Origin of the sequence: uncultured Flavobacterium sp., from assembly GCF_963975515.1 — a bacterium.
In the GTDB taxonomy this organism is placed as follows: domain Bacteria; phylum Bacteroidota; class Bacteroidia; order Flavobacteriales; family Flavobacteriaceae; genus Flavobacterium.
Window position 1 is genome coordinate 1 of record NZ_CAXBGY010000013.1, and the last position, 86,267, is coordinate 86,267.

General features: G+C 30.2%; 65 protein-coding genes and 1 tRNA gene. 44 read left to right on the forward strand and 22 right to left on the reverse strand.

Annotation, left to right across the window (positions count from 1 at the left end; all coding sequences use genetic code 11):
- Positions 1-32: 32 nt before the first annotated feature.
- Positions 33-488: a 50S ribosomal protein L13 gene (gene rplM / locus AAC008_RS12675; RefSeq protein WP_339889667.1), complete on the reverse strand. Its 456-nt coding sequence runs from the start codon at positions 486-488 to the stop codon at positions 33-35.
- Between the two features lie 242 nt (positions 489-730).
- On the opposite strand from rplM, the gene AAC008_RS12680 reads away from it, so the two are divergent.
- Positions 731-1,759, forward strand: coding sequence for a LacI family DNA-binding transcriptional regulator (locus AAC008_RS12680; protein ID WP_339889669.1), 1,029 nt, complete (start codon positions 731-733; stop codon positions 1,757-1,759).
- 1 nt (position 1,760) lies between these two features.
- Here AAC008_RS12680 and AAC008_RS12685 read toward each other — a convergent pair whose 3' ends face one another.
- Genes AAC008_RS12685 through AAC008_RS12700 form a run of 4 tightly spaced genes read right to left on the reverse strand, consistent with a single transcriptional unit; the run spans position 1,761 to position 6,354 of the window.
- The gene (locus tag AAC008_RS12685; RefSeq protein ID WP_339889670.1) at positions 1,761-3,068 is read right to left on the reverse strand and encodes a serine hydrolase domain-containing protein; all 1,308 of its coding nucleotides are present in this window, start codon (positions 3,066-3,068) and stop codon (positions 1,761-1,763) included.
- The gene (locus AAC008_RS12690) at positions 3,065-3,733 is read right to left on the reverse strand and encodes a methyltransferase (RefSeq protein WP_339889671.1); all 669 of its coding nucleotides are present in this window, start codon (positions 3,731-3,733) and stop codon (positions 3,065-3,067) included. The genes AAC008_RS12685 and AAC008_RS12690 overlap by 4 nt, the downstream gene beginning before the upstream one ends.
- A 9-nt stretch (positions 3,734-3,742) precedes the next feature.
- Entirely contained in the window at positions 3,743-5,266 is a 1,524-nt protein-coding gene (locus AAC008_RS12695) for a radical SAM protein (protein ID WP_339889673.1), read from the reverse strand.
- Positions 5,267-5,271: 5 nt separating this feature from the next.
- The gene (locus AAC008_RS12700) at positions 5,272-6,354 is read right to left on the reverse strand and encodes a radical SAM protein (protein WP_339889675.1); all 1,083 of its coding nucleotides are present in this window, start codon (positions 6,352-6,354) and stop codon (positions 5,272-5,274) included.
- 165 nt (positions 6,355-6,519) lie between these two features.
- Between AAC008_RS12700 and AAC008_RS12705 the strand changes: the two genes are divergently transcribed.
- On the forward strand, positions 6,520-7,614 hold the full coding sequence (locus tag AAC008_RS12705) for a glycosyltransferase (RefSeq protein WP_339889677.1): 1,095 nt from the start codon (positions 6,520-6,522) through the stop codon (positions 7,612-7,614).
- Here AAC008_RS12705 and AAC008_RS12710 read toward each other — a convergent pair.
- The 8 genes from AAC008_RS12710 to polA form a co-directional block, all read right to left on the reverse strand.
- Entirely contained in the window at positions 7,611-8,642 is a 1,032-nt protein-coding gene (locus AAC008_RS12710; protein ID WP_339889678.1) for a glycosyltransferase, read from the reverse strand. The two genes, AAC008_RS12705 and AAC008_RS12710, sit on opposite strands and share 4 nt — an antisense overlap.
- Positions 8,643-10,343, reverse strand: coding sequence for an ABC transporter ATP-binding protein (locus AAC008_RS12715; RefSeq protein WP_339889679.1), 1,701 nt, complete (start codon positions 10,341-10,343; stop codon positions 8,643-8,645).
- A 115-nt stretch (positions 10,344-10,458) separates the two neighbouring features.
- A complete protein-coding gene (locus tag AAC008_RS12720) occupies positions 10,459-11,835 on the reverse strand; it encodes a radical SAM protein (protein WP_339889680.1) in 1,377 nt (458 codons plus the stop codon).
- Positions 11,832-12,611, reverse strand: a complete 780-nt coding sequence (locus tag AAC008_RS12725) for a class I SAM-dependent methyltransferase (RefSeq protein ID WP_339889682.1) — start codon at positions 12,609-12,611, stop codon at positions 11,832-11,834. Before AAC008_RS12725 ends, AAC008_RS12720 begins: the two co-directional genes overlap by 4 nt.
- Positions 12,601-14,046, reverse strand: coding sequence for a radical SAM protein (locus AAC008_RS12730; protein WP_339889684.1), 1,446 nt, complete (start codon positions 14,044-14,046; stop codon positions 12,601-12,603). The genes AAC008_RS12725 and AAC008_RS12730 overlap by 11 nt, the downstream gene beginning before the upstream one ends.
- Positions 14,039-14,941, reverse strand: coding sequence for a nucleotidyltransferase domain-containing protein (locus AAC008_RS12735; RefSeq protein ID WP_339889686.1), 903 nt, complete (start codon positions 14,939-14,941; stop codon positions 14,039-14,041). The genes AAC008_RS12730 and AAC008_RS12735 overlap by 8 nt, the downstream gene beginning before the upstream one ends.
- A gap of 11 nt (positions 14,942-14,952) precedes the next feature.
- Complete coding sequence (locus AAC008_RS12740; protein ID WP_339889687.1) at positions 14,953-15,342, reverse strand: hypothetical protein; 390 nt, start codon at positions 15,340-15,342, stop codon at positions 14,953-14,955.
- A gap of 55 nt (positions 15,343-15,397) precedes the next feature.
- Entirely contained in the window at positions 15,398-18,250 is a 2,853-nt protein-coding gene (polA, locus tag AAC008_RS12745; RefSeq protein ID WP_339889689.1) for a DNA polymerase I, read from the reverse strand.
- A gap of 194 nt (positions 18,251-18,444) precedes the next feature.
- Here polA and AAC008_RS12750 point away from each other — a divergent pair, with 194 nt between their 5' ends.
- From AAC008_RS12750 to AAC008_RS12760, 3 genes are all read left to right on the forward strand, one after another.
- Complete coding sequence (locus tag AAC008_RS12750; protein ID WP_339889691.1) at positions 18,445-19,914, forward strand: hypothetical protein; 1,470 nt, start codon at positions 18,445-18,447, stop codon at positions 19,912-19,914.
- A 129-nt stretch (positions 19,915-20,043) separates the two neighbouring features.
- Positions 20,044-21,276: a metallophosphoesterase gene (locus AAC008_RS12755; protein ID WP_339889692.1), complete on the forward strand. Its 1,233-nt coding sequence runs from the start codon at positions 20,044-20,046 to the stop codon at positions 21,274-21,276.
- 74 nt (positions 21,277-21,350) lie between these two features.
- Positions 21,351-21,647, forward strand: a complete 297-nt coding sequence (locus AAC008_RS12760) for a thioredoxin family protein (RefSeq protein WP_339838963.1) — start codon at positions 21,351-21,353, stop codon at positions 21,645-21,647.
- On the opposite strand, the gene AAC008_RS12765 is transcribed toward AAC008_RS12760, so the two are convergent.
- Both AAC008_RS12765 and AAC008_RS12770 read right to left on the reverse strand, forming a co-directional pair.
- Entirely contained in the window at positions 21,644-22,267 is a 624-nt protein-coding gene (locus AAC008_RS12765; protein ID WP_339889693.1) for a polysaccharide deacetylase family protein, read from the reverse strand. The two genes, AAC008_RS12760 and AAC008_RS12765, sit on opposite strands and share 4 nt — an antisense overlap.
- Before the next feature lie 57 nt (positions 22,268-22,324).
- Positions 22,325-25,531: a DUF2723 domain-containing protein gene (locus AAC008_RS12770; protein ID WP_339889695.1), complete on the reverse strand. Its 3,207-nt coding sequence runs from the start codon at positions 25,529-25,531 to the stop codon at positions 22,325-22,327.
- Positions 25,532-25,684: 153 nt separating this feature from the next.
- Between AAC008_RS12770 and AAC008_RS12775 the strand changes: the two genes are divergently transcribed.
- Positions 25,685-25,755: transfer RNA gene (locus AAC008_RS12775), tRNA-Gln, on the forward strand.
- A 52-nt stretch (positions 25,756-25,807) separates the two neighbouring features.
- On the opposite strand, the gene AAC008_RS12780 is transcribed toward AAC008_RS12775, so the two are convergent.
- Positions 25,808-26,632, reverse strand: a complete 825-nt coding sequence (locus AAC008_RS12780) for a universal stress protein (RefSeq protein ID WP_339889697.1) — start codon at positions 26,630-26,632, stop codon at positions 25,808-25,810.
- Positions 26,633-26,794: 162 nt separating this feature from the next.
- Here AAC008_RS12780 and rimP point away from each other — a divergent pair, with 162 nt between their 5' ends.
- From rimP to infB, 3 genes are all read left to right on the forward strand, one after another.
- Positions 26,795-27,262 carry a ribosome assembly cofactor RimP gene (rimP, locus tag AAC008_RS12785; protein WP_339889698.1) on the forward strand — a complete coding sequence of 156 codons (468 nt, stop codon included), beginning with the start codon at positions 26,795-26,797 and terminating at the stop codon, positions 27,260-27,262.
- A 15-nt stretch (positions 27,263-27,277) separates the two neighbouring features.
- Positions 27,278-28,519, forward strand: coding sequence for a transcription termination factor NusA (nusA, locus tag AAC008_RS12790; protein WP_339889700.1), 1,242 nt, complete (start codon positions 27,278-27,280; stop codon positions 28,517-28,519).
- An 86-nt stretch (positions 28,520-28,605) separates the two neighbouring features.
- Positions 28,606-31,434, forward strand: coding sequence for a translation initiation factor IF-2 (gene infB, locus AAC008_RS12795; RefSeq protein ID WP_339889701.1), 2,829 nt, complete (start codon positions 28,606-28,608; stop codon positions 31,432-31,434).
- A gap of 312 nt (positions 31,435-31,746) precedes the next feature.
- Here infB and AAC008_RS12800 read toward each other — a convergent pair whose 3' ends face one another.
- Complete coding sequence (locus AAC008_RS12800; RefSeq protein ID WP_339889702.1) at positions 31,747-33,945, reverse strand: TonB-dependent receptor; 2,199 nt, start codon at positions 33,943-33,945, stop codon at positions 31,747-31,749.
- Positions 33,946-33,948: 3 nt separating this feature from the next.
- Entirely contained in the window at positions 33,949-34,326 is a 378-nt protein-coding gene (locus tag AAC008_RS12805; RefSeq protein ID WP_339889704.1) for an SPOR domain-containing protein, read from the reverse strand.
- Positions 34,327-34,543: 217 nt separating this feature from the next.
- On the opposite strand from AAC008_RS12805, the gene AAC008_RS12810 reads away from it, so the two are divergent.
- From AAC008_RS12810 to AAC008_RS12945, 28 genes are all read left to right on the forward strand, one after another.
- Positions 34,544-35,854 (forward strand): c-type cytochrome, encoded by a 1,311-nt coding sequence (locus AAC008_RS12810; RefSeq protein ID WP_339889706.1) that lies wholly within the window; start codon positions 34,544-34,546, stop codon positions 35,852-35,854.
- 31 nt (positions 35,855-35,885) lie between these two features.
- The gene (locus AAC008_RS12815; RefSeq protein WP_339889707.1) at positions 35,886-38,933 is read left to right on the forward strand and encodes a TAT-variant-translocated molybdopterin oxidoreductase; all 3,048 of its coding nucleotides are present in this window, start codon (positions 35,886-35,888) and stop codon (positions 38,931-38,933) included.
- A gap of 33 nt (positions 38,934-38,966) precedes the next feature.
- Complete coding sequence (nrfD, locus tag AAC008_RS12820) at positions 38,967-40,373, forward strand: NrfD/PsrC family molybdoenzyme membrane anchor subunit (RefSeq protein ID WP_339889708.1); 1,407 nt, start codon at positions 38,967-38,969, stop codon at positions 40,371-40,373.
- Positions 40,374-40,377: 4 nt separating this feature from the next.
- Complete coding sequence (locus AAC008_RS12825) at positions 40,378-40,902, forward strand: DUF3341 domain-containing protein (RefSeq protein ID WP_339889759.1); 525 nt, start codon at positions 40,378-40,380, stop codon at positions 40,900-40,902.
- 8 nt (positions 40,903-40,910) lie between these two features.
- Complete coding sequence (locus AAC008_RS12830; protein WP_339889709.1) at positions 40,911-41,453, forward strand: cytochrome c; 543 nt, start codon at positions 40,911-40,913, stop codon at positions 41,451-41,453.
- A gap of 30 nt (positions 41,454-41,483) precedes the next feature.
- Positions 41,484-42,830, forward strand: a complete 1,347-nt coding sequence (locus AAC008_RS12835) for a quinol:cytochrome C oxidoreductase (protein ID WP_339889710.1) — start codon at positions 41,484-41,486, stop codon at positions 42,828-42,830.
- 20 nt (positions 42,831-42,850) lie between these two features.
- The gene (locus AAC008_RS12840; RefSeq protein ID WP_339889712.1) at positions 42,851-44,002 is read left to right on the forward strand and encodes a cytochrome c oxidase subunit II; all 1,152 of its coding nucleotides are present in this window, start codon (positions 42,851-42,853) and stop codon (positions 44,000-44,002) included.
- Positions 44,003-44,028: 26 nt separating this feature from the next.
- Positions 44,029-45,795, forward strand: coding sequence for a cbb3-type cytochrome c oxidase subunit I (locus AAC008_RS12845; RefSeq protein ID WP_339889713.1), 1,767 nt, complete (start codon positions 44,029-44,031; stop codon positions 45,793-45,795).
- 74 nt (positions 45,796-45,869) lie between these two features.
- Entirely contained in the window at positions 45,870-46,892 is a 1,023-nt protein-coding gene (gene ruvB, locus AAC008_RS12850) for a Holliday junction branch migration DNA helicase RuvB (RefSeq protein WP_339889715.1), read from the forward strand.
- 18 nt (positions 46,893-46,910) lie between these two features.
- Positions 46,911-48,245 (forward strand): cytochrome P450, encoded by a 1,335-nt coding sequence (locus AAC008_RS12855; RefSeq protein WP_339889717.1) that lies wholly within the window; start codon positions 46,911-46,913, stop codon positions 48,243-48,245.
- Between the two features lie 61 nt (positions 48,246-48,306).
- Positions 48,307-50,412 (forward strand): T9SS type B sorting domain-containing protein, encoded by a 2,106-nt coding sequence (locus tag AAC008_RS12860; RefSeq protein ID WP_339889719.1) that lies wholly within the window; start codon positions 48,307-48,309, stop codon positions 50,410-50,412.
- A gap of 84 nt (positions 50,413-50,496) precedes the next feature.
- Positions 50,497-52,779, forward strand: coding sequence for an NADP-dependent malic enzyme (locus AAC008_RS12865; protein WP_339889721.1), 2,283 nt, complete (start codon positions 50,497-50,499; stop codon positions 52,777-52,779).
- Between the two features lie 17 nt (positions 52,780-52,796).
- Positions 52,797-53,378: a Holliday junction branch migration protein RuvA gene (gene ruvA / locus AAC008_RS12870; RefSeq protein WP_339889723.1), complete on the forward strand. Its 582-nt coding sequence runs from the start codon at positions 52,797-52,799 to the stop codon at positions 53,376-53,378.
- A 115-nt stretch (positions 53,379-53,493) separates the two neighbouring features.
- Positions 53,494-60,573 carry a cell surface protein SprA gene (gene sprA, locus AAC008_RS12875; RefSeq protein ID WP_339889760.1) on the forward strand — a complete coding sequence of 2,360 codons (7,080 nt, stop codon included), beginning with the start codon at positions 53,494-53,496 and terminating at the stop codon, positions 60,571-60,573.
- A 59-nt stretch (positions 60,574-60,632) separates the two neighbouring features.
- The gene (gene gcvH / locus AAC008_RS12880; protein WP_339889724.1) at positions 60,633-61,013 is read left to right on the forward strand and encodes a glycine cleavage system protein GcvH; all 381 of its coding nucleotides are present in this window, start codon (positions 60,633-60,635) and stop codon (positions 61,011-61,013) included.
- A 31-nt stretch (positions 61,014-61,044) separates the two neighbouring features.
- Positions 61,045-61,371, forward strand: coding sequence for a VanZ family protein (locus tag AAC008_RS12885; RefSeq protein WP_339889725.1), 327 nt, complete (start codon positions 61,045-61,047; stop codon positions 61,369-61,371).
- A gap of 45 nt (positions 61,372-61,416) precedes the next feature.
- Complete coding sequence (locus AAC008_RS12890; RefSeq protein WP_339889726.1) at positions 61,417-62,160, forward strand: energy transducer TonB; 744 nt, start codon at positions 61,417-61,419, stop codon at positions 62,158-62,160.
- A 103-nt stretch (positions 62,161-62,263) separates the two neighbouring features.
- On the forward strand, positions 62,264-63,040 hold the full coding sequence (locus AAC008_RS12895) for an energy transducer TonB (protein WP_339889727.1): 777 nt from the start codon (positions 62,264-62,266) through the stop codon (positions 63,038-63,040).
- A 64-nt stretch (positions 63,041-63,104) separates the two neighbouring features.
- Positions 63,105-63,848, forward strand: coding sequence for a deoxyribose-phosphate aldolase (deoC, locus tag AAC008_RS12900; RefSeq protein ID WP_339889728.1), 744 nt, complete (start codon positions 63,105-63,107; stop codon positions 63,846-63,848).
- A 10-nt stretch (positions 63,849-63,858) separates the two neighbouring features.
- A complete protein-coding gene (locus AAC008_RS12905; protein ID WP_339889730.1) occupies positions 63,859-65,952 on the forward strand; it encodes a gliding motility protein RemB in 2,094 nt (697 codons plus the stop codon).
- 125 nt (positions 65,953-66,077) lie between these two features.
- On the forward strand, positions 66,078-66,977 hold the full coding sequence (cyoE, locus tag AAC008_RS12910; protein ID WP_339889731.1) for a heme o synthase: 900 nt from the start codon (positions 66,078-66,080) through the stop codon (positions 66,975-66,977).
- Between the two features lie 11 nt (positions 66,978-66,988).
- Entirely contained in the window at positions 66,989-67,567 is a 579-nt protein-coding gene (locus tag AAC008_RS12915; RefSeq protein WP_339889732.1) for a cytochrome c oxidase subunit 3, read from the forward strand.
- Between the two features lie 45 nt (positions 67,568-67,612).
- A complete protein-coding gene (locus tag AAC008_RS12920) occupies positions 67,613-68,578 on the forward strand; it encodes a cytochrome c oxidase subunit 3 (RefSeq protein ID WP_339889734.1) in 966 nt (321 codons plus the stop codon).
- Between the two features lie 23 nt (positions 68,579-68,601).
- Positions 68,602-68,952: a cytochrome C oxidase subunit IV family protein gene (locus AAC008_RS12925; protein WP_339889736.1), complete on the forward strand. Its 351-nt coding sequence runs from the start codon at positions 68,602-68,604 to the stop codon at positions 68,950-68,952.
- A gap of 77 nt (positions 68,953-69,029) precedes the next feature.
- Complete coding sequence (locus AAC008_RS12930; RefSeq protein WP_339889737.1) at positions 69,030-69,680, forward strand: hypothetical protein; 651 nt, start codon at positions 69,030-69,032, stop codon at positions 69,678-69,680.
- A complete protein-coding gene (locus tag AAC008_RS12935; RefSeq protein ID WP_339889738.1) occupies positions 69,680-70,306 on the forward strand; it encodes an SCO family protein in 627 nt (208 codons plus the stop codon). Before AAC008_RS12930 ends, AAC008_RS12935 begins: the two co-directional genes overlap by 1 nt.
- 63 nt (positions 70,307-70,369) lie before the next feature.
- Positions 70,370-70,906, forward strand: coding sequence for a DUF420 domain-containing protein (locus AAC008_RS12940; protein WP_339889739.1), 537 nt, complete (start codon positions 70,370-70,372; stop codon positions 70,904-70,906).
- Positions 70,896-71,174, forward strand: coding sequence for a hypothetical protein (locus AAC008_RS12945; RefSeq protein WP_339889740.1), 279 nt, complete (start codon positions 70,896-70,898; stop codon positions 71,172-71,174). The genes AAC008_RS12940 and AAC008_RS12945 overlap by 11 nt, the downstream gene beginning before the upstream one ends.
- A 36-nt stretch (positions 71,175-71,210) precedes the next feature.
- Here AAC008_RS12945 and AAC008_RS12950 read toward each other — a convergent pair whose 3' ends face one another.
- The gene (locus tag AAC008_RS12950) at positions 71,211-72,602 is read right to left on the reverse strand and encodes a DUF4403 family protein (protein WP_339889742.1); all 1,392 of its coding nucleotides are present in this window, start codon (positions 72,600-72,602) and stop codon (positions 71,211-71,213) included.
- A 104-nt stretch (positions 72,603-72,706) separates the two neighbouring features.
- Here AAC008_RS12950 and AAC008_RS12955 point away from each other — a divergent pair, with 104 nt between their 5' ends.
- The 3 genes from AAC008_RS12955 to tsaB all read left to right on the forward strand — a co-directional run bounded on the left by AAC008_RS12955 (position 72,707) and on the right by tsaB (position 76,103).
- Positions 72,707-74,026: a TolC family protein gene (locus AAC008_RS12955; protein ID WP_339889743.1), complete on the forward strand. Its 1,320-nt coding sequence runs from the start codon at positions 72,707-72,709 to the stop codon at positions 74,024-74,026.
- 6 nt (positions 74,027-74,032) lie between these two features.
- Positions 74,033-75,334, forward strand: a complete 1,302-nt coding sequence (locus AAC008_RS12960; RefSeq protein ID WP_339889744.1) for an efflux RND transporter periplasmic adaptor subunit — start codon at positions 74,033-74,035, stop codon at positions 75,332-75,334.
- Positions 75,335-75,443: 109 nt separating this feature from the next.
- Entirely contained in the window at positions 75,444-76,103 is a 660-nt protein-coding gene (gene tsaB / locus AAC008_RS12965; RefSeq protein ID WP_339889746.1) for a tRNA (adenosine(37)-N6)-threonylcarbamoyltransferase complex dimerization subunit type 1 TsaB, read from the forward strand.
- 1 nt (position 76,104) lies between these two features.
- Here tsaB and AAC008_RS12970 read toward each other — a convergent pair whose 3' ends face one another.
- Together AAC008_RS12970 and AAC008_RS12975 are read right to left on the reverse strand one after the other, a co-directional pair.
- Positions 76,105-76,929, reverse strand: coding sequence for a mechanosensitive ion channel domain-containing protein (locus AAC008_RS12970; protein ID WP_339889748.1), 825 nt, complete (start codon positions 76,927-76,929; stop codon positions 76,105-76,107).
- A gap of 155 nt (positions 76,930-77,084) precedes the next feature.
- On the reverse strand, positions 77,085-77,285 hold the full coding sequence (locus AAC008_RS12975) for a dodecin family protein (RefSeq protein WP_339889750.1): 201 nt from the start codon (positions 77,283-77,285) through the stop codon (positions 77,085-77,087).
- 303 nt (positions 77,286-77,588) lie between these two features.
- Between AAC008_RS12975 and AAC008_RS12980 the strand changes: the two genes are divergently transcribed.
- From AAC008_RS12980 to AAC008_RS12990, 3 genes are all read left to right on the forward strand, one after another.
- The gene (locus AAC008_RS12980) at positions 77,589-78,797 is read left to right on the forward strand and encodes a porin (RefSeq protein WP_339889752.1); all 1,209 of its coding nucleotides are present in this window, start codon (positions 77,589-77,591) and stop codon (positions 78,795-78,797) included.
- A 39-nt stretch (positions 78,798-78,836) separates the two neighbouring features.
- Positions 78,837-81,080, forward strand: coding sequence for an inorganic phosphate transporter (locus AAC008_RS12985; protein ID WP_339889753.1), 2,244 nt, complete (start codon positions 78,837-78,839; stop codon positions 81,078-81,080).
- A 177-nt stretch (positions 81,081-81,257) separates the two neighbouring features.
- Positions 81,258-83,513, forward strand: coding sequence for an inorganic phosphate transporter (locus AAC008_RS12990; RefSeq protein WP_339889754.1), 2,256 nt, complete (start codon positions 81,258-81,260; stop codon positions 83,511-83,513).
- Between the two features lie 56 nt (positions 83,514-83,569).
- On the opposite strand, the gene AAC008_RS12995 is transcribed toward AAC008_RS12990, so the two are convergent.
- Positions 83,570-84,469, reverse strand: a complete 900-nt coding sequence (locus AAC008_RS12995; protein ID WP_339889755.1) for a NifU family protein — start codon at positions 84,467-84,469, stop codon at positions 83,570-83,572.
- A 99-nt stretch (positions 84,470-84,568) separates the two neighbouring features.
- On the opposite strand from AAC008_RS12995, the gene AAC008_RS13000 reads away from it, so the two are divergent.
- The coding region (locus AAC008_RS13000; RefSeq protein WP_339889757.1) for a choice-of-anchor L domain-containing protein at positions 84,569-86,267 on the forward strand (1,699 nt) is incomplete at its 3' end.

Genomic DNA, 86,267 nt, shown 5'->3' on the forward strand with positions numbered 1-86,267 from the left:
TTTTCTTCTACCGATTTTGTGAATAACTCCCATTACTTAAGATCGTTTAGGTTAACAGTTTTAGGTTTTTGAGCTCCATGAGTATGCTCAGCACCTACAAATACATTTAAATTTCGGAATAACTCAGCACCTAATTTATTTTTAGGTAGCATTCCTTTTACAGCTTTTTCTACTAATAATGCAGGGTTTTTTTGTTGCATTACTTTAGCAGTCAAACTTCTTTGTCCTCCTGGGTAACCTGTGTGACGAATATATGTTTTTTCGTCTAGCTTGTTACCACTAAGGGTGATTTTTTCTGCGTTGATAACTATTACGTTATCTCCACAGTCAACGTGCGGTGTAAAACCAGGCTTGTGCTTTCCTCTTAAAAGTATTGCTACTTTTGAAGAAAAACGACCTAAGGTTTGACCTTCAGCATCTACAACAACCCACTGTTTGTCAACTGTGGCTTTGTTAGCTGAAACCGTCTTGTAGCTTAATGTGTTCACGATAATTTATTTTAATTAAACATTCCATTCCCATCCGATGGTTCGGGTAAGGGAGTGCAAAAGTACAATTATTTATTATATAACCAAACACGAATTACATTATTATTTGCATTGTGAATGAAGTAGTTATAATCAGAGCAAAAAAAGAAGGGTTATAAATATGTAAAAGGAATGTCAAACTTTATTAACCTTAAGTTCAAAATATTATTTTAAAATCACTAATTTTACCTTTTTAACATATTATGAAATCAAAAGCAACATTAAAACAAATCGCAAAAGAATTAGGGGTTTCTGTATCAACTGTTTCTAAAGCATTAAGTGATAGTTCTGAGATAAGTGAAAGTACAAAAGTAAAAATAAAAGAGTTTGCGGCTTTAAAAAACTACAAGCCTAATAGTATAGCTAAGAATTTAAAAAACCAAAGAACGAATACCATTGGTGTAATTATACCTAATATATTAAATCCTTTTTTTGCTAAAGTATTTAGCGGAATTGAAAAACGTGCACTAGAACGTGGATACAATGTTATTACTGGAATTTCTAATGAATCTCAAAAGAAAGAAGAGCAGGTGATGGAAATGTTAAATAATGGAACTATAGACGGCTTTATTATTTCACTTTCAGAAGAAACGCAATCAGAAAAAAAATATTCTCATATAAAAGAGATTCTAAATAGCGGAACACCAATTGTTATGTTTGACAGAGTTGCTGATGAAATAAAATGTGATAAAGTAATAGTGGATGATTTAGATTCTGCTTTTGATGCCACTAATCACCTTATTAAAATTGGCTGTAGAAAGATTGCTTTGTTATCTACTATTGATAATATAAGTGTTGGAAAGTTGAGATTAGAAGGTTTTAAAAAAGCAATTGAAAGTAAAAATCAAATTTTAGATGTAGAATTATTAATAGTTGAAAATGACATAAATGTTTTAGAATCAAAATTCGAAAAGTTATTAAGTTCAAAAAAGATAGATGCTGTTTTTGCTTTAAATGAAGTTGCAACAACAACTGCTTTTAGATTAGCCTTAAAAAAAGGGGTAAAAATTCCTGAGGAAATAAATTTTATTGGTTTTGCTGATGGTGTTTGGTCTAAAAGATTAACACCAAGTCTGTCAACGGTTAGCCAACATGCACCAGAAATTGGAAAAAACGCTGCTGACTTATTAATTGATAGATTAGAAGACAAAACGGAAAAAGAAATTCCAGAATACAAAACAGTTGTTATTAAAACAGAACTACGTCAACGAGAATCAACTAAAAAATTTTAAACTACTCTCTAGTAAATTTAAATTTTTGTCCTCCTTGTTTTAAGGTAAATTTATTTTCTTCAAAAACCATTTCAATACCAGCTGTTTGAAAAACAAATTCAGTATCGCTTTTTGGTGTTAAAGGAAAAGAAGGTTGACCAGTTGCTTGAGCAATTAATTCTCCGTTTTTAATTGAAACAGTTATTTTTAAAGGGATTTCTGGAGAAGTATAAATCCCAGTATATTTTGATAAAACAGAATTGTCAATTTTGTCAAAATTTGGAAAAGGAAAAGGTATTTTATAATAGATGCTTAAGATCCCAATCATAATATCATTTCTATTAAAATTATCGCCATTTACTATTAAGGAAACTCCCAAATTGTCATTAGGATAATATCCAACAACTGCTCTAAAGTTTTCAATTCCTCCTGTATGTCCATAAAATTTTCTTTCTCCAAACGGAAATTGCATTAAAGCTATTCCATAACCCTCTTTTAAATCTTTCATGGCTTCTAAGGAAGTGTTTTTAACTAATTTTCCATTAAACAACGCAAACATAAATTCGGTTAAATCATCTGGTGTTGATATAATTTCACCAGCAGCGAAGGCAACATTATTTCCCCATTCAGCTGATTTTTCCCAATCAGTGCCATTAAAAATATAAGAATAACTTTCTTTTTTGGAAGAATCTATTTTGCCATTTGGATAATAAGTGTTTTTTAATCCAAGCTTTTTAATAATTCTATTATCAACATTTGATGAATAAGATTCTTTTGTTAACTTTTCGATTATTCCACCTAATAAATAATAATTTGAATTGCTGTATAAAAATTGTGAACCTGGCTCAAAAATAGATTCATAATTGTTTATTTTGTTGTAGATAACCGTTTTTAAATCATTACTAGCAAAATCTTCAACTGAAAGTGAATCTTGATTGATATAATCCTTAATTCCTGTTCTATGGTGTAATAAATCATAAATAGAAATTTTTTCTGCATTTTGAACTTTTGGAAAAAACTTGGTCAACTTGCTTTCTAAACGCAATTTTTTTTCTTCAATTAACTGCATAATAATAGTTGCAGTAAATGTTTTTGTAATTGAACCAATTTTATATTTTGTAGAATTTGTTGCTTCAATTTTCTTTTCTTCATCAGCAAAGCCATAAGCTTTTGAAAACACAACTTCATTTCCTTCTCGCAAGGAAACTGAACCCATGAATTTATTATTGTCGTTTAAATAGGTCAATAAACTATCTAATCTTTGGAAACGTTCTTGCGTATAACCAGTAAAAGTTAAAAACAATAATGCTATTAAAACTATTTTTTTCATGATTCAATTTTATCAATTATAAATATATAATTTATTTCTTTTATAACGCTTTTTTGAGCTACACATTTCATTGATAGGTTGTTTTTTTTTGCAATAGCTTTTATTCTTTCTAAATCACAATCTTCGGAAAGTATCATGTAAATAGAATTAGATGTTTTTTTATAGTTTAGGAGTTGAGAAAATAATGATTCAAAATATTCAAAATTTTCACCGCAAAACCAAGCTTGTTCTTTTATGTTTTTTGGAGATTTTGGATAATAAGGTGGATTAATAATGATGAAATCAAAAGTAGAATTTTCTATTGAATCAAACAAGTCAGAATAAATAGTTGTTACTGAAAGTTTGTTTTTTTCTGCATTTTCATTTAAAAACTTCAAAGCTGTTTTATTAATGTCTGAAGCTAAGACATTTGCTCCTTTTTTTGATGCTAAAAGTGAAATAATCCCAGAACCGCAACCTAACTCTAAAACCGTTTTATTTTCTAATTCTATTGGTTTGATAAAATCAAGTAAAATTTTTGTGCTTAAGGTTAAATGAGGTGGAAAAACATTTGGATGAACTTTAATACAAATGTCTTCATAGCAATATTTTCTAGGTTTAAAATAGAATAATTTTAATCCAAGTTTTAAAAAGGGATGTGTTATTTTTTTAATGAATTCTCTCATATTCCTTTTCTATTCAGAATAAAATCCTTCAATTTCTGGTTGTCTGTATTTCCAAAATTTATGCAATGCTTTTATTTCATAGGGAAATTTATAAAACCCTGTTTTGTATCTAATTCCTGAAACTGATTTTAAGATTGATTTTTTATAACCTTTAATTCTAAAATCTGAAACTGTTGGATAATAACCATTTAACACTGTTTCAAAATTCATAATAGTGTCAATCATGTAAGGTTTTAACCAAGGAGTTAAAGGGTTTTTTCGTAAATCGAAGTTTTCCCAACTTGGCGAAATCCAGTCTTCTAATCGTTCTGGAAATGAAAACCCTGCATCTAAAATTTGTTGATATAAATCAGAACCTTCTGTTGGAACAGGACTAAATAGATAAATTATGATTTCAGCATTTGGATTGATTTCTTTTATTTCCTTAATAAAATTAATATCCCACAAAATTTGGTCATATACTTCTTTCTCGGTTTTTGCAGGCATTCCTAAAACAAAAGATAATTCCGGAATTATATCAGCATTTTTCATTCGAAGTACAAAATCTTTAATCATTTGTCCCGATTGTGTTCCACCTTTGTTCATCTGTTTTAAAACAGCATCATTTCCGGTTTCAGCACCAAGAAATATCATTTTACAACCTGCTTTTCGCATCAATTTTAAATCAGCATCGCTATACATATTAATGGTATCGATTCTTCCTTCTCCCCAATAACTGATGTTGTCGTTTAAAATAAGTTCCGAAAATTCTAAAACTCTCTTTTTTGATGTAAAGAAATTATTATCGTGAAATTCAATAGCATCAATATTGTGTTTTTCTTTGAAAAATTTTACGTCTTCATACATTCTTGCAGCAGACATTCCTTTCCATTTGGCATTAAAAATAGGCACAACAGCACAAAAAGAACAAGAAAAAGGACAACCCATACTTGAATGATAAGACAAAGTAGTCTTTCCCATAAAGGTTTTAGCCAAATAATTTTTTACAGGATAAAAGGAGTTTAAATACTCATAAGGAAATTTTGGTAACGTGTCTTGATCTAGTAAAGCTTCAACTGCATTTTTTACAATTTCATCTTTATCATTTTTAAAAATTAGATTTTTAATAGATGATAAATTTTCAAGACTATTAGATTCTAAAGTGTTTAATAATTCTGGGAAAGTATTGTCTCCTGGACCATTTATAACATAATCTACAGTTTCAGAATTTAGACAAACTTTATATTGATTTGAAGCAAAATAACCACCCCAAATTGTTATAACATCTGGAAAAAGTTCTTTAATTTTTCTTGTAAACGGAATCGCTTGACGCAATTGAGGACCAGGCATAACTGTAGAACCAAAATATTTGAATTCACCTGTTTTTAGATGATTTTCAATAGTTTGCCAAGGATTTTCTTCTAAATTTCCATCTACAAAAACATATTCAAATTTTCCATGAATGGATGCTCCAACTTGTAAGATAGAATTAGGAATTCGATGCTTGCTATTAGCACTTTTAGGATTGAATAGTATTGTTTTGTTTTTGCTCATTATTTTTAAGTTGCACTACAACATCTATTACACCCTGGTAATAATCCATTTGCTGTATTTAAATCTTTTCTAAGATTTTTTAGTATTGATGATTCCCATATTGTTGATAATTTTTCTTTATAGATATTTCCAATAGTTAAATTGTAACACCTTCCATGTGCAGGAATAACACTTCCATCTGATTTTATCATAATACTAGTATAAACAGCATTACAATTTGTTCCAATTTTTTCTTCTGGTTCTAAATAGTATTTTTTTAGTACAGAACTTGTAGAAATATCTGGTGAAAAATAAACTTTACAAGGATATTTGTTTTGTTTTATTGTTTTGATTTCTTCAAATAGCAAATCTAAATTCATTTTTGAAAAATCTATTAAATCCACATTAGAGTCTTTAATAGGGTAGTTTATTCCCCAAATAGATTCATTGTGAGTGTTTGACATTTCTGTAGTTATAAATTGAGTATGCATAAATCCAATTTCATCAACTTCAACTTCTAATAATTTAGCTATTAACTCATTTAAGAAACCTATATTCCATTGTGTTATGGCACAAATCACAGATATTTTTGGGCAGTTTTTATTCGCTTTAAGTTTTTTTATTCCTTCAATTGCTTTTTGAAAAGATTTTTTATGTCCTCTTATTTCGTTGTGTATTTCTTCTGGCCCATCTAAGGAAACAAAAATTTCATTTAAACCTGCATCAACTAATAAATCTGCTTTGATTGATAATGTTAATGCATTTGTTGTAATAGTTGTAAACAAACCTTTTTCATTAGCATATTTTAATGATTCAACTAAGTGTGGATAAACCAATGGCTCAGTAAATGCATAAGCTAATTTTGCTTTTGGGTAATATTTTGCTGTTTCATCTATTATTTTTTTGGTTAAATCTAATGGCATATTTAAAGGATGTGTTCCTACTAAATTTTGTGCAAAATTAGAATCCATATTTTTTGTTCCAACATCACACATTTTACAATGTAAGTTGCAAACATTATTTACTCCAAGCACAATCCATTCTGGACCAAAAAGATAATTTTTTGGCAATAGTTTTTTGTTAGTGGATTTTAATAATTGTGTAATCATTTCTAGTATTAATATCCCAAAAATAGTGATTTTTATTTGTTTAAATTTAAAATAGCAAGATTAGGTTAATGTTTGTATTGAATTGTAACCATAAAAGGAATAATTATTTTATAGAACTAAAAATTTGAACTAACTTTCAAAAATAATTTTAACAATTTTATTTAAATGGGGAAGATAAATTTCATTGATCTATCTGTTTATGATAGAAATATTAAATCTATTAGTAATGAAAAAAGACTAACTAGGCATTCTTTAGGTTATCTTGATTTTCTTTCAAATGAGATTCGAGCTTCTATAGTTCGTTTTGGAGGCTCTTTTCAAGAAGCGGATAATTATAAATTATATAGATACAACATTATTGATTTAATGAAGTTCTATCGTTTTTTTAAATCTAGTCAAAATTCAGTGGTTCTTTTTCATAGTTTCTCATTTCCAATTAGATATTTGATTTGTAAATATTTATTTCGGGATAAGGTTAAATGGATAATTCAACATCATGCTGGTGAACCTTCTAAAAATAGGTTTAAATCTTTTATTCAAAAAATTGCATATTCTAAAGCTGATGCTTATTTATTTGTTAGTAAAGAACAAGCATCAAGTTATATTAAAAAAGGTTTAATTAAAAAGAAAGAACAAGTTTATGAAATAATGGAATGTTCAACACCTTTTGTTCTTAAAAATAAATTAATTTGTAGAAATAAACTTGAACTTGGTGCAAATTCAAAAATATTTATTTGGGTAGGAGGATTAGACAAGAATAAAGACCCAATGACAATGCTAAAGGCAATTAAACAGCATGAAAATAAAGGAAATATTTTTTTAGTATTTATGTTTTTTAATAGAGAGAACTTATTAGATGAAGTTCAACATTTTATTGTGGAAAATAATTTAGAAGAAACGGTTTTTTTGAAGGGAAAAATTGATAACTCTGAGTTAGAAGACTGGTATAATGCTTCAGATTTTTATATTTCTTGTTCTTTTACCGAAGGAAGTGGAATCGCTATGGCAGAAGCAACAGCTTGTGGCTGTATACCTATTGTTAGTAATATTCCTTCTTTTGAGATTATGACAGACAATGGTAACATTGGTTATCATTTTGAAAAAGGCGATTATATTGATTTAGCAAATAAGTTAATTTTATTAGATAGTCTAGAACTAGACTCTGAAAGGATTAGAGTTAGTAATATGTTTAGAGAAAAAACTTCTTTTGAAGCAATTGGTTTAAAAATGTCTCATTTAATAAAAAAATTAAAGGACTAACTATAAAAAAGATTATATACTTCTTCACAAACATAATCCATAGAATAATAAATCACTCGCTTTGGTTTTTTAGGATTTTCTAATAAGTTTATAAGGGTTATTAATATGTCTTTTTTTGAATTAGCACAATAAAAATTTTCAACAGCTCTATCCATCGTTTGTAATGTTCCTACTAATTGACAACCTGAATATAAAGCTTCATAATAAACAGTAGGTCCACCTTCAAAAGTAGAAGTGTGTAGAAATATTTTAGAATTATTCATTTTTAAAAGTATTTCTTTATGTGAAAGTAACCCTAAGAATGTTACGTTTTTTTCTAATTGGTTTGTTTTAACAAATTCCTTCAATTTAGATTCCTCAGTTCCAATTCCAGCAATTTCAACTTTTATATTTGGGTTAATATTTTTTAATTCTAAAATTATATCTAAAAATAAGGAATAATTTTTTAATGGAGATAACCAACCAGCTCCAAAAACATCAATGCTTCTTTCATTTGTATTTAATTCAGGGAATAAATTTTTGTTTACAGCTATTGGAATAATTTTATGTGCTTTAATCTTTATTGATTCATATAAAACGTTATTACTATAATTTGAAATAGCTATAATCTTTTTAGAATCTGGTTTAAATAATCTTAAAAAGATATTATCTCTTTTTACATCTTGGCCAAGCATCCATGAATAAGTTTTTTGGTTTGTTAAATGAGAGTAAACACTAAAATCATTATACCATAAATTCAAAATTCCATCGTATTTGTTTTCTTTTTTTAAACGATTTATTTTATAAAATGATTTTATAAGAAAGATAATTTTAAAGGGATATCTAATATTATTACCATTTAGGGGAATTACTTTTATTCCATGCCAATAATAAGGTGTGCTTATTGGTTTTTGTGTAGAAATAATAGTTACTTCTACATTTTTATATTTTTCAACAAAAGCATGAAATACGTGTTGAAGAAAACAAACCATATAGCTTTCACTATCATCTTTTGGAAAACTAGGTGTTATAAATAATAACTTTTTCATTTAATTAGAATTAATAATTAAGTTGTTATTTTCTAATGTATAAACGAAATCACATAAAGAATATATTGATGGGTTATGAGATACTATTATAACAGCAGTGTTTTTATCTTTTGCTGTTTTTTTAATAAAATCATATATTTTACTTTCTAGTTTTTCATTTTGTTGGTTTGTTGATTCATCAAGAATTAAAAGTTTTGGTTTGTTATATAATGCTCGTGCTAATGCTAATCTTTGTTTTTGTCCTCCTGATAATTTAGAACTATTGTGAGTTATTATTGTATTTAAACCCATTGGCATTTTTTCTATCATGTTTTTTAGTTCTAAATTGTCAAGTATAAAATTAATATAATCGAGATCAATATTTGTACTTTGTCTCATCGTTATATTTTCTAGTAAAGTTCCATTAAATAGAAAAGGTTGTTGAGCAACATAACTAATGAATTGAAAAAAATGATTTTTTTCAACGACATTACCATCAACACTTATTTCTCCTTTTTCAGGAGCTAATATACCTGCAACAATATGTAAGAAAGTGCTTTTTCCAGAACCTGTAACTCCTTTTATTCCAATAATTTCTCCTCTTTTTATGTTGAAATTTAAATTTTCAAAAATTGTATCTTTTTTAGAATAATTAAAATCAATTTCATTGAAAGATAGTACGTCATTAAAAGTATTATAAACTATCGACTCTGATTCTATTTTATTAATATCCATTAAAGTATTTACGCTATAAATATGAGAATTTATTATTGTTATGGAATTTAGAATCTTACTTAAAGAAGGAATTATTTTAATAATTAAAGCACCTAAAACAGATATCAAAACGAAGTTTTCAGTACTATTTGGAAAAAGAAAATTATACAATATAAATCCAGCAATTCCTATAATTAAGAACAACTCTAAATATTTTGAATAATTACTTGATGAAGATGTTAGTAAACTAGTTACCTCATTTAAAGCTTTGTTATGAGTTTTAAACTTATTTAAAAAAGAGTTGTGGTTTCCTGTACTTTTAATTTCTATATATCCATCAAGTATATTTAATAATTCAGCATTAGATTTAGAATAAGCTTCTTTAAATGTTTCATTAATAAGATTAATTTCTTTTTTTTTCATTTGGTATAAATAAAGAGCAAAAACACCTACTAAAACCAATATCATTAATGTTAATTTAAAATAAAAAAACATCAGAAAAATAATTATTATTGACAAGATTAAAAATTCTGATACTAAATATATAAGTGAACCTAAAAGAGATGAACTAAAGTCATTGGTAACTCTAGTAATTTTTTGAATTAAATTTCCTTTATTTTGTTTCTGGAAAGTAATGTAATCACTTTTTAAATATTTTTCTAAAATTGACATAGAAAGATTGTGTGACATTGAATAGAGAAAATCATATAGCTTTACATTAAACCTAGTGTGTAATATGTTCTTTACTAAATATAATAAAACCAATAAAGACACTCCAATAAGTAAAGTAGTGTCGTTTATATGTTCAATATTTAGGTCGAATGTATTAATATATGTGACTAATTTGTCTTTGTCTAAAATAAGAAGAATTGCAGGAATTAAATATGCTATTGAAATTAAATCCATAATACTAAATGCTAATGAAGCATATAAAAAATGATGTAATTTTTTATAATTATCTTTAGGTACTATCTTTTTAATAGCTATAAAAAGTTGTGTTAATTTCATTTAATTTTCATTTATTATGGCAATTTTTTATACAGTGGAATATTTATAAATTAGCTTTTTATTAATCTGTACAAAGAAAAAGGGAAATTTTTTTCTATAATTATGAAGTTGTAAATCATAATAGTCTATGATAAATCATTAATCCACTAGCCAAAACAGATTTCACTTTATGCTTCAATGCTTTTATAGATGTTTTCGAATTTGTTCTGCTAAATTCAACTTCATTCACAACCTTGCTAACAGCATATTTATAGAATTTTTTGGAATAAGTTCGTTCAAATTCAATTTCTCTATCGGTTGAGGTTTCCCAATCTAATTTACTTGTAATTTTATTTCCGACTTCATTATAAAGTGAAGTTCCTTTTATTGGATAAGCAACTGTTATAGTGTATAAAGTTGGATTTGCATCTTTCAAATATTGTATAGTTTCAGTTATGTCTTCTTCCGTTTCTCCAGGATAACCAAGCATTATGAATGTTCCAGTTTCTATTCCAAGAGCATTTGTTTTTTGAATGGCTTCTTTCACAACATTAACGTCAACTCTTCTGTCCATTAAGTCAATGATTTTTTGCGAACCACTTTCGGCACCAATCCAAATTCTGAAACAACCTATTTCTTTTAATAAATCTAAAATTTCATCGTTCAATCTTTCCGCACGAGTAATACATTCAAACGGAATTATGGCATCTTGTTTCAAAACTTCTTCACTAAAAGCTAACAACCATTTATGACTCACCGTAAAAACATCATCCACAAACCACAGAGCATCTGGATTGAATTTTTCTTTCAACATTTTCATTTCTTCAGCCACTTGTTCTGCCGGCCTTCTTCTATAACTTTGTCCGTAAACAGCTGTGCTACACCATTTGCATGTATAAGGACAACCACGTTGCGTAGAAATCGTCATGGAACTTTGTCCGTGATTGTTTTTCCAAGTATCCAAATAGTTTTGCATGTTAATTGCATCTCTATTTGGCAAAGGCAATTCATCTAATTCCTTAAATTTTACTCTAGGATTGGTTTGAATGACTTCGTTGTTTTCTAAAAAAGCAATTCCGTTTATGTTGTGATAATTTTCGTTATTGATAATGGCATTATACAACTCAAAAGTAGTTTCTTCTCCTTCACCAATGACTAAAAAATCAGCTCCAGCTTTTAAATAATTTTCTACATTATAAGAAACATCTGGACCACCAAGAACAATTTTCGGAAAGTTGAATTTTTCAGTTTTAAGTGTTTTTATTAATTTAATGACTTCAATTTTTGTCATCAAATTGGTGTACATACAAATTACTTTTGGCTTTTTATTTTTAATAAATTCTAATTGTTTTTCTATAGATGAAAAAGTAGTGTCAAAAACATCATTACCTATATTTTTACTTTTCAAATAGGCAGACACATACAACAACCCTAATGGTGGATAAGGTTTCATTATCTTTTGCTCTTTCAAGTCATCAGATAAATAGTAAGCATGTGTAAATAGTAAACTCATATTTTTTGTAAAACAATTAAATAATGATCTGCAAATTTTGAAAGAAATGACCAATTTTTGATTTTTGATTCCAGCTTATTTAAAAATCGTAAAAAACCTTTCTTATTTTTAAAAAAAGGTTCTAAATAAGATGGTGGAATAAAAAATCCAACAGGTTTAACAGCTAAACAATCAAAATTTGATTTGGATAAATTTACAATATCTTTTGGATTATAATAATACGTTGGAACACTTATGCCATCAACATTTGCAAAAGCTACTTTTTTGGCACGTCTAAAAGCGGTTTTAAATTTACCTTTTAGGATAAAATATACTTTTTCCCAAAGTGTATTTTTTGGCATTATCACTAAAATCAATTTTCCTTTTTCTGATAGAATAGTGGAAACTGAGTTTAGAAATTGTGATAATTCATTTTTATCTAAACAATTCAAGCCTCCAAAATTTGAAAAAACAGTGTCGAACTTTTTATCTTTAAATTGTTCTGTAATTGTAGTAATGTCAGCTTGAACAAAGATGCCGTTTTGATGTGATTCTTTAGTATTAGCAACAGCAATCATTTCATTTGAAATATCTGTAGCAATTACAATATGATTTTTCTTGGCTAACCAAATGGCATCTTCACCAGTTCCACAATTAATTTCTAGAATGTTTAGTTTTTGATTTGAAAGTAACTTTTCAAGATGATGATATACAACATTTCGTTGCAATTTTCCAATTTTAGAATTGGAGAAAGTGTCATCATAATTTTGGGCCGCTTTGTCAAAACTAGCTTTCATTTTCCAAAGTTTTTAAAGCCATTTTATCCAAAAAAGCACTCGGAATATAATATCCCAATTTTAAAATTGATTTTATTTTTTCTTTAGTTAATGAAAATTTTTTCAGGTTTTGAAATCCTTGTGATTTTCTGAATTCCTTATGTACAAAACGTTGTAATTTTCTATAATAATTAGAATTGTAAGTTCCTTGAAACATCATATCAAAATCATCTGAATCTGTCCAATTGGCTTTCAACTTTAAATCGTCTTTTACTTTATCATAAAATTTTGTTCCTGGCAAAGGATATGATACTGAAATTCCTATGTTATCGGGTTTCAAATCTTTAACCATTTGAATTGTTTTCTGAATATCTTCTTGGTTTTCTGTCAAATAGCCAAACTGAAGAAATAGTGCAACACGAATGTTTTTTTGTTGTAAAAGACGTGTTGCTTCATAAATTTCTTCTACTTGTGTGCCTTTGTCCATAGCGTCCAAAATCTTTTGCGAACCACTTTCTGCACCAACCCAAACTTCTTCTAAACCAGATTCAGCCAAAGCATCAATTGTGTCTTCTTTTAATAATAAATCAACGCGACTTTGAATATAATAACTAATTTTTTGATTTGCTTTTTTTAACTCGACATTAAATTCTTGAACCCAATTTGGTTTTAAACCAAAAATATCATCACACATCCAAAAACGGGTTACACCAAATTGTTCTTTTAAATATGTAATTTCTTTTACGATATATTCTGGAGAATGCGCATTGTAACGATTTCCATAAATGGGTTTTGCACACCAATTGCATTTGTAAGGACAACCACGAGTTGTAGCTAAATTTAAAGTGAATTCTTGTTTGCTTTGTTTCCAAACTTCTTTATAGGAATTCATGTCAACCAAATCCCAAGCAGGCAAAGGTAATTCGTCTAAATTTTGAAGAACTTTTCTTTTTGGATTGACTTTAATTTCGGTTTCGTTTTTAAAGACAATTCCGTTTATGGATTCAACACTTTTGTTTTCTTCTAAATGCGTTATTAATTCTGATAATGTTATTTCTCCTTCACCTTGAATGATGAAGTCTGCACCTTTTTCTATGTATTTTTCATAATGATCTGTAGAATCTGAACTAGATATTATTATTTTACAATCAAATGATTTTGCAATTGTAATCATTTCAAAACAAGCTTCACGCATATTGGTTAAGCACATTTTGGTTAGATAATTAAATCCATCATCATAAATGACTACATATTTAGGATTGTTTTCTTTTATTTTAGATGAAATTGTATTTGGAGAATCTAATAAGTTAGTGTCAAATAAATCGACTTCAAAACCTTTTTTACGAAGTAATGATGCTGCATACAAAGTTCCTAATGGTGGAAAAGGTGTTTTGTTTTTCCATTGTTTTGGATCTAATTTGTAATAATAAGAATGTGAAAAAAGAATTTTAGACATACTCTTTAGCTAATTCGATTTTAAATTTTATTTGTACTTCTTCTACTTTTTCATTTAAAGCTGTAATGACTTTTTTCTGAAAATTAGATGGATGATGTTTTGATATGTTTTTTGTTGATTTTAAAGCTATTTTGAAATCATCTTCATTTAAATAATGAAACTTTGAATTCCATTTTTTAAGTGTAAGTGTTTTGAATAAAGAATCAATTCCGTTTCCAACGTTATTATTCATAAGAAACTCTAAAAACGCTGTAAAATATGTCTTTTCAGTAGAATTTACTGAATCTGTATTTGGTTGAAAATTTGAAAAATAGTCATTAATCCAATTATTGTTTTTATAAAAATCTTCAAAAATTGTTTTTCCTTCTAAAGGAATTAAGGTTTTTAATTCGGTTGCGGTGAATCTATTTTTTTCTTGAATTTCTAATTGACTTTCAGATATAAAATAATTGATGCAAAAATATTTTCTTGAATTTAAAAGAAATAATTTTTTATAAAGCATCAATAATGTTCTACAAATCCAGAGTTTTGAATCTTTTGTAATCACAAAAAAATCAATATCACTATCTTCATCATAATAATCTTTTGATAAAGAACCAGAAATTCCAACGGCTTTTACAAAAGGAAATTTTGAAATAAATTTGGCTCTTTGTTTGGCAATAATCATAGCTTTTTTTGCTTGAATATTTCCTTTTAATCTTTTGGTAACGCTTTCTAAATCATTTCCGTATACATAAAAACCATCAATATCTGTTAGTATTTTTCTTTCTATTAATTGACTTATTTCACCTTTAGTCTCACTCAAATCATTGTGATTAGTGTAACTGTGAATTTCATCAATATTTAATGGATATCTAAATATCGAAAAATATAAAATTGTTTTTAATGATTCCAAATTTCATTTTTCTATTGTATAATGCCACAAACACCATTTACACAACCAACTTCTTCAGGTGGAGAAACTGCCATGCAATCTGAAATTGCTCCAGTTTCAATATTGTATTGATGTTCTAATTCATTATAATTATTAATTTTATTTGTAAGATAAGTTAAGTCAACTGCATTTGAAAAAACTAGATATTCCCATGGTCCACCACAAGGTTTTGAGCCAAAAGCTAAAAAATCGCAACCTACAGATGCATCACATTCAAAAGATGCAATATAGTCTAAAATAATTTGTTTTTCTTGAGCTAATTGTACTTGTTTAGTAGTTTGATTGCTGTTTTCTTCATCTTTTTCACACTGAAAACTTTGAAATAAAAGTACAATCGCAAATAATTTTATAATGTGTTTCATATTTATATTTCTTTAAAGATGCTTGTTTGTGTAATTGGTTGCTTTTTAAAGCTTATTAATGTGCTTCCAGCCAATCTTTACCCATTCCTAAATCAACAGTCAAAGGAACATCCATTTTAAATGCATTTTCCATTTCGGTTTTTATCATGGGTTGAATTTTTTCTAATTCGCTATTATGTACATCAAAAACAAGTTCATCATGCACTTGCAATAACATTTTTGATTTCCAATTTTCAGCAATTAATCGCTTGTAAATGTTTATCATGGCAATTTTGATAATATCAGCAGCGCTTCCTTGAATAGGTGCATTTACAGCATTTCGTTCTGCTCCACCACGAACCATTGCATTAGCCGAATTGATATCTTTTAAATACCTTCTTCTGCCCAAAACAGTTTGAACATAGCCATTTTCTCTTGCAAAATCAACTTGCTCTGACATGTAAGCCTTTAGTTTTGGATAACTTTGATAATAAGCTTCAATTAAATCAGCGGCTTCTTTTCTTGATAAATCTGTTTGGTTGCTTAATCCAAAGGCAGAAACACCATAAATGATTCCGAAATTAACCGTTTTTGCATTACTACGTTGTTCTTTAGTAACTTCTTCTAATGGAACATTAAATACTTTTGAAGCTGTACTTTTATGAATATCTTCGTTGTTTTGAAACGCTTTAATCATGTTTTCTTCACCAGATAAAGCTGCAATAATTCTCAATTCAATTTGAGAATAATCGGCTGCTAACAACGTATGGTTTTCATCACGAGCAATAAATGCTTTTCTAATTTGTCTTCCTCTTTCTGTACGAATAGGAATGTTTTGTAAATTAGGATTAGTAGAACTCAATCTTCCAGTTGCAGCGACTGTTTGCATGTAATCTGTATGAACTCTTTTTGTTTTTGCATCAACTTGGTTTGGTAAAGCATCAACATAAGTGCTTTGTAATTTTACCAGTTGTCTCCACTCTAAAATATTGCGTACAATTTCGTTGTCTTTGGCTAAATAACTTAAGATTTCTTCACCCGTTGCGTATTGACCTGTTTTGGTTTTCTTTTGTTTGGCTCCACCAATTTTAAGTTTATCAAATAAAATATCTCCCAATTGTTTTGGAGAAGCTAAATTGAAAGTTTCTCCAGCAATTTCATATATTTTTTGTTCTAATGCATTACTTTCTTCAGCCAATTCTTTTGACATTTTATTTAGGAATTCAACATCTAAATTGATTCCTTCTTTTTCCATAGCAGCTAAAACTTCAACTAACGGAATTTCGATTTCGTCAAATAGTTTTTTTGTGCCTACTTTTTCTAAAATTGGTTGAAAGTGTTCTTTTAATTGGTAAGTAATATCTGCATCTTCAACTGCATATTCTTTTACTTCTTCCAAAGGAACATCTTTCATTGATTTTTGATTCTTACCTTTTTTACCTATCAAAGCTTCAATGCTTTTTGGGCTATATTTTAAATAAGTTTCACTCAAAATATCCATATTGTGACGCATATCTGGATTAATCAAATAATGAGCAATCATCGTGTCGAATAATTTTCCTTTTACAGTGATGTTGTAATTTGAAAGTATTTTTAAATCATATTTTAAATTCTGACCAATTTTTTCAATCGCTTCGTTTTCGAAAAACGGCTTTATTTTTTCAATAAGAGTTAAAGCTTCCTCTTGATTTTCTGGAAAGGGAACATAAAATCCTTTTCCTTTTTCATAAGAGAAAGCTATTCCGACTAATTCAGCATTTAAAGCATCTAAGCCAGTTGTTTCAGTGTCAAAACATACAGAAGTTTGATTTTGTAAATTTTGAAGCAATAATTTCAAAGCTAAATCACCTTGAATTATTTGGTAGAAATGTTCCGTATTTTCTAAAGTTGCATAATATGAATTTGCACTTGGAGTATCATTTGAATCATCCGAAAAACCGAATAAATCCATTTGATCTATGTTTTTTGGAGTCGCTTTTTTTGCTGGTTTTGGAGTTTCACCATTATTTGGCGTTTCATTTGTGTTTATTTCGTCATAATCACTTCCATCTCTAAATAATTTATCAAATTGTTCTTGCATTCTTCTAAATTCCAATTCCTGAAAAATAGCTTCTGTTTTTTCAACGTCAGGTTTTGATAATTCAAAATCAGTTTCATTGAAAGTTACAGGACAATCGAGTAGGATAGTAGCTAGTTTTTTTGAAAGAATTCCTTTTTCCTTGTTAGCTTCAATGTTTTCTTTCATTTTTCCTTTAAGCTCATGTGTGCTTTCAAGTAGTTTTTCCATCGAACCATATTGAGCCAAAAATTTCTTAGCCGTTTTTTCTCCAACTCCAGGTAAACCAGGAATGTTATCTACAGCATCACCCATCATTCCAAGAAAATCTATAACTTGTAAAGGATGTTCTACTTCAAATTTTGCTTGAACTTCAGGAATTCCCCATATTTCAATACCGTTACCCATTCTAGAGGGTTTGTACATGAAAATATTTTCAGAAACTAATTGTGCAAAATCCTTATCTGGTGTTACCATAAAAACTTGATAACCCTCTTTTTCTGCTTGTTTAGCTAATGTTCCTATTAAATCATCAGCTTCAAAACCTACTTTTTCCATAATAGGAATGTGCATGGCTTTTAATAATTCTTGAATATAAGGAATAGCAATTTTTATAGCTTCTGGTGTTGCATCACGATTGGCTTTGTATTCTGGAAACATTTCATTTCTAATATGACTTCCACCATTATCAAAAGCAACTGCTAAATGATCTGGTTTTTCACGTTTAATTACATCCATTAAAGAATTCATAAATCCCATAATGGCAGATGTGTCCATTCCTTTAGAGTTAATTCTTGGATTTTTTATAAAGGCATAATAACCTCTAAATATTAAAGCATAAGCATCTAGAAGGAATAATCTTTTTTGTGACATGGTTCTGAAATTAATTTTAAAACGTAAAAATACAATTCTTATAAATATTTAGCTTAGTTATTATCTAATAAATTCTTTTAAAATTTAGATTGAAAAAAAAAAATAAGTATATAATTTTGAATTTTTTTTCTTTTTTATGTATTTAATCGTTTTTTTTGTACATTTGAACGATTAATTATCAAATTCTCTTACTTATGAAAAAGAACTTTACTTTAATTTTAAGAACCAGTTTTTGGGTTTTTATACTTTTTTGCACAATGCAAAATTTAAATGCACAAGTAGGAATTGGAACAACATCTCCTGCTGCATCTTCTGCTTTAGATATTACCTCTACAACAAAAGGACTTTTGACGCCAAGAATGACTACGGTTCAAAAAAATGCTATTGTAGCTCCTGCTAATGGCTTGATGGTTTATGATACTGATTTAAAGGTATTTAGTTATTATGATTTACCAACTACCACCTGGATTAATGTTACACAAGGTAGATCTAAATTTAAAAGAATAAAATCTACAGATGTTTTGGCAACTGTTTTAGCTGCGGAACTATCTGCTGGAAGTGGTTCTAAATATCTCTTAGATTCTCAAACCTTGTATGAGATAAATGGTACCGTTACTCTAAATTTTCCCATTGAATTAAACAATGCTTATATAATTGGATTAGATTCATCTGATGATAAGCTAGTTAAGGCAACTGGTGATCTTTTTACAGGTACAACAGGTGGCTCTATTAGGGTTTTGACTTTGTCAGCTACAGCTGGTAGTGTTTTTAATATAAATGGTGGGGGAACTCAAAATTTAATTTTTAGAGACATGATTATTACCGGTTCTGCTAATGTTGGATTGATTCAAAATTTTAACATGGTGTTTAGTAGCATTGTTCAATATGTAGGCAACGCAAACGGGACAATATATAGAAATATTTCAAAATTATTATTAGATAATCAAGGTTGGTTTGGAAATAATACTGGTGTTTTTGAGAAATATGAAGGAACTTTTGGTTCTATCCAAAAACAAGGAGGTTTTTCAGATGTAAATGGAGCAGCTATAGGTGTGGATTTTTCTTCAAACCCAACAATAACTAATTACGGAACAATGCAAAGTGTCAATTTTGCAGGTACGCTATCCACTGGGAAATATGTAGATCCGTATACTGGACTTGGTACTTATTCTGGTTTTAATTTTAATAATAAATGGGATGTTAACTGTTCTGGTATTCCTTATGAAGGGGATAGTTATAGTGTTGGTGATGTGAATTTTGATTATGTTATTGGCTTTGGGATAGAGACTAATTTATCTTCTACTCCAATAAAGGTGGTAGGGGTTACTTCATCAAACAATATGAATAGAGCTTCTAATGGAGGTACTAATAACAGAATACAGTATTTAGGAAACAAAAAGAGATATTTTACGGTTAATGCTGTAGGGTCTTTTCAAGCAACAAATGGATCTAACACAACATACGTGTTTTATATTGCCAAAAACGGTGTTGTTATTAATCAATCTAAATCGTATGCTTTTTCAACTAATTCAATTGATATAAGAACATTTCCAATACAATGTATCGTTGAGTTGAATCCTAACGATTATGTAGAAGTGTTTGCTAGGCAGCTTAGTGGGACTAGTAACATGCTTACTGTTTCACTAAATTTATTTATGAGATAAATTTTAATAAAAAAAAACAGATTTAAAGACCAATATTTTTAAATATTGGTCTTTTTTTTGGCGTTAAAGTTTTAACAATTAGTTTCTCTAGCAAACTTTATATTTATTACTTTGTAAAAAAATAACAATATGCTACGTTGGTTGATTCCGTTAATAATAATTGCAGTTATAGAGTTTTATTCATTTCAAGCAATACGAACAGTTACTAAATCAAAATTTATATTAATACTTTATGTAGTTATTACTGTTTTAGTTGTGAGCTACTTAATTTATCAGTTTTCACAATTTGATAGAAGTATTGGTCAAACAAGCAAATCTTTGTTTACAATGGGGTTGTTCTTGATTTTTGTAGTGCCAAAAATTGTTATAAGTTTTGTTTTGTTTGGAGAAGATGTTTTTAGATTTTTTAAAGCTATTATTGTTCATTTTGTTGGTGACAATGATGGTGGTAAGTTTATGCCAACCAGAAGACGATTTGTGAGTCAAATTGCATTGGGTTTAGCAACTATTCCTTTTGCATCATTATTATATGGAATAACTATCGGAAAATATAATTTTAAGGTAATTAAACAAACTTTGTTTTTTCCTGATTTACCAGATTCTTTTGATGGAACAACGATTACACAAATTTCAGACATACATAGTGGAAGTTTTGACAATCCTGAAAAAATTCAATATGCTATTGATTTGATAAACGAACAAAATAGCGATATGGTTTTGTTTACAGGTGATATTGTAAATACTCATGCAAAAGAAATGCATCCTTGGATTGAAACGTTTAAAAAGATTCATAATCCTGCTTTAGGTAAATTTTCAATTTTAGGAAATCATGATTATGGAGAATATTTAGAATGGGATTCTGAAAAAGAAAAAGAGGATAATTTTGAAGCTATAAAAGATTTACATCGTCAAATAGATTTTAAATTACTGCTTAATGAAAATGTAAAAATTCAAAAAAACAGTGATTCAATTCGTTTAGTTGGCGTTGAAAATTGGGGAAAACATTTTAAGAAAGTTGGTGACCTTGAACTAGCCAGCAATGACATTGCTTCTGATGAATTCAAAATATTAATGAGTCATGATCCAAGTCATTGGGATTCAGTAGTTCAACACGATGATAAAAATTATCATTTGACCCTTTCTGGGCACACACATGGTTTTCAATTTGGTATAGAAATCCCGGGTTGGTTAAAATGGAGTCCAGTACAATATGTTTACAAACAATGGGCTGGATTGTACGAAAATAAGGGTAGATATGTATATGTTAATCGTGGCTTTGGCTTTCATGCTTATCCAGGAAGAGTTGGAATTATGCCAGAAATTACAGTAATTGAGTTAAAAAAAGGTAAAAAAGTAGCGTAATTCATTAAAAATACTACATTTGTATTATAAATTGTATAATAAACCTTTGTCTTATCATTAATTAATTCGATTTTATGTCAAAATTTGGAGAACTTATAGATGCTCAAGTCCCTGTTTTGTTAGACTTTTTTACAGAATGGAATGAGCCTTCAATTGCAATGAACGAAGTAATTCGTCATGTAGCTGCAGCACTTGGTGATAAAGCTAAAGTGATAAAGATTGATATTGATAAAAATCAAGAACTTGCCGAAGCACTCCGTATTAAAGGTTTGCCTACTTTAATGATTTACAAATCGGGTCAAATGGTTTGGAGACAAAGTGGTGAATTAGATGCAAATACTTTGATAAACATCGTAAAAGAGCAAGCTTAATTTATCGCATCAAAAACAAATCCTTTTTCTTTTAAATATTTTATAGCTTTGGGTAAAGTGTACTCAAGGTTTTTCTGCGCTTTCAAACTATCATGAAAAACTAAGATGCTTCCAGATGCTGTTCTTTTGGTGTTTTCTAGGCATTTTTCGAACGAAATGGCTTGATCGTAGTCTTTGCTTAAGATATCCCACATTATTATTTTAAAGCCCTTCATTCTAATTAATTTAGATTGAATAGGTGTTATTTTTCCGTAAGGAGGACGAAATAGTTTGCTGTGTTCAGTGTTTAGCTTGCAGATTTCAGCTTCACATAAATCAACATTTTTAAGATATTTTTTTGAAGTTACTTTCCATCCTTTTAAATGATTGAAGGTATGATTTCCTATAGAGTGCCCAGCTTCAATGATTTTTTTGAATATTTCTGGATACTTTTCAATGTTATTTCCAATGCAGAAAAATGTTGCTTTTATATTTTCTTTTTCAAGTATTTCTAAAACCCATTCTGTTATTAAAGGCGTTGGTCCATCATCAAATGTTAAGTATATTTTGTTTTCTGAATTTGGAATGTCCCAAACCTGATTGTAAAATATTTTTTTTATGAATTTTGGAACTTTTACCATAGAAAAATAAAAAAAGCCTAATAAGTTTGATGTCTTATTAGGCTTAAAATTATTAAATTATTTTAACATATCTCTTTCAAAACGGCTAAACCTTTTATTGTAGTTATTGAATTTTACTTTCTCGACAGCATATAGATTAGTATCGTTTGCACTTTCGATTATTTCTAATAAGCTTCTATATCTTTCAATATCAGAAACTATATCAATTGCTATGCTGTTTTGTTGATTTACAGTCAAACTTGCGTAATAGGTTAAGTTTTCTTGATATTTGCCGATTAATGTTTTTACTATTTTTTGTGCTTTTTCTTTTTTACCTAATTCATAATATCCAGTTGCAAAAGGTTCAACTAAGGTGTAATAACCAAATTGTTCAATTGGCATTTTTGTCATAGCTAAATCAATAAGTTTTTCTGCCTTTTCTTTTTTGCCTTCATTAATTAGCTGTTCCATTAATCGAGCAATATTTGAACGATAGGAAACACTGTTTTTTCTTGTTTCTGTATCATGATAAATAGCAGGGTCGTTACTGTTTCCCCAATCCCATTTCATAATTATATCATACATTTTATCACTATCAATAATTCCCATGTCTAAAGGGCTTCCTCCTTTTTCTTTTGGAGTACGAACAGGAACGATTTTATAGCACATTCCGTCTAATTGTAAATAATCTTTTAGCCATAAGAAATCTTCATCTGCAAAGCTTCCTCCAGTAAAATACATTGGACGTTTCCAATTATTTTCATTAAGAATGTCTAGCATCATTAAACGATTTTTGTATAAAGCATTTCCTTTAATAGTTAGGCTCATTGCAGGAACAATCGAGTCTTGAAATTGTTTTGCTACAACATTATTTTTAATAATGGTTTCTTTGTCTACAGGAATAATAACTTTATTAGAAGGATAGTAATGTAGTCTTTGGCCGCTATTCATTTCAACAGTTGCTCTTTCATCCTCAAGTTTAATAAATTTTAAAATTTCATCTAAAACCAAAGGCTCTTTAGTTTTTTCTACAAATAGAACACCGTCTCTATTACTACCTTTGTATTGATCCCTAGTAAACGAAATAGGTAAAGGTTCAGATTTGTAAGCTTTGTTTTTCATTTGGTCAATATACCAGTCAGTAGCTAATAAACTTGTGTTTACAATTCTAATATCTGTTCTGTATCCTTCAATCTCTTGAGCGTACCAAAGCGGGAAAGTATCGTTATCTCCAATAGTAAATAAAATAGCATTCGGATCACAAGAGTCTAAATACGCTTTTGCCATAGCTAATGCAGTGTATCTCCCGGAACGATCGTGGTCATTCCAGTTTTCTTTTGCTAAAAGAACTGGTCCAGCCAACATTGTAGTTGCTAAAACAATTGGAATTGTAACTTTTGGGCTCAAGAATTTTTTTAATCCATCGAAGATAGCATAGACTCCATAGCCAATCCACATCGCAAAGACATAAAATGAACCTACAACCGCATAATCACGTTCACGTGGTTCAAAAGGTCTTTCGTTCAAGAATATCTTTAGAGCAAAGCTTGTAAATAAAAATAGCGCTAATAGGACATAGAAACTTTTTAAATCCTTTCTAGCATGAAAAATCATTCCTATTATTCCTAAAATAAAGGGTAAGAAATAATAAGTATTTCTTGCTCTATTATTTTTCATATCAGAGGTTAATTCGGATTGATTTCCAAGTCTAATTTCGTCTAATGGTTTAATTCCACTAATCCAGTTTCCATTTTCATTATCATATTTACCTTGAATATCATTTTGACGACCTACAAAATTCCACATTAAATACCTTGTGTACATGTATCCAAACTGATATTCAAACATAAACTTCATGTTATTAGCAAATGAAGGCTTTTCGATTATCAAATAGTCTCCATATCCTTTTAAAAAAGCAGTATAGTCTTCCAAGTCTACTTTTCCTTGTGCATAAGCTGTTCTAAATTCAGAAACTATTTGAACTAGTTCATCTTCATGAGAATATTCTGGATTTACTCTAAATTCTAAGGGCTCAGTAAAAAGCATATAGTTTTCAGCATGATCAGTACTCCACATTCTTGGCATAAAGCCTTTATGATTGTCATCTAAATTTTGATTTCCATTTTTGTAATCATTTGTAATTACATATGCCCCAGATTTATAATCCCTTTCGTAATTGGGTTTTTCATCAAAATAAGGATTGTTTTCGTCAATTCCCGCATACGATTCTGAAAACATTGGTCCGTAAAACGTTTTTTGTTCTCCATATTGCTCTCTATTATAATAAGCTAAAACTTCGGCAGCATCTGAAGGTTTGTTCTCATTGATCGGAATATCAGTATTTGCTCTAATTGGTAACATTATCCAAGTTGAAAAACCAATTAGGATAAATAATAAGCAAAGTAAAATAGTGTTGTAAAAAACATGGCCTTTTTTTCTGGTGTAGTTTAATCCAAAATAGAAGAATGCTAATATTGTTAAAAAGGCAAAAATTGTTCCCGAATTAAAAGGCAATCCAAAAGTGTTTACCATGAAAATCTCAGTCTTTCCAAAGAATGACAACGTATAAGGTAGTAAGAATTTAAAGACAAAAAACAAAATTACAACAACAACAACATTAGCTATAATGAAGTTTTTAAGGGTAACTTCTTTATATTTCTTAAAGTAATACAGAAGACCAATTGAAGGAATAGTAAGCAATGCCATAAAGTGAGCTCCAAAAGAAAGCCCAATTACTAAAGAAATTAAGACTAACCATCTATTTCCTCTAGGTGCATCCATTTCTTGTTCCCATCTCAAAGCTAACCAAAGTAACAGAGCAATAAATAAAGAAGCCATTGCATAAACTTCTGCTTCTGTAGCATTAAACCAAAAACTATCTGTAAATGTAAAAGCTAAAGAAGCGACTAAAGCACTTCCTAAAATCATGATAGAATTGCTTTTTTTATCATCATTTGTGGTTGGAACTATTTTTTTAAGTAAAATTGTCATCGACCAAAACATAAATAATATGGTAAATGCACTTGAAAAAACAGACAACATATTAACCATTAATGCTATTTTATCGGCACTTGTTGCAAACATTGCAAAGAAAGAACCTAGCATTTGAAATAGTGGTGCTCCAGGTGGATGGCCAATTTCTAGTTTTGCGGCAGTTGAAATGTATTCTCCACAGTCCCAGAAACTTAAAGTTGGTTCGACAGTTAAGCTATAAGTTATTAAAGCAACTGCAAAAGCAAACCAACCTAGAATATTATTCCATTTATTAAAGTTAAACGATGTCATAAGCATATTTAAATGAGGTTATTTTTTATCTACAGCACAAAGAAACTATTTTTTTATTATAAGTAACGCTGAAATTAATTTTTTAATATTTTTTTTAGAAAAATTTGTAATAAATAAAATATGTATTACATTTGCACTCGCAATAGCAAACCATGTCCCATGGTGTAATGGTAACACAGCGGTTTTTGGTACCGTCGTTCAAGGTTCGAGTCCTTGTGGGACAACAACAAAAAAGCCCCGATATATTCGGGGCTTTTTTATGCTTATATTTTTCCGTTAAATTTTAAACGTAATAACTGCTCTTTTTGCGTGATTAACTAAATCTTCACTAATACTTCCATTGAAGAAATGCGAAATTCCTTTTCTTCCATGTGTACTCATTCCAATTAAATCAGCTTTAATGCTTTTGGCAAAATGTAAAATCCCTTTTTCTACGTTTACATCATTGTAAATATGAGTCGAATAGTTGTTGATTTTGAAGTCTGAAGTAAAATTATCCATTATTTCTTGTGCAACATGTGTTGACTTGAAACTGTTAGGAGTGTTTATCATCACTAAATGCAGATGAGAGTTGAAATTATTAGCAAATTCAACAACCTTTTTAAAAGGTGTCTTGATCTCGTCTGAGAAGTCAGATGCAAAAACAAAATTATTAGCATTAAAATTATCGTCTTCTTTCTTTATTACTAAAACAGGAACATCTGAATTTCTAACTACTTTTTCCGTATTAGAACCTATAAACATTTCTTGAAAACCACTTGCTCCGTGAGAACCCATAACTATTAAATCTACATTGTGTGTTTTTCCGCTTTTAAGAATTCCATCAAAAGCCATTTCAAATTGAATAACTTTAGAAACATTTATGCCATTTAAATAATCAGCGTTCATAATTCCGTCTAATTTGTTTAATGCTGCATTTTTAAACAACATTAGTTCAGGAATATCATGTGAATTTGAAACAGCGTCATTACCAGAAGTTGGTAATTCTAGCATGTGAATTAATATTATTTCTCCGTTATTTTTTTTAGCAATTTGTGCTGCAACTTTCAATGCGTATTCTGCGCTTTTAGAAAAATCTGTAGGTACTAAAATTTTTTTCATTGTGTATGTGTTATATGTAATTTTTTATTTACATAAAGGTATGAAAATTAATTATATAAATCAAAGGTTTTATTTATTTAAAAAATTATGTATATTTGCACCGTTATTTGTATGACAATTTAGATAATGAGGGAAGCAATGCTTCCCTCTTTTTATAAAATTATGAGTTTTAAAGAAACAGTAAAAGTCCTTTTAGATGAGGCTCTATCACAGAAGCCATCAATGTTTTTAATTGATTTAGTTGTTACCGAAGACAATAAAATTTCGATAACTTTAGATGATGATAATGGTGTAAATCTTCAAGATTGTATTGTTATAAGTCGTGCAATTGAGCACGAATTAGATAAAGATGAGCTTGAATATTCAATAGATGTTGCTTCGGCAGGAGTTTCTACTCCTTTAAATCTTATAAGGCAATACAAAAAAAATGTAAGTAGAAACTTAAGAGTAACTACGAATGAATTGGAAAAAATTGAAGCCAAACTTGTAGCTGCAGATGATGAAAAAATCACTTTAGAATGGCAATCAAGAGAGCCAAAGAAAATTGGCAAAGGAAAAGAAACTGTTAACAATAAAAAAGAAATTGCTTACACTGAAATAAAAGAAGCAATTGTATTAATATCATTTTAATTATTTAGAATCAACATGGAGAATATTGCATTAATCGATTCGTTTTCAGAATTTAAAGACGACAAACTCATTGATAGAGTAACGTTAATGGCTATTTTAGAAGATGTTTTTAGAAACGCATTAAAGAAAAAATACGGATCAGACGACAACTTTGATATAATCATAAATCCTGATAAGGGTGATATGGAGATATGGAGAAATAGAGTTGTTGTTGCTGATGGAGAAGTAGAAGATGAAAATTCTGAAATATCATTATCTGAAGCAAGAAGAATTGAGCCAGATTTTGAAGTAGGTGAAGATGTGTCTGAAGAAGTAAAGTTAATTCAATTAGGAAGAAGAGCTATCTTAGCTTTACGTCAAAACCTAATTTCAAAAATACACGAACACGACAATACGAATCTTTACAAACAATTTAAAGATTTAATTGGAGATATTTACACGGCTGAAGTGCATCACGTACGTCCAAAAGTTGTAATATTGATGGATGATGAAGGAAATGAAATTGTGCTTCCAAAAGAAAAACAAATTCCAAGTGATTATTTCAAAAAAGGTGATAACGTAAGAGGTATTATTGAAAGCGTTGAATTAAAAGGAAACAAACCTCAAATTATTATGTCTAGAACAGCACCGTTGTTTTTAGAAAAATTATTTGAACAAGAAATTCCTGAAGTTTTTGACGGATTAATTTCTGTTAAAAATGTAGTACGTATTCCTGGAGAGAAAGCAAAAGTTGCCGTTGACTCTTATGATGATAGAATTGACCCAGTTGGAGCTTGTGTTGGAATGAAAGGTTCTAGAATTCATGGAATCGTTAGAGAATTAGGTAATGAAAATATTGATGTAATTAATTACACAACAAATACGCAGTTATATATTACAAGAGCATTAAGCCCTGCAAAAGTTTCTTCTATTAAAATTAATGAAGAAAAGAAAACGGCAGAAGTGTTCTTAAAAGTTGAAGAAGTTTCAAAAGCAATTGGTCGTGGAGGACACAACATTAGATTAGCTGGACAACTTACAGGTTATGAATTAGATGTTATTAGAGAAGGTTTAACAGAAGAAGAAGATGATGTTGAATTAAGAGAATTCTCTGATGAAATTGAAGAATGGGTTATTCTAGAATTTGAAAAAATAGGATTAGATACCGCTAAAAGTATTCTTGATCAAGATGTTGCAGATTTAGTTCGTAGAACAGACCTTGAAGAAGAAACAGTTTTAGAAGTTGTTAGAGTCTTAAAAGAAGAATTTGACAGATAGTTATAATAACTATTGAGCCTAATAAATAAGATTAAACAAGATTATATTTACAAGAATATAGTTCAGAAGAAATACTAAATTAATTTATGTCTGAAGAAAGAGCAATACGAATAAACAAAGTTTTAAGAGAATTAAATATTTCCTTAGAGAGAGCTGTGGACTACTTAAAAGAAAAAGATCATTCAATTGATTCAAGTCCTAACGCAAAAATTTCTCAAGCGGAATATGATATTTTATGTGGTCAATTTTCTGCTGACAAAGGAAAAAAAGTTGCCTCTCTTGAAGTTGGTGAAGAAAAGCGTAAAGAAAAAGAAGCACTTAAAAGAGAACTCGAAAAAGAACTTGAAGTAAAAAGATTGCAAGAAGAAAAGCAAAAGCTTGAAGTAATTAAAGCAAAAGCTGAACTTTCAGGTCCAAAAACTGTTGGTAAAATTGATTTGGATTCAAAAAAATCAGACAAGCCTCAAGAAAAAACAGTAGAGCGAAAAGTCGAAACTCCAAAAGTTGGCGCAGCAAAAGTTGAAACCCCAAAAGTTGAAACTCCAAAAGCTGAAGATGCTAAAGTTGAAACTCCTAAGGTTGAAAACAAAACAGTTTCAGAAAAGCCTAAAGTTGAAAAAAAGACTCCTAAAGTCGAAAAATCAACAGAAACTTCTAAAAAAGAAGAAAAAGCTGAAACTTCAGCTGAACCTGAAGAAGAAAAAGTTGAAACTCAATATACTAAATTAGCAGGTGCTACCTTTACAGGAAAAACAATTGATTTATCTCAATTTAATAAACCTAAAAAGAAAGATCCTAAAAAAGAAGTTAAAAAAGCAGGTGATGTAAAAGCAGCAGGTACTCCTGGAGCTAATAGCAATGCCAATAAAAATAAACGTCGTAGAATTGCTAAACCAGGTACTCCTTCGGTTCCAGGTGTTAATAATACAGGTGGAAAGAAAGAATTTGTTAGAGGTGGATTTAATAAAGGTGGTAAAAAACCGGTTATTCAAAAAACAGAGCCTACTGAGGAGGATGTTAAAAATCAAATTAAAGAAACGCTTGAAAGACTACAAGGTAGAGGTAAAGGTGGAAAATCTAAAGCGGCCAAATATAGAAGAGATAAAAGAGATTCTCACCGTCAGCGTTCTGATGATGAACAACAAGCTTTAGAAGAAGGAAGTAAAACAATTAAAGTAACAGAATTTGTTACTGTAGGTGAAGTTGCAACAATGATGGATGTACCTGTAACTAAGGTAATCGGTACTTGTATGACGCTTGGAATAATGGTTACTCAAAACCAACGTTTAGATGCTGAAACTTTAACTATTGTTGCAGATGAATTTGGTTACGAAGTAGAATTTATAACTTCAGAAATTGAAGAAAATTTAGAAGTTGTTGAAGATAAACCTGAAGATTTAAAATCACGTTCTCCAATTGTTACAGTAATGGGACACGTTGATCATGGTAAAACATCTTTACTGGATTATATTCGTTCAGCTAATGTAATCGCTGGTGAATCAGGAGGAATTACACAACATATTGGAGCATATGGCGTAACGTTAGAAGGTGGTCAAAAAATCGCATTCTTAGATACACCAGGTCACGAAGCTTTTACAGCAATGCGTGCCCGTGGTGCTCAAATAACAGATATTGCAATTATTGTAATCGCTGCAGATGATGATATAATGCCTCAAACAAAAGAAGCAATTAGTCACGCTCAAGCTGCTGGAGTTCCAATGATCTTTGCTATCAATAAGGTAGATAAAGAAACTGCAAATCCAGAAAAAATAAAAGAAAAGTTAGCAGCTATGAATTTATTAGTAGAAGATTGGGGTGGTAAATACCAATCTCAAGATATCTCTGCTAAAAAAGGAACAGGTATAAAAGAACTTTTAGAAAAAGTTTTATTAGAAGCTGAAATATTAGAATTAACAGCAAACCCAGATAAAGCCGCTATTGGAACTGTTGTGGAAGCACAATTAGATAAAGGTAGAGGATATGTTTCAACTATTTTAGTTCAAGCAGGTACACTTCGAGTTGGAGATTATATGTTGGCTGGAAAAAATCATGGTAAGATTAAAGCTATGCATGATGAAAGAGGAAATATTATTACTGAAGCTGGACCATCAACTCCTGTATCTATTTTAGGTTTAGACGGTGCTCCAACTGCTGGTGATAAATTCAATGTATATGAAGACGAAAGAGAAGCAAAACAAATTGCTGCAAAACGTACTCAATTACAAAGAGAACAATCTGTTCGTACTCAAAAACACATTACTCTTGCCGAGATTGGTCGACGTATCGCTTTAGGACAGTTTAAAGAATTAAATATTATCCTTAAAGGAGATGTGGATGGTTCTGTTGAAGCATTAGCAGACTCATTCTCAAAATTATCTACAGAAGAAATTCAAGTAAATATTATACATAAAGGAGTTGGAGCAATTACTGAATCTGACGTATTGTTAGCTTCTGCATCTGACGCAATTATAATAGGATTTAACGTTCGTCCACAAGGAAACGCTAAACAATTAGCCGAAAAAGAAGAAATTGATATCCGTAACTACTCAATCATTTACGATGCTATTGATGACTTACGTGATGCAATGGAAGGAATGCTTTCTCCAGAATTAAAAGAAGAGATTACAGGTACTGCAGAAATTAGAGAAATCTTTAAAGTTTCTAAAATTGGATCAATTGCTGGTTGTATGGTTACTGATGGAAAAATATTTAGAAATTCTAAAATTCGTATAATTAGAGATGGTGTTGTAGTATATACTGGTGAACTATCAACTTTAAAACGTTTCAAAGATGACGTTAAAGATGTGTCAAAAGGATATGATTGTGGTATGCAAATTAAAAACTATAACGATATTGAAGAATTAGATATTATCGAAGCCTTCCAAGAAGTAGAGGTGAAGAAAAAACTGAAATAAGATTATTTATTCTGAATAAATTTCATAAGCATATAAATAGAAAATCCCAAGTTTATAGCTTGGGATTTTTTTGTATTTTTAATTGATATTATTAGTCAATCAATATTCTTTATTAAGATGTACAGTAAGTCGTAATTTTATTTTCGTTCAGCAAAAAATTAATCCAAATTAAATCAAATATTTTTGTCAATTTTAAACATGTTGAATAACTTAAAAAAAAACATTACTCTTACACTAATCAACATTATGTTGCAATGTTTTGACAAAAGTAAATTTAATTAGTAAACAATATCTAATTGATTTTTAATGGATCTAGAATTCATACTTCAAACCACCATAAATATTTCTGCCAGGAGCATTTATTCCAGAAGCAAAAACTCTATATTGGGTGTCTAAAATGTTTTCAATACCAACAAACAAAGTTGCTTTTGGCAATACATTGAAAGCTGTTTTTAAATTGTATGTTTCCCAAGCAGGCATTCCACCATTTGGAGCATATTGTTCATTGTCTTCTCCATTTAATAAATAATCACTGATTGGTTTTTTTCCGTTATATAATATGTAAGCTTCAATGGTTCCCCAATTTTTAGAATAATTTAATCCAACTTTGCCATAATAAGGAGGAATGTGATCAAGAGGAGTGTTTTCCTCTTCACTAGTAATTCTTCCTAAAGTATAATTAAAATTAGCTACGTATTGCAAACTAGAAACGATATAACCTTTTATGTTGGTCGAAAAACCTGTTACAAAAGCTCTACCTTTATTTTGATTCGCTAAAACTTGACTTTGACTTCCATTATACGTTATGGTTGACTGACCATTATATAGATAATTATCTGTAATAATTGCATCAATAAAACGAGTAAAGTAATATGTATTTTCTATTTGAAAATGTTTGTTGTTGGTTTTAACAACAAATCCTAAATCAGTTGTAATTGTTTTTTCGGGTTTCAAATCTGCATTCGGTACAATCACAAATCCACCACCAGATTCAAAAATTTTAGCTAAATCATCAATGTTTGGTACTCTAAATCCTGTGCTAACATTTGTTTTTAAATCAATATTTTTAGAAGGTTTATGTACTAAACCTGCAGTTCCGCTATATGTAAAGTTTTTTTGATTTATATCGTTAAATGGAAGTGAAAAAAATGTATCATCAGAAATTGTACTATTTAAAATTGTGTAGCCAGCTCTAGCACCAATATTAAAATTTGTCTTTTTTGAAAAAACGGTGTTGTAAGAAACATAAAGATCATTTCTCAACATATTATTTTTTCCATTTGGATAACGTGTGTCAATTAGTTTAATTTCTCCAGTATTTATATTGTTTGAAAATGCTGAAGAATTTAAATCTTCTAAATAACTTTCAACACCATAAAACAAATCACTTTTAGAAAATTCTTTATGTAAATCAATACTAATAGAGTACATGTTTACATTTTCAGTTCTATTTTGTAAATTATAATTACCAAACCTCCTGTTATGACGACTTTCTTCAACATTTTGATAAGCTAAATCTACTTTTAAGTCACTATTCAAAATAGCTTTTTCTTTAGATAAACTATAAACGGCCAATAATCTTTTTTGAGGGCCGTAGTACCATTCAGCATTCTTTAATCCAGTTGATGAAGCATCGGTTAATCTATCATATCTCGGAATGTCTGTGCTGTTTGAAAATTGAAAGTTTAGACCATGCTCAATTCCTTGTGAAGTTTTGTAAGCAACTTTCTGCATAAAATTATATTGCTTAAAACTTGATTGCTTTTGTAAATAGGGGTTTGAGTTTTTAACTAAAATATCAACTCCATTATTAGTTTCAACATAAAAAGGTCTTTCTCCAAAGAAATTACCATTATGATTTTTTCTTTTACCCATTTTTAAATCTCCAAAATCATTATAGGAAAATGAAGTTAATGAAGCCCAATTTTCTTTGGCATAATTAAAATAAAAATGACCCGATTTTTCTTCATTTACAGAAGAATAGCGTGTTGAAAAATTGCCGCTTATTTTTTCAATTTGATTAGATGAAAATTTGGCTTTTTTTGTAGTCATATTAACAGTGCCTCCAAGAGCATCACTTCCAAAAAGTGTAGATGTTGGTCCGTAGAAAATAGTAACACTTTCAAGTAGATTTTCATCAACAGATATTACATTTTGTAAATGACCAGACCTATATATAAGGTTGTTCATGCGAACTCCATCTACTAATAATAAAACTCTACTAGCTTCAAAGCCTCTAATAGTTGGACTTCCTCCTCCTTGTTGTGATTTCTGAACAACTAAAGTACCTGAATTCGATAGTAAATCGGCTGTATTTTGAAAATTTTGAAACTCAATTTGTTTTAAATTGATAGTCTCTACTTGAATAGGTAAAGTTTCTTTTTTATTTGGAAGCCTTACTGTGGAAAGGACTACTTCTTCAAGTTGGTTTACAATAATTGTGTCTTTCGTGTTTTGTGAAAATGAATATGTACCAATTAATAATGTACATAAAAGAAAAGCTTTTCTCATATTCTATTTGTTTGGTTTTATTAATAAAGCCAAAGGATATTTCTTTTTAATTTCAAGTAATGAGTTTTCTGCTTCAATTCTAGTTTTAAAACTGCCTACCCAAACTTTAAAAGTTGGATTATTATAGATCATTGTACCGTCAATTTCCTTGAAATTGCTTTTAAATTCTGTTAAATTTTTAATAGCTTCGTCTTTTTTACCATTAAAAATCTGAATTTTATATAAATCATTTATCGTGATTCCGGTATTAATTTTTCTTTTTTCTTTTAATAAAGCTTCAATTTTTGGATCTTGTTCTATTGATTGAGAAAAAGATTTGTTAGATATAAAGCTGAATATCAGTGCTAAAAAAAGTAATTTGTAAGTTGTTAATTTCTTCATGATGATTGTTGTTTAATGCAAATTTACACTTAAAATGGATTTGTTAAAACTAATGTTTTATTTAGAACAAGTATAAATTACATTTTAAGGTAAAATTAAGGTTTTGATAATAATTCAATTATTGTATTTTTGTCGGAGTTTTAAAAAAGATGTGAGATTTATTAAACACATTTATATCTAAAACTATACCAAAATATAGTCGATAATCATTTTAAATATGAAAAAGGTGGGTAACCATAGATCGTTTTCTAGGATTTTTTTCAGTTTAGCTTTTTCGCTAACTCTTTCATTTGTTTCTTATTCACAAGACGCAGTTTCTGCTGATGCACCCGTTGCAGATGTGGTTGCTTCAGGTGGTGATGTTGCAAAAGGGAAGGAACTGTTTAATGCAAATTGTGCAGCTTGTCATAAATTAGACGCAAAATCTACGGGTCCAGCATTGCGTGATGTTGCTGATAAATATGACAAAGAATGGTTGTATAAATGGATTCATAATAGTGCTGACTTAATTAAGTCTGGAGATGCAATTGCGGTAAAGGTGTTTGAAGAAAACAACAAAATACCAATGACAGCATTTCCTCAATTGTCAACTACTGATATTGATGACATTTTAGCTTATACTTCAGAGCCTTTGCCTGTTGCTGTGGTTGCAGTGCCAGGTGCTCAAGTTGAAGGTGAGGGTTCAGGGATTTCAAACAACATTATATTAGGAGCTTTAGCTTTGGTGTTAATGATGTTAGTTGTTATGCTGTTTTTAGTTAGCAATGTTCTAAATAAAATAGCAAAAGCAAATGGAATTGAAGTTGCTGAAAAAGAAAAATCTCTTCCAATATGGAAAGCATTAGCTAAAAATCAATTCTTAATGGTTGTTTCTGCAATCTTTTTCTTATTGATTAGTGCTTATTTTGCATATGGATATTTTATGCAAATTGGAGTTGATCAAGGATATGAACCAATTCAGCCTATTCATTATTCGCATAAAATTCATGCTGGTGATAATGGTATTGACTGTAAATACTGTCACTCTGCGGCAAGAGTTAGTAAGCATTCTAATATTCCTTCGTTAAATGTTTGTATGAATTGTCATAAAAATATTAGTGAAGTTGCTGAAACAACTGCGACAGAAGAGTATTCAAAAGCTTTCTATGATGAACAGATTGATAAATTATATACTGCTGTAGGTTGGGATAAGTCAACTCAAAGTTATACGGGAAAAACAAGTCCGGTTAAATGGGTGCGTATTCATAATTTACCTGATTTTGTATATTTTAATCACTCTCAACACGTTTCTGTTGCGGGTGTCGAATGTCAAACTTGTCACGGACCTGTTGAAGAAATGGAAATTATGGGTCAATTTGCTCCTTTAACTATGGGATGGTGTATTAACTGTCACAGGGAAACAAATGTTAAAGTAGAAGACAACGAATACTACACAAAAATACACGAAGAACTTTCTAAAAAATACGGTGTTAAGCAATTAACAGCTGCTCAAATGGGTGGTTTAGAATGTGGAAAGTGTCACTATTAATAATAATTTAAGAAGCTAATATTTATATACAATGGCATCAAACAAAAAATACTGGAAAAGTGTTGAAGAGCTAGACGAAAATAGCTCTATTGTTGAGACGCTAAGAAGCAACGAGTTTGTGGAGCAAATACCAGTTGATGAGTTTTTAGGGGATAAAGATAATTTATCTTCTTCGTCAACATCTCGTCGTGACTTTTTAAAATACGTTGGATTTAGTACTGCCGCTGCATCATTAGCTGCGTGTGAAGGTCCAGTTGTAAAGTCAATTCCTTATGTACTTCAACCAGAACAAATAATTCCAGGTGTTGCTGATTATTATGCGACAACAATTGCTGATGGTTTCGATTTCGCTAATATTTTAATTAAAACTCGCGAAGGTCGCCCTATTAAAGTAGAGAATAACAATTTAGAAGGTGCAAGATCTGGAGCAAATGCAAGAGTACATGCTTCTGTTCTTTCTTTATACGATAGTCTTCGTTTGAAGAAATCAAAAATTGATCAAAAAGATGCTGATTGGAATGCAGTAAATGCAAAAATCAAATCTAGTCTTGAAGATGCTAAAGCAAAAGGAGAAAATGTTGTTGTTTTAACAAACACTACAGCGAGTCCTTCTACTGATTCTTTATTAGCGAATTTAATAACAAAATATCCAAATGTTAAGCATGTAGTTTATGACGCAGTTTCTGAGTCTAATGCACTTGATGCTTTTCAAGCGGTTTATGGTGTTAGAGGTTTAGCTAATTATGATTTTTCAAAAGCTGATGTTATTGTATCTGTTGGTGCAGATTTCTTAGGAGATTGGCAAGGTGGAGGTTTTGACTCAAGCTATGCTAAAGGAAGAATTCCTAAAAGCGGGAAAATGTCTAAGCATATCCAAATAGAGGCAAATATGTCTTTAGCAGGTGCGAAAGCTGATAAAAGAATTCCATTGACTATAGCTAATCAAAAACAGGCTTTAGTAAAATTATATAATGCAATTTCAGGTGCTTCTGTTGGAACATCAAAAATTGACAAATATGAAGCTGAAGTTTTAAAAGCGGCTCAACAACTAAAAGCAGCGGGAACAAAAGGTGTTCTTGTTTGTGGATTAGATGATGTTGATGCTCAATTAATAACATTAGCAATTAATAATCAATTAAATTCAGAAGCTTTCAATACTTCAAATGCTATTCTTACAAGAAAAGGAAATGCAAAAGAGGTTAATCAATTAGTTTCTGATTTAAAAGCTGGAAAAGTTCACACTTTATTAATGAGTGGAGTTAATCCAGTATACACTTTATCAAATTCAAAAGAGTTTGTTGAAGGATTAAAGAAAACAAAATTATCTGTTGCATTTTCTATGAAAGAAGATGAAACAGCAAAAGTTGCTTCAATTGCAGCTGCAGCTCCACATTATTTAGAATCTTGGGGAGATGTCGCTTTAACTAGAGGGAACTATAGTATTCAACAACCAACTATTAATCCGTTGTTTGATACAAAACAATTTCAAGAAGTATTATTGTCATTAACTGACAACACAACTTCTTACCATGATTATTTAAAGAGCAATGCATCTTTAAATGGAACAACATGGAATAAAGCTGTACATGATGGATTTGTTGCAAGTGAAGCTAGTGCTTTAGTAGCAACTTCTGCAGATTATGCTGCTTCAGCATCAAAATTAGCTAGTGCAAAATCAACTGGTTTAGATTTAGTTTTATATACTAAAATAGGTTTAGGTGATGGTCAACAAGCTAACAACCCTTGGTTACAAGAATTTCCAGATCCAATCACAAGAGTGTCATGGGATAATTATGTAACTGTTTCTAAGCAAGATGCAGAAAAATTAGGATTAGAACAAAGAAATGTTGCAAATGGAGGTTTAGACGGAAGTTATGCTACATTAAAAGTTGGAAATAATACACTTAAAAATGTTCCAGTAATTATTCAACCAGGTCAAGCTGTTGGTACTGTTGGTTTAGCATTTGGTTACGGAAAGAAAGAATCTTTGAAAGAAGAAATGCAAGTAGGTGTAAATGCTTACGAATTATATGCAAATCTAAATTCAAATCAATCTGTTTCGATTTCAAAAGAAGAAGGATGGCATGAATTTGCTTGTGTTCAGTTGCAAAAAACATTAATGGGTAGAGGTGATATCATCAAGGAAACTACATTAAGTACTTTTGTTAAAGAAAATTCTGAAGTTTGGAACCCAACTCCGATGGTTTCTTTAGATCACAAAGAAGTTCCTGCTACATCAGTAGATTTATGGGAATCATTTGACAGATCAACAGGACATCATTTTAATTTATCAATCGACTTAAATGCATGTACAGGTTGTGGAGCATGTGTTATCGCATGTCATGCTGAAAACAATGTGCCAGTTGTTGGTAAATCTGAAGTAAGAAGAAGTAGAGATATGCACTGGTTGCGTATTGATAGATATTATTCTCACGAAGAAACATTCGCTGGTGATGTTGAATTAAAAAATAATGCACACGGATTAACTAGTGTAATTGGTACGTTAAAAGATATGGAAGATCCTTCGGAGAATCCTCAAATCGCTTTTCAACCAATTATGTGTCAACACTGTAATCACGCACCATGTGAGACAGTTTGTCCAGTTGCTGCAACATCTCACGGCCGTCAAGGTCAGAATCAAATGGCTTATAACAGATGTGTTGGAACTCGTTATTGTGCAAACAACTGTCCTTATAAAGTAAGACGTTTCAACTGGTTCTTATATAACAAAAACAGTGAATTTGACTATCACATGAATGATGATTTAGGACGTATGGTTCTTAATCCAGATGTGAATGTTCGTTCTCGTGGAGTTATGGAAAAATGTTCTATGTGTATTCAAATGACACAAAAAACTATTCTTGATGCAAAACGTGATGGAAGACAAATCAAAGACGGAGAATTCCAAACAGCTTGTTCTTCCGCTTGTTCAAGTGGAGCGATGGTTTTTGGAGACGTTAACGATAAAGAATCTCAAATAGCTGAATTAGCAGAAGATAAAAGAATGTATCACTTACTAGAACATATTGGGACAAAACCAAATGTGTTTTATCATGTGAAGGTTACAAACGATAAATAAAATTTTTAATTAACAAGAAACAATATAAAGGATATGTCGTCTCATTACGAAGCACCCATTAGAAGACCTTTAGTAGTAGGAAATAAATCTTACCACGATGTTACAGTAGATGTTGCTAGACCTGTTGAAGGTAGAGCTAACAAACTTTGGTGGACAGTTTTTACAATCGCACTTGCTGCATTCCTTTGGGGATTAGGTTGTATGACTTACACTATAACTACAGGTATAGGTACTTGGGGATTAAACAAAACAATTGGTTGGGCATGGGATATCACTAACTTCGTTTGGTGGGTTGGTATCGGTCACGCAGGAACCTTAATTTCAGCAGTACTATTATTATTCCGTCAAAAATGGAGAATGGCAATTAACCGTTCTGCAGAAGCAATGACGATTTTCTCTGTAATGCAAGCAGGTTTATTCCCAATCATTCACATGGGTCGTCCATGGTTAGGTTACTGGGTTTTACCTATTCCTAATCAATTTGGTTCTTTATGGGTAAACTTTAACTCACCTTTACTTTGGGATGTATTTGCAATTTCAACGTATCTTTCAGTATCATTAGTTTTCTGGTGGACTGGTTTATTACCCGATTTTGCAATGCTTAGAGATAGAGCAATTACTCCTTTTACTAAAAAAATCTATTCTATAGTATCTTTTGGATGGAGTGGAAGAGCAAAAGACTGGCAACGTTTTGAAGAAGTTTCATTAGTATTAGCTGGTTTAGCTACTCCTCTTGTACTTTCGGTTCACACGATTGTATCTTTTGACTTCGCAACATCTATAGTTCCTGGTTGGCATACAACAATTTTACCACCATATTTCGTGGCAGGTGCAATTTTCTCAGGGTTTGCAATGGTAAATACTTTGCTTATTATCATGAGAAAAGTTTCTAACCTAGAAGAATATATCACTGTTCAACATATTGAATTAATGAATATTGTAATTATGATTACGGGTTCTATTGTTGGAACAGCATATATTACAGAATTATTCATCGCTTGGTATTCTGGTGTTGAATATGAACAATACGCATTCTTAAACAGAGCAACTGGTCCTTACTGGTGGTCATATTGGTTAATGATGTCTTGTAATGTATTCTCTCCACAATTTATGTGGTCTAAAAAACTAAGAACAAGTATTACATTCTCTTTCATAATATCAATTGTTGTAAATATTGGAATGTGGTTTGAGCGTTTCGTAATTATTGTTACATCTTTACATAGAGATTACCTACCTTCGTCTTGGACAATGTTTCAACCAACATTTGTTGATGCAGGTATATTTATAGGAACTATCGGATTCTTCTTTGTTTTATTTTTATTATATTCTAGAAGTTTCCCTGTAATTGCACAAGCCGAAGTTAAAACTATTTTGAAAACTTCAGGAGATAATTTCAAAAGAGCAAGAGCACTAAACGATCATAATTCAGATAATCATTAATAATATCATGAGTAAAGTTATACACGCTATATACAATGATGATGATGTATTATTAGATGCAGTTCACAAGACTAGATCTGCACATCATCAAATAGAAGAGATTTATACACCTTTTCCTGTGCATGGACTAGATAAGGCTATGGGTCTAGCACCAACAAGAATCGCAATTGCATCATTTTTATATGGTTTAGTTGGTTTGTCTGTTGCAACTGCAATGATGAATTTTATAATGATTTCTGACTGGCCTCAAGATATTGGAGGAAAACCAAGTTTTAGTTATTTAGAAAACATGCCAGCATTCGTGCCAATTATGTTCGAATTAACAGTATTTTTTGCAGCTCACTTAATGGTTATTACTTTCTACATGAGAAGTAAATTATGGCCTTTTAAACAAGCTGAGAACCCTGATGTAAGAACAACAGATGATCATTTTTTAATGGAAGTTGGAATTCACGGAAATGAAGATGAATTAGTTTCTTTCTTCAAAACTACTGGAGCAGTTGAAGTTAAAGTAATAGAAAAGCATTAATACAAGATATGAAAAGCTTATATAAAATAGTAGCATTAGTAGGTTTGTCAATTATGGTAACATCTTGCCATGATACATCAAAACCAAACTATCAATTTTTTCCAAACATGTATGAATCTGTAGGATATGAAACCTATTCTGAAAGTGATGCATTTAAAAATGGAAAAGAAGGACAATTAGTGCCAGAAGGTGCTATAAAAAGAGGTTTTGTTCCCTACGAAATCCCTAATACACCAGAAGGTTATGCTTTGTCAAAATCAATGACTTCACCTTTAGATTCTATATCTTCAAATCCTGAAAAAGGAAAAGAATTATATACTATTTATTGTGCAATTTGTCACGGTGATTCAGGAAACGGTAAAGGAAAACTAGTAGAAAGAGAAAAATTTCTTGGAGTTCCTAGTTATAAAGATAGAGAAGTTACATCAGGAAGTATTTTTCACGTAGTAACTTACGGATTAAACTCAATGGGTTCGCATGCAAATCAACTTTCGCAAGAAGAAAGATGGCAAGTAGCCGATTATGTTTTAAAATTGAGATCAGAATTATAATTGTAAAACACTTTTTTGAAAATAAAAGATATGTACACTTTTTCAAGTAAATTAAAAACTTTTTCATTTATTCTTATAGCTTTAGGGATATTAGGAATTGCGTATGGTTATATTTCTACACCAAGTTCTGTTGAAGAAGTAGAAAAGATGTTGACCGAAAGCCATCATGGTGGTCACGGTGAAGCTTCAAAAGATGCTCATGCAACACATGATACACAAGATACACATGCGACTCATGATGTAAAAGATGCTCATGCAGATGCTGAACACAAAGAACATGTTGAACATGTTTTTCATCAATTACAAAATAAACCATGGTCTGCATTTTATGTAGCTTGTATTTTCTTTTTTCTTTTAACAATGGGAGTTTTAGCATTTTATGCTATACAAATTGCTTCTCAAGCAGGTTGGTCTCCAGTATTGTTTAGAGTTATGGAAGGGATTACGGCTTATTTATTACCAGGTTCAATTATATTTTTCGTTTTATTATTGCTTTCAGGATTTCATGTAAATCATCTTTTTGTATGGATGGATCCAGAGGTTGTAAAAAATGATGCTTTAATTCAAGGTAAGACAGGTTTCCTAAACGTTCCTTTCTTTTTGATTAGAGCCGTTATTTTTATTGGTGTTTGGAATTTATATAGATTTTTTGCTAGAAAATTAACTTTAGCTCAAGATGAATCTAATGATGATTCAAATTATAAAAAATTATTCAAAGCTTCTGCTGCATTTTTAGTATTCTTTATAGTATCAGAATCTATTATGTCTTGGGATTGGATTATGTCTGTTGACCCTCACTGGTACAGTACCTTATTTGGATGGTATGTTTTTGCAAGTTTCTTCGTAAGCGGAATTACAGTAATAACGATGATTACTTTATACCTTAAATCAAAAGGCCTTTTAGAAGAAGTAAACAAAAGTCACATTCAAGATTTAGCTAAATTTATGTTTGCTTTTAGTATTTTTTGGACATATTTATGGTTCTCACAATTTATGTTAATTTGGTATGCAAATATTCCAGAAGAAGTAACATACTATGTTACTAGAATTGAACAATATAATTTACCATTCTTTGGTATGTTAGCCTTAAACTTCATTTTCCCAATATTAATTCTTATGAATGCTGATTTTAAGCGTTTAACATGGATTGTTATAGGAGCAGGTGCAGTAATATTATTTGGTCACTATTTAGATTTCTTTATTATGATTATGCCAGCTACTGTTGGTGATCAATGGTACATTGGAGCATCAGAAATAGGATCAATACTTTTCTTCTCAGGTTTATTTATATTAGTAGTATTTACAGCTTTAACAAAAGCACCGCTTATTACTAAAAGATATCCTTTCATGGAAGAAAGTAAACATTTTCATTATTAATATTTAAAAGAGATAAACAAATGACGAGTTTATTGGTAATTTTTGTTTTAGTTTTAATTGGAATTGCTGTTTGGCAGTTAACTAAAATATTTGATTTAACTCAAGTTGGCGAAACTATAGATGATTCTGGAGTAGCAAACGATAGAGATAATAGTGTGAATGGTTATTTAATGTTTGGATTTTTAGGATTCATATATTTATTTACAATTTACTCATTATATGCTTGGGGAGAATTTGTATTAGGAACTCCAGCATCTGAACATGGAGTAGAAGTTGACAACTTGATGGATATTTCAATGTGGTTAATTTTCTTTGTTCAAACGATAACGCAGTTTTTATTGCATTATTACTCATTCAAATACAGAGGTAAAGAAGGTCAAAAAGCACTATATTTTGCTGATAATAATAAATTAGAAGCTGTTTGGACTATTATTCCAGTTATTGTTTTAGCTGTTTTAATTTTATATGGATTATATACTTGGAATCAAATCATGTATTATGATGAAGACGAAGATGTAATGTATGTTGAGTTATATGCAAAACAATTCGGTTGGGAGGCTCGCTATGCTGGTGATGATAATACTTTAGGTAAAGCTAACGTAAGATATATTGAAGGAATTAACACTGTGGGTGTAGATTTAGAAGATGCTAATGCTCAAGATGATAAAGTTGTAACTGAATTACACTTACCAAAAGGAAAAAAAGTAGTTTTTAAAATTCGATCCCAAGACGTTCTTCACTCTGCTTATATGCCACACTTTAGAGCACAAATGAATTGTGTTCCAGGAATGGTTACTGAGTTTGCTTTTATTCCTACAGTTACTACTGCAGAAATGAGACAAGATGAAGCTATCATAGCTAAAGTTGATAAGATTAACAAAATCAGAGCTAAAAAAAGTACTGAATTAGTTGCAAAAGGTCAAGCAGCTTTGGATCCTTATACTTTTGATTACTTGTTATTATGTAACAAAATTTGTGGTAGATCTCATTACAACATGCAAATGAAAATTGTTGTAGATACACCAAACGATTATAAAAAATGGTTAGCTGAAAAACCAACACTATCTTCTCAATGGAAAGAGGCAAATGCACCAAAAGTTGAAGAAGTTAAAGAAAAAACAATAGAAACGATTGTAGATTCTACAAAAGTTGTAGCTCAAGTTATAAAATAATATAGAAGATTTCAAAAAATATAATTATGTCACACGAACACGGTCATCATAAAGAAACTTTTATTACTAAATATATATTTAGTATAGATCACAAGATGATTGCTAAGCAATATCTAATTACAGGTTTATTAATGGGAATTGTAGGGGTAGCTCTATCACTATTTTTTCGTATGCAAATAGCTTGGCCAGAAGAATCTTTTGAAATTTTTAAAATATTTTTAGGTGAAGACTTCGCTCCAGGTGGGGTAATGAGAAATGATATATACCTTGCCTTAGTTACTATACATGGAACTATAATGGTATTCTTTGTATTAACTGCTGGTTTAAGTGGAACATTTAGTAATTTACTAATTCCATTACAATGTGGAGCAAGAGATATGGCATCAGGATTTATGAACATGCTTTCATATTGGATGTTTTTTGTTTCTTGTATTATTATGCTTGCTTCTTTGTTTATTGAAACAGGGCCAGCTTCTGCAGGTTGGACAATTTATCCACCTTTAAGTGCATTACCACAAGCAATTCCAGGTTCTGGTTTAGGTATGACTTTATGGTTAGTTTCAATGGCTATTTTTATTGCATCTTCATTAATGGGGTCTTTAAATTATATCGTTACTGTAATTAATTTAAGAACTAAAGGAATGTCTATGACAAGATTGCCACTTACAATTTGGGCTTTCTTTCTTACAGCAATTATTGGTGTAGTTTCATTCCCAGTATTGTTTTCAGCTGCTTTATTGTTAATTTTTGATAGAAGTTTTGGAACATCATTCTTCTTATCTGATATCTTTATAAGTGGTGAAGTATTACATTATCAAGGTGGTTCACCTGTATTGTTCGAACACTTATTTTGGTTCCTAGGACATCCAGAAGTTTATATTGTTATTTTACCAGCAATGGGACTTGTATCTGAAATTATAGCAACAAACTCTCGTAAACCAATTTTTGGTTACAGAGCCATGATTACTTCTATTATTGCAATTGCATTTTTATCTACAATTGTTTGGGGTCACCACATGTTTATCTCAGGAATGAATCCATTCTTAGGTTCTGTGTTTACTTTTACAACTTTATTAATTGCAATTCCGTCTGCTGTAAAAGCATTCAACTGGATAACAACATTATGGAAAGGAAACCTACAGTTAAATCCTGCTATGTTATTCTCAATCGGATTTGTTTCTACATTTATAACAGGTGGTTTAACAGGAATTATTCTTGGAGATAGTACATTAGATATTAATGTTCATGATACATATTTCGTTATTGCTCACTTTCACTTAGTAATGGGTATATCTGCTTTATATGGTTTCTTTGCTGGAGTTTATCATTGGTTCCCAAGAATGTTTGGTAGAATGATGGATAAAAATTTAGGATACGTTCACTTTTGGGTAACTGCAGTTTGTGCTTATGGAGTTTTCTTCCCAATGCACTTTATCGGAATGGCAGGTTTACCAAGACGTTATTATACAAATACAGCTTTTCCATTATTTGACGAATTAGCAGACGTTAACGTATTAATTACTGTGTTCGCAATTGTTGGAGCTGCATTTCAAATTCCTTTCTTTTGGAACTTCTTCTATAGTATTTTCAAAGGTAAAAAAGCACCAATGAATCCATGGAGAGCAAATACTTTAGAATGGACAGCACCAGTTGAACACATTCACGGTAACTGGCCAGGAGAAATTCCTGAAGTATATCGTTGGCCATATGATTATAGTAAACCAGGTCATGATGATGACTTTGTTCCACAAACTGTTCCTATGCAACCAGGAGAAGAACAATTACATCATTAAGATTTAAAAAATTTAAATTAAAACCTTTCCAACACGGAAAGGTTTTTTTATGTAACTTTAATTATATTTGCTATATGAACGAGAATCTTGATCCAACAAATTCAAATTATAAACCAGAAGAACTTGACCTTGAAAAAAAGTTGAGACCTCTTTCATTTGATGATTTTACAGGTCAAGAACAAGTTTTAGAAAACTTACAAATCTTTGTTGAAGCTGCAAATCTAAGAGGAGAAGCTTTAGATCATACTTTATTTCATGGACCACCAGGTTTGGGAAAAACAACTTTAGCAAATATTTTAGCAAACGAACTTGGTGTTGGTATTAAAATTACTTCTGGGCCTGTTTTAGATAAACCTGGAGATTTAGCGGGCTTACTTACAAATCTTGAAGAAAGAGATGTTCTTTTTATTGATGAAATCCATCGTTTAAGTCCAATTGTAGAAGAATATCTTTATTCTGCAATGGAAGATTTCAGAATTGATATAATGATTGAATCAGGACCAAATGCGCGTTCTGTTCAATTAAATTTAAATCCGTTTACACTTGTCGGCGCTACAACACGTTCGGGTTTGTTAACAGCTCCAATGAGAGCCCGTTTTGGAATTCAAAGTCGCTTACAATATTATAATACCGAACTTTTGACTACAATTGTTCAACGAAGTTCTTCAATATTAAATATGCCTATAACTATGGAGGCTGCTATCGAAATTGCAGGTAGAAGTAGAGGAACACCTAGAATTGCAAATGCTTTGTTACGAAGAGTAAGAGATTTTGCTCAAATAAAAGGAAATGGAAGTATAGATATTGAAATTGCTCAGTTTGCTCTAAAAGCTCTTCACGTAGATGCTCATGGATTAGACGAAATGGATAATAAAATCCTGACAACAATTATTGAAAAATTTAAAGGTGGACCAGTAGGATTATCAACTTTAGCTACTGCTGTTTCAGAAAGTAGTGAAACTGTTGAAGAAGTGTATGAACCTTTCTTAATTCAAGAGGGATTTATAATGCGAACTCCAAGAGGAAGGGAAGTTACAGACAAAGCTTATAAACATTTAGGTAAAATTCGTAACAATATACAAGGAGGATTGTTTTAAAAATTCAAAAATAATAAAATGAGTTTACCCAATAAAATTCCTGAAGTTTCTTTTTTTAGATTTCTTAATCATGCTAATAACATTTTAAAAAATCCATTGCCTTTTCATGCTGCGAATTTTAATAAATTAGGAGATGTTTTTCGTTTAAATATTGGTTTAGGTAAATCTGTTCTTTTTTGTCGAGATGCAAGTCTTTTGCAACACGCACTTCAAAAAAATCAAAAAAACTATACTAAATCAAAGATTCAAACTAAAGATTTAGCAAAATATGTTGGAAAAGGATTGTTAACTGCTGAAGGTGAACATTGGAAAAAACAACGAAAACTAATTCAACCAGCTTTTCATAAAAGCCAATTAGTTCTTTTGTTAGATACAATTCAACAAACGATATTAACAGAATTAAAAAATATTAAAACAGGAAAGCCAATAGATATATTTCCAGTTTTTAATGATTTAGCCTTTCAAACTGTTGTTAAGTCTATTTTTAACATTGACATATCTAATTCAGATATCAGTTCACTTCAAAATACTACTGAAGCTACTCAAAATATGTTGGTTCAAGAGTTAAGACAACCTTTTTTAGTTTGGTGGTTTAATTTATCTGGAAAAACAAAAAAGCATTTAGACTTAACTCAAAACTCAAGATCAATTCTTAAAAGGTTAGTTGAAGAAAGAAAGCAAAGTAAAGCCAAGCACGACGATTTATTAGAAATGTTGCTAAATGCAAGATATGAAGATGGGTCAAGCATGGATGAGAATCAATTGGTAGATGAAATTTTAATTTTATTTGCTGCTGGCCATGAAACAACTTCAAATGCCTTAACTTTTATTTGCGAATTATTAGCTAGAAACCCAGATTCTCAATTAAAAATTCTTGAAGAAATCCGAAATGTAAAATCTGAATCTAATGAAATTATGTATTGGATAAAAAATGCTAATTACACTAAATTAGTAATTGAAGAATCCATGCGACTTTATCCACCTGCCTATTTTATTGATAGAGTGAATATAGAAGAGGAAAACTTTAATGGATTGACTTTGCCAAAAGGATCTAATTTATTATTTTCAGTGTACGAAATTCATCGTCATCCAGATTTTTGGAATAGTCCCCTAGAATTTATTCCAGAACGTTTTCTAGATGAAAAAATTAAGTTTTCAAATAATTATTTTCCTTTTGGAGCTGGGCCTAGAATGTGTATTGGGAATAATTTTGCTATGTATGAAATGATTCTTTCAATAATTGCATTAGTTGAACAGTTTGAAATAATTGAAAAGAGAGAGCCTATCCAAATAAAACCATTAATTACATTGAAACCTTTTAATGCAATTTTAGAATTTAAAAATAGAATTTAAGGTATTTACAAACAGCTGCGTTAGATTTTTCTTATATTTGATACTTCTATTATTAAAATTAATGAAAAATAAATATTACATATTCATATTTTTGGTGTTAAGTTTTACAATTTTTGGTCAAAACCTTCCGAATGATTGTCAAAATTATATTCAAGCATGTGATAACCAAAGTGTCTCGTACAATGTGTCTGGAGCAGGTGTTCAAGAAATTATCCCACAGTCATGTCAAAGTCAGGAAAATAATTCATTATGGCTTAGAGTTACTATTGAACAAGCTGGAACTTTAGGCTTTACTTTAATTCCTAATAGCAATGATATTAATGAAGATTATGATTTCTGGGTTTTTGGTCCTAATTCTGATTGTGGGAATTTAGGTTCGTCAATACGGTGTTCTACTACAAATCCATTAGCAGCAAATCAGCATAATAATTATACAGGAATGAATGCTAGTTCTACTGATATTTCTGAAGGTCCAGGTGCAGATGGGAATAGCTTTGTAAAGCAATTAGATGTTTTAGCTGGTGAAAGTTACTTTATAGTGATTGATAGGCCTGTTGGAAGTTCGCCATTTACTTTAAATTGGTCTGGTACTGCTACAATTGCGAATCCTTTCTCGACTCAAAGTTTTGATGACTTTAATGATGTTATTTTATGTGATGATGGTGCCGATAATTTAGAACCATATGACTTTTTAGGTTTATCTACTTCGTTTTTAGGAAGCATCATAGGGTATTCAGTTTCTTATTTTGCTTCAAACCAAGATGCTTCTTTAAATTTAAATGAAATAACAGGATTAATTAATGTTTCTCAAGGAACTTATTTTGCCAGAATTGATCATATAAGCTCTTCTTGTTTTATTATAAAACCAATTGAAGTTGTTTTTAATAGCTTGCTGCCGCTTCAAGTTTTAGGTTGTGATGACACACCAGATGGAGTTTTTAGTTTTGATACTACAAATGTGGAGTCAGATTTATTAAATGGTTTAACGGGTTTTGATTTAACTTATTCAGATCAAAATAATAATTCATTATCAAGTCCATTGCCAAATCCATTTATAACAAGTTCTCAAACTATAAATGTTACGCTCACAAGTAATACTAGTAATCCTTGTGCTTTTACAACAACAATTGACTTTATTATTAACAATAAGCCACAATTTTTTTCTGTACCGTCAAGTTTAACTACTTTGTGTAATCAAAATGATCCTAGTCAAATTTCTGAATTTGCTGCTTTTGACACTTCATCTTTTCAAAACACAATCTTAGGAAGTCAAACAGGTTTATTAGTGGAATATTATGATGAAAATAATGTACAACTTTCAAGCCCTTTGCCCAATCCTTTTACAACTTCAACTCAGAATATTACTGTAAAAGTTATTAATTCAAATGATTTATCTTGTTTTATAACTGGTGTTATTTCGCTTCAGGTACTTTCATTACCTAATATTGAAATAAATGGACAAGAAATGTTTGTCTGTAATAATTTGCCAAATTACTATGTGAATTTAAATGCAGGTTTAAATAATGTAAATCAGATTTCAAATTTTACTTATCAGTGGTATATAAATAACAATATAATTTCTGGAGAAACTGGTTATGCTTTGCAAGTAAATGAAGTGGGTAGTTATTCAGTTACAGTTACAAATTCAAACAATTGCGAAAATACTAGAACAATTGTCGTTAATGAATCTGACATTGCAGTTATTAATAATGTTATAGTTAATGATTTCTCTGACGACAACACATTACTTATTGATGCAACAGGTATTGGTGTTTATTTGTATAGTTTGGACAATATTACCTATCAAACGTCAAATGTTTTTAGCCATTTAATTCCTGGAATTTATGATATTTATGTAAAAGATGAAAGAGGTTGTGGTGTTGTGAATAAAGAAATTAATGTATTAGGTGCCCCAAAATTCTTTTCACCCAATGGAGATGGATATAATGACTTTTGGAATATAAAAGGAGTCGATGCAAGACTAAATGCAAAAACAGTAATTAGAATTTTTGATCGCTATGGAAAATTATTGACTCAAATTAATCCATTAAGCTATGGTTGGGACGGAACTTATAATAAAAAAACACTTCCAGCAGACGATTATTGGTATACTATTGAACTAAATAATGGAAGAATTGTCAAAGGACATTTTTCATTATTAAGGTAAGTTTTTTTAACTAAAAGAACTTCATTAAAATTTTTTTCTTTCAATCCTTATTTTAACTTTGTAGGTTCATATATAATCTGTTATATGCACAAAGATACAAAACGAAGAGAAGCCTTATTATATCACGCAAAACCAACACCTGGAAAAATTCAGGTTGTTCCAACAAAAAAGTACGCTTCACAGCGTGATTTGTCATTAGCCTATTCCCCAGGAGTAGCAGAACCTTGTTTGGAAATTGCTAAAGATGTCAATAATGTATATAAATATACGGCTAAAGGAAATTTAGTTGCAGTTATTACAAACGGAACAGCTGTTCTAGGACTTGGAGATATTGGACCAGAAGCTTCTAAGCCAGTAATGGAAGGAAAAGCCTTGTTGTTCAAAATATTTTCTGATATTGATGTGTTTGATATTGAAATCGGCACAAAAGATATTGAAGAATTTATAGCAACCGTTAAAAATATTGCTCCGACTTTTGGAGGAATAAATTTAGAAGATATAAAAGCTCCTGAATCATTTGAAATTGAAAGACGTTTAGTTGAAGAACTAAACATTCCAGTTATGCATGATGATCAACATGGAACCGCAATTATATCATCAGCGGCATTACTTAATGCACTTGAATTAGCAGAAAAAGAAATTGGTAAAGTCAAAGTTGTTGTTTCTGGAGCGGGTTCTGCTGCTTTAGCTTGTGCAAATTTATATGTTTTACTTGGAGTGAAACTAGAAAACATTATCATGTTCGATAAAGATGGTGTGCTGTCTAAAGACAGAGCTGATTTATCAGAATTACAAAAAAAATATTCTTTTGGCAAAAAAGGAATAAATTTAGCTGAAGCACTTATAGATGCTGATGTTTTTTTAGGGCTTTCTGCTGGAAATATTTTAACATCAGAAATGTTGTTGACCATGAATGATAATCCTATCGTTTTTGCAATGGCAAATCCTGTCCCTGAAATAGATTATAACGTAGCTATAAATACGCGTGAAGACATCATTATGGCAACTGGCCGTTCTGATCATCCTAATCAGGTTAATAATGTGCTTGGTTTTCCTTATATTTTTAGAGGAGCTTTAGATGTTAGAGCTACTAAAATTAACGAAGCTATGAAAATGGCAGCTGTTAAAGCTTTGGCTGAATTAGCAAAAACCCCAGTGCCAGAGCAAGTAAATATTGCTTATGGTGAAACTAAATTAAATTTTGGAAGAGATTACATTATACCAAAACCGTTTGACCCAAGATTAATTACATTAGTAGCTCCGGCAGTTGCAAAAGCTGCTATGGATTCTGGTGTTGCTCAAATTGAAATTACGGATTGGGAGAAATATGAAGAAGAATTGTTAGAACGTTTAGGTTCTGATAATAAAATGATTCGATTGCTAATAAATAGAGCAAAAACAAATCCAAAACGAATAATATTTGCAGAAGCAGATCATTTAGATGTATTAAAAGCTGCTCAAATTGTCCTTGAAGAAGGAATTGGAATGCCAATTTTACTTGGAAATAAAGAAATTATCCAGGAATTAATGGAGGAGATTGGTTTTGAAGGTGAAGTAACTATTATTGATCCCAAAACTAAAGAGGAAAATGAGAGAAGAAATAAGTATGCTAAAGCATTTTGGAAAACAAGAAAAAGAAGAGGAATTACGCTTTTAGATGCAGAAAAATGGATGCGTGAGCGTAATTATTTTGCTGCAATGATGGTTAACGAAGGAGAGGCAGATGCAATGGTTACTGGTTATTCAAGAAGTTATCCGTCTGTTGTTAAGCCTATCATGGAGCTAATTGATAAAGGTCCTGGTGTAACAAGAATTGCTACAACCAACATGATGATGACTTCGCGTGGGCCAATGTTTTTATCTGATACAGCTATTAATGTAAATCCTTCAGCAGAAGATTTAGCTAAAATTGCATTAATGACAGCCAAAACAGTTAGAATGTTTGGTATGGAACCAGTTATTGCTATGGTTTCTTTTTCAAATTTTGGTTCTTCACATAATGAAAGTTCTAAAAAAATAAGAGAAGCAGTGGCTTATTTGCATAAATATTATCCAGATTTAATAGTAGATGGAGAAATTCAAACTGACTTTGCTCTGAATTCTGAATTGTTAAAAAGTAAATTTCCTTTTTCTAAATTAGTAAATAAGAAAGTTAATACTTTAATTTATCCAAATTTAGACGCGGCAAACATTACTTATAAAATGCTAAAAGAATTAAACAAGGCTGATTCTATAGGCCCTATAATGATGGGATTAGATAAGCCTGTTCATATTTTTCAATTAGGAGCAAGCGTTGAAGAAATGGTTAATATGGCAGCTGTTGCTGTTGTTGATGCTCAAGAAAAGGGAAGAAAAATTAAAAAATAAACGTTAAATAGTTTTATATGATTACACACATTCAAGGGAAATTAGTAGAAAAAACACCAACAGAAGTTGTTATTGAATGCAACGGTGTAGGGTATTTTATTAATATTTCTTTGCACACGTTTTCATTATTACCAGATTCTGACAATTTAAAGCTATATACTTTTTTACAAGTTAAAGAAGATTCTCATAGTTTATATGGTTTTGTCGAGAAACAAGAAAGAGAATTATTTAAATTATTAATCTCTGTTTCAGGAATCGGGGCAAATATTGCTCGTACTATGTTGTCTTCTCTTTCGCCTACAAACATTATTCAGGCAATTGCTTCAAATGATGTAGCTACAATACAGTCAATTAAAGGCATTGGAGCAAAAACAGCTCAAAGAGTTATTTTAGATTTAAAAGATAAAGTGTTAAAAATATACAGTTTAGACGAAGTTTCAACATCTAACTACAATACAAATAAAGAAGAAGCGTTATCTGCTTTGGAGGTTTTAGGATTTATTAGAAAGAATGCAGAAAAAGTGATTGATAAAATCATCAATGAAAATCCTAATGCAACTGTTGAAAATATCATTAAACTAGCATTAAAAAACTTATAATTACTTGGAAAAGAATAACTTATTAAACAACTTGTTTAAGTTTGTAGCAGCAGTTTTTTTATTACTGATTGCTCCGTTTGCATTTGCACAAGAAGTTGAAATTGATTCAACTAAGATGGGCTATAGTCAAGGAAGTTTAGGCATATCAAACCCTAGTAATATCCTCGAGGCTTATACTTATGATCCTATAACGGATAGATATATTTATTCTAATACTTTTGATGGGTTTAATATTAATTACCCAATAATTCTTACTCCTGCTCAATATGAAGAATTGGTTTTAAGAGAGTCAATGCGTGAGTATTATAAACAAAAGCTAAGTGCTGTTGATGGACAAAAAGAAGGTTCTGAAGAAGCTAAAAGAGATTTGTTACCAAGATATTATGTAAATTCAAAATTATTTGAAACCATTTTCGGAGGAAATACAATTGATGTAAAACCAACAGGTTCTGTCGAAATGGATTTAGGAATGCGCTTTACAAAACAAGATAATCCAGCACTTTCTCCAAGGAATAGAAAAAACTTTACTTTCGATTTCAATCAAAGAATTAGTATGGGGTTGCAAGGAAAAGTTGGGACACGTTTAAATGTAAATATAAATTATGACACGCAATCCACTTTTGCTTTTCAAAATTTAATAAAATTAGAATACACACCAACCGAAGACGATATTATTCAGAAAATCGAACTTGGAAATGTAAGTTTACCAATAAACAGTACGCTTATTCGTGGTGCTCAAAGTTTATTTGGTGTTAAAGCACAATTGCAATTTGGAAAAACGACTGTAACTGGAGTTTTCTCTGAACAAAAATCGCAAACGAAAACAGTAAATGCTGAAGGTGGAGCAACTATCCAAGACTTTAGTTTATTTGCTCAAGAATATGATAATGATAGGCACTATTTCTTATCACAATACTTTAGAAATAAGTATGACAGCTCTTTAAGAAATTACCCCTATGTAGATAGTAGAATTCAAATTACTCGTATTGAAGTATGGATAACAAACAGACAAAATAGAATTAATACACAAGATAATAATTTAAGAAATATTATTGGTCTTCAAGATTTAGGTGAAGCGGAGTTGAATAATATAAATAATTCTGAAATTATTGGATTAAATCCAATTCCTAGTGGTTTTTTTAATTTTCCTTTAACTAATCCAGATAGACCAACAGATAATGGGAATAACAAATTTGACCCAACAAACATAGGTGTTGGAGGTTCTTTGTTAAATAGTGGAATTAGAGATATTGCTACTGCAGGAAGTGGTTTCAATATTTCTGGAGTTCTTGAAGGACAAGATTATGTAAAATTAGAAAATGCAAGAAAACTTAGTGCTAATGAATTTACTTTTCATCCACAGTTAGGATATGTTTCCTTAAATCAAAGACTTTCAAATGATGAAGTTTTAGCTGTTTCCTATCAGTATACAATTGGTGATGAAGTTTATCAGGTTGGAGAATTTGGTACTGATGGTGTTGATGCAACTCAAGTGGATAATACATCTGGTGTAGCAACTCCTTCAACGCAAAGTTTGATTTTAAAAATGCTAAAAGGAACATTGGTAAACGTAAATAAACCAGCTTGGGACTTAATGATGAAGAATATTTATCAAATTCCAGGTGGTTATCAATTGGAAAGCGAAGATTTTAAATTCAATATTCTTTATACAGATCCTTCTCCGTTAAATTATATTCAACAAGTTGGTTCAACAGCTTTGCCAGCAGATGTGGCCGAAACTCCTTTAATTAAAGTTTTTAATTTAGATAAATTAAATTACACTAATGACCCACAACAAGGAGGTGATGGTTTTTTTGATTTTATTCCAGGAATTACAGTTGATGCACAATATGGACGAATTATTTTCACCAATGTGGAACCTTTTGGAAAATTACTTTTCGATAAGCTAAAAATTAATCCAACAGAAGATTATGATGTTCCGCCAACTGCAGGTACAACTGGGTCTTATAATGATAATCAAGTAAAGTATGTTTTTAGAAATTTATACAAACAAACACAAGCAGCAGCTTTACAAGAAAGTGAAAAAAATAAGTTTCAATTAAGAGGTAGGTATAAATCTACTTCAGGTGATGGAATTCCAATTGGAGCGTTTAATGTACCCCAAGGTTCAGTAGTTGTTACAGCTGGCGGAAGAGTTCTTGTTGAAGGAGTAGATTATACAGTAAACTATCAATTGGGTAGAGTTTATATTACAGATACTTCTTTGCTGGCTTCAAATACTCCTATTCAAGTTTCATTAGAAAATAATGCTGTTTTTGGACAACAAACAAGACGTTTTTGGGGAATGAATGTTGAACATAAATTCAATGAAAATTTCTTAATTGGTGGTACAATCTTAAATATGTCTGAAAGACCTTTCACACAAAAAACAGATTACAATCAAGATTCAGTAAACAATACAATTTTCGGATTAAACGCAAATTTCTCAACAGAAGTTCCTTTCTTAACAAGATTAGCTAATAAATTACCAAATATTGATACAGATGTGCCTTCTAACTTATCTTTTAGAGGTGAAATTGCCTATTTAAAACCTGGAGCTTCAAAGACTTCAAACTTTAATGGAGAATCTACAGTTTATATTGATGATTTTGAAGGATCACAAACAACAATTGATATGCGTTCTGCTTCAGCATGGAGTTTAGCAAGTACACCAATAGATTTTGGAGGAGAATTAACAGAAGGGGATTTAGCATATGGATACAAAAGAGCAAAAATGTCTTGGTATTCTATTGACCCAGTTTTCTATACACAAGCACCAGCAGGAATTTCAAATCAGGATTTATCAACAAATAGAACAAGAAGAATTTTTAGTAGAGAATTATATCCAGAAACAGATATTGCTCAAGGACAAACACAAGTCGTCTCTACATTAGATTTGACTTATTTTCCAAAAGAGCGTGGACCTTATAATTTTAACCCTGCAGCGACAAGTAATACTTTTCCAGGAGGAACAGAACAAGATAATTGGGGTGGAATTATGAGAAGTATAAATTCTACAAACTTTGAGCAATCAAATGTAGAGTATATTCAGTTTTGGGTATTAGACCCTTATTATAATGAACAAGGAGTAGTTGAAAATACTGGAAATACAGGAAAACTTGTATTTAACTTAGGAGAAATATCAGAAGATGTCCTTAAAGATGGAAGAAAATTATATGAAAACGGATTGCCAGAAGCCGGTGCAGTAACAGCAACAAATCCTTCTGCTTGGGGAAAAACTCCAGCATCACAATCTTTAATCTATGCTTTTGATACAAATGATGGCAATAGACTAGCACAAGATGTTGGTTTAAACGGATTGTCAGATGCCGAAGAAGCAGCACAATTTTCTGCTTTTGCAGGAAATCCTGATCCAGCAGCAGATAATTATCAATTTTATTTAAATGCAACTGGTGGCGTTTTAGATAGATATAAAAATTACAATGGAACTCAAGGAAATTCACCTGTTAATGTGTCGGATACAAATAGAGGAAGTACAACTTTCCCTGATGTAGAAGATATTAATAGAGATAATACCATGAATACCATCAATGCGTATTATAAATTTGAAATCGATATCAATTCTAACCCACAAGTTGGACAGAATTATGTTGTTGATACTCGATTAGTTGATAATATAGACTTGCCTGATGGAACGCAAGGAAAATCAAGATGGATTCAATACAAAATTCCAATTTTAGAGGCAACTGCTGCAAATGCAGTGGGTTCAATTTCAGATTTTCGTTCTATTCGTTTTATGAGAATGTTTCTAACTGGATTTAATAATGATGTAACTTTACGTTTTGGAGCTTTAGACTTAGTTAGAGGTGAATGGAGAAGATTTACAAATACTTTAGATGAAACAGATCCTAATCCAGCCGATGATAATACAGGGTTTGATGTTGTAGCAGTAAATATCCAAGAAAATGGAAATCGTTCTCCTATTCCTTATGTTGCGCCTCCTGGTGTTGAAAGAGAGCAGTTGTATAACAATAACACTATTATTAATCAAAACGAACAATCTCTTTCTTTAAGAGTTTATGATCCTAATTCGGGTAATTATGTCGATGGTTTACAGCCAAATGATTCAAGAGCAGTTTTCAAAAATGTAAATGTAGATATGCGTCAGTTTAAGAAAATGCGCATGTTTTTACATGCTGAAGCTTTGCCGACCCCAGAATCTACTCCATTGCAAGATGATGAAATGGTAGCTTTTATTCGTTTTGGAAATGACTTTACACAAAATTTCTATCAAGTCGAAATGCCGCTAAAAGTATCATCTCAAAGTGCTAGATCAGCAGAAGATGTTTGGTTAGCAGATAATGAAATTAATGTTCCACTTAAATATTTGACTGCTCTTAAAACGTTAGCTTTATCTGATAATCCAAGTTTATCTGCGCCAGATGTTAATGGTATTAGATTTATTGAAGAGGAAGATGTATTAATAGGTTCGTCGGATAGTAAATTAACATTAGGTATAAAAGGTAATCCAAATTTTGGTTTAGTAAGAACTTTAATGATTGGAGTTAAAAATAAAAACGGTTCACAACCTATTAGAGGTGAAGTTTGGTTCAACGAATTGCGTATGTCAGAAATGGACAACAAAGGTGGTTATGCTGCTGTAGCAAATCTTGATGCAAATATGGCCGATTTTGCTACTATTTCAACAACAGGGAGGTTGAGTACAATTGGTTTTGGTTCTCTAGAACAAGGTCCAAATGAAAGAAGTAGAGAAGATGTAAAACAATATGATTTAGTAACCAATTTCAATTTAGGAAAATTATTACCAAGCAAATGGGGTATCAATTTACCATTTAATTATGCCGTTGGGGAAGAGATAATTACACCAAAATATGACCCTTATTATCAAGATATTGAATTAGAACAACTACTTGATATTACAGAGGATCAAGATGAGAAAAATGCAATCGAAAATAGAGCAATCGATTATACAAAAAGGCAAAGTATTAACTTTATTGGCGTAAGAAAAGATAGAGCTCCAGATCAAAAACAGCATATTTATGATCCTGAAAACTTAACGTTGTCATATTCGTATAACGAAACGCAACATCATGATTTTGAAATTGAAAGTTTAACCGATAAACAGGTTAAAACAACAGTTGATTATGCCTATTCATTTAAACCTTCAGCTATTGAACCCTTCAAAAAGTCAAAAGTGTTTTCTAAAGGAAATTATTATAAAGCATTACAAGATTTTAACTTTAATTTCTTGCCAACAAGCATCTCATTTAGTTCGAATATTTTAAGACAATATAATAAACAACAATTCAGGCAAATTGAAGTACAAGGAATTGAATTAGATCCACTTTACAGAAGGAATTTCTTCTTTAATTACAACTACGGATTTAATTACAAATTAACTAAATCACTTTCGTTTGTTTATAATGCTAACTCAAATAACTTAGTAAAAAATTATTTAGACGAAAACAATACACCAATTGATTCGTTCTCTATTTGGGATGATTTTTGGAATCCAGGAACGCCAAATCAGCACAATCAACAATTAGTAGTTAATTATGAATTGCCAATTAATAAACTACCATTTTTAGGCTTTGTTAAATCAAATTATTCCTATACTTCTGATTATAACTGGACTCGTTCATCAAGTGCTTTTGCAAGTATTGAAACTGAAGTAGGTGATATTTATCAATTAGGGAATACAATTCAAAATGCCAATTCTCATAAGTTAAATACAACTTTTGATATGACTGCTTTCTATAAAATGCTTGGAATTGGAGTTAAAAAAGCACCTAAAACTAAAGCTGCTGCACCACCAAAACCAGGTGAAAAAATTGTAGCTAAACCTAAAGTTGGTGCGTCAAATGATCAAAATATTTTTGTTAAAGGATTAATTGGGGCTTTAACAAGTGTGAAAAATATTCAAGTTAATTATATTGAAAATAACGGTACAGTTTTACCAGGATTTCTACCAGGAGTTGGATTCTTTGGAACAACAAGACCTACGGTTGGATTTGTACTAGGAAGCCAATCGGATATTAGATATGAAGCAGCAAAAAATGGATATTTGACTAATTTTCCTGATTTCAATCAAAACTTTACGCAAGTAAAAAACAAACAATTGAATCTTACCGCTCAAATGGAGGTTTTTAAAGACTTTAAAATAGATTTAAGTGCTGATAGAACTTTAGCTGAAAATTTCTCAGAACAATATGATGTTTCTGCTGATGGTCAATACAATCCAAGATCGCCTTATAACTTTGGTAATTATAATATTTCTACGATTTTAATAAAAACATCTTTTAGCGAAAGTAGTGAAGGTTTTTCTCAAGCTTTTCAAGACTTTAGAGATAATCGCTTGGTTGTGGCAACACGTTTGGCAGAATCTTATTATGGTGCAGGTGGAATTCCTAGTTATGATGCCGATGGTTTTCCTACAGGATTTGGTAAAAATAGTCAACAAGTATTGTTGCCTTCTTTCTTGGCAGCTTATTCGGGACAAAGTGCAAGTAAAGTATCAACCAATGATTTTAAATCAATTCCATTGCCAAATTGGAATGTTAAATATACTGGTTTAATGAATTATAAGTTCTTTAAGGATAAATTCAAACGTTTCTCAATTCAACACGGCTATAGAGCTAGTTATGGTATTAACCAATTTAGATCTAATCTGAATCCAGAAATAAATGACCAAAACGGAAATATTTATGCTAAAAGGATTATTTCAAATGTCAATTTAGCGGAACAATTTAATCCATTAGTTCGTTTTGATTTTGAAACCAAAGGATCTTTAAAGTTCTTGGCTGAAATGAAAAAAGATAGGACTTTAAATATGAGTTTTGATAATAATCTTTTAACAGAAGTGAAGGGAAATGAGTATACTTTTGGTGTTGGATACAGAATTAAGGATGTTACAATAAGTTCAACCTTGGCAGATTCTCCAACAGGTGTTATTAAAAGTGATGTGAACTTAAAAGCTGATTTTTCTATTAGAAGAAATGAAACTATAGTTAGATATCTAGATTATGATAACAATCAATTATCAGGTGGACAAAATTTAATGTCAATTAAATTCACTGCAGATTATTCATTCTCTAGGAACTTTACGGCAATATTCTATTATGATCACCAGTTTTCAAAAGCAGTTATTTCTACAGCATTTCCACTAACAACTGTTAGAGCTGGATTTACACTGAGATATAATTTTGGAAATTAATTAAAAAAAATAGAACTTATTACCTATAAAAATTTAATTTTGCTTAAAATTTAAAACAAATGAACTTTCCAGAAAATTTAAAATACACAAAAGACCATGAATGGGTTAGTGTTGATGGTGATGTAGTAACAGTTGGTATTACAGAATTTGCACAAAAAGAATTAGGCGATATCGTTTATGTTGAAGTTGAAACCTTAGATCAAACTTTAGAAAAAGACGAAGTCTTCGGTACAGTTGAAGCTGTTAAAACGGTTTCTGATTTATTTTTGCCAGTTTCAGGTGAAATCATAGAATTTAACGATTCTCTTGAAAGTGAGCCAGAAAAAGTAAATAGCGATCCTTATGGAGACGGTTGGATGGTGAAAATCAAAATTTCTGATGCTTCTCAATTAGATGAGTTGTTAGATAGTAATGCCTACAAAGCACTAGTTGGAGCGTAAGTATTATATCGGATTAACTATAATTTGGATTGTGATAATAACAATTCTAAGTTTAGTTAGTTTCGAAAAAAACACAATAACATCCTTTCAAAATAGTGATAAACTTGTGCATTTTTTATTTTATTTCATATTGACATTTTTATTCTTAAGAAGTGTTAAAACAGATATAAGGTTTAAATATTTGATAGTTATTGCTTTATCGTTTTTTTATGGCATAATTATTGAAGTTATTCAAAAGTATTTTACTGTAAGTAGAAGTGGTGATTTTTATGATGCAATTGCAAATTTAACAGGTATAATTTGTGCCGCTTTGTTAAATTATTTCATTATGGAAAAGTTTTCTTCTAGTAAAATTTAAAAGTTTAAAATTATTATTTATATTCGTACTCTAAATTAAATAACCATGCAACCAAAAAAGAATCCTAGCGTTGACGCAAAACGAAATAGTTTGTTGTATTTCCAAATTGGATTAGCAGCAATCACTTTTTTAACATATATCGCTATAGAAGTGAAAACTCCAGATCCAGTTATTGTTGTTGAAAAAACAAAAATAGTTGATAATTTTATTGATGATGAAATTATTCCCTTAACAATGCAAGTGCAAAAAGCACCACCACCACCACCACCAGCACCAGAAGTAATTCAAATTGTTGATGACAAAGTGGTTATTGAAGATAAAAAAATTGAAACAACTGAAACTAACGAAAAACAAGAAGTTGTTGTTGTAAAGGCATCAAATGTTGGTGAAGTTACCGGTACAGTTGAAGATATCGATGTAGATGTTCCTTTCGCAGTTTTAGAAGACGTGCCGTTGTTTCCAGGTTGTGAAAAAGTACCTAGAAGCCAACAAAAAGAATGTTTCATGGAGCAAATGAACAAACACATTAAAAAATATTTTGAATACCCTTCAAGAGCAAAAGAAAATAGTGTTCAAGGTAGAATTACTGTTTTATTCGTAATTGATAAATCAGGTAATGTTACTAATCTTAGATTAAAAGGTACAGGAAAAAAAGATAGTGATTTATTAGAAGCAGAAGCTGAAAGAATTATTAAAAAATTACCAAAATTTACTCCAGGTAAACAAAGAGGTAAAGCTGTTGGTGTAAGTTATGCACAGCCTATTTTATTCAAATTAGAAAACAGATAAAATTTATATATTTTTAATTAAATCCCAATCTTTATAAGATTGGGATTTTTTTTGGCACATAATTTGATTATTGTTATATAATTAACCTTTAAAACAAATTATTATGAAACCAAATGTTAAAATGATAGACAAATCTAAAAATAGCTTTATTTATTTCCAATTAGGATTAATTGCTGTTATGGTAGCCGTATTATTTGTTTTAGAATTTAATTTTGAAACAACAGAGAGTAATTTCGCTCTTAAAAAAGAAAGAATAATAGATTTTGAAAAGCCTTTTAAATATAGTCCAGCAAAAGAAGCAAAGGTTGTGGAAACAGTTAAAAAAACTGTCGTAAAAACAATTACAAAACCTATTGTTCCACTAAAAGTTATAAATCAATTTATAAAAACAGAAACTGAGGTTAATGACGATATTGTTAAGGATGCTTCACACCAAGATTCAAATGTTTCTGATGCAAATCCTGTAGCTAATCCAAATGACAATCCTTTAGATGGAAATTCAGGAAATGGAAGTGAAGAAGAAGTTTTTGTTGTAGTTGAGTTTTTACCAAGATTTCCAAGTTGCGAAAATGTTTCTAAAGCAGATCAAAAAGCTTGTTTTGATGCACAATTAAAAAAAGAAATTTTCAAACACTTAAAATATCCTGAAAGAGATTTAGAAAATAAAAAAGAAGGAACTGTTTTTGTTCAGTTTATTGTAGATCAAAATGGTAACTTTACTTCAATAAAATCTGCAGAAAACAATAGAGCAACAAACGACATGAGATTAGCCGTTGAAAATGCAGTAAAAAAATTACCAAAAATTATTCCTGCGAAACAAGGTAAAAAAGATGTAAAAGTTACATATACTATACCTATCTCTTTTAAGATTGGTAAATAATAAATATAAAGTCCCTTTTTTAAAAGGGATTTTTTTATTTTTATACCCAATAAGAATATCAACTATGAATATCAAGCAATTTCTCGACTCTACCTATTTAAAAACGGCTCAACAAGCTTCAATTTCAGAAAACGAAACTATTGAAATTAATAAAAAGAGTATCCAAGAAGCAATAGATTATAATTTTAAACTAATTATGATTCGTCCCGAAATTGTTTCAATGGCAAAGAAAATGATTTCTGATGCAAATTCTAAAGTAAACATAGGAACAGTTATAGATTTTCCATTAGGTCAAAATACAATTGACTACAAACTTAAAGAAGCTCAAAAGGCCATCGAAGACGGTGCTGATGATTTAGATTTTGTAGTAAATTATGAAGCTTATAAAGAAGGTAAAACGGATTTAGTTAAAGAACAAGTGCTACAATGCACAGCTTTAGGTTTGCAAAACAATAAAAATGTAAAATGGATTATTGAAGTAGCCGCTTTAAATGATTCACAAATTATAGGTTTGTGTGTTCTTATAAAAAACATTATAATTTCAAACTTTAAAGAAAGTCAATACGATAATGTTTTTGTAAAATCTTCAACAGGATTTTATAAAACTCAAAACAATCTACCAAACGGTGCGACAATTCATACGATCAAAATAATGCTCGAAAATTCCTTTCCTTTACCTGTAAAAGCTGCTGGTGGAGTGCGAAATTATGAAGAAGCAGTTGAGATGATAAAACTTGGGGTAAAACGTATTGGAACATCTTCTGCCAAAGCAATTGTTGAAGGGCTCGATTCAAAAAACGGTTATTAAAAAAATTAAAATGAAATATAGAATTATATTTTTTCTATTGTTGGTTGGACAAATTGTATTTTCACAAGAAAATAATAATGAAGTTTTTCCGCAATTTAAAAGTTGTGAAGACAATCAGGTCTTAAGTAAAAAAGATTGTTTTTACGAAAATCTTCAAAAGCATATCTTATCTAATTTTAAAATTCCTGAATCAGCCAATTCTTATAATGGAAAGGTCTATGCGCTTTTTGAAGTCGATACAGTTGGAAAATTTAAAATTCTATATACAGAAGCATATTCTGAAGATTTAAAAAACGAAACTAAACGTGTTTTTGATTTGTTAGAAAAGGTTAAGCCAGCAACTTATCAAGGAAGAAAAACCTACGCAAAATATACAATAACAATCCCAATTCCGCTTGATTCTACTTTTGTAAGCATGACGGATAAAAATAGTGCAATTGCAAAAAATAAAAAAACGGAGAAGTTTGCCGAATTAACAGAATATGAAGATATAAAACTTCAAGAATATAAAAATAGTATTTATAAAGGAAACAATAATCTGCCTTTTACACATGCTAATTATGCTTATTTCGATCAAAATTTAAACCTTGTTGGGAGTAATAATCACACAGCTTCAAAGCCTTACTCTTATTCAGAAGTGGCCAAGTATTATGATTTTGATACGGAGTATGAAAAAATTAAAAAAGACAAAAAATCATGGTGGGGTAAAAAGCTTTGGAATGAAAATCTTGTATCTATTCAAGGAGATGGTTATTGGTTTACTATAAACCCGATTCTGAATCTTAATGTAGGAAAAGATTTTGGTAGTGATAATAACTATACTTACGTAAATACAAGAGGTGTTTCTGTAAACGGGCAATTAGGAGAGCAATTGAGTTTTTCTACTCAGATATATGAATCACAAGGATTATTTGCAGATTATTATAATGAATATGCTAATAGCATAAAACCTTCAGGTGGAAATCCAGCAATAATTCCAGGAATTGGAATCGCTAAGGAATTTAAAGAAAATGCTTATGATTTTCCATTAGCAGAAGCAAATATAAAATACACTCCAAGTAAATTTGTTGATTTGCAATTGGGTTATGGAAGAAATTTTATCGGAGATGGTTATCGTTCATTGCTTCAAGGTGATGGAACAAGCCCATATCCATTTTTAAAAATAAACACTTCATTTTGGAAAATTAAATATACAAACACCTATATGTGGTTAAAGGACGTTCGTCCAGAAGTGACTATTGATAGAACTTACACCACAAAATTTATGGCAAATCATTATTTAAGTTGGAATGTTTCTAAACGAATGAATATTGGTTTCTTTGAAAGTGTAGTTTGGGGAAATGATAATGATAGAGGTTTTGATGTTAATTTTGTGAATCCAATTATATTTTATAGAGCAGTTGAATTTTCATCATCTTCAAGATCTGGAAATGCCTTGTTGGGATTAACAACTAAATACAAGTTTAACAACAGTATTAACTTTTACGCACAATTTTTATTAGATGAATTTTCTATTGGTGATGTAAAGGCAAGAGATAAAAGTTGGAAAAATAAATTTGCCTATCAATTAGGAGCTAAATATTATAATGCTTTCGGAATTGATAATCTTACTTTACAATTAGAATACAATAGAATAAGACCTTATGTATACGCTCACAGTAACGTGGTAACTAATTACGGTCATAATAACCAAAGTATGGGTCATAACTGGGGAGCAAATGCAAGTGAACTAGTTGCAATAGCTAGATATAACAAAGGAAGATATTTTGCGCAAGCTAAAATTAATTATGGTTTTCAAGGTTTAGATTATACAGACGGAATAAATACGAACAATTATGGTGGAAATATTTACCTAAATTATGATGACAATCGTCCGTTTGATAAAGGAGTTATTGTTGGACAAGGAAATAAAACAACATTAATAATTGCTGATTTTCAAGCAGGATATATAGTAAATCCGTCTTCAAATATGAAAGTTTTTGCTAATTTAATGTTTAGAGATTTTAATCCAACAACAGAAGATTTAATTACAAAAGCATCAACTACAACTTGGTTTTCTGCTGGAATAAAAACAGATTTATTCAATTGGTATTTTGATTATTAATTTCTACTTATTTCTATTTTATAATTTTAACAACAGGGTTTTGTAAAATCAATTGGTTTTGTATATCAAATAATAAATCTTATTACTATCTTTGCAATCGATAAAAAAAAGAGAATTATTCCATTTTGAGTTCATCAAATCAACCACTTACTAGTCCTTCATTATTTAATGTTTTTACGGCAATTACAAAAGCTCGTTTAACCATTAGTGTAATGTTTTCAACCTTAGCAGGATATGCTCTAGGGGTTGATCAATGGAATGCTTCGGCTTTTCAGACTTTATTGATTTTATCAATTGGTGGTTATTGCATGGTTGGTGCTTCAAATGTTTTCAATCAAATTATTGAAAAAGATTTAGATGCATTAATGGATAGAACAAAAAATCGTCCATTGCCTGCTGGTTTAATCTCAAAACGTAATGCTTTTATTTTAGGTTGTGTCTTGACTGTTTTAGGACTAGCAATTTTATATTCAGTAAATCAAAAAACAGCTCTATTTGGAGCTATTTCTATATTTATGTACGTGAGTTTGTATACTCCTTTAAAAACGGTAACTCCTTTGTCTGTTTTTGTTGGGGCATTTCCTGGTGCAATTCCTTATATGTTAGGTTGGGTTGCAGCTACAGGAACTTTTGGTATAGAAGCAGGAGCACTTTTTATTATTCAATTCTTTTGGCAATTTCCGCATTTTTGGGCTATTGGTTGGTTTTTGTTTGACGATTACAAAAAAGCAGGTTTTTTTATGTTACCAACAGGAAAGAAAGATAAGAAAACAGCTTTACAGATTATATTATATACAATTTGGACGATTATTGCCTCTTTAATCCCAGTTTTAGGTTTTACAGGTAAATTCCAGATTTCAATAGGTGCTGCGGTTATTATATTTTTGTTAGGACTTTGGATGTTGTTTTATGCTTTCAAATTATATAACAAAATGGATGCTATTGCAGCAAGAAAGCTAATGTTGGTAAGTGTTTCTTATATAACATTGCTTCAGATTATTTACGTAATAGATAAGTTTATTTAAAATAATAAATTATGATGACATTAGAAGAACAAGAATCTAGAAAAGGAAGAACATACAAAATGCTACTACTTTTTGGAATGATTAGTATTTTTATGATTTTTGCTGGATTATCTAGCGCTTATGTGGTTAGTAAATCGAGACCAGATTGGTTAAAAGATTTTCAATTGCCAAATGCGTTTATTTACAGTACAATTGTAATATTTATTAGTAGTTTTACATTTTACGCTGCCAATAAAGCTATGAAAGCCGATAATAGAAAACTAACAACTATTATGTTGTTAACGACTTTATCATTAGGTATTGCATTTATTTTATTGCAGCTTGAAGGTTTTTCTCAGGTTGTTGCAAATGGGTATTTTTTTACAGGAAGTGAAAGTAATGTTACCACATCATTTTTGTATATTGCGGTAATTGTACACATCGCACATCTTTTAGGAGGAATTATTTCACTATTAATCGTAATTTATAATCATTTTAAACAAAAATACAATCCCTCTCAAACCCTTGGTATTGAGCTTAGTGCGATGTATTGGCACTTTATGGATTTTATATGGATTTATCTGTTTTTATTTTTCTACTTTTACAAATAGAAAAAAAACAATAAATTTGAGCACTTTTTAACAATAAATTAATTTATGGAAGCAACAGTTACTTCACATGAACACGCTTTAGACGGAGGACCAGGACCAATGGGAGCAACCTATGGTAAATTGATGATGTGGTTTTTCATCGTTTCAGATGCACTAACATTCTCAGGATTTCTTGCAGCTTACGGGTTCTCAAGATTTAAATTTATAGAAACTTGGCCTATTGCAGACGAAGTTTTTACTCACTTTCCGTTTTTACATGGTGTAGAAGCACCAATGTATTATGTGGCATTGATGACGTTTATTCTTATTTTCTCTTCTGTAACGATGGTATTAGCAGTAGATGCTGGTCATCATTTAAATAAAGGGAAAGTAGCATTTTATATGCTTTTAACAATCGTTGGAGGTTTGATATTCTTAGGCTCACAAGCTTGGGAGTGGAAAAACTTTATCAAAGGTGAATTTGGAGCAGTAGAAACTAAAGGAGGTTCAATACTTCAATTTGTTGATAAAGAAGGTCACCGAGTTGCATTAGCTGATTTTGCAGCACATTTGCCCGAAGAAAGAGAGCAATTAACAAGAAATAAATCTACTTGGTTTATGTCTGAAGGAGCTTTGCCATCATATTCAGTTAATGAAGTAGTTGAAGGATTTAAAAATAATCCAGATATTTTAGTTAGAACAGAGCAAATTGTAGATAAGAAAAAAGTAGTTCTTTCAAGAGAAGAATCTATTAAAAGAATTGCTTCTGCTCATTATGTTGTTGAAGGAGCTAACTTAATAAGAAATGAATATGGTCAAAAATTATTCGCAAATTTCTTTTTCTTTATTACAGGTTTTCACGGTTTTCACGTTTTTACAGGAGTTTTGATCAATATCATTATTTTCTTTAATGTTTTATTAGGAACATATGAAAAAAGAGGAAGTTATGAAATGGTTGAAAAAGTAGGATTATATTGGCACTTTGTAGATTTAGTTTGGGTATTTGTATTCACATTCTTCTATTTAGTATAATAAAAAATTAAAGCATAGTAATTATGGCACACGCACACGAATCTAACACAAAAAGAATTTGGTTTGTATTTGGACTACTTTCTGTTATAACTATTGTAGAAGTAGCTTTTGGTATTGTAAGACCAGATGCACTTTTCAAAACTGATTTTCTTGGTATGAATTTATTGAACTGGTTGTTCATAATTCTTACAATAGTAAAAGCATATTATATTGTTTGGGCTTTTATGCACTTAGAAGGTGAAAATAAATGGTTAAGAAATGCTATTGTAGTTCCTTTAGTGTTTTTAATATTGTACTTATGTTTTATTCTACTTGTAGAAGGAGATTATATCTACAATATTTTTAAAGATGGAACAATAAAATGGAATTTTTAACATTTTAATATATAAATTAAATCCCGATAAACATCGGGATTTTTTTATCTTTGTACTCTCCAAAAAAAATATTTAAAATGGGAAAGAAAATTATATTAGTCGTCCTTTTCATATTACCTTTAGTTGTTTATATGTTTTTTGCAACGGGTGTAAATAAATTTGTTAATCTTCCAACATTAACAGAAAATGTAAATGAACTTCCAAGTTGGAAATCTCTTTCAGATCATAAAGTGCAACTTAAAGAAAAAATAACAATTCTTGGTTTTTTAGGAGATGATGTGCTTACTGAAAAAGGAAATCTATTCAACTTAAATCAAAAAATATACAATAAGAATAAAGAATTTAAAGATTTTCAAATTGTAATGATTGCTCCAGACGGAACCCAAGATGACATAAAATCTATAATTGCCGAACTTGGTTCTATTTCTGATTTAACGGGTTGGAACTTCGTATTTACTACACATGACTCTATTTCTAATTTTCATAAAAGCTTAAAACTTACCGAAACTTTAAATCCAGCAATTGGTTCTGCAAATGTCTATATTGTTGATAAAGACTTAAATCTTAGAGGAAGAAAAGGAAAAGACCTTAAAGGGGAAGAAGAATATAAAGAAGGTTATAATACAATTTCGGCAGCTGATTTGCATAATAATATGAGCGATGATGTAAAAGTTATATTAGCAGAATATCGTCTAGCTTTAAAACGTAACAATAAACGTAAAATCTAATGAAGAATAAATCATATATCGGAATTTCATTCATTATTTTAATTTTCGGAATTTGGGCCGTACCAAAAATTATTGCTAAATTTCAAAAATCAGATTTAATGGAAATGGGACCAGTTCCAGAGTTTTCGTTAACGAATCAAGACAACAAAACAATAACTGACAAAGATTATTTAGGTAAAGTTTATGTTGTTGAATTTTTCTTTACTACTTGTCCTACGATTTGCCCAAAAATGAATGAGAATATGTTAGATATTCAAAAAGAATTTTATGGTAAACCAGATTTTGGAATAGCTTCCATAACGATTGACCCAGATAATGATACTGTTGAAGTGTTAAAAGAACATGCCAAAGAATTAGGGGTCAAACATTACAATTGGCATTTATTAAGAGGCGATAAAGACTATGTATTTGATTTAGCCGAAAAACGATTCAAATTAAATGCTGGTGAAGATGAAAAAGAACCAGGTGGATTATATCATTCTGGAATGTTTGCCTTAATCGACAAAAAAGGAATGATAAGAAGTAGAAAGGATAGTTTTAATAATCCAATTTACTTTTATGACGGTTTAGAACCAGCTGGTGTAAAAGCAATAAAAGAAGATATTAAAAAACTTTTAGACGAATAAGTATTTCAAAAACAAGGCAATTTCAAAAACAAACTTCAAAATAGAAAAAATTTAAATTCTGAAATGGATAAAAACAATATAGAAACTAAGTACAATAAATTAATTATTGCTTTATCAATTATAATTCCTTTAGCAGTTGCTTTACTATTTGGAGTAAATCTTCGCAAAATGGGTTTTGATGTTGAACCTTTATCGTTTTTGCCTCCAATTTACGCTGCAGTAAATGGATTTACGGCAATTTTGTTAGTCGTAGCGGTAATTGCTATCAAAAACGGAAACAAAAAGCTTCACGAAAGATTAATGAAGTTGGCCATTTTATGTTCTGTTTTGTTTTTAGTAATGTATGTAGCTTATCACATGACATCAGATTCAACAAAATATGGTGGTGATTTAGGTTTTATCTATTATCCAATATTAATATCTCATATTATTTTATCAGTCATTATAATTCCTTTGGTTTTGATAACTTATGTTAGAGCTTTAGCCCAACGATTTGATAAACACAAAAAAATAGCAAAAATTACGTTTCCTATTTGGTTATATGTTGCTGTAACAGGTGTTGTAGTTTATTTAATGATTTCTCCTTATTATGCTAGTTAAAGAAAAAAGAAAAAAGAAAAAAGAACAAAGAGAAAAGAGAAAAGAAATTAGTTTTAAAATACGAATCTTCTTTCTTCTTGCATCTTTCTTCTTACCTCTAGCTTCTCAAGCTCAATGTGCCATGTGTAGAGCAGCTCTACAAAGTAACGAAAACACAGTGCAAGCAGAAGCAGTTAATGATGGAATTGTTTTTTTAATGATTGTGCCTTATATTTTAGTAGCTCTTGTAGGTTTTGGAGTTTATAAGTTGAAGTACTCTAAAAAGTAATTAAGTTTTAATTTGCTTTTTTATTTGTACTAAATACTATTCCATCCCATCAATCTTAATGTTCATTTTACCAGAAGTTGTAATAAATGCTATAATTGCTTTATTAGTTAATTCTACTTTTTCAAAATTAAAATCATCTAAAGAACCATTTACAAAAACACCTTTCATGGGTGAATAATTGTTTAAATAAGGTTCCATATTCTTTTTCCCTTCTTCTAAATTTTCTTGAATAGAATAACGACAACTTTCTTTAATTTTATTTAAAATTGTGCCTTGTAGCAACCAATTGGCAGATTTTAACAAAACACTTTTCGTATTTAAAACATAATTTAATTCATCAAAATAAATTTCTTTTGATAGTGCATTGAAGTTAGGATAACCCGATAAATAAATAGTTCCATTCAAACTTCCTGTTAAGTCTAAAGCAATAATTATTTTTTTGTCTTTTTGCCAAATTTCTACATGTTGAACAGTAACTTTTCGACTTCCCGAAGCAAATTCTTGACCTTTAAAATTCTTAGTAATAATCTTCGAAGCACTTTGATAAGTTGATACTGCAGCAACAGAAACCGTAACTTTGTCTGGCATTTTTGCAACAGGTTTTAAAGCTATTTTGCTTGCGTCATAATTATTTCTCGGTTCCATTCCAACCATAGTTTGCATATCGCATTTTAAACCCATATCCATGGTTATTTTTCCGTTTTTTAATGTTGCATCTGTTACATAAAGTTCAATCGGAATTAACTTAAACCAAGTTTCATATGCATCACTACTTAAAAAAGGTTTGCTAATAACTCCTAAAGTTTCTAAAACTTGTGGTTTAAAGTCGCAAGATTTATCAATGGCATCATCAATCATTTTAGAAACTTTTGATTTAAAAATTGATAAGGTTGGATTTATGATATAAGTAATTGGTATTTTTTTTCCAGCAACTAAAATACTTGGACTTTCATTCCAATTAAAATCTTTAAGTTTTGAAGTTGTAGTTAGTTTCCAATTGTTTAAATGAGCTTTGCTTTCTAAAATAATGGTTCCGTCTAAACTGATCTGACGTGTGTCATTCAATCCAAAATATTCTGTTCCATATTTAAATTGTGACCAAATTTTTAAAGGAATTTCAGAAGTGATAACTCCATTTTTCTCAGTTAATTTGATTTTTCCTGTTTTCCAAATTTTCATTTGTGTGTTGTCATCTTCTAAATTGTCATCATCATAAATTAAACCAGACAAGTTTTTGTTAAGTTGATTTTCAATTTCATTTACAGAAATCTCAACAGGCATAGCGATGAAAGAAGTCTTGTTTTTGTAAACCATAGGGCTATCATCTGAAGGCAAAGGTTTTAAAGCTTCAATTTTCTTTGTGGTTGCACAAGAAGCAAATAATGAGATCATAAAAAAGAGAGCTAATAAGCCAACAATATATTTCATAATAAAAGAATAATTTGATGTAAAATTAAAATTTTAATTGTTTCCTGTAACATTTTATAGAAAATTTGGTCTTATAGGAGAATTCAGAATGTAATTAATACAAAATGATAACAAAAAAAATTATACTTTTTCTCTTGTTGGTAGGAATACAAGTTTCCGCTCAAGATAAAAAATGGACACTTGAAGAATGTGTTGATTATGCCATCGAAAATAATATTTCAATAAAACAATCTGAGCTGGATTTAAAAACTTCTGAAGTTGAAAAAATGGAAGCTATTGGAGGCTTTCTGCCAACTCTGAGCACTAATGCTTCTTACAGTATGAATACTGGAGCAAGTATTAATCCTGTAACAAATCAGTTTCAAAATCAAACCTTTAAATCTTTTTCAGCGGCAGCTAATTCAGGTATTGTTTTATTTAATGGTTTGGCTAATTGGAAAACATTACAGCGTTCTAAGTTAAACCAAATAGCCAATACATATCGTTTGGACAAAATGAAAGACGATATTGCACTTTCGATTGCGAATTCTTATCTGCAAATTTTATTTAACAAAGAGCAATTAAAAGTTTTAATCAATCAAAATTCGATTACTAAAGAGAATTTAATTAGAACACAACAACTAATTGATGCAGGTTCATTACCAGCTGGAGATATTTATGAACTTCAAGCAACTGATGCAACTCAACAACAACAAATTATTAGTACAGAAAATACGCTTTTGATTTCTAAAATTGCATTGTGTCAAATGTTGCTAATTAATGATTATACAACTTTCGATATTTCAGACGAAGAAATAGATTTACCATTAACAGATTTAAGTACTGAAACACAACAAACCATTTTGTCAAAAGCAAAAGAGTCAGTTAATGATATAAAAATTGCGCTTTCAAATGTAGAAATTGCTAAAAAAGATGTTGCTATTTCTAGATCTTCTTATTTGCCAACTTTATCTGGATTTGTTGGTTATAACACGCGTTGGTCTGAAAGCACTCCGTTTAATTTTGCAGATCAATTATCCTTGTTTGATGGAACTGCAATAGGATTACAATTAAACGTTCCAATTCTTAATGGATTAGCAACAAGAGGAAGGGTTCAAAGAGCAAAAATTAATCAAGAACGTTCTGAATTTCAATTACAACAAGCAGAATTAGACTTAGAAAGTAATGTTTATCAGGCTTATAATGATGTGATTAATGCGAAAAAGAGCTATGAAGCGGCTCAAAAAACATTAGACGCTAGAAGCCAGGCATTTAATTTCTCCAAAGAAAGATACGAAGTTGGATTGTTAAACACTTTCGACTTTTCTCAATCATCAATAGCATTTGATAATGCACAATCAGAATTATTACGAACTAAATACGATTACATCTTTAGAACTAAAATTTTAGAGTTCTATTTTGGAATACCATTAATAAAAAAATAATAAATCATGTCAAAAAAAACCATTTTTATAGTATTAGGAATAATTGTAGCTGTTGTAGCAGGAATTATGATCTTTGGAAAAGGAGGAAACGATGATACTAAAATTGTTGAAGTTGCAAAAGCAAATAAGATGACAATAGTTGAAACTGTTTCTGCTACTGGAAAAATTCAACCAGAAGTTGAAGTTAAAATTTCATCTGAAGTTTCTGGAGAAGTTATTGCATTACCAGTTAAAGAAGGTCAACAAGTTAAAAAAGGAGATTTGTTGGTAAAAATCAATCCAGATATTTATGTTTCTGGAGTAAATAGAGCAGCTGCTACTGTTTCAAACTCAAGAGCCGGATTAAGTCAAGCTGATGCACAAGTTAAAGAAGCTAAAGCTAATTATGACAGAAATAAAACGTTATTCGATAAAGGAGTAATCTCTAAATCAGAATGGGATAGAATTGTTTCTGCTTATGAAGTAGCTGTTGCCGGAAAACAATCTGCTTATTACAATGTGCAAAGTGCTTCTGCTTCATTAACTGAAACACGAGATAATTTAGGAAGAACAACAATTTATGCACCAGCAGACGGAACTGTTTCTTTACTTTCAATTGAATTAGGAGAACGTGTTTTAGGAACACAACAAATGACAGGAACAGAAATTCTTCGTATTGCCAACCTAAACAACATGGAAGTTGAAGTTGATGTAAATGAAAATGATATCGTAAAGGTAAGCATTGGTGATCAAGCAGATATTGAAGTAGATGCTTATTTAAAAAGAAAATTCAAAGGAACAGTTACTAGTATATCAAATTCTGCAAGTACAGCTTTAACGGCTGATCAAGTAACTAATTTTAAAGTTAAAATTAGAATAGAAAAAGATTCATATAAAGATTTAGTAGAAGGGAAAGCTGTAAATTATTCTCCTTTTAGACCAGGAATGACTGCAACAGTTGATATTATAACAAAAACTAAAGTTGATATTATTGCAGTGCCAATTAGTGCAGTTGTTATAAAAGAAGATACAACTTCTGTTAAAAAAGATATTTTAGCTGAATTAGAAAAAGAAGATCAGGAGAAAAAAGGAACTGCTCCAAAATCGGATCAAAAATTTGAATGCGTTTTTGTAAAAGTTGGAGATAAAGCTAAACTAAGAGTTATTAAAACTGGAATCCAAGATGATACAAACATCGAAATTATTTCAGGCTTAAAACCAGGTGAAGAAATTATCGTTGGACCTTATACAACAGTTTCAAAAGACTTAATGTCTAATGATAAAGTTAGGTTAGAAAATGCAAATGACAAGAAAGAAAAGGCTAAGTAATATTTATTTATTCAAAAACAAAAAAGCATTTCATTAATATGAAATGCTTTTTTGTTTTATATACTTTTAAAAGAATAAAAAGATTGTATTTTTGCATTTTCTAAATTATATGGCATTAATCTTAAATATAGAAACAGCTACAAAAAACTGTTCGGTCTCCATTGCAAATAATGGAAAAACAATTGCATGTAAAGAAATTGCAGAGCAAAACTTTTCTCATGCAGAAAAATTACATGTTTTTATTGAAGAAATACTTAAAGAGAATAATATAAATTATAAAGATCTAAATGCAATAGCGGTTAGTCAAGGCCCAGGTTCTTATACAGGCTTACGAATTGGAGTTTCGTCTGCTAAAGGGTTGTGTTATGCTTTAAGCATTCCAATGATTGCCATTGATACACTTGAATTATTAGCTAGAAAAATTACTATAACAAATGGTGTAATCATTCCAATGATAGATGCAAGAAGAATGGAAGTGTATTCAGCTATTTTTAATGTAGACTACGCAAAAGAAAGAAAAGTTGAAGCTGAAATTATTGATTCAAATTCATATTCAGAAATTGAAAATAAGATTCACTTAGTTGGTGATGGAATTGCAAAGTTTAAAGAGGTTTTGACAGCTGATAAATTCATTTTTCATGAGGATGTTGTTTATCCTTCAGCTAATGAAATGAGCTCATTATCATTTGAAAAGTACAAAAAAAGCGACTTTGTAGATGTCGCTTATTTTGAACCTTATTATTTAAAAGATTTTTTAATAAATAAATAATCTATTTTACAATTTTCTTAATTTCAACTTGATGCGGATAAGGAATTTCAATTCCTGCGTCGTCAAAGGCTAATTTACAAGCTTCTAAAACTTCAGCACGAACAGTCCAATAATCTTCCGATTTTGACCAAGGTCTAATAGCAAAATCAACTGAGCTGTTGTTTAGTGTTTTGACAAAAACAGCTGGTTTTGGATCTTTTAATATTAATGGATGAGATTCTAATATATTAAAAACGACTTCTTTTACCTGTTTGAAGTTTGAACCATAATCAACACCAATCTCAATATCTACACGCAAATTTCCGTTTACAGTAAAATTAACAATCTTATCATTTGATAAATTGGCATTTGGAATAATAGCTAGTTTGTTTTCTGGTAAAGTTATATATGTAGAAAACATTTTAATTTCTTTTACGGTACCAATTAGTCCTTGTGCTTCAATTACATCTCCAACTCTAAAAGGTTTTAGTAAAATAATTAAAACACCACCAGCAAAATTAGATAGAGAACCTTGTAAAGCTAAACCAACTGCTAAACCAGCAGCACCAAGAATAGCAACAAATGAACTTGTACCTATTCCTAATTGAGTAATTACAGTAATTAAAACTAAAATTCTCAATATCCAAAACACAAGGTTTCCAATGAATAATACTAAAGTAGCTTCAATTTCTCTTTTTCTCATTAATTTCTTAATAAGTTTTGTTATAATACTCGTTGCCCATAGCCCAACAAATAAAATAATAAAAGCGGAAATTAATTTTGGTGAATATTCTAGTACATAATTTTTAATGTACTCAAGATAAGTTGTGAATTCTTTTTCTGGCATTTTTTTAATTTTAGTTGATTGCAAATATATCGTTTGAAGTTTATCAAATCAATTAAAAACGGCACATTAATATATGTTTAACAATCTAAGTGTTTTAAATAAAAAAAGCTTTCATTAATTTGAAAGCTTTCAAGTCGTCTTTTTGTAATAAAATATTATTCAATTTCAAATGTAATTTTCAAATTTACTCTAAATTCATGAACCTGATTGTCTTTAACAGAAGCACTTTGATCCTGAACATAAACGGAACGGATATTTTTTAGCGATTTTGATGCATGAATTACTGCTTTTTTTGTCGCATCTTCCCAACTTTTATCAGAACTAGATAGTACTTCAATAACTTTTAATATTGCCATTTTGTTTTTTTTAAATTAATATAAGCCTCAATTTACAAAAAAATTAAATTAATGTCAAGTTAATTTTCTTTTATGTTTTTTTAATCTATTAATAACCTCGTCTTTACATTTAGATAATAATCAATATAGACATTTGCAGAAGTCTTTAGACAATTCATGAAATGTAAAGTTTTTGTCAACTTATTTCTTGATTCAGCTGCCTTGGCCAGGCAGCTTTTTTTTTAATGTAATGGTTATCTTTAGATAACGTTAGGGTAACATTAAATTAAGTTCTTTGCAGCGACAAAAACTTAAAGACAAAACATGAAAAATTATTTATTAATAGCAACATTTTTTTTGCTATTTTCTACATTAGGTTATTCTCAAGACGAGAGCATTAAGACTACAAATTTTGGAAAAGGAATTTTAAACATTGTTGGAAAAGATAGTACTTGGAGCATGAATTTTTCTGCGCGAATGCAAATTCTTTCTACTTCTGAGTGGGATGTTGTGGATGATAAGTTTACAAATCCTTCACAAGAATTTTTACTAAGAAGGTCAAGGTTGAAGTTTAATGGTTTTGCTTACTCTCCAAAACTTACTTATAAAATGGAAATTGGGTTGTCTAACAATGATATTTCTGGAGGTTCTCAATTTACAGGGAATACGCCAAGGTATATTTATGATGCAGTTATAATGTGGAGTTTTTATAAAAATGCATCATTTTGGGCTGGTCAAACAAAACTACCAGGAAACGTTGAACGTGTTATTTCATCTGGAAACATGCAATTAGTAGATCGTTCTATGTTGAACAGTGAGTTTAATATTGATCGTGACATGGGAATTCAGTTAAGAAATCACTTTACTTTAGGTAAGGAGTTTTTAATTCGACAAAAATTAGCAATGTCACAAGGTGAAGGAAGAAATGTTACAACAGGAAATTTAGGAGGTCATCAATATACTGCAAGGCTTGAGTTTTTACCATTTGGTGAATTCGAAGGTGAAGGAGATTATTCTGGTGGAGATTTAAAAAGAGAAATTACTCCAAAATTATCAGTTGCTTCAACTTATGATTTTAATAATAATGCTGTTAAAACTAGAAGTAATCAAGGTTCTTATATGTTTACAGATGTAGGCTTTTTTGAAACCAACATAAAAACTCTTTTTGTTGATGCAATGTTTAAATACAGAGGATTTTCGTTTATGGGTGAGTTCGCAGATAGATCATCATCTGATCCACTGGCAAGAAACTCTGATGGTACTTTAACAGGTGATGCTGTTCAAGTAGGTCAGTCTTATAATTTGCAGACTGGTTATTTGTTTAAAAACAACTATGAAATAGCAACGAGATTTACGCAAGTAAAACTTGATAAAACAATAACAGGAGAAAATTTGCAAAAACAATTTACACTTGGTGTTTCGAAATATATTGTAGGTCATAAACTAAAAATACAATCAGATGTTAGTTATTTAGGTATTCAAAATGCTAGTGATCAAGTTATGTGGAGATTGCAAATGGATTTACACTTTTAACATAAACTAAAATTAATAATTACATTTTAAAATTACATTATGGAACAAATTTATATAATTATGCTTATTGCTCTAGGGGTTTTAGCCGCTATAGACCTTGTGGTAGGAGTAAGTAATGATGCTGTAAATTTTTTAAACTCAGCAGTAGGATCAAAAGCAATTTCTCTAAAAACAATATTAATTGTGGCAAGTTTAGGAGTTGCAGTAGGAGCCGTTTTTTCTAGCGGAATGATGGAAGTAGCTAGGAAAGGAATTTTTATGCCAGGTGAATTCTTTTTCGATGAAATTATGATTATTTTCATGGCAGTAATGATTACAGATATATTACTGTTAGATTTTTTCAACACGCTTGGAATGCCAACTTCAACTACAGTTTCTATAGTTTTTGAATTGTTAGGAGCAGCTGTTGTTGTTGCTGTAATTAAAATAGTAAACAAAGGAGACTCTTTATCGACTATTGGGCAGTATATTAATTCGGATAAAGCAACTCAAATTATTTTAGGAATTTTATTGTCTGTTGTCGTTTCATTTACAATTGGAGCTATTGTTCAATACATTTCTAGATTAACTCTTACATTTAATTATGAAAAGAAGGCAAAATGGGTTGGTGCTGTTTTTGGTGGAATTGCATTAGCTGCGATTACTTATTTTATAATAATAAAAGGACTAAAAGGAACTGATTTTTACAACGAAATTAAACCTTTAATTAAAGATAAAACTCCTATAGTATTATTAGCTAGTTTTGCGTTTTGGTTTGTTTTTTCTTATTTAATGGTTGCAGTTTTAAAGAAAAACATATACAAAATCATCATTATTGTAGGTACGTTTGCTCTGGCTTTAGCTTTTGCAGGAAATGATTTAGTTAACTTTATTGGAGTACCAATTGCTGCTTGGCAATCTTATGAAGCTTGGGTGGTTTCAGGTGCTCCTGCCTCTGGATTTGCAATGTCTGTATTAGCAGAGAAAGTAGATACCCCTACATTTTTATTAATCCTCGCAGGTGGAATAATGGTAGCGACACTTTGGTTTTCTAAAAAATCAATGAATGTATTAGAGACAGAACAAGGTTTGTCTAGACAATCTGATGGAGCTGAAAAATTTGCTTCAAATGCCTTTTCAAGATTTTTAGTTAGAGGCTCAGTAATTTTAAGCAACGGACTAAATTATATTGTTCCAAATAAGATAAATGCAAAAATTGATCAACAATTTGCGTCTGTTGCATTTGCAGGAAAAAGAAGTGAGGAACCTATGTTCGATATGGTTCGTGCATCAGTAAACTTAGTTGTTGCGGCTGTTTTAATTTCTATTGCAACTTCAATGAAATTGCCCTTATCAACTACTTATGTTACTTTTATGGTAGCAATGGGTTCTTCTTTTGCTGATAGAGCTTGGGATAGAGAAAGTGCTGTTTACAGAATCGCAGGAGTTCTAAATGTAATTGGTGGTTGGTTTTTTACTGCAATCGCTGCGTTTGTTGCTTCTGGAATTGTTGCTTATTTATTATATATTGGCGAAGTTTATGCCTTTTTTGGATTAATGTTACTAATTGCAGTGCTATTGTATAGAAGCAATCAAGTTCATAAGTCAAAAATGAAAGACAAAGAAGAACTTAAAACGTTAAATAAAGAGGATATCGTAACCATAAATGAAGTTATGAGTGAAAGTTCTAATCAGGTTTCTAAAATAATTGGAAAAACGAATAAAATTTATAGTGGTATCGTGTCTGGTTTAAGTTTGCAAGATTTACCTTCTTTAAAAGAAAATAAAAAAGCAGTAAAGAAACTAGAAAAACAAGTTGATGAACTGAAAAGTAATGTGTATTATTTTATTAAAAATTTAGATGAAACTTCTGTAGAGGCAAGTAAATTCTATATTTTAATACTTGGATATGTTCAAGATATTGTTCAGTCTATGAGTTATATTGCAAATAATAGTCACTCGCATATAAATAACAATCATAAACAATTAAAATTCAATCAACTAAGAGAACTAAAAACGATTGAAGTTGAAATCATGGAATTGTTCAAAGAAATGGAAGCAATTTTTAGTTCTGGAAGCTATGATAATATAGATAAGGTTATTGAAGATAAATCAAAATTCTTGGAAACAGTTTCAGAATTAATTCAAAAACAAATTAAGCGAATCAGAACTTCTGAAAATAGTCCAAAAAACAGTAAATTATACTTTGGCTTATTATTAGAAACAAGTGATTTAGTTAATGCGACTATGAACTTACTTGAATTGTTTAAAGAATTCAATAATTACGTTGAAACAAAAAAATAAAAGATATTGTTTTATTTTAAAAGAAACGGACTACTCAAAAGGTAGTCCGTTTTTTATAGTATTATTAACTGTTTTCCAAATTATAGATTTATTCTAAAAGTTGATTTAATAACATTAACTTAACATTAAATACAAGATTTTGTAACAAATTTGCCCAATATTAAATTATAAAAAATTATGGAACAAGTTTATGTTATAATGCTTATTGCTTTAGCTCTTTTGGCTACAATAGACCTTATGGTTGGAGTAAGTAATGACGCAGTAAATTTCTTGAATTCTGCTATTGGTTCAAAAGCAGTTTCTTTTAAAACAATAATGGTTGTTGCCAGTATTGGAGTTGCAGTTGGAGCTTTATATTCTAATGGAATGATGGAAATTGCCCGAAGTGGAATTTTTACACCTTCCATGTTTAGTTTCAATGATGTCATAATGATATTTTTAGCAGTAATGATTACAGATGTATTATTGCTAGATGTATTTAATACTTTAGGTTTGCCAACATCTACAACTGTTTCGATTATATTTTCATTATTAGGAGCTTCAGTTTTTATAGCAGTAACAAAAATTTATTTTTCAGATGGAGATTTTAGTACTCTAGAATCTTATATAAACACCAAAAAAGCATCAGAAATAGTATATAGTATTTTATTGTCTGTTTTGTTGTCATTTGTTCTTGGTTCTATTGTTCAATATGTATCTAGATTGTTATTTACTTTCCATGTTGAAAAAAGATATAAATATTTTGGAGCAATATTTGGAGGAATCGCTTTAACGGCAATATCCTTTTTTATATTGATAAAAGGTTTAAAATCAGTAACTTTTATATCAAGTGATGCAAAAGACTTTATAAAAGGTAATCAATTAATGATTATTGGATATTGTTTCGTAATCTGGACAATCATTTCTCAAATAGTAATGAGTGTTTTTAAATACAATATTTTTAAACTTATTATTATTGTTGGAACATTTGGATTAGCTCTTGCCTTTGCTGGAAACGATTTAGTTAACTTTATAGGTGTACCAATTGCAGCTTTTCAATCATACGAAATGTACACTGTTGCTGGTCAAACTTTAGGAGCAAAAGAATTTATGATGTCAGGTTTAGAAGGTGAAAACCTTCCAGCACCTTTTATTTTCTTAGCTTTAGCAGGTACAATAATGGTATACACATTATGGACTTCAAAAAAAGCAAAAAATGTTATTGAAACAGAACAAAACTTATCACGTCAAGGTGAAGGTTCTGAAAAATATAATGCAAACACCTTGTCTAGAGGAATTGTAAGAGGAGGAATGTATGTTGGTAACGCTGTTAACTTTATTTTGCCAAAATCTTTACAATTTAAAATTGACCAACAATTTATTTTACCAGAATATACAGGTAAAAGAAGTGAACAACCTATGTTTGATATGGTTAGAGCATCTGTAAACTTAATTGTTGCAGCTGTTTTAATTTCTATTGGAACGTCAATGAAATTGCCTCTTTCTACAACTTATGTAACTTTTATGGTAGCAATGGGTACGTCTTTTGCTGATAGAGCTTGGGATAGAGAAAGTGCAGTTTATAGAATTGCTGGAGTTTTAAATGTAATTGGTGGTTGGTTTTTTACTGCTTTCGCTGCGTTTTTAGCTTCTGGAATTATTGCTTATTTATTATATATAGGTGAAGCATTTGCGTTCTTCGCTTTTATGATTGTTGTTGCGATTTTCTTCTATAGAAGTAATCAAATGCACAAAAAGAAAGTAAGGGAAGAAGAAGTAATGAAAAGCCTAAAACGTGAGGATATTGTTACAATTCACGAAGTAATTAAAGAGAGTTCTGATCAAATTGCAAATATTGTAAAAAAATCAAATGGAATTTTCAGTGGTGTTATAAGTGGTTTAAGTCTTCAAGATCTACCTTCTTTAAAAGAGAATAAGAAAGCTATCAAAAAATTAGAAAAACAAGTTGATGAACTTAAAAGTAATGTGTATTATTTTATTAAAAATTTAGATGAAACTTCTGTTGAAGCTAGTAAATTCTACATTTTAATACTAGGTTATTTGCAAGATATGACACAATCATTGAGTTATATTACTCTAAATAGTCATTCACATATTGATAATAATCACAAACAATTAAAATTTAATCAAACTAGAGATTTAAAAAGTGTTGAATTGCATATCTTAGAATTGTTTAAAGATATTGAGAACATTTTTGATAATAAAGACTTTGATAATATTGATAAAATATTAGCTGAAAAAGAAGATGTTTTAAATAAAATTTCTGAATTAATTCAAAAACAAATTGAAAGAATTAGAACTACAGAAAATAGCCCAAAAAACAGTAAATTATATTTTGGATTATTGCTCGAAACCAATGATTTAATAAAAGCAACGATGAACCTTTTAGAATTGTTTAAAGAATTCAATGAGTATGCAAATAAGAAGAAATAATAAATAAAAAAAGAGCCAATGAAAATTGGCTCTTTTTTTTTGATCTAAAAATTATTTTAAGCGTTAATAGCTTCTACAATAATAGCTTCATCTTTTAGCATGTCTTTCAGCATATTCTCGATTCCATTTTTTAAAGTAAATGTAGAAGAAGGACAACCACTACAAGCACCTTGAAGAATAACTTTTACACGTTTTTCTTTTTCATCATATGAATCAAACATAATGTTTCCACCATCTGCTTGAACGGCTGGTTTTACATATTCTTCTAAAATGTTTATAATTTGTTGAGATGTAACATCAAGTTTGTCAAAATATTCTTCTTGGCTTTTTTGATGAGTTTCTGTTTTTGTAATTAAACTTTCGTCAATCACTGTTTTTCCAGATTCAATGTATTCTTTTATAAATGTGCGAATTTCTAAAGTTATTTCTTCCCATTCTTTAACGCCATATTTAGAAATTGAAATATAATTTTCGTCAAAGAAAACTTCCTTCACAAATGGAAAATTAAATAACTCTTTAGCTAATGGTGAAGCTTTTGTTTCGTCAATGTTTTTGCATTCTAAAGCTGTTTTTGTCAACATGGTATTGCTAACAAATTTCAATACATTTGGGTTTGGAGTCGTCTCTGCATAAATACTAACAGGAATTTTCTTGTTGTCATCTGGATTAATTATAACAATTTCTCCGCCATTTGTGATATAGGTTTGTATTTGTTCAGCCACTTCATCTTGCACATCTTCCCATTCTACAATAGAGTATTTTTCAATAGCAATAAAATTTCCTGAAATATAAATTGTCTTTACAAATGGTAGATAAAACAGCTGTTTAGCTAAGGGAGAATCTTTTGTTTCATCTATGTTTTTGTATTCAAAACTCTTGTTTTTTGTTATAAATTCTTCAAATTCAAATTTGATTATTTCTTTGTTAGATGTTGTTTTTATAGTTATGTTTAACATGATTAAGTTGTTTTTTTTGCAAATTTACTAAACTTATTTGCATTCTTTGTTTATATTTGATTTTTAAAACAAACAATTTTTTTGGAATAATTCCCTTTTATGATGAAAAAAATTACTTTATTATTTATATTATTTTCAAGCTTCATCGGTTTAAGTCAGTCAGTTGTGCCAAATACAACGACTTACACCGTGCCACAGTTAATTCAAGATGTTTTGATTGACTCACCTTGTGCTTTAATTTCAAATATTACTTGGAGCACTGGTTCCAATTTTGGATCTACAAACGGAATTGGATCTTTTCAAAATACAAATCCTAATTTTCCTTTTTCTGCTGGTGTAGTTATGACCAGTGGAAACGCTATGAATATTGGAGGGCCTAACACTAGTATTTTAAGCGATGGGTCCAACGCATGGCCAGGTGATGCTGATTTAGCAGCAATTGTTTTAGCAGCAACTGGTGCTAATATGAATCCGCGAAATGCTAGTGTAATAGAATTTGATTTTACTCCTTTGACAGACAGTTTTAGTTTTAATTTCCTTTTTGCCTCGGAAGAATACGGAACTTTTCAATGTTCATTTTCTGATGCATTTGCATTTATTCTTACTGATGTGACTAGTGGAACAGCACCTGTAAACTTAGCTTTAATTCCAGGTACAACTACTCCAGTTTCTGTTGTAACCGTAAGAGATAATGCTTATAATACTGGTTGTCTTTCAGCTAATGAAACCTTTTTTGACGTTTTTTATGGAGCAGGCGGAGCACCTGCAGCAACGGCACCTATAAATTATAATGGACAAACTGTAGTTATGACGGCTTCCTCTTCTGTAATTCCAAATAATAACTACCATATTAAACTTGTTATTTCTGATAGACAAGATACTGCGTTAGATTCCGCTGTATTCATTCAAGCAGGTAGTTTTAATGTCGGTACAGCAAATTTAAGTTACCCTGTTGGTGTAGGTGTCGAAACATCTGATATGACTATCGCGAACGGTTTAGCACCCTGTCCTGGAGAAGTTAGAGTTTTAGATACAGGTTTAAACCCAGGTAGTTATAATTTTGAGTGGACTCTTGATGGAACTGTTCTTACTGCAGAAACGGGTCCAACCCTTGCAGTTAGTAGTCCTGGTATTTATTGCGTTAATGCAAGTAATGTGGGTAGTGGTGGAAATTGTTCGCAAGTAGATTGTGTAACAGTCGAATATCAACCTGGTTTTGTAATTAACAATAATCCAAATGATCTATTTAGTTGTGGTAATAATTTTGATTTGAGTCAAAATTCTGCTACGATTTTAAATGGACTAGACCCTTTTACTTATGATGTTTTATTTTATGCCTCCTTACAGGATGCTATTGATAACATAAATCAAATACCAGCACTACAAACTACTACTGCAACAGTGACAACTTTTTACGTGAGAGTTGAGACTTTTGGAAACACCTGTGCTCAAACCACTCAATTTGACGCGATTGTTTCAGTATGTCAAGCTAGTACACCACCAGACATGATTGTCTGCGACGATATTACTAATAATGGGACTGAAACGTTTAATTTAACAACACAAAACGCAGCAGTTTTAGGGGGTTTAACAGCGTCAGATTTTACTATAACATATCATTTAGATCTAGCTGGAGCTAATGCTAATAATAATTTAGCAACACCACCAACAGCGTATGTTGGAGGGCCAAATCAAGTGATTTATGTTCGTATGGAGAGTAATTCAAACCCTGCTCAATACACAACAACCTCATTCAATTTAATAGTAAATCCATTACCAACTGCAGCAATTGGTGCAA

Coding starts and splice junctions, on each gene's coding strand:
- AAC008_RS12725 (WP_339889682.1), bottom strand. CDS start 12,611: ATGAAAGCTAGTTTTGACAAAGCGGCCCAAAATTATGATGACACTTTC.
- AAC008_RS12705 (WP_339889677.1), top strand. CDS start 6,520: ATGGGGAAGATAAATTTCATTGATCTATCTGTTTATGATAGAAATATT.
- AAC008_RS12710 (WP_339889678.1), bottom strand. CDS start 8,642: ATGAAAAAGTTATTATTTATAACACCTAGTTTTCCAAAAGATGATAGT.
- AAC008_RS12700 (WP_339889675.1), bottom strand. CDS start 6,354: ATGATTACACAATTATTAAAATCCACTAACAAAAAACTATTGCCAAAA.
- sprA (WP_339889760.1), top strand. CDS start 53,494: ATGGGCTATAGTCAAGGAAGTTTAGGCATATCAAACCCTAGTAATATC.
- gcvH (WP_339889724.1), top strand. CDS start 60,633: ATGAACTTTCCAGAAAATTTAAAATACACAAAAGACCATGAATGGGTT.
- AAC008_RS12770 (WP_339889695.1), bottom strand. CDS start 25,531: ATGACATCGTTTAACTTTAATAAATGGAATAATATTCTAGGTTGGTTT.
- AAC008_RS12990 (WP_339889754.1), top strand. CDS start 81,258: ATGGAACAAGTTTATGTTATAATGCTTATTGCTTTAGCTCTTTTGGCT.
- AAC008_RS12730 (WP_339889684.1), bottom strand. CDS start 14,046: ATGTCTAAAATTCTTTTTTCACATTCTTATTATTACAAATTAGATCCA.
- AAC008_RS12740 (WP_339889687.1), bottom strand. CDS start 15,342: ATGAAACACATTATAAAATTATTTGCGATTGTACTTTTATTTCAAAGT.
- AAC008_RS12800 (WP_339889702.1), bottom strand. CDS start 33,945: ATGAGAAAAGCTTTTCTTTTATGTACATTATTAATTGGTACATATTCA.
- AAC008_RS12890 (WP_339889726.1), top strand. CDS start 61,417: ATGCAACCAAAAAAGAATCCTAGCGTTGACGCAAAACGAAATAGTTTG.
- AAC008_RS12950 (WP_339889742.1), bottom strand. CDS start 72,602: ATGAAATATATTGTTGGCTTATTAGCTCTCTTTTTTATGATCTCATTA.
- AAC008_RS12955 (WP_339889743.1), top strand. CDS start 72,707: ATGATAACAAAAAAAATTATACTTTTTCTCTTGTTGGTAGGAATACAA.
- AAC008_RS12715 (WP_339889679.1), bottom strand. CDS start 10,343: ATGAAATTAACACAACTTTTTATAGCTATTAAAAAGATAGTACCTAAA.
- AAC008_RS12750 (WP_339889691.1), top strand. CDS start 18,445: ATGAAAAAGAACTTTACTTTAATTTTAAGAACCAGTTTTTGGGTTTTT.
- AAC008_RS12980 (WP_339889752.1), top strand. CDS start 77,589: ATGAAAAATTATTTATTAATAGCAACATTTTTTTTGCTATTTTCTACA.
- ruvB (WP_339889715.1), top strand. CDS start 45,870: ATGAACGAGAATCTTGATCCAACAAATTCAAATTATAAACCAGAAGAA.
- AAC008_RS12690 (WP_339889671.1), bottom strand. CDS start 3,733: ATGAGAGAATTCATTAAAAAAATAACACATCCCTTTTTAAAACTTGGA.
- AAC008_RS12835 (WP_339889710.1), top strand. CDS start 41,484: ATGTACACTTTTTCAAGTAAATTAAAAACTTTTTCATTTATTCTTATA.
- AAC008_RS12940 (WP_339889739.1), top strand. CDS start 70,370: ATGGATAAAAACAATATAGAAACTAAGTACAATAAATTAATTATTGCT.
- deoC (WP_339889728.1), top strand. CDS start 63,105: ATGAATATCAAGCAATTTCTCGACTCTACCTATTTAAAAACGGCTCAA.
- rimP (WP_339889698.1), top strand. CDS start 26,795: ATGAGTTTTAAAGAAACAGTAAAAGTCCTTTTAGATGAGGCTCTATCA.
- AAC008_RS12915 (WP_339889732.1), top strand. CDS start 66,989: ATGATGACATTAGAAGAACAAGAATCTAGAAAAGGAAGAACATACAAA.
- AAC008_RS12960 (WP_339889744.1), top strand. CDS start 74,033: ATGTCAAAAAAAACCATTTTTATAGTATTAGGAATAATTGTAGCTGTT.
- AAC008_RS12935 (WP_339889738.1), top strand. CDS start 69,680: ATGAAGAATAAATCATATATCGGAATTTCATTCATTATTTTAATTTTC.
- AAC008_RS12975 (WP_339889750.1), bottom strand. CDS start 77,285: ATGGCAATATTAAAAGTTATTGAAGTACTATCTAGTTCTGATAAAAGT.
- AAC008_RS12780 (WP_339889697.1), bottom strand. CDS start 26,632: ATGAAAAAAATTTTAGTACCTACAGATTTTTCTAAAAGCGCAGAATAC.
- AAC008_RS12985 (WP_339889753.1), top strand. CDS start 78,837: ATGGAACAAATTTATATAATTATGCTTATTGCTCTAGGGGTTTTAGCC.
- AAC008_RS12845 (WP_339889713.1), top strand. CDS start 44,029: ATGTCACACGAACACGGTCATCATAAAGAAACTTTTATTACTAAATAT.
- AAC008_RS12810 (WP_339889706.1), top strand. CDS start 34,544: ATGAAAAAGGTGGGTAACCATAGATCGTTTTCTAGGATTTTTTTCAGT.
- AAC008_RS12945 (WP_339889740.1), top strand. CDS start 70,896: ATGCTAGTTAAAGAAAAAAGAAAAAAGAAAAAAGAACAAAGAGAAAAG.
- AAC008_RS12760 (WP_339838963.1), top strand. CDS start 21,351: ATGTCAAAATTTGGAGAACTTATAGATGCTCAAGTCCCTGTTTTGTTA.
- AAC008_RS12840 (WP_339889712.1), top strand. CDS start 42,851: ATGACGAGTTTATTGGTAATTTTTGTTTTAGTTTTAATTGGAATTGCT.
- AAC008_RS12685 (WP_339889670.1), bottom strand. CDS start 3,068: ATGAAAAAAATAGTTTTAATAGCATTATTGTTTTTAACTTTTACTGGT.
- infB (WP_339889701.1), top strand. CDS start 28,606: ATGTCTGAAGAAAGAGCAATACGAATAAACAAAGTTTTAAGAGAATTA.
- AAC008_RS12720 (WP_339889680.1), bottom strand. CDS start 11,835: ATGAGTTTACTATTTACACATGCTTACTATTTATCTGATGACTTGAAA.
- polA (WP_339889689.1), bottom strand. CDS start 18,250: ATGTCACAAAAAAGATTATTCCTTCTAGATGCTTATGCTTTAATATTT.
- ruvA (WP_339889723.1), top strand. CDS start 52,797: ATGATTACACACATTCAAGGGAAATTAGTAGAAAAAACACCAACAGAA.
- AAC008_RS12860 (WP_339889719.1), top strand. CDS start 48,307: ATGAAAAATAAATATTACATATTCATATTTTTGGTGTTAAGTTTTACA.
- tsaB (WP_339889746.1), top strand. CDS start 75,444: ATGGCATTAATCTTAAATATAGAAACAGCTACAAAAAACTGTTCGGTC.
- AAC008_RS12695 (WP_339889673.1), bottom strand. CDS start 5,266: ATGAGCAAAAACAAAACAATACTATTCAATCCTAAAAGTGCTAATAGC.
- nrfD (WP_339889708.1), top strand. CDS start 38,967: ATGTCGTCTCATTACGAAGCACCCATTAGAAGACCTTTAGTAGTAGGA.
- AAC008_RS12970 (WP_339889748.1), bottom strand. CDS start 76,929: ATGCCAGAAAAAGAATTCACAACTTATCTTGAGTACATTAAAAATTAT.
- AAC008_RS12680 (WP_339889669.1), top strand. CDS start 731: ATGAAATCAAAAGCAACATTAAAACAAATCGCAAAAGAATTAGGGGTT.
- AAC008_RS12930 (WP_339889737.1), top strand. CDS start 69,030: ATGGGAAAGAAAATTATATTAGTCGTCCTTTTCATATTACCTTTAGTT.
- AAC008_RS12765 (WP_339889693.1), bottom strand. CDS start 22,267: ATGGTAAAAGTTCCAAAATTCATAAAAAAAATATTTTACAATCAGGTT.
- AAC008_RS12865 (WP_339889721.1), top strand. CDS start 50,497: ATGCACAAAGATACAAAACGAAGAGAAGCCTTATTATATCACGCAAAA.
- AAC008_RS12995 (WP_339889755.1), bottom strand. CDS start 84,469: ATGTTAAACATAACTATAAAAACAACATCTAACAAAGAAATAATCAAA.
- AAC008_RS12815 (WP_339889707.1), top strand. CDS start 35,886: ATGGCATCAAACAAAAAATACTGGAAAAGTGTTGAAGAGCTAGACGAA.
- AAC008_RS12895 (WP_339889727.1), top strand. CDS start 62,264: ATGAAACCAAATGTTAAAATGATAGACAAATCTAAAAATAGCTTTATT.
- AAC008_RS12855 (WP_339889717.1), top strand. CDS start 46,911: ATGAGTTTACCCAATAAAATTCCTGAAGTTTCTTTTTTTAGATTTCTT.
- nusA (WP_339889700.1), top strand. CDS start 27,278: ATGGAGAATATTGCATTAATCGATTCGTTTTCAGAATTTAAAGACGAC.
- AAC008_RS12805 (WP_339889704.1), bottom strand. CDS start 34,326: ATGAAGAAATTAACAACTTACAAATTACTTTTTTTAGCACTGATATTC.
- AAC008_RS12830 (WP_339889709.1), top strand. CDS start 40,911: ATGAAAAGCTTATATAAAATAGTAGCATTAGTAGGTTTGTCAATTATG.
- AAC008_RS12925 (WP_339889736.1), top strand. CDS start 68,602: ATGGCACACGCACACGAATCTAACACAAAAAGAATTTGGTTTGTATTT.
- AAC008_RS12755 (WP_339889692.1), top strand. CDS start 20,044: ATGCTACGTTGGTTGATTCCGTTAATAATAATTGCAGTTATAGAGTTT.
- AAC008_RS12905 (WP_339889730.1), top strand. CDS start 63,859: ATGAAATATAGAATTATATTTTTTCTATTGTTGGTTGGACAAATTGTA.
- AAC008_RS12920 (WP_339889734.1), top strand. CDS start 67,613: ATGGAAGCAACAGTTACTTCACATGAACACGCTTTAGACGGAGGACCA.